84 protein-coding genes and 6 pseudogenes (1 of these 90 running past the window's edge) are annotated in these 115,343 nt (G+C 71.0%); 50 read left to right on the top strand and 40 right to left on the bottom strand.

The window, feature by feature from the left end; all coding sequences use genetic code 11:
* Positions 1-226: the final stretch of an ATP-dependent RNA helicase HrpA gene (gene hrpA, locus CcI156_RS11060; RefSeq protein WP_076805530.1), read on the top strand. It extends 3,857 nt beyond the left edge of the window; 226 of the gene's 4,083 nt are visible here — the last part of the coding sequence; its start codon lies off the left edge, out of view; the stop codon is at positions 224-226.
* Between the two features lie 31 nt (positions 227-257).
* Positions 258-3,413 (top strand): FxSxx-COOH system tetratricopeptide repeat protein, encoded by a 3,156-nt coding sequence (fxsT, locus tag CcI156_RS11055; protein WP_076805529.1) that lies wholly within the window; start codon positions 258-260, stop codon positions 3,411-3,413.
* 18 nt (positions 3,414-3,431) lie between these two features.
* On the opposite strand, the gene CcI156_RS25605 is transcribed toward fxsT, so the two are convergent.
* The 3 genes from CcI156_RS25605 to CcI156_RS11040 form a co-directional block, all read right to left on the bottom strand.
* Complete coding sequence (locus CcI156_RS25605) at positions 3,432-3,956, bottom strand: hypothetical protein (RefSeq protein WP_076805528.1); 525 nt, start codon at positions 3,954-3,956, stop codon at positions 3,432-3,434.
* 595 nt (positions 3,957-4,551) lie between these two features.
* Positions 4,552-5,904 carry a galactokinase gene (gene galK / locus CcI156_RS11045; protein WP_076805527.1) on the bottom strand — a complete coding sequence of 451 codons (1,353 nt, stop codon included), beginning with the start codon at positions 5,902-5,904 and terminating at the stop codon, positions 4,552-4,554.
* Positions 5,905-5,970: 66 nt separating this feature from the next.
* Positions 5,971-7,188 carry a UDP-glucose--hexose-1-phosphate uridylyltransferase gene (locus CcI156_RS11040; protein WP_254847371.1) on the bottom strand — a complete coding sequence of 406 codons (1,218 nt, stop codon included), beginning with the start codon at positions 7,186-7,188 and terminating at the stop codon, positions 5,971-5,973.
* Between the two features lie 252 nt (positions 7,189-7,440).
* On the opposite strand from CcI156_RS11040, the gene soxR reads away from it, so the two are divergent.
* The 3 genes from soxR (at position 7,441) to CcI156_RS11025 (ending at position 10,287) form a co-directional block, all read left to right on the top strand.
* Positions 7,441-7,932 (top strand): redox-sensitive transcriptional activator SoxR, encoded by a 492-nt coding sequence (gene soxR, locus CcI156_RS11035; RefSeq protein WP_076805526.1) that lies wholly within the window; start codon positions 7,441-7,443, stop codon positions 7,930-7,932.
* Between the two features lie 113 nt (positions 7,933-8,045).
* Complete coding sequence (locus CcI156_RS11030; protein ID WP_076805545.1) at positions 8,046-8,810, top strand: NADPH-dependent FMN reductase; 765 nt, start codon at positions 8,046-8,048, stop codon at positions 8,808-8,810.
* Between the two features lie 220 nt (positions 8,811-9,030).
* Positions 9,031-10,287, top strand: a complete 1,257-nt coding sequence (locus CcI156_RS11025) for an ABC transporter substrate-binding protein (protein ID WP_011437834.1) — start codon at positions 9,031-9,033, stop codon at positions 10,285-10,287.
* 24 nt (positions 10,288-10,311) lie between these two features.
* Here the strand turns inward: CcI156_RS11025 and CcI156_RS11020 are convergent, their stop codons facing one another.
* A complete protein-coding gene (locus tag CcI156_RS11020; RefSeq protein WP_076805525.1) occupies positions 10,312-14,220 on the bottom strand; it encodes an ATP-binding cassette domain-containing protein in 3,909 nt (1,302 codons plus the stop codon).
* A 390-nt stretch (positions 14,221-14,610) separates the two neighbouring features.
* Here CcI156_RS11020 and CcI156_RS11015 point away from each other — a divergent pair, with 390 nt between their 5' ends.
* Entirely contained in the window at positions 14,611-15,600 is a 990-nt protein-coding gene (locus CcI156_RS11015) for a CAP domain-containing protein (protein ID WP_063578730.1), read from the top strand.
* A gap of 414 nt (positions 15,601-16,014) precedes the next feature.
* A complete protein-coding gene (locus tag CcI156_RS11010) occupies positions 16,015-17,964 on the top strand; it encodes a glycosyl hydrolase (protein WP_076805524.1) in 1,950 nt (649 codons plus the stop codon).
* A gap of 74 nt (positions 17,965-18,038) precedes the next feature.
* Here CcI156_RS11010 and CcI156_RS11005 read toward each other — a convergent pair whose 3' ends face one another.
* Positions 18,039-18,263, bottom strand: a complete 225-nt coding sequence (locus tag CcI156_RS11005; protein ID WP_232235012.1) for a DUF1918 domain-containing protein — start codon at positions 18,261-18,263, stop codon at positions 18,039-18,041.
* Between the two features lie 41 nt (positions 18,264-18,304).
* Entirely contained in the window at positions 18,305-19,228 is a 924-nt protein-coding gene (mshB, locus tag CcI156_RS11000) for an N-acetyl-1-D-myo-inositol-2-amino-2-deoxy-alpha-D-glucopyranoside deacetylase (RefSeq protein WP_023840348.1), read from the bottom strand.
* A gap of 188 nt (positions 19,229-19,416) precedes the next feature.
* On the opposite strand from mshB, the gene CcI156_RS10995 reads away from it, so the two are divergent.
* Positions 19,417-20,502, top strand: a complete 1,086-nt coding sequence (locus CcI156_RS10995) for a PLP-dependent cysteine synthase family protein (RefSeq protein ID WP_076805523.1) — start codon at positions 19,417-19,419, stop codon at positions 20,500-20,502.
* A gap of 97 nt (positions 20,503-20,599) precedes the next feature.
* Positions 20,600-21,034, top strand: a complete 435-nt coding sequence (locus CcI156_RS10990; protein WP_076805522.1) for a response regulator — start codon at positions 20,600-20,602, stop codon at positions 21,032-21,034.
* 31 nt (positions 21,035-21,065) lie between these two features.
* Here the strand turns inward: CcI156_RS10990 and CcI156_RS10985 are convergent, their stop codons facing one another.
* The 3 genes from CcI156_RS10985 to CcI156_RS10975 all read right to left on the bottom strand — a co-directional run bounded on the left by CcI156_RS10985 (position 21,066) and on the right by CcI156_RS10975 (position 23,927).
* Positions 21,066-22,163, bottom strand: coding sequence for an amidohydrolase family protein (locus CcI156_RS10985; protein WP_076805521.1), 1,098 nt, complete (start codon positions 22,161-22,163; stop codon positions 21,066-21,068).
* 96 nt (positions 22,164-22,259) lie between these two features.
* Positions 22,260-22,631 carry a hypothetical protein gene (locus CcI156_RS10980; protein ID WP_011437842.1) on the bottom strand — a complete coding sequence of 124 codons (372 nt, stop codon included), beginning with the start codon at positions 22,629-22,631 and terminating at the stop codon, positions 22,260-22,262.
* A 345-nt stretch (positions 22,632-22,976) separates the two neighbouring features.
* Positions 22,977-23,927, bottom strand: coding sequence for a LysR family transcriptional regulator (locus tag CcI156_RS10975; RefSeq protein ID WP_011437843.1), 951 nt, complete (start codon positions 23,925-23,927; stop codon positions 22,977-22,979).
* 92 nt (positions 23,928-24,019) lie between these two features.
* Here CcI156_RS10975 and CcI156_RS10970 point away from each other — a divergent pair, with 92 nt between their 5' ends.
* The 9 genes and pseudogenes from CcI156_RS10970 to CcI156_RS10935 all read left to right on the top strand — a co-directional run bounded on the left by CcI156_RS10970 (position 24,020) and on the right by CcI156_RS10935 (position 31,030).
* On the top strand, positions 24,020-24,760 hold the full coding sequence (locus CcI156_RS10970; RefSeq protein WP_083718434.1) for a succinate dehydrogenase cytochrome b subunit: 741 nt from the start codon (positions 24,020-24,022) through the stop codon (positions 24,758-24,760).
* Positions 24,761-24,882: 122 nt separating this feature from the next.
* Complete coding sequence (locus CcI156_RS10965; protein ID WP_076805520.1) at positions 24,883-26,820, top strand: fumarate reductase/succinate dehydrogenase flavoprotein subunit; 1,938 nt, start codon at positions 24,883-24,885, stop codon at positions 26,818-26,820.
* Positions 26,821-26,863: 43 nt separating this feature from the next.
* Positions 26,864-27,610, top strand: a complete 747-nt coding sequence (locus CcI156_RS10960) for a succinate dehydrogenase/fumarate reductase iron-sulfur subunit (RefSeq protein ID WP_076805519.1) — start codon at positions 26,864-26,866, stop codon at positions 27,608-27,610.
* Positions 27,611-28,026: 416 nt separating this feature from the next.
* Positions 28,027-28,341, top strand: coding sequence for a transposase (locus CcI156_RS27715; protein WP_051875055.1), 315 nt, complete (start codon positions 28,027-28,029; stop codon positions 28,339-28,341).
* Positions 28,342-28,518: 177 nt separating this feature from the next.
* Positions 28,519-28,623 (top strand): annotated as a pseudogene (locus CcI156_RS10950) (transposase); the annotation flags it as partial.
* Between the two features lie 19 nt (positions 28,624-28,642).
* On the top strand, positions 28,643-29,002 hold the full coding sequence (locus tag CcI156_RS27710; protein ID WP_076805518.1) for an isocitrate lyase/phosphoenolpyruvate mutase family protein: 360 nt from the start codon (positions 28,643-28,645) through the stop codon (positions 29,000-29,002).
* Positions 28,908-29,177: pseudogene (locus CcI156_RS27390) on the top strand (isocitrate lyase/phosphoenolpyruvate mutase family protein); the annotation flags it as partial. The gene CcI156_RS27710 and the pseudogene CcI156_RS27390, both read left to right, overlap by 95 nt.
* A gap of 21 nt (positions 29,178-29,198) precedes the next feature.
* Positions 29,199-29,406: pseudogene (locus CcI156_RS24030) on the top strand (transposase family protein); the annotation flags it as partial.
* A 247-nt stretch (positions 29,407-29,653) separates the two neighbouring features.
* A complete protein-coding gene (locus CcI156_RS10935; protein ID WP_076805543.1) occupies positions 29,654-31,030 on the top strand; it encodes an FAD-binding oxidoreductase in 1,377 nt (458 codons plus the stop codon).
* 75 nt (positions 31,031-31,105) lie between these two features.
* On the opposite strand, the gene CcI156_RS10930 is transcribed toward CcI156_RS10935, so the two are convergent.
* Entirely contained in the window at positions 31,106-32,989 is a 1,884-nt protein-coding gene (locus CcI156_RS10930) for a DUF4012 domain-containing protein (protein WP_371681797.1), read from the bottom strand.
* A 155-nt stretch (positions 32,990-33,144) separates the two neighbouring features.
* Positions 33,145-34,956: a polysaccharide biosynthesis tyrosine autokinase gene (locus CcI156_RS10925; RefSeq protein ID WP_076805516.1), complete on the bottom strand. Its 1,812-nt coding sequence runs from the start codon at positions 34,954-34,956 to the stop codon at positions 33,145-33,147.
* Between the two features lie 117 nt (positions 34,957-35,073).
* Between CcI156_RS10925 and CcI156_RS10920 the strand changes: the two genes are divergently transcribed.
* On the top strand, positions 35,074-37,074 hold the full coding sequence (locus CcI156_RS10920; protein ID WP_076805515.1) for a nucleoside-diphosphate sugar epimerase/dehydratase: 2,001 nt from the start codon (positions 35,074-35,076) through the stop codon (positions 37,072-37,074).
* Between the two features lie 159 nt (positions 37,075-37,233).
* Here the strand turns inward: CcI156_RS10920 and CcI156_RS25600 are convergent, their stop codons facing one another.
* Together CcI156_RS25600 and CcI156_RS10910 are read right to left on the bottom strand one after the other, a co-directional pair.
* Entirely contained in the window at positions 37,234-37,401 is a 168-nt protein-coding gene (locus CcI156_RS25600; RefSeq protein ID WP_023840357.1) for a hypothetical protein, read from the bottom strand.
* 723 nt (positions 37,402-38,124) lie between these two features.
* Positions 38,125-39,168: an NAD-dependent epimerase/dehydratase family protein gene (locus tag CcI156_RS10910; protein WP_076805514.1), complete on the bottom strand. Its 1,044-nt coding sequence runs from the start codon at positions 39,166-39,168 to the stop codon at positions 38,125-38,127.
* A 161-nt stretch (positions 39,169-39,329) separates the two neighbouring features.
* Between CcI156_RS10910 and CcI156_RS10905 the strand changes: the two genes are divergently transcribed.
* The 3 genes from CcI156_RS10905 (at position 39,330) to CcI156_RS10895 (ending at position 41,549) form a co-directional block, all read left to right on the top strand.
* Positions 39,330-40,109 carry a NeuD/PglB/VioB family sugar acetyltransferase gene (locus CcI156_RS10905; protein ID WP_023840358.1) on the top strand — a complete coding sequence of 260 codons (780 nt, stop codon included), beginning with the start codon at positions 39,330-39,332 and terminating at the stop codon, positions 40,107-40,109.
* 71 nt (positions 40,110-40,180) lie between these two features.
* Positions 40,181-40,936: a tyrosine-protein phosphatase gene (locus CcI156_RS10900; protein ID WP_076805513.1), complete on the top strand. Its 756-nt coding sequence runs from the start codon at positions 40,181-40,183 to the stop codon at positions 40,934-40,936.
* Between the two features lie 85 nt (positions 40,937-41,021).
* A complete protein-coding gene (locus CcI156_RS10895; RefSeq protein ID WP_011437856.1) occupies positions 41,022-41,549 on the top strand; it encodes a lytic transglycosylase domain-containing protein in 528 nt (175 codons plus the stop codon).
* Positions 41,550-41,599: 50 nt separating this feature from the next.
* Here the strand turns inward: CcI156_RS10895 and CcI156_RS10890 are convergent, their stop codons facing one another.
* Positions 41,600-41,806 carry an RNA-binding S4 domain-containing protein gene (locus CcI156_RS10890; RefSeq protein WP_173645788.1) on the bottom strand — a complete coding sequence of 69 codons (207 nt, stop codon included), beginning with the start codon at positions 41,804-41,806 and terminating at the stop codon, positions 41,600-41,602.
* A 279-nt stretch (positions 41,807-42,085) separates the two neighbouring features.
* Here CcI156_RS10890 and CcI156_RS10885 point away from each other — a divergent pair, with 279 nt between their 5' ends.
* The 7 genes from CcI156_RS10885 to CcI156_RS10855 all read left to right on the top strand — a co-directional run bounded on the left by CcI156_RS10885 (position 42,086) and on the right by CcI156_RS10855 (position 50,694).
* Positions 42,086-43,705 (top strand): CdaR family transcriptional regulator, encoded by a 1,620-nt coding sequence (locus CcI156_RS10885; protein WP_083718432.1) that lies wholly within the window; start codon positions 42,086-42,088, stop codon positions 43,703-43,705.
* Between the two features lie 216 nt (positions 43,706-43,921).
* Positions 43,922-44,953: an ACP S-malonyltransferase gene (locus CcI156_RS10880; protein ID WP_076805511.1), complete on the top strand. Its 1,032-nt coding sequence runs from the start codon at positions 43,922-43,924 to the stop codon at positions 44,951-44,953.
* Positions 44,950-45,897 (top strand): beta-ketoacyl-ACP synthase III, encoded by a 948-nt coding sequence (locus CcI156_RS10875; protein ID WP_011437860.1) that lies wholly within the window; start codon positions 44,950-44,952, stop codon positions 45,895-45,897. Before CcI156_RS10880 ends, CcI156_RS10875 begins: the two co-directional genes overlap by 4 nt.
* Before the next feature lie 192 nt (positions 45,898-46,089).
* On the top strand, positions 46,090-46,338 hold the full coding sequence (locus CcI156_RS10870) for an acyl carrier protein (RefSeq protein WP_011437861.1): 249 nt from the start codon (positions 46,090-46,092) through the stop codon (positions 46,336-46,338).
* Positions 46,335-47,561: a beta-ketoacyl-ACP synthase II gene (gene fabF, locus CcI156_RS10865; RefSeq protein WP_076805510.1), complete on the top strand. Its 1,227-nt coding sequence runs from the start codon at positions 46,335-46,337 to the stop codon at positions 47,559-47,561. Before CcI156_RS10870 ends, fabF begins: the two co-directional genes overlap by 4 nt.
* A 238-nt stretch (positions 47,562-47,799) precedes the next feature.
* The gene (locus CcI156_RS10860) at positions 47,800-49,209 is read left to right on the top strand and encodes an acyl-CoA carboxylase subunit beta (protein WP_076805509.1); all 1,410 of its coding nucleotides are present in this window, start codon (positions 47,800-47,802) and stop codon (positions 49,207-49,209) included.
* 132 nt (positions 49,210-49,341) lie between these two features.
* Positions 49,342-50,694 carry an MFS transporter gene (locus CcI156_RS10855; protein WP_076805508.1) on the top strand — a complete coding sequence of 451 codons (1,353 nt, stop codon included), beginning with the start codon at positions 49,342-49,344 and terminating at the stop codon, positions 50,692-50,694.
* On the opposite strand, the gene CcI156_RS10850 is transcribed toward CcI156_RS10855, so the two are convergent.
* Together CcI156_RS10850 and CcI156_RS10845 are read right to left on the bottom strand one after the other, a co-directional pair.
* Positions 50,654-53,137: an AAA family ATPase gene (locus tag CcI156_RS10850; RefSeq protein WP_076805507.1), complete on the bottom strand. Its 2,484-nt coding sequence runs from the start codon at positions 53,135-53,137 to the stop codon at positions 50,654-50,656. The genes CcI156_RS10855 and CcI156_RS10850 overlap by 41 nt on opposite strands.
* Positions 53,138-53,139: 2 nt before the next feature.
* Complete coding sequence (locus CcI156_RS10845; RefSeq protein ID WP_076805506.1) at positions 53,140-53,859, bottom strand: hypothetical protein; 720 nt, start codon at positions 53,857-53,859, stop codon at positions 53,140-53,142.
* A 506-nt stretch (positions 53,860-54,365) separates the two neighbouring features.
* Between CcI156_RS10845 and CcI156_RS10840 the strand changes: the two genes are divergently transcribed.
* A complete protein-coding gene (locus tag CcI156_RS10840; protein WP_011437867.1) occupies positions 54,366-54,788 on the top strand; it encodes a hypothetical protein in 423 nt (140 codons plus the stop codon).
* Here the strand turns inward: CcI156_RS10840 and CcI156_RS26815 are convergent.
* Together CcI156_RS26815 and moaA are read right to left on the bottom strand one after the other, a co-directional pair.
* A complete protein-coding gene (locus CcI156_RS26815) occupies positions 54,752-55,948 on the bottom strand; it encodes an NTP transferase domain-containing protein (RefSeq protein WP_023840360.1) in 1,197 nt (398 codons plus the stop codon). The two genes, CcI156_RS10840 and CcI156_RS26815, sit on opposite strands and share 37 nt — an antisense overlap.
* Positions 55,945-56,931 carry a GTP 3',8-cyclase MoaA gene (gene moaA, locus CcI156_RS10830; RefSeq protein WP_011437869.1) on the bottom strand — a complete coding sequence of 329 codons (987 nt, stop codon included), beginning with the start codon at positions 56,929-56,931 and terminating at the stop codon, positions 55,945-55,947. Before moaA ends, CcI156_RS26815 begins: the two co-directional genes overlap by 4 nt.
* Before the next feature lie 272 nt (positions 56,932-57,203).
* Here moaA and ppgK point away from each other — a divergent pair, with 272 nt between their 5' ends.
* From ppgK to CcI156_RS10810, 4 genes are all read left to right on the top strand, one after another.
* Complete coding sequence (gene ppgK, locus CcI156_RS10825) at positions 57,204-58,040, top strand: polyphosphate--glucose phosphotransferase (RefSeq protein ID WP_076805505.1); 837 nt, start codon at positions 57,204-57,206, stop codon at positions 58,038-58,040.
* Positions 58,041-58,304: 264 nt separating this feature from the next.
* Entirely contained in the window at positions 58,305-60,095 is a 1,791-nt protein-coding gene (gene sepH, locus CcI156_RS10820; protein ID WP_076805504.1) for a septation protein SepH, read from the top strand.
* A gap of 158 nt (positions 60,096-60,253) precedes the next feature.
* Positions 60,254-60,454, top strand: a complete 201-nt coding sequence (locus CcI156_RS10815) for a hypothetical protein (RefSeq protein ID WP_011437872.1) — start codon at positions 60,254-60,256, stop codon at positions 60,452-60,454.
* Between the two features lie 263 nt (positions 60,455-60,717).
* Complete coding sequence (locus tag CcI156_RS10810) at positions 60,718-61,746, top strand: YihY/virulence factor BrkB family protein (protein ID WP_076805503.1); 1,029 nt, start codon at positions 60,718-60,720, stop codon at positions 61,744-61,746.
* On the opposite strand, the gene CcI156_RS10805 is transcribed toward CcI156_RS10810, so the two are convergent.
* Complete coding sequence (locus CcI156_RS10805) at positions 61,740-62,903, bottom strand: LCP family protein (RefSeq protein WP_371681795.1); 1,164 nt, start codon at positions 62,901-62,903, stop codon at positions 61,740-61,742. The two genes, CcI156_RS10810 and CcI156_RS10805, sit on opposite strands and share 7 nt — an antisense overlap.
* A gap of 1,423 nt (positions 62,904-64,326) precedes the next feature.
* Here CcI156_RS10805 and CcI156_RS10800 point away from each other — a divergent pair.
* Positions 64,327-65,733 (top strand): aminopeptidase P family protein, encoded by a 1,407-nt coding sequence (locus CcI156_RS10800; protein WP_076805540.1) that lies wholly within the window; start codon positions 64,327-64,329, stop codon positions 65,731-65,733.
* A gap of 221 nt (positions 65,734-65,954) precedes the next feature.
* Here the strand turns inward: CcI156_RS10800 and CcI156_RS10795 are convergent, their stop codons facing one another.
* The gene (locus CcI156_RS10795; RefSeq protein ID WP_076805502.1) at positions 65,955-66,296 is read right to left on the bottom strand and encodes an Lsr2 family protein; all 342 of its coding nucleotides are present in this window, start codon (positions 66,294-66,296) and stop codon (positions 65,955-65,957) included.
* A 664-nt stretch (positions 66,297-66,960) separates the two neighbouring features.
* Here CcI156_RS10795 and CcI156_RS26810 point away from each other — a divergent pair.
* Positions 66,961-67,287 carry a hypothetical protein gene (locus CcI156_RS26810; protein ID WP_049760977.1) on the top strand — a complete coding sequence of 109 codons (327 nt, stop codon included), beginning with the start codon at positions 66,961-66,963 and terminating at the stop codon, positions 67,285-67,287.
* Between the two features lie 422 nt (positions 67,288-67,709).
* Here the strand turns inward: CcI156_RS26810 and CcI156_RS10785 are convergent, their stop codons facing one another.
* The 4 genes from CcI156_RS10785 to CcI156_RS10770 form a co-directional block, all read right to left on the bottom strand.
* Complete coding sequence (locus CcI156_RS10785) at positions 67,710-68,534, bottom strand: ABC transporter ATP-binding protein (RefSeq protein ID WP_076805501.1); 825 nt, start codon at positions 68,532-68,534, stop codon at positions 67,710-67,712.
* Between the two features lie 203 nt (positions 68,535-68,737).
* On the bottom strand, positions 68,738-72,142 hold the full coding sequence (locus CcI156_RS10780) for a SpoIIE family protein phosphatase (RefSeq protein WP_254847368.1): 3,405 nt from the start codon (positions 72,140-72,142) through the stop codon (positions 68,738-68,740).
* A 545-nt stretch (positions 72,143-72,687) separates the two neighbouring features.
* The gene (locus CcI156_RS10775) at positions 72,688-75,306 is read right to left on the bottom strand and encodes a bifunctional GNAT family N-acetyltransferase/acetate--CoA ligase family protein (protein WP_076805499.1); all 2,619 of its coding nucleotides are present in this window, start codon (positions 75,304-75,306) and stop codon (positions 72,688-72,690) included.
* A gap of 47 nt (positions 75,307-75,353) precedes the next feature.
* Complete coding sequence (locus CcI156_RS10770; RefSeq protein ID WP_076805498.1) at positions 75,354-76,646, bottom strand: acetoin utilization protein AcuC; 1,293 nt, start codon at positions 76,644-76,646, stop codon at positions 75,354-75,356.
* A gap of 150 nt (positions 76,647-76,796) precedes the next feature.
* Between CcI156_RS10770 and CcI156_RS10765 the strand changes: the two genes are divergently transcribed.
* Entirely contained in the window at positions 76,797-78,890 is a 2,094-nt protein-coding gene (locus tag CcI156_RS10765) for an acetoacetate--CoA ligase (RefSeq protein ID WP_076805539.1), read from the top strand.
* A gap of 189 nt (positions 78,891-79,079) precedes the next feature.
* Here the strand turns inward: CcI156_RS10765 and CcI156_RS10760 are convergent, their stop codons facing one another.
* Positions 79,080-80,348: an RNA polymerase sigma factor gene (locus tag CcI156_RS10760; RefSeq protein ID WP_076805497.1), complete on the bottom strand. Its 1,269-nt coding sequence runs from the start codon at positions 80,346-80,348 to the stop codon at positions 79,080-79,082.
* Positions 80,349-80,923: 575 nt separating this feature from the next.
* Between CcI156_RS10760 and CcI156_RS10755 the strand changes: the two genes are divergently transcribed.
* A complete protein-coding gene (locus CcI156_RS10755) occupies positions 80,924-82,261 on the top strand; it encodes a trehalase family glycosidase (protein WP_076805496.1) in 1,338 nt (445 codons plus the stop codon).
* Between the two features lie 113 nt (positions 82,262-82,374).
* On the opposite strand, the gene CcI156_RS10750 is transcribed toward CcI156_RS10755, so the two are convergent.
* From CcI156_RS10750 to CcI156_RS10740, 3 genes are all read right to left on the bottom strand, one after another.
* Positions 82,375-86,256, bottom strand: coding sequence for a vitamin B12-dependent ribonucleotide reductase (locus CcI156_RS10750; RefSeq protein ID WP_076805495.1), 3,882 nt, complete (start codon positions 86,254-86,256; stop codon positions 82,375-82,377).
* A 324-nt stretch (positions 86,257-86,580) separates the two neighbouring features.
* Entirely contained in the window at positions 86,581-87,126 is a 546-nt protein-coding gene (gene nrdR, locus CcI156_RS10745) for a transcriptional regulator NrdR (protein WP_011437886.1), read from the bottom strand.
* Between the two features lie 329 nt (positions 87,127-87,455).
* Positions 87,456-87,830, bottom strand: a complete 375-nt coding sequence (locus CcI156_RS10740; protein WP_011437887.1) for a LysM peptidoglycan-binding domain-containing protein — start codon at positions 87,828-87,830, stop codon at positions 87,456-87,458.
* Between the two features lie 304 nt (positions 87,831-88,134).
* Here CcI156_RS10740 and lexA point away from each other — a divergent pair, with 304 nt between their 5' ends.
* Complete coding sequence (lexA, locus tag CcI156_RS10735) at positions 88,135-88,905, top strand: transcriptional repressor LexA (protein WP_011437888.1); 771 nt, start codon at positions 88,135-88,137, stop codon at positions 88,903-88,905.
* Positions 88,906-88,970: 65 nt separating this feature from the next.
* Here the strand turns inward: lexA and hflX are convergent, their stop codons facing one another.
* Positions 88,971-90,431 carry a GTPase HflX gene (gene hflX / locus CcI156_RS10730; RefSeq protein WP_076805494.1) on the bottom strand — a complete coding sequence of 487 codons (1,461 nt, stop codon included), beginning with the start codon at positions 90,429-90,431 and terminating at the stop codon, positions 88,971-88,973.
* Positions 90,432-90,888: 457 nt separating this feature from the next.
* Between hflX and CcI156_RS10725 the strand changes: the two genes are divergently transcribed.
* Entirely contained in the window at positions 90,889-91,557 is a 669-nt protein-coding gene (locus CcI156_RS10725) for a helix-turn-helix domain-containing protein (protein ID WP_023840372.1), read from the top strand.
* Here CcI156_RS10725 and CcI156_RS10720 read toward each other — a convergent pair.
* The 6 genes from CcI156_RS10720 to miaB all read right to left on the bottom strand — a co-directional run bounded on the left by CcI156_RS10720 (position 91,488) and on the right by miaB (position 97,264).
* Complete coding sequence (locus tag CcI156_RS10720) at positions 91,488-91,931, bottom strand: VOC family protein (RefSeq protein ID WP_049761117.1); 444 nt, start codon at positions 91,929-91,931, stop codon at positions 91,488-91,490. The two genes, CcI156_RS10725 and CcI156_RS10720, sit on opposite strands and share 70 nt — an antisense overlap.
* Positions 91,932-91,983: 52 nt before the next feature.
* Entirely contained in the window at positions 91,984-92,859 is an 876-nt protein-coding gene (gene dapF, locus CcI156_RS10715) for a diaminopimelate epimerase (protein ID WP_035941213.1), read from the bottom strand.
* A 59-nt stretch (positions 92,860-92,918) separates the two neighbouring features.
* Complete coding sequence (locus CcI156_RS10710; protein ID WP_011437893.1) at positions 92,919-93,827, bottom strand: EAL domain-containing protein; 909 nt, start codon at positions 93,825-93,827, stop codon at positions 92,919-92,921.
* Between the two features lie 109 nt (positions 93,828-93,936).
* Complete coding sequence (gene miaA, locus CcI156_RS10705) at positions 93,937-94,848, bottom strand: tRNA (adenosine(37)-N6)-dimethylallyltransferase MiaA (RefSeq protein WP_076805492.1); 912 nt, start codon at positions 94,846-94,848, stop codon at positions 93,937-93,939.
* Positions 94,845-95,645, bottom strand: a complete 801-nt coding sequence (locus CcI156_RS10700; RefSeq protein ID WP_023840376.1) for a class III extradiol dioxygenase subunit B-like domain-containing protein — start codon at positions 95,643-95,645, stop codon at positions 94,845-94,847. Before CcI156_RS10700 ends, miaA begins: the two co-directional genes overlap by 4 nt.
* A complete protein-coding gene (gene miaB, locus CcI156_RS10695; protein ID WP_076805491.1) occupies positions 95,642-97,264 on the bottom strand; it encodes a tRNA (N6-isopentenyl adenosine(37)-C2)-methylthiotransferase MiaB in 1,623 nt (540 codons plus the stop codon). Before miaB ends, CcI156_RS10700 begins: the two co-directional genes overlap by 4 nt.
* 397 nt (positions 97,265-97,661) lie before the next feature.
* Here miaB and CcI156_RS10690 point away from each other — a divergent pair, with 397 nt between their 5' ends.
* The 4 genes from CcI156_RS10690 to CcI156_RS10675 all read left to right on the top strand — a co-directional run bounded on the left by CcI156_RS10690 (position 97,662) and on the right by CcI156_RS10675 (position 101,247).
* Positions 97,662-98,396, top strand: a complete 735-nt coding sequence (locus CcI156_RS10690) for an amino acid ABC transporter ATP-binding protein (RefSeq protein ID WP_011437897.1) — start codon at positions 97,662-97,664, stop codon at positions 98,394-98,396.
* A gap of 258 nt (positions 98,397-98,654) precedes the next feature.
* The gene (locus CcI156_RS10685) at positions 98,655-99,545 is read left to right on the top strand and encodes a glutamate ABC transporter substrate-binding protein (protein ID WP_083718440.1); all 891 of its coding nucleotides are present in this window, start codon (positions 98,655-98,657) and stop codon (positions 99,543-99,545) included.
* Between the two features lie 176 nt (positions 99,546-99,721).
* The gene (locus CcI156_RS10680) at positions 99,722-100,369 is read left to right on the top strand and encodes an amino acid ABC transporter permease (protein WP_076805489.1); all 648 of its coding nucleotides are present in this window, start codon (positions 99,722-99,724) and stop codon (positions 100,367-100,369) included.
* The gene (locus CcI156_RS10675; RefSeq protein ID WP_076805488.1) at positions 100,366-101,247 is read left to right on the top strand and encodes an amino acid ABC transporter permease; all 882 of its coding nucleotides are present in this window, start codon (positions 100,366-100,368) and stop codon (positions 101,245-101,247) included. Before CcI156_RS10680 ends, CcI156_RS10675 begins: the two co-directional genes overlap by 4 nt.
* On the opposite strand, the gene rny is transcribed toward CcI156_RS10675, so the two are convergent.
* The 4 genes from rny to CcI156_RS10655 form a co-directional block, all read right to left on the bottom strand.
* Entirely contained in the window at positions 101,193-103,133 is a 1,941-nt protein-coding gene (gene rny / locus CcI156_RS10670; protein ID WP_076805487.1) for a ribonuclease Y, read from the bottom strand. The two genes, CcI156_RS10675 and rny, sit on opposite strands and share 55 nt — an antisense overlap.
* A 343-nt stretch (positions 103,134-103,476) precedes the next feature.
* Positions 103,477-104,085 (bottom strand): recombination regulator RecX, encoded by a 609-nt coding sequence (gene recX / locus CcI156_RS10665; protein WP_011437902.1) that lies wholly within the window; start codon positions 104,083-104,085, stop codon positions 103,477-103,479.
* Positions 104,086-104,088: 3 nt separating this feature from the next.
* Positions 104,089-105,126, bottom strand: coding sequence for a recombinase RecA (gene recA / locus CcI156_RS10660; protein WP_035909669.1), 1,038 nt, complete (start codon positions 105,124-105,126; stop codon positions 104,089-104,091).
* Between the two features lie 166 nt (positions 105,127-105,292).
* Positions 105,293-105,487 (bottom strand): DUF3046 domain-containing protein, encoded by a 195-nt coding sequence (locus CcI156_RS10655; protein WP_076805538.1) that lies wholly within the window; start codon positions 105,485-105,487, stop codon positions 105,293-105,295.
* 157 nt (positions 105,488-105,644) lie between these two features.
* Between CcI156_RS10655 and CcI156_RS10650 the strand changes: the two genes are divergently transcribed.
* Positions 105,645-110,348: an ATP-dependent helicase gene (locus CcI156_RS10650; RefSeq protein ID WP_083718428.1), complete on the top strand. Its 4,704-nt coding sequence runs from the start codon at positions 105,645-105,647 to the stop codon at positions 110,346-110,348.
* Here CcI156_RS10650 and CcI156_RS10645 read toward each other — a convergent pair.
* Positions 110,326-110,877, bottom strand: a complete 552-nt coding sequence (locus CcI156_RS10645) for an RNA polymerase sigma factor (RefSeq protein ID WP_076805537.1) — start codon at positions 110,875-110,877, stop codon at positions 110,326-110,328. The two genes, CcI156_RS10650 and CcI156_RS10645, sit on opposite strands and share 23 nt — an antisense overlap.
* A gap of 607 nt (positions 110,878-111,484) precedes the next feature.
* On the opposite strand from CcI156_RS10645, the pseudogene CcI156_RS24755 reads away from it, so the two are divergent.
* From CcI156_RS24755 to CcI156_RS10625, 5 genes and pseudogenes are all read left to right on the top strand, one after another.
* Positions 111,485-112,368 (top strand): annotated as a pseudogene (locus tag CcI156_RS24755) (lantibiotic dehydratase family protein); the annotation flags it as partial.
* Positions 112,357-113,418: a thiopeptide-type bacteriocin biosynthesis protein gene (locus CcI156_RS10635; RefSeq protein WP_371681796.1), complete on the top strand. Its 1,062-nt coding sequence runs from the start codon at positions 112,357-112,359 to the stop codon at positions 113,416-113,418. The pseudogene CcI156_RS24755 and the gene CcI156_RS10635, both read left to right, overlap by 12 nt.
* Positions 113,415-114,185 (top strand): annotated as a pseudogene (locus tag CcI156_RS27705) (lanthionine synthetase LanC family protein); the annotation flags it as partial. The gene CcI156_RS10635 and the pseudogene CcI156_RS27705, both read left to right, overlap by 4 nt.
* 118 nt (positions 114,186-114,303) lie before the next feature.
* Positions 114,304-114,698, top strand: a pseudogene (locus CcI156_RS27700) (hypothetical protein).
* 76 nt (positions 114,699-114,774) lie between these two features.
* On the top strand, positions 114,775-115,343 hold a 569-nt coding region (locus CcI156_RS10625; RefSeq protein WP_175637570.1), incomplete at its 3' end, for a site-specific integrase.

Below are 115,343 nucleotides of genomic sequence, written 5' to 3'. Positions count from 1 at the left end.
TCCCGGGCGGGACAGGCTCAACACCGCGACCGTCGGGCGCGTCCAGGACGCCTATCGGGAGCTGCTCGCCACCGTCCCCGCCGGCCGGGAGCCGGCGCCCGAGATCCGGCGCCTCCGCTGGATGATCGAGGAGCTGCGGGTGAGCCTGTTCGCGCAGAGCCTGCGCACCCCGTACCCGGTTTCCGAGGAACGCGTCTACCGGGCGATCGACGCCATCCTCGGTTAATCCGTTTCGGTGACTATGCCATGCTGGGACGGTGACCGGCGGGGGCGATGGGCACGGCGCTCCCGACTGTTTCGTGTCGTACGCGGACGACGGGCGGGCCTGGGCCGAATGGATCGCCGGGACGTTGGAGGATGCCGGCTACCAGGTCCTGCTTGAGTCCTGGGCGCCGGCGGGGACGCATCGGGTGGGGTGGCTGGACCGGGCGGTGAGCCAGGCCCGGCACACGATCGCGGTGGTCTCCGACGGCTACCTGCGCTCCTCGCCCGCGGTCGCCGAATGGGCGGCGGCGTGGTCGGCCGACCCGACCGGAGGCGAACGCCGGCTGCTGGTGACCAGGGTGGCGGACCGGCCGCTGCCCGGTCTGCTAGGCCAACTCGTCCCGGTCGACCTGTTCGACCGCAGCGAGATCGCCGTCCGGGCCAGCCTGCTCGCGGCCCTGCGCGGCGACCGGCCACAACCGGAACAGCCGCCGGGCTTCCCGGGCCGGCGGGGGATCTTCCCGCCGGAGCTGCCGGCGGTGTGGAACGTGCCGGATCAGCCGGCCCGGTTCGTCGGCCGGACGGCCGCGCTCGCCCGGCTCGACGAGGCGCTGTCCCGCTCGCCGCTGGTCACCGTGACGGGAATCGCGGGGATCGGGAAGACCAGCCTGGTCACCGAGTACGTCCGCCAGCACCGGGCGGATCTCGACGCCGTGTGGTGGGTGCCGGCGAAACGCCCCGAGCTGATCGGCGAGCGGGTGCGCGAGCTCGCCCCGGCGGTGGGCCTGCCCGGCCACGCGGAACCGGCCGCCGTGATCGCGAACCTCGGCCGGGCCGACGGCCGCTGGCTGATCGTCCTCGACGACACCGCCGACGCCGACACGCTGCCGGACTGGCTGCGGCCCACCGAACCCGGCCGGCTGCTACTGACCTCCCGCAACCCCGGCTGGGACCATCTCGGCCCGGTCGTGCCGGTCGGACCGATGGACCGGGCCGAGTCCGTCACCCTGCTCGCCGGCCGGCTGCCCGCCGTCGAACGGACGGTCGCCGACCGGATCGCCGAGCGGCTCGGGGACCACCCGCTCGCCCTCGACCAGGCCGCCCACCGCATCAGCACCGGCCGCACCCCCGCCGAGACCTACCTTCAGGTGTTAATCGACCGGCCGGAGGTCCTCCTGGCGCAGGGGGAGGTGAGCGGGCGGCCCGGGGCCACCGCCGCCACCCTCTGGGACGAGCCGATCCGCCGGCTCGACGCCGAGGCACCGGCCGCCGGCCACCTGCTGCGGATCGTCGCGCACGGCGACAACGAACCGATCCCGATCCGGCTGTTCACCGCCGAGCCGGACGTGATCCCCGATTCCGGGCTGCGGGCGGCGGCCGGCGACCCGCTCGCCCTCGCCGACACCGTCGGCGTCCTGGAGCGGTACGRCCTGGCCCACCGCGACGCGGACACCGTGACGATGCACCGGCTGGTGCGGGCCGCCGTGCACACCCACACCGGCCCCGACCAGGCCGACGAGATCGTCGCGACCATGGCCCGGATGCTGCGCGCGGCCCTGCCCGACGCCGTCACGGCCAACCCGGAAGCCTGGCCCGCCTGGCGGGAGCTGCTCCCGCACACGCTCGCCGTGCTCGACGCCACCGACGCCGACTCCACCGACGCCGACTCCACCGACGCCGACGGGCCGGAGGCCGACGGGCCGGAGGCCGCCTGGCTGGCGGAACGCTCGGCGGCCTACCTGCTCGGGCAGGGCCGAGCCGATCAGGCCCTCCCCCTCGCGGCCCGCGCCCTGGCCGCCCGCGAGCGGCTCGACGGCCCGGTGCACGTCGACACCCTGGCCTGCCGGGAGACCCTCGCGCGGGTCGCCCTCGGCGCCGGACGGATCGACGCCGCCGGCCGCCTGGCCGAACACACCGTCGCCGACCGCGAACGCATCCTCGGCCCCGAGCACCCCGACACCCTGGTCAGCCGGGACACCCTAGCCCAGCTATTCCAGAAGGTCGGCCAGACCGACCGCGCGGTCGAGATGTTCCAGCGCACCCTCGCCACCCGGGAACGCATCCTCGGCCCCGAGCACCCCGACACCCTGGAAGGCCGGCACAGCCTCGGCCGCGCCTACGACGCCGCCGGCCGCGGCGACGAGGCGGCCCGGCTGCTGCGGGACACCCTCGCCGACCAGCGGCGGATCCTCGGCCCGGAGCACCCCGCCACCCTCGACACCCGCCACAGCCTCGCCGTCGCCTACCGCCGGATCGGCGCGGTGGGCGACGCCGTGCCGCTGTTCGAGCAGACCCTCGCCGCCCGCGAACGGGTCCTCGGCCCCGAGCATCCCGCCGCCCTCGGCACCCGCCACCAGCTCGCCGTCACCCATCACCAGGCCGGACGGCTCGACGACGCCACGCGCGAGTTCGGCCGCGCGCTGACCGGCCGCGAGCGCACCCTCGGCCCCGACCACCCCGACACCCTCGAAACGGTCGACGGACTCGCCCGCGCCCACCTGTACGCCGGACGGCTCGACGACGCCGCACGCGAGTTCGGCCGCGCGCTGACCGGCCGGGAACGCGCCCTCGGCCCCGACCACCCCGAGACCACCGAGACCCGCGAGAGCCTCGCCACCGCCCACCTCAGGCTGGGCCGGCCCGGCGAGGCCGTCCCCCATCTCGAACGCGCCCTCGACCGCCACGAGCACGTCCTCGGCCGCGCGCACCCTTACACTGTCGAGGCCCGGAACGCCCTCGCGACGACCTACCGGCGCACCGGGCAGCTTGAGGCGGCCGTGCCGCTGCTCGAACGGCTGCTCGCCGACCGGAGCCGGGCGCACGGCGTCGGCGACGCGCGCACCCTGCGCACCGCCGACGGGCTCGCCGAGGTCTACCGGACCACCGGCCGGCTTCCGCAGGCCGTCGGCCTGAACGAACGTGTCCTCGCCGTCCGCGAGCGGCTCCTCGGCCCCGGCCACCCCGACACCCGCGCCACCCGGGGCGCCCTCGCCGACACCTACCGCCAGGCCGGCCGGCCCGCCGACGCCGTCCCCCTCTACCGCGCCGCGCTCACCGACGCGCTGCGCGAGCACGGCCCGTTCTATCCGGACAGCACCCGGGCCCGTCGCACCCTCGCCGACACTGTCGGCGAGACCCGCCACGATCAGCCGCCGCCCCTCGAACGGCCGATCCCGGTGGAGCCGAGATTCCGCCACCGCGACCCCTGACTGGCGCCGGCACGCCGGTCACCGCGGGTCGGCTGGCTCGTCGGATGCGGCCGGCTCGTCGGGGTCGACGGGGTCGACGGGCGGAAATCGATCAAGCAGCTCCAGCTTGCGGAGCAGCGCCTCGTCCGCCGCCCCCCGCGCCGGCCGCCCGCCCTCCGCCACCGCCCRCTCGCGGTCCTCCGCCCGGCGCCGTGCCGCCTCCCGGGCGGACTCCGCATCCATCCGGTCCAGCAGCTCCTGCCTATACCGCTCGAACCACTTCCGGTTCTCCCGCCGCTCCTGTTCGGCGGCAAGCTCATTCGTCAGCTCCTGGCCATGCCGCGCCCTCCACACCCTGCTGAACGAGCCGTCCCAGTCGACCGGACGGAAGTCGAACCTGCCCGCAAACGTCGCCCCAGCCTCATCCRCCCCCGCGTCGGCGTCCGGCCCCGGCTCGRCATCGGGCGCCGGCTGCCCGGAMGGTTCCCGACCGGCTGGCGACCGCRCCCCCGGTTCACGCTCGGCCGCGGGCTCACCTGACGGATCGGCGGTTTCCTCGGACATCACAGTCTTCTCCCGTCCCTGAGGCTCACCGTCATGATCCCACCATCACCGGCCCGCCGTGCCCCCCACCACGGTCCCTCCAGGGATGATCAGCGACATCTTGATGTGCCGGACCGGCCGCGGTGGTACCGGTGTTGCGATCCCTCCAGGGATGATCAGCGACCCGCTGGTAAAGCTGCAGGTCAACGCCATGATCTACGATGGTCCAGGGGCTACTTTTGCAGCGGTCCGGCGGTAGTGCAACAGCCCAGGCCAGAGCCATGATCGACAGCCATGAGCATCGAGCTCCGGCTGCCCATTGCGACGCCGAGCCACTCCGTCTCGACAAAATCCGGGATGCGGCAGACGTGGACGCYGTCAACGGCCTGAGGATCGGGTGGGACTTGGGGATCGGACGGGACTTGGGGATCGGACGGGACGAGTGGCCCGCGGGACATGAGAAGGGCCGCACGAGTGCGACCAGGTGTGACGCGGGCCTGGGCCGTGCGGCCTGCTGTTCCCATCCCGCCCTGACCATGATCTTCCGTGCGCCCCTCGCCGATCTGGYCGCGGAGCTCGCCCCCACCATGGGCCGCCGACTTCCGCCCCCCGGTCGCTACCCGAGGTCCAGGACGGACGTGCCGGCGACCGCCGAGCAGACGTGCAGCACGGCCCGCCGGTCGGTGAGCGCGGTATACGCCGGCTCGAACGCGTCGGTGAAGGCGGTCAGCCGGGACCGGTCGACGAGGGCCACCGCACAGCCCGCGAAACCACCGCCGGTCATCCGGGCGCCGWAGCACCCCGGAGCCGCCGAAGCCGCCTGGACCGCCGCGTCGAGTTCCGGACCCGACACCTCGAAGTCCTCCCGGATCCCGCGATGCCCCGCCAGCAACAGCCGCCCGGCCGTTGGGGCGTCGCCCGCGCGCAGTGCCGCGGCGACGGCGTCGACCCGGGCGTTCTCGGCGACGACGAACCGGGCCCGGCGCAGCGCGGCCGGATCCAGCGCGACCGGATCCAGCGCGACCGGATCCGGCCCGGTCCCGCCGGCCGCTCCGCCCGGCCGGGTTGTCCCATCCGACCGGGCGGACCTGCCGAGCCGGGCCACCGCCTCGTCCATCGACCGGGGCGTGAGGTCCCGCAGCGCGGCGACGCCCAGCGCCCGCGCCGCCCGCTCACACTCCGCCCGGCGGGTGGCGTACTCGCTGGTCACCACCTGTCGGCGCGAGCCGGTGTCGATGACCACCACGGCCAGCCCGCCCGGCAGCGGCACCGGCTCGGTTGTCAGCGTGCGGCAGTCGATCCGCAGCGCGTGGCCGGCCACGCCTGCGGCGCAGGCGAACTGGTCGAGCAGGCCCGTCGCCGCCCCCACCCAGAGGTTCTCCGCCCGCTGGGCGAGCAGCGCGAGCTCCGTCGGCGATGGCGTCAACCCGGCGAGATGCGCACCGGCCAGGGCGACGGCCAGCTCCAGCGCGGCCGAGGAGGACAGTCCCGCGCCGACGGGGATGTCGCTGGCCAGCGTGCCACGCCAGGGCACCAAGCCCCCTCCGGCGGGGAAGCCCGACCCGGCGGCGGCACGGGAGCCCCCCGATCCGGCGGCGGCGCGGGAGGCCGACTCGGCGGCCAGCATCACCGCGACGCCTTCGACATACCGGACCCATCCGGGTGCCCGGGCGGACACCGGCGTGTCGAGGCCCGGCGGCGGCAGCGGGATCACGGCGGGCACCGCGTCCTGCTCGGACACCAGCCGGAGCTCGGGTGCCTCGTTACGGCGCAGGGCGATGCACAGCTCCCGGTCGATGGCCACCGGAAGACAGAAGCCGTCGTTGTAGTCGGTGTGCTCGCCGATGAGGTTCACCCGGGCGGGCGCGYGGACGAGGTGGGTGGGCCGCTCTCCGTAGGTCTCGACGAACGCGCGCACCGCACGCTCGGTGGCCGGATGCTCGGTGGCCGGATACTCGGCGGCTCTCATGACGCCAGTGTCGGGGAGTCGCGGGCCCTGCGGCACGCGGAATGACCACGGCCGCGCGGGCTCGGCTCAGGTCCGGTTCGCGGCGACGGGAGCCATGACGGCGCGCAGCCGGTCCGCGGCTGCCTCCGGGGTGAGGTCGCGCTGCACGTCGGCGAGCATCTCGTAGCCGACCTGATGCTTGCGAATGGTCGGGGAGCGCAGCAACGGCGGATAGAAGTGGGCGTGCAGCTGCCAGAACGCCGCGGGTGGATCGCCGGGTCCCCAACCAGGATCAAGGTCCGGCCCCAGCCCCCACTCCGGCCCCAGCCCCGACTCCGGCTCCGGCTCCGACCCCAGCTCCGGCCCCGGCCGGGGTCCGGGCGCGGGATGCGGCCCGGGAGCCCCGTGCCAGCCCATCGAGAACGGGAAAGGATGGTCGAACAGGGCGTCGTAGCCGGTGAGGAGGCGGCCGAGCAGGCGGGACAGCCCGTCCCGCTGGTCGTCGGAGAGCGCGGCGAGGCGGTCGACCGGATGCCGGGGCAGGAGCAGGGTCTCGAACGGCCACAGCGCCCAGAACGGCACGACGACGAGCCAGTGCTCCTCCGCCAGGATCACCCGCTCCCCCGCCGCCGTCTCGATCTCGGCGTAGTCCATCAGCAGGGAGCTGCCAGACCGGGCGAAGTGCTCCCGCTGCCGCGCGTCCTCGGCGGCTGGCTCGTCGGGCAACGCGTCGCAGGCCCAGATCTGACCGTGGGGGTGCGGGTTCGACGCGCCCATCGCGGTGCCGCGGTTCTCGAAGACCTGCACCCAGCGCCAGGTGCGGGAGAGTTCCTCCTCCTGCGCCGCCCAGGTGTCCACGACCGCCCGGACCTCGGCCGGAGTCATGTCGACGAGCCCGCGATCATGACGAGGGCCGAAGCACACGACCCGGCAGGTCCCCCGGGCCGGTTCGCTGCGCAGCAGGCCCGATCCGGGACCCGCCGGCCACACCGGGGCCGGGTCGGCGGACGGGGCGACAGGCGGGTCGGCGGGCGGGGCGACGAGCAGGGCTGCGGGCCGAACCGGGTCGGGACGCAGCGCCGGGAAGTCGTTGGTGAACACGTAGGTACCGGAGTAGGAGGGGTTACGTTCACCGCCGGCCCGGAGGTTACCCGGGCAGAGGTCGCATAGAGGATCATGGGCGACCGCGGCCGGCACCGGCGGTGGTTCCTGACCGCCGTGCCACGGTCGCCGCGTCCGCCCCGGCGAGACCAGAACCCAACGGCCGGTGAGCGGGTTGAACCGCCGATGCGTGATGTCGTCCATTGCGACGAAGCCTGCCATGGGCGGCGACCGCGGCAAACGCGCTGCCGGGACGGCCCGGGGTGATCCCCGTTACCACGAAGCCGAGGCGTGACGAGGGGCGACGCGGGGCAACGAGGGGCGGCGAAGCATGACGATGCGTGACGGGACATGACGGGACGAGGCGTGACGAGGCGTGACGACCAGCCCGTCGCGGCGCCGCCGGGTTCCKGGAACCTCATGTTGAGTTCAACTTCAACGCCATAGTCTGCGGGCATGCTTCCTACCGATATGATGACTGTGGGTGAGCTCTCGCAGCGAAGTGGCTTCGCCGCGTCGGCGCTGCGCTTCTACGAACAGCAGGGCCTGCTCACCGCCACCCGGACCTCGGGTGGGCAGCGCCGGTACGAGCGCCATGTCCTGCGGCGGCTGGCGTTCATCCGCGCCGCCACCGCGGTCGGGCTCAGTCTCGACGAGGTGCGGGAGACCCTGTCGACGCTGCCCGAGTCGCGCACGCCGACCAAGGCGGACTGGTCCGCGATCTCGCGGCGGTGGYGCGGCCGGCTGGACGACGAGATCGCGGCCCTGGTCGCTCTGCGTGACGGACTCAACTCGTGCATCGGCTGCGGCTGCTTGTCGCTGCGAAGCTGCCGCATCTCGAATCCGCACGACCGGATCGCCGAGCTGGGGCCGGGCGCTCGCGCGCTGCCGGCTGCGCTGCGCCGGACCCGCAACCCCCTCGATCGGTGTGGTCAGCCCGTCCGATAGGACATCGGACAGGACATCCGCGATAGGACAGACGCGACGGTACGCGGGTGGCGGTCCATCGCCGGACCGACATGAGCCAGATCCGGGACGCCGGACCGGGATGCCGGACCGGGATGCCGGATCCGGGACGAGGAGGGGTAGTGGGAGACACATTCGGCATGTTCCAACCGGGTGCCAGCAACGGCGAACCGAGGAGCGGGCGCAGCCAGACGGTCGGTACGGATCCCGTCTCCGGGCTGCCCAGCCGGGTCTCGGCGCACCGTTCGCCCGACATGCCGCCGGACGGTCCCGGTCCGGTGCGGGCCCGTCGCCGCCGCCCGTTAATCGTCGGCATCGGTGGCAGCAGCCGGGCGAACTCCACCACCCACCAGGCCCTGGCGACGGTGCTGGCGATGATGGGGCAGGCCGGCGCGGAGACGATGCTGCTCGGTGCGGCGGACCTGGACCTGCCGATGTACGCGCCGGAACGCCAGGAACGTCCCGCCGCCGCGCTGCGCCTCCTCGCCGCCGTCGAACGGGCCGACGGCCTCGTGATCGCGACTCCCGGCTACCACGGCGGGATATCGGGCCAGGTCAAGAACGCCCTGGACTATCTGGAGGACCTGCGCGGCGCGCCCCGGCCCTACCTGGACGGCCGGGCGGTCGCACTGATCGTCGGCGCCCGGGGCACGCAGGCGGCCGGGACGACGCTGACGGCCCTGCGCTCGACGGTGCACGCCCTGCGCGGCTGGCCGACCCCGCTGGGCGTCACCCTGAACACCGCGGTGCCGCTCTTCGACCCGCACGGGCGAGTGCTCGACCGGACCGTCGCGGCCCGCCTGGACACCCTCGCCGACCAGATCATGGGGTTCACCTACGCCTGKTCCCAGGTGCTCTGAGGTGACCTCAGGTGACCTCAGGTGCTCTGAGGTGCTCTGAGGTGCTCTGACGCCGGGACGCGATCCCACGCCGAGGCTCCCGCGGGTCCCAGCCAACCCGGGCGTATCCGTCCTGAGCAGGCAGGTCTACCGTGGCGGGGCCCGRCAGGGGACAGCGGGGCCCGGCAGGGGACCGGAACACGGAACGCGGACGAGGCACGCTCGACGAGGAGGCGGCACGGTGGGACGACGGTACGGGCTCCGGTGGCTCGCCGCGGCGGTTCTGGGCGCCGTGCTGGCGGGAACGCTCGCCGCGTGCGGTGGCGACTCGGACGGCGAAGCCACCGGCACGTCCTCGGCCGGATCAACGGTCAAACTGATGATCATCGCCCCGGTGGGCACGTCCGGAACGAACTACCCGGAGATGGTGGCCGCCGCCCGGGCCGCCGTGCGCGGGGTCAACGCCCGGGGTGGGATCGCCGGCCACCGGGTCGAGCTCGTGCACTGCAACGAGAAGAACGACGCCGCCGTGGCCAGGAAGTGCGCCCAGCAGGCGGTGGATCAGCACGTGCTCGCGGTCGTCGGCGAGGTCAGCGGCTCGGGTGGGATCATGCCCATCCTGGAGAACGCGGGGATCCCGTCCATCGGTTCGGCCGGGATCTCGGCCGACGGATCCGAGCTCAGCTCTCCGATCAGCTACGTCATCAGCCCGCTGGCGCTCTACCCCGCGGTCTGCCCGTCGTTGCTCGCCAAGGCGGGAGCCACCCGCCTCGGGCTGGTCGGCTACGACCTCAGCGCCAGCGACCGGCTCATCATCATGGCCGAGGGCGGCGCGAAGGCGGTGAACCGTCCGATCAATCCGAAGATCCGTATTCCGATCACGACGAGCGACTTCACCCCGGCGATCTCCCAGCTCACCCGGTCCGGTGCCGACGGAGCCGTGCTCGTCGTGTTCGACCAGGCCGCCTACGCGGTGATCTCCCAGGCCGGCCAGCGGGTCCGGACCTGCCACGCGGCCGGAACCCTCTCGCCGAAGTACCTGTCGACGCTCGGTCCGGCCGCGGACAACCTCGTGGTCGCGACCGCGTTCCCCGAGCTGAGCCAGGCCGGCCAGTTCCCCGAGGTGGCCCGGATGATCTCCGAACTGGACGCCGAGCAGGCCGGCGGGGACGCGGACGCGGCCCCCGCGCTACGCACCACGACGACCACCACCGGCGCGTGGCTGTCCGTGCAGATCGCCGAGAAGGTGGGCAACAAGGTGTCCGGCCCGCTCACCGCCCGCACCCTGCTCGACCAGCTCAACCGGACCACCGACCTGGACCTGGGCGGCATCGTCCCGCGGCTGAACCTCACGGCGACGACGCCGATCCCCGGGGCGGAACGGATCTTCAACACCACGCTGCGGGGAGCCCGCTGGGACAGCGCGTCGAAGAGCTTCGTGCCACTCGGCCCGGAGACCTACTCCGGCCTGGACATCCTGCGCCGGGCCGCCTCCTGACTCTGAGGCACGCGCTGACCCGGGTCAGGCACGCGGGCCGCTGAGGGCGCCATTGCCGGATGGGGCGCCATTGCCGGAGTCCGCCGGCCGTCCGGGTGACAGATAGGCGCCGAGCAGGGTCTCCCGGTCGGCACGGGCCTGGGCGGCGGTGCCCGACCAGGCGAGGGCCCCATGCCGCAGGACGTGCACCCGATCGGCGATCGACAGGGCGCTGCGGACGTGCTGCTCGACGAGGATCACGGCGAGCCCATCGTCCGCGGCGGCGCGCACCGCCGCCAGCAGACGGTCCACGACGCGCGGCGCGAGGCCCAGCGAGAGCTCGTCGGCGAGCAGAACCGTGGGCCGGCGCGCCAAGGCGCGCGCGAGGGTCACCATCTGCTGCTGCCCCCCGGAGAGCAGCCCCGCCCGCCGATCGAGGTGCTCGGCAAGCTCGGGGAAGACCGCGAGGGCGAGGTCCGGGTCGCATCGACCGACCCGGAGATTCTCCCGGACGGTGAGGTCCATGATGACCGAGCGTTCCTCGGGAACCAGGCTCAGGCCACGTCGGCACCGTTCGTGCAGCGCGGCGGTCGTCACGGCCCCGGCGAGCAGGACCTCGCCTCCCGCCGACGGGATCGCGCCGGCCAGCGCCAGCAGTGTCGTCGTCTTGCCGGCGCCGTTCGGGCCGAGCAGGGTCACGACCTCGCCGGCGTGAACCTCCAGGTTGAGGTCGCGGACCACCGGGCCGTTGCCGTAGCCGGCGGACAGGCCCCGCGCCGCCAGCACCGCGGGGCCGGCCGCGAACCGGGCCGGGTCCGTCCTGTCGGCGACGCGGTCCCCGGTCCCGCCCGCGGACGGGCCGGCCGGCCGGGTCCAGGAGACGGCCCGCCGGGTCCAGGAGACGGCCGGCCGAGTCCAGGAGACGGCCGGCCGAGTCCAGGAGACGGCCGGCCGGGCCGGGACCGCCGCCTCCCCCAGGCAGGCGACCCGCACCCGGGGGTCGTCGCGCACCCGCTCCGGCGTCCCCTCGGCGATGCGCTCCCCGGCGTCCAGCACGACCACCCGGTCGCAGACCCCCATGACCACGTCCATGTCGTGTTCGTTGAGCAGGATGCCCAGTCCCCAGTCGTCGGCGAGCCGACGCAGCAGGCCCGCGACCTCCGCGCTCTCCGATTCGTCCAGCCCGGCGCACGGCTCGTCGAGCAGCAGCACGGCGGGGCGCGCCGCGACGGCCCGGGCGATGGCCAGCAGCCGACGACGACCGTAGGGAAGCTCCGCCACGGTGCGCAGGAGATCGTCGCGCAGCCCGAAGGCGTCGACCGCGGCGACCGCGGCCGGCTCAAGCGGACGTCCCCGGGGGAACAGCAGGTCGGTGAGATAGGCGCGGGTGTCCCGGCGGTCGCTGGCCGCCTGGATGTTCTCGATGACCGTCAGATCGTCGAACAGCTCCAGGTTCTGGAACGACCGGCTGATGCCGGCGCGGGCCCGCCGGTGCGCCGGCAGACGGTCCAGCCGGACGCCGCCCAACGTCATCGACGTGACCGACGTGACCGAGGACGGGGTGTAACCAGTGATCGCGTCGATGACCGTCGTCTTGCCCGCGCCGTTCRGGCCGATCATCCCGACGATCTGACCGGGTTCCACCCGCAGGTCGACCGAGCGCACCGCGGTGACCGCGCCGAACCGGACCGTCAGACCCCAGACCGACAGGACGGCGGGCACGGCGGGCAGCGCGGCGGGCGGCGCGCCGAGCAGGCGGGCCAGGCGGGCGGCATCGCGGCGACGGCGGCGGGCGGCCGCCGCCGGGACCCGGTCGTGGAGCAGCCTGGCGGTGCGGGCGTTCTCCGGCGCCATGCCCCCACCCGACCGGGACAGCACGACGACGAGGACGATCCCGCCGATCAGCGGCACGTAGCGGTCGAGCTCGGCCAGCCAGTCCCGCACCCAGCCGCCGAAGACCGCTGCGACCAGGGCGGCGACGGCGGCGACGGCCCAGGGGGCGTACCGGGCGGCGGCGCCGAGCCGGCGGCGCGGGCGCGGCGCGCTGACGAGCGAGGCACCGGCGGCGAGGCCGAGCAGCCCGGCGAGGGCCGCCACGACGACCCGCAGCAGCACGCCGAGCCGGGCGAGCAGGTCGCCGACCCAGCCGCCGAGCCGGGTCGCGAGCGCCCCGGCGGCCATCGTCGCCCCGGCGAACGCCCCGCTGACCCAGCCGACCCCGCCGAGCACCGCGTAGGCGATGAGCATGATCGACGAGAACGGCGCGAAGGCGCCACCGCCATAGTCGATGTTCCCGCGCTCCCCGTAGACGTAGAACGCATAGAGCACCCCGCCGAATCCGGCGATGGCCGCCGACAGCGCGAAGGCGTAGAGCTTCGCGCCGACCACGCTGATGCCGAGCGCGGCGGCGGCCCGCTCGTTGGTCCGCACCGCGATCAGTCGCCGGCCCGCGCGCCCGCGCCGCAGGTTGGCGACGGCCAGCGCGACGAGGACGAAGGCGAGGACGGAGACGGTCGCGAACCCGCGGGGGTTGGCAACCTTGTCCAACTCGATGCCGAGGAATGTCTGACGGCCGACGACCGTGCCCTCCGGGGAGGCCAGATCGCCGAACAGCGAACCGATGGAGCCCGCGCTCCTCGGTGCCGGGGAGTGGTAGCCGCGCTGGAACAGCAGAGCGTCGACGGCGGTGCCCAGGCCCAGGGTCACCACCGCGAGCTGCAGGCCCCGGGTCCGCAGCGCCGGCAGGGCGAACAACAGTCCGACCGCGGCCGTGCCGGCGACCCCGACGAGCATGGCCGCCTCCAACGGCCAGCCGCGGGTCGCGACGAGCCGTCCGGCGATCAACGCCGCGATGCCGGAAAAGGCGAGCTGCGCCAGGGACAACTGCCCGGTGAACCCGACGAGCACGACGACGGACAGGATGACCAGCGCCCACAGGGCGTTCGCGTCGATCGCGTCGACCCAGTCAACCGGCAGCAGCCACCAGATCGCCGCCAGGGTGGCCGCCACGGTGACCGCGAGGGCGCGCGGATGCACCCGGCCGCTACCGAGGGCAGGCTGACGTTCGGCGAGGTGGCCGCGTTCGGGTATTCCCTGCCCGCGGATCGCGAGGTAGAAGACGATGACCGCCAGCGGCACAGCCCGGTCGACCCCGCGCCACCAGGGGTGCTCGGCGACCAGCTGGAACTGGGTCTCCACCTCGACGACCCCGAGGGCGAGCCCGCCCGCCAGCACCATCGGGAAGGAGCGAAACCGCGCGACCAGCGCGACCGCCAGCGCCGGGACGATGAGCAGGAGCAGGTTCGCCGAGGACAACGGGTTCTGCAGCGGCGCGAGCAGGACCCCGCCGAGACCGGCCAGCGCGCTGCCGGCGCCCCAGGCAGCGGCGGCGACGGTGTCCGCCGACCAGCCGAAGGTCGCGGCGGCCCTGAGGTTCTCCGCCGCCACCGTCGCGGCGAGGCCCACCGTGGTGAACCGGAACACCGCCCAGAGCCCCGCGACCAGCACGGCGACCACAGCCAGCCGGACGAACACGGACACGCCGACGGGCTCGTCGAACAGCGTTATCCTGCCGGTCGGCAGCACCGTCGGGGAGGTACGCACGGCACCGGCGAACATCAGCGTCAGCAACGACTGCAAGATGATCAGCAGGCCGAGCGTCGCCATCAGCCGCAGCAGCGAGGTCGCCTCGCGCAGTGGCCGCATCACCAGCAGGTGGAACACGACCCCGATGACGGTCGTCGACAGCACGGCCAGCGGCGCCGCGAGGCCGAGCGGCAGCCCCCACCCGGCGTGCAGCCCATGGAAGGCATAGGCCGCCCAGGCCAGCAGCGCGCCCTGGGCCAGGTTGAGCACGCCGGCCCCGCGGGCGATGACCACCACACCCGAGGCCACGAGGGCGTAGAGCGCGCCCGTGCCCAGACTGAGCAGGGCGTAGCCCATGACGTCATTCAACGGCGGTCCACCCTGCTCCGGGCACCGCGGAACGGTGCCTCGATCATCCCTCAGCGGCCCCCCACCAATGGTCGCCGGCTCTCCTCGATCGCGATGAGCGGCGTGAGCCCACCGGAAAATCCGCAKGCCAGACCATTGATCATATGATCACGGCAACCGAGGTGACGGTACGACCGGACAGACCGACAAGGCAATCAAACCAGCCACAACAGCCACCGAACCCCACGAGAGCCACCGAATAGCATAAGAGCCACAGAACCTCGCGAAAGCTACCTAACCCCACGGATTGGTCGGGGGTGACGGAACGTGGGCACACCGCGAAACGTCCGGGATGGCACCATCGGACGAACGCTCGATGGCGGACGACCACGGCTACAGGGGTGGAAACGGATGAGGGACCTGGTGCCTGGCGCGAACGGGCCGTTGCCTGCCGGCCCCGTCTCGGTCCGGCTCGCCGGTCCCTTCGACGTCTGTGCGCTCGTCACCGGCGCGAACGGCAAGGTCGCCGCGGACAGCGACTTCGTGTTCTACAACCAGCCCAGGGCGCCAGGCGTGGCACTCTCGGGCGGCGCGGTGACCGTCGATCCGGGCCGGCTGCGCCTGGGCGCCGAACGTGTCGTGATCGCCGCCAGCCCCGAGGACGGTACGACGCCCTTCGGACGGCTGCCAGCTCTCGCCGTCACCATCCATAATGATCATGATGACCTCATCGCCCGCTTCGCACCACCGCCGTTGTCCCGCGAGACCGTGGTCACGCTGGTGGAGATCTACCGGCGCGGCCCCGCGTGGAAGATCCGGGCGGTGGGGCAGGGCTACGCGGACGGCCTCGCCGGTCTCGCCCGGGACTTCGGAGTCGACATCGACGACGGCGACCAGGGCGACCAGGGCCACCAGGGCCACCAGGGCCACCAGGGCCACCAGGGCCAGGGTCAACGCCGTGACCCTCCCGGGTACCCCGATTCCACGGGTCGGGGTACCCGGGAGGGTGATCTGACCCTCGTGCTCGCGCGGGTCGTCACGCTCACCAATGCCGAGCGCGCCCGGGAGGGTCTCGCGCCGCTGACCGTCGACGACCGCTTGGCCGCCGCCGCGGAGGCGCACAGCGTGGACATGGCGACCCGTGGCTTCTTCGCGCACACCAGCCCGGAGGGACGCACGGTGTCCGACCGGGTGAGYGCTCTGGGCTACCGCTACGCCCAGGTCGCCGAGAACATCGCCGCCGGCCAGAGCAGCGCGGACGAGGTGGTGACGGGATGGATGAACAGCCCCGGCCACCGGGCGAACATCCTCATCCCGCGGCTGCGCCAGATCGGCGTCGGGCAGGCCACCGGCGGCGAGTATGGTCGCTACTGGACGCAGGTCTTCGGCACCCTGCTCTGACCGCTGGCACTCTGACCGCAGGCACTCAGACCGCAGGCACTCAGACCGCAGGCGTACCGGAGGTAGGTCGCACCTTCGGCTACAAAGGTATCGGCATTCCCGCGCGGGCGTTGACCGACCGGGCCGAACGGATCACGATTTTCCTGCGCCGACCCCAAGGAAYCGCCAGAACCGGTGACACCGCCGCCGCGAGCGGAGAATCTGCGCAATCCGGCTGTGYACGTTCCACCCGAACCGCCGGGAAGGACGACGTCACAAGTCTTCGCCCACCCCTGGAGAAGTGCGCGTCGAATCTCCGGACAACGACGTTCGACCATGCCCGCGAACCATTGATCTAGCTTCCTTCCTGGTTGATGAGTCAGCTTTCATCGACAAGCTCGACACGCGTTCCACAACCCAGGAYAGGACTGGAGAATGCGCACAGAGAACAAACGGGACGGGACAGCGTCCCAGCCCAGGAGATATTCGAACGGCCGTCACGCGCGGACTCGAGCACGTCGCCACCGGATCGGCGGGCTGCTACTCACCCTCACCGTGGCCCTGATGACCGGGGCATTGACCGGGCCTGCCCGCGCGCAGGCCCCGACGATCATCGAGGACAGCGCCATCGGCACCGGGCTCAACCAGGTCTCCTACACGGGGACGTGGACCCGGTGCACCGGGTGCATAGCCGGGCCCCTCGACGACGGCTTCCGGTACTCGTCGACCTACGGCAGCGTCGCCTCGTTCCAGTTCATCGGCACGCGGGTGACCATCTTCGGGGTCAAGGGGCCGTGGAGCGGCCAGGCCGCGATCAGCATCGACGGCAGCACCCCGCAGCTCGTCGACACCTTCGCTACGGTCGCGGTCGCGAGCTCGATCTTCACCTCGAACACGCTCACCGCGGGCACCCACACAGTGCAGATCACCAACCTGCACCAGCGCAATGCCGCGTCCCGGGGCTACGACGTCGCCTTCGACCGCGCCGAGGCGATCAACGAGGTGGCGCCGCCCCCGCCGACTCCGCCGGTGCCCACGGCGCTCACCATCGAGGACACGACGATCGGCACCGGCACCAACCAGGTCTCTTACTCGACCGGGTGGACGAAGTGCACCGGCTGCATTACCTCCCCGAACAACAGCTTCTACTACTCGGCGACCGCCGGCGCGGTCGCCACGATCCGTTTCAGCGGAACGCAGGTCAACATCTACGGCGCCAAGGGCCCKATCGGGGGATTCAGCACGATCCGCCTGGACGGCGGCCAGCCGGTCAACGTCGACACCTACGCGCCGACCTCGAGCATCACCCTGTTCTACAGCTCGGACAAGCTCGCCGCCGGCACGCACACCCTGACCCTGACGAATACCGGGCAGCGCAACACCTCCTCGCAGGGCAACAACGTCGGTTTCGACCGGGCGGAGGTCACCACCGGAGCGAACCCGCCGCCGGCCCCGCCGTCCTACGCCGGGCCCCGCTCGGGCAAAGGGTGGCTGACCGGAACCTATCCCGATCCGGTGATGAACCAGYAGAACCTGGAGGCGTTCTGCACCTGGCGCGGGGCGCCCTGTGACTTCACCCTGCTTTACACCACCCGGAACAGCTGGGCGAACGTCAGCCAGYCGGTGGATCTGCTGCGCACCTTCGCCAACTGGCCCGGCCGGTTGATCATCTCCATCCCCCCCTTCCCGGAGCACATCGGTGCCAGCAACGCGACCTGCGCCACCGGGGCCTACGACGAGTACTGGAAGACCTTCGGCCGCGTACTGAACGCCTACGGCCGGCAGAACTCCTACCTGCGAATCGCCTGGGAGGGCAACGGCGACTGGTACGAATGGTCCGCCACCAACCCCAAGGACTACGTCAACTGCTGGCGCCACGTCGCGGACGCCATCAACTCGACCGCGGAGCCGGACCCCACCCTGTGCTGGTGCCTCAACGCTCACTACTCGCAGAACCCGCCGAGCCACAACCCGATGGACATGTATCCGGGCGACGCCTGGGTGGACGGGGTCGGCCTCGACGCGTACGACCACTGGCCGCCGTCCCGGACAAAGGCCGAGTTCGACGCCCAGGCCAACGCCCCCKGTGGGCTGAACTACTGGTTCAACTTCGCCCGCGCGCACAACAAGCTCTTCGGCGTCGGCGAATGGGGGGTGGTGAGTACCAGCGGCAACAACGGTGGCGGTGACAACGCCAATTACATCCAGTGGATGTACGACTGGTTCGTGGCCCATGCCGGCAAGGGGCTGGCCTACGAGTATTACTTCAACAACTGCGACCCGAACAACGTCGGTTCGAACCTGTACCGACCGCTCAGCGCCACGTGTCTCTACCTGAACCGGCAGGCGGGCGCCCGCTATAAACAGCTCTACTCCGGGCAGTAGGCTCCGGAGGTGACGCCGGGTGCCGCCCGCCGGCAATGATTCAGTGGGCGGCACCCCTCCACCCGAGGGGGTCCTCAGCCGGGCCGCCGGTCGCGGCTGGGACGTAGCTCGACCGATTCATAGGCGGCCGGGATGTACCACGATTCGCGGCCGTCGTCCCACCGGACGATGAACGGCGCTCGGCCGCTCTCGCCGCGAATCTTGAGTATCACACCGTGGCGCTCGGTACGACCTGTTGCCGAATTACGCACGACGAGGCGGTCCCCGACCCTGGCGTACATGATGTTCCCAGTGTACATCAGGATTCCCTCCCGCGGTCCGTTCGCGGTCCGTTCCGGCATCAGCGCGTCGCCACTCCGTCGAACAGGTCGGTTTCCACGCCGGAACCCGAGCCCGGGCCCACCGCCCCCCGGGCCAGCACGAAGTTCTCGGTGGCCTTCGCCGACCGGCCGTTCCCGTCGACCAGAGCGAAGAAGAATCCGTCCACGGTCATCTGGCTGCGGTGGGCCCGCATTGCCGCGATCTTCGCGGCGAAGAAGCCCGGCGCCTCGATCGTCGTGGTGACCTTGGTATCGGGAACCGACAGCAGCATGTCCGAGGGCATCGTGATCCCCTCGGGGACCGTCTTCGCCAGGTCGGACCGCCAGATGCGGTCCACCGCGGACTCGACCGCGGAGTGGGACAGCGCCGTCTCGTACAACTTCGAGACCTGCCAGGTCGGACCCGCGTCGGGAGCGAAGTCCGGATCGGCCGCGTCGGCGAAGGCCCGGACGGTGACGTCGTGCGCCCTGATGTGATCGGGATGACCGTAGTCCCCGATCGCGTCGTAGGTCACGATCACCTGCGGCCGGACCTCCCGCACGATCCGCACGAGCGCCTCGGACGCGTCGTCCATGTTCGCCCGCCAGAAGCAGCGCGGGTCGTCGTTCGCGGGGCTGTCCAACATGCCGCTGTCCCGCCAACGACCGGCGCCCCCGAGGAAGCGGTAGTCGGTGACGCCGAGCTCGGTACACGCCTGTTCCAGCTCCCCGATCCGGTATCCGCCGAGCTGGTCCGCGCGGTCCGCCCGCAGGTTGGCCAGCTCGGGGACCAGCACCTCGCCCATCTCGCCCAGCGTGCACGTGACAAGGACCACCTGGGTGTCGGGATCGGCGGCGTAGCAGGCCATCGTCGCCCCGGTCGCGATCGTCTCGTCGTCGGGATGAGCATGGACGAACACGATCCGACGGGCCGGCAGCGCACCGGAACCTTGAGTAACCGGCATAGCTTGACGGTAGGGGCGRCCCACGGACGGCGCATCTCGACCATCGAACCGGTAACTTGCGGATACAGAGCCCGCAACCGCATCGATAACCCATAAGAGACAAACAGCTCACAGATCAACGAATCGACGAAGGCGGGCGGAAAGAACAAAGATCTTCATCCAAGCATGATCCGGGGAACGGGAAGGGCATGAGTGATGCACCCACCAGACAGGACGTCCGATGGACTCGGGAGGCCATTCGCCGAGTCGAGGCCGACACCAACAGGTCGGCGGACACCCACCTGTTCCCCCTGCACCTGTGGCCGGCGGAACGGGGCGTGGACATCTATCTGAAGGACGAGTCGACGCATCCCACCGGCTCGTTGAAGCACCGCCTGGCCCGGTCGCTGTTCCTCTACGGACTGTGCAACGGCTGGATCCGGGAGGGGACGACGATCGTCGAGGCGTCCTCCGGGTCGACGGCGGTCTCGGAGGCCTACTTCGCCCGCATGCTCGGACTCCYCTTCATCGCCGTCATGCCCGCCTCGACCAGTACGCAGAAGATCGCCCTGATCGAACGTGAGCGGGGTCGCTGCCACCTGGTGGCGGACGCCACCACGGTGTACGCGGAGGCCAGGCGGCTGGCCGAGGCCACGAACGGTCACTACATGGACCAGTTCACCTACGCGGAACGAGCGACGGACTGGCGCGGCAACAACAACATCGCCGAATCGATCTTCAATCAGATGGCGCTGGAGCGCCATCCCATCCCCACCTGGATCGTCGTCGGTGCCGGCACCGGGGGCACCAGCGCCACGATCGGGCGTTATCTGCGGTACCGGCAGCACAACTGCGCGCTGTGCGTCGTCGATCCCGAGGGCTCGGTGTTCCACCGCGCCTGGTCCACCGGCGACCCGCACGTCACCGGCGGGCACTCCCGCATCGAGGGCATCGGCCGCCCACAGGTGGAGCCGAGTTTCCTCCCCGACATCGTCGACCGGATGATCACTGTGCCCGACGCGGCGTCCGTCGCGGCCATGTTGTTCCTGGAGACGCTGACGGGCCGCCGGACGGGTGCCTCCACCGGGACGAACCTCTGGGGCGCGGTACGGCTCGCCTGCGAGCTGGTGTCCTCCGGTCACCGCGGCAGCGTGGTCACCCTGATCTGCGACGGCGGCGAACGGTACGCCGACACGTATTACTCCGGTTCCTGGCTCGACGCGGCCGGCCTCGACCCGCGGCCGTTCACCGAGATCCTGTGCCAGGCCGTGACCTCCGCGGCCTGGCCGGGCTGAAGCGGCCTGGCCGGCGCGGTGGCGACTCACCGAAAGCGATGCTACGGTTCCTCTGGCCACTAAATGCAACCGGCAAATTACCTACTGCGGTGATTTTATGCGGAACCTGTCGCAGGATCCGGCCGGGCAACGACCGGCCGACTCCGAGCCCGCCCGGCACGGCGAGACGGTCCTGATCGCCGAGGACGATGCCGCGTTGCTCGAGGTCGCCCGGCGGATCCTGAGCCGCAACGGCTACGAGGTGCTGGCGGCTTCCACCGCCCTCGACGCGTGCTCGATCGCGATCGAGCACCGGGGCGACATCCACCTGCTGCTCACGGACGTGATCATGCCGCGCATGCAGGGCAGGGAGCTCGCGAACCGCATCCGGGCCCAGCAACCCGGCATCCGGGTGCTCTACATGTCGGGATASGCCGATCCCGTCCTCACCGCGCAGGGGAAGCTGGACCCGGGGGTATCGCTGTTGACCAAACCCTTCTCCGAACGCACCCTGCTGGACAAGGTCCGGCAGGTCCTCGATGCTCCCCGCTGACCAGCCGCATACCCGGGGGACGCGGGGACGTTCAGGCAGAGACCGGCCGTCCGCGCAGAACGATGAGGTCCGGGGCGCCGAGCACCGCGACGTCGGCCCGCGGGTCGCTCGGATACACCACCAGATCGGCCCAGGCGCCCTCGGACAGGCCCGGATAACCGAGCCAGGAGCGGGCCCCCCAGGTCGCCGCGTCGAGCGCGGCCGCCGCCGGCAGCCCGGCCAGGCGAAGCTCGGCCACCTCGGCGGCGACCAGCCCGTGCGGGAGGCTTCCCCCGGCGTCGGTACCGACGAAGATCGGGATGCCGGCGTCGTAGGCCGCCCGCACCGTGTCATGGCGCCGGGCRTACAGGGCACGCATGTGCCGGGCGTAGGCGGGGAACTTCGCCTCGGCGCCCGCGGCGATGTCCTCGAAGGTCGCGATGTTCACCAGGGTTGGCACGATGGCGACCCCCCGCTCGGCGAACAGCGGGATCGTGCGCTCGGTGAGACCGGTGGCGTGCTCGATGCAGTCGATCCCTGCCTCGACCAGATCCGCGAGGGAGTCCTCGGCGAAGCAGTGGGCGGTGACCCGGGCTCCGGCGGCGTGCGCCGCGTCGATCGCGGCCTTCGCCACGTCCGCGGGCCAGCACGGCGCCAGGTCACCCAGCCCGCGGTCGATCCAGTCGCCGACGAGCTTCACCCACCCGTCGCCCCGGCCGGCCTGCGCGAGGACCTCGGCGACGAGGTCGGCCGGCTCGACCTCCGCCGCGTAGTTGCGGAGGTATCGCCGGGGCCGGGYGATGTGCCGGCCGGCCCGCACCAGCCGGGGCAGGTCGTCACGGGCGTCGATCCACCGGGTGTCGGCCGGGGAACCGGCGTCGCGCAGCAGCAGCGCGCCCGCCGCCCGGTCGGTGATGATCTGCTGCTCGGCGGTGGGCCTGTCGACGGCGCCGTGCGCGGCGAGGCCGACATGGCAGTGAGCGTCGACGAGGCCGGGCAACACCCACCCGGAGACCGTCCGTACGTCCCGGGCCGCCGGGCCGGTGGGGGCGGAGAAGGTGATCCGGCCATCGACGACCCAGACCTCGTCACGGACCTCCGTCGGACTGACCAGCACGCCGCCACGGATCCGCAGCGCCGGCACGTTCATATTCACGTCATATCCCTATCACCGTCGTCCGGTCACCGGCGCGCCGGCACCAGGCCCGTGGCGAGGACGCGCCGCCCGATCGGGCCCCGGAAGCACTCAGACGTCGAGCTGCGACTCGACGGCGCGCAGCCGATGACGGGCCAGCGCGAGGTTCGCGCGCGGCTTGTCGAGCACCAGATAGAGGAACAGGCCACGGCCGGAATGGCTCTGCAACAACCGGATCAGATGGTACTGGCGACCCAGCGTAATCAGGATGTCCTCGATGGTGTCCTGAAGCCCGAGACTCTCCATCGTCCGAATCTTCGCCCGGATAACCTCGGTGTTTCCGGCCGCGGCGATCTCAAGGTCGATCACATGCGTGTTACCGGCCGTTCCGAGGGTCATTCCACTGGTGAAGTCGACGAGGGCAACCCCAAGCGCCCCGCTTATCTCGAGCGATTCCTTCAGGGCAATGTCGACGCTGTTCATATCGCCTCCCGTGTGTTCGAGGTCGACGGCAGCTCCGACGCTGCCCCCGTTGTGCACTGGCGCCAGTTCACGCGAACCGCGCGTTGACAGTCGTCCCCGCAGCCAGTCATCCCCGCAGCCAGTCCCCGTAGACCGGAAACCGCCCGATCTACGACCGCTCGCACAACTTTAAGCCCACCCGACCGGATCGCGTGCGGGTGGGCGGAAAAAATGGGCTCGGTGGACAGGCGGACCACACGCCGAACCAGAAAAAGCGATGGCGATTCACGCGAAAAGAACCTGATCGTCACGCCATGAAAAGTCTGCCTCATCGAATACGTTGCACGAGAGCCCGAAGATGACAGATCACGTGCCGGCGGAGGTCGGTCCGGCGAGGAGCCGGGTGCCGTCGGGAAGGTTGCCCGAGGCCGCGGCGTCGCGGAGGTACTCCCACAGGACCCGTTGCAGCTCGACGGCGGCACGGGTCGGCTCGACGTCGCGGCGACGCGCCAGCCCGATGGTGCGTTGCAGCCCCGGGAGCACGAACGGGGTGACCCGCATGCCGAGCCGGTGGGCGACCGTGCTCGGAATCACCGCGCTGCCCAGACCCGCCGCGACGAAACCGAGCACGGCGTCCATCTCCCCGCCCTCGATCGCGAAAATCGGCTCGAATCCGGCCTCCCGGCAGGCCGTCACGGTGGCCTCCCGCAGGTCGTAGCCGCGGCGGAACATCACCATCGGGTGGTTACGCAGATCGGCCACGGTCAGCGGGCGTCCGGCGACGATCGGTGGCTCGTCCAACGACGAGACGAGGACCAGGCTCTCGCGGATCAGCGGCGAGGTCGCCAGGGCCGGGTCGCTGCTCTGCAGCGGAAGGATGATCAACGCCAGGTCCAGGCTGCCCGCGGCCAGATCGCGGACGAGGTCGCGTGATCCCCCTTCCTCGACCAGCAGGCGGATGCCCGGGTACCGCTGGTGGAACAGTCGCAGCACGTCGGGCAGGAAGCCGGTGCACAGGCTCGGGGTGGCACCGAGGCGCACCGTGCCGTGGCGTAGGTCGAGCAGCTCGGTGACCCGCTGGCGGGCGGTCTCGGTATCGGTGAGGATGCGCCGGGCGAGCGGCAGGAGCGTCTCCCCCGCCGGGGTCAGGCTGATGTTCCCCCGCGCGCGGTTAAACAAAGGTGTGCCCAGCTCCTGTTCCAAGGCGCGGATCTGCTGGGACAGGGACGGCTGGGCGACATGCACCCGCTGGGCGGCCCGGGTGAAGTGCCGGGTCTCCGCGACGGCGACGAAATAGGCGAGCTGGTGGAGCTGCACGCCGCCAGCGTAGACGTCGATAGGACGGCACTATCGAGTCCAGGTTTATCATGTCTTGGACCACTGGAGGGAGTGCGCTCTAGGGTGCGCTCGTGGCTGTGACAACCCCGGCGCGGTCGGCGTCCCCTGCGCCCACCCCGCGGCCCCCGCGATCTTCGTCCGTCCTGCGCAACCTGTGGCGGTCAACCATCGGCAAAAAGACCGTGATGGCCGTCACCGGGCTGCTGATGCTCCTGTTCCTGATCGCTCACATGCTCGGGAACCTGAAGATTTTCTTTGGCCGCGACGACTTCGACCACTACGCCGGCTGGCTCCGGACGATCGGCGAGCCGGTCCTGCACGATACGTGGTACCTATGGATCMAACGCGTCGTGCTGGTGCTGGCCGTGGGCCTGCACACGGTGTCCGCGTACCAGCTCAGCCGGCGTGACCTGCGGGCCCGGCCGACAAAGTACGTCCACCGCCAACGAGCCCGGGCCAGTTATGCCACGCATGTGATGCGCTACGGTGGAATCACCCTCGCGTTGTTCATCGTGTACCACATCCTCGATTTCAYGACGCTGACCCTCAACCGACACGGGGTCGAAGGTGCCGCCTACGACAACGTCGTGTCGAGTTTCAGCGTGTGGTGGGTCACGCTCATCTACATCGCCGCCATGATCTCCCTCGGGCTCCACATCCAGCACGGCTTCTGGAGTGCGGCCCAGACCCTCGGTGTCAACAACCCGAAACGGGACCGAGTTTTCAAGGCCACCGCCAATGTCCTCGCGGTTCTCCTCACGGTGGGATTCGTGATCGTCCCGGTGTCGGTTCTCGCCGGCCTGGTGGATTGACGGCACGGCACTGGACCGATGGGTCACTGCACCGATGGGTCACTGCACTGGTGGATTGAACAGCCGACGGCTCCGCGGCCGACCTTGCGTGGCGCGGTGCCGGAAGCATGGGAAGGGCTGACATGTCGTTTTACAACCTCGGTGCCGACATCGCCGACACCGCGGCGCCGGACGTGCCGWTCGAGCAACGCTGGGACAAGCGACGCTTCACCGCCAAGCTGGTCAACCCGGCCAACCGGCGCCGCCACACCGTGATCGTCGTCGGCACGGGGCTCGCCGGTGGCGCCGCCGGCGCCACCCTCGCCGAGCAGGGCTACCGGGTCATCCAGTTCTGCTACCAGGACTCGCCGCGCCGGGCGCACTCCATCGCCGCGCAGGGCGGCATCAACGCGGCGAAGAACTACCGCAACGACGGCGACTCGGTCCACCGGCTGTTCTACGACACGGTGAAGGGTGGCGACTTCCGCTCCCGGGAGTCCAACGTCTACCGTCTCGCGCAGACGTCCACCCAGATCATCGACCAGTGCGTGGCGCAGGGTGTGCCCTTCGCCCGGGAGTACGGCGGCCTGCTCGACACCCGCTCGTTCGGCGGCGTGCAGGTCTCGCGGACCTTCTACGCCCGGGGCCAGACGGGTCAGCAGCTGCTGATCGGCGCCTACCAGGCGCTGTCCCGGCAGATCGATGCCGGCGGCGTGGAGATACACCCGCGCACCGAGATGCTCGACCTGATCGTCATCGACGGGCACGCCCGCGGCATCGTCGCCCGCGACCTGGTCACTGGCCAGGTCTCCACCTACCTCGCCGACGCCGTCGTGCTCGCCACCGGCGGGTACGGCAACGTGTTCTACCTGTCGACGAACGCCAAGAACTCCAATGCCAGCGCGATCTGGCGGGCGCACCGGCGCGGGGCGTACTTCGCCAACCCGTGCTACACCCAGATCCACCCGACCTGCATCCCCCGCTCCGGCGACTACCAGGGCAAGCTCACGCTGATGAGCGAGTCGCTGCGCAACGACGGCCGCATCTGGGTGCCGAAGAAGGCGGGCGACACCCGCTCGCCCGACACCATCCCGGAGAACGAGCGCGACTACTACCTCGAGCGGATCTACCCGGGATTCRGCAACCTGGTCCCCCGTGACATCGCGTCGCGGGCGGCGAAGTACCAGTGCGACGCCGGTCGCGGCGTGGGTCCGGGCGGGCTCGGCGTCTACCTCGACTTCGCCGACRCCATCAAGCGGATGGGCGAGGACAAGGTYCGCGAGAAGTACGGCAACCTGTTCGAGATGTACGAGCGGATCACCGCCGAGGACCCCTACAAGGTGCCGATGCGGATCTACCCGGCCGTCCACTACACCATGGGTGGGCTGTGGGTGGGCTACGATCTACAGAGCAGTATTCCGGGGCTCTTCGTGATCGGGGAGGCGAACTTCTCCGACCACGGCGCCAACCGTCTCGGCGCGAGCGCGCTGATGCAGGGTCTCGCCGACGGCTACTTCGTGCTGCCGCCCATGCTGGGTGACTACATCGCCTCGACGAAGCTGGGCGCGGTCGACGCGAGCCATCCCGCGGTCGCGGAGACGGCGGYCGAGGCGACGGGCCGGCTGACCCGCCTGCTCGCCGTGAAYGGTGACCGCACCGTCGACTCGTTCCACCGTGAGCTCGGCGAGATCATGTGGGACGAGTGCGGGATGGCGCGCAGCGAGGACGGCCTGCGCAAGGCGCTGGGGCGCCTTCCGGAGCTGCGCGAGGAGTTCTGGCGCCAGGTCAAGGTGCCGGGCGACGCGGGTAGTGTCAACCAGAGCCTGGAGCGGGCGAACCGGGTGTCGGACTTCCTCGAACTCGGCGAGCTGATGTGTGTCGACGCCCTGCACCGCGAGGAGTCCTGCGGAGGGCACTTCCGGGTCGAGAGCCAGACCCCGGACGGCGAGGCCCTTCGCGACGACGACCGGTTCGCCTACGTCGGAGCCTGGGAGTTCGCCGGCACGGAAACCCCGCCGGTGCTGCACCGCGAGGTTCTGGAGTTCGAGCACGTCCACCTCGCCCAGCGTAACTACGCGTGAGGCGGTACCGGTCAATGGATCACGACTGTACGAGGAGCCGACCGTGAAGCTCACCCTTCGGATCTGGCGCCAGGCCGGACCGGACGAACCGGGCCGCATGGTCACCTACGRGGTGCCCGACGCGAACCCGGACATGTCCTTCCTCGAACTGCTCGACGTGCTCAACGAGCGGCTGACCCTGCGGGGCGAGGAGCCGGTCAGCTTCGACCACGACTGCCGCGAGGGCATCTGCGGCGCCTGCGGAGTGGTCATCAACGGCCAGGCCCACGGCCCCCGGGAACGGACCACCACCTGCCAGCTGCATGTGCGGGAGTTCTCCGACGGGGACGTCATCGACGTCGAGCCGTGGCGCTCGGTCGCGTTCGGCGTCGTCCGCGACCTGATGGTGGACCGCTCCGGCCTCGACCGGATCAYCCAGGCCGGCGGCTACATCAGCGCCCCGACGGGCAGCGCCCCCGAGGCGCACTCCACCCCGGTGCCCAAGGCCGTCGCGGACACCGCGTTCGACAACGCCACCTGCATCGGCTGCGGCGCCTGTGTCGCGGCCTGCCCCAACGGCTCGGCCATGCTGTTCACCTCGGCGAAGGTCGTGCACCTCAACAGCCTGCCCCAGGGCGCCCCGGAGCGGGCGAGCCGCACGCTCAACCTGGTCGAGGCCATGGACGCCGAGGGCTTCGGCGGGTGCACCAACACCGGGGAGTGCACCGTCGCCTGCCCGAAGGGCATCCCACTGGACAGCATCGCCACGCTCAACCGCGAGGTCCTGCGGGCCTCGATCGGCCTCCGGTAGATCCGGTAGGCATCCCCCGACCTGAAGATCGGCGCTTTCCGTCCATAGGTGTCCACCCGACGTCCGTAGGTTTGACTGGACGAATGGCTGTACGCGCAGCACGGGTGGAAGATCACTGAAAATCTTGCGGGTCCGGGTTCTGGTGTGGTGGTCGACGCCAGTGTTGGGATCATGCAGGGTGAGTGGGTGGGCGAGCCGGTCGGGCCGGATGCGTGGGAGACCTGCCGGGAGTTGATCCCGGCAGGCAGTGTGTTCGCGTTCCTGGCGGAGCACCGGGAGGTGCTGTTCCCGGCGGGGATGTTCACCGACATGTACCCGTCGTCGAACGGGCGGYCGAGTATGCCACCGCAGGTGCTGGCGGCCACGGTGGTGCCGCGGAGCCTGCACGGGTTGTCGGAGTCGAGACGGTGCGGGCGTTGCGCTGTGATCTGCGGTGGAAGGCCGCGGGCGGGCTGGGGCTGCTCGACGCCGCCGCCACGGTCACCTGCCCGGCCGGACACACCACCCCTCTGGGGCGTCCCCAGGCCCACGGTCACCGCCAGGACCAGTTCAGGACCCTGTGCCGCACCTGCCCGCGTGACCGTTGCGCCACCTCCCAAACCGGGCGAACCCTCACCATCCACCCCAAACACGCCCTGCTGGCCGCCGCCCGCCACGAGGCCACCGACCCGGCCTGGCCGGACGAGTACCGCCGCTGGCGCCCCCGGTCGAACGCGGGATCGCCTGGCTGACAGCCCACGGCAACCGCCGGGTGCCCTACCGCGGCGTGGCCCGCAACGACAGCTGGCTCCACCACCGCGCGGYCGCTCCCAACCTCCGCCGGCTGGTCAACCTCGGGCTCACCCGCACCAGCGACAACAGCTGGATCCCGACCACAGCAGCCGCGGAACAAGATTTCCCGTGATCTTCTAGACGAAATCATGCGGGCCGTGTGCGTCGACGTCGAGACCGAACTGGTCGAGTTCAACGGCGAGCGCGACCACGTCCATCTTCTGGTCAACTTCCCGCCGAATCATTTGACAGGGCACTGACATGACACTCGACTGGTTCTCGACCGATACTCCTGTACGTCTCGGGTTGGGGGTGCATGATGGCCTGTCCGCTTGTGTGACTGACAAGCAGAACATCGACTTCGTCTGGGTGAGCAGTTTCTGTGTGTCCGCCGTGCTGGGCCTTCCCGATCTCGGACTAGTGGATTCCTCCGAGATGRCCAGTGTGGTACGGACCGTGGTGAGGGCGACGCGTTATCCGGTGGTTGTGGACATGGATTCCGGGTACGGGGGGCCCGCGCAAGGTAGACCTGGCGGCGCGGACAATCTCCCAGGCCGGCGCGAGCGCGGTGTGCATCGAGGACAACACGCTGGACAAGCGGTCGAGCCTGTACCCCGGTGAGCGGGACCTGGCCAGCGTGGAAGAACAGGAGAAACGCCTCCGCGCCACGCGCCGCGGGCTGGAGCCCAGCTGTTTCTTGATCACCCGAACCGGAGCGTTGGTGGCCGGGCACGGCGTGGCCGAGGCCTTGAACCGCGCGAACCGCTATGTGGATGCCGGCGCGGACGCGGTGTTTGTGCAAGCCACGCGACCCGACAGGGCGCCGAGGGGCGGTGTCCTGACCGGCGAGCACAAGGGGCACAACATGATTCACAATGCGCTGCGCCGTCGGTGAACGAGGGAACGGGCTGCTCAAGGGCACCTTCAGCGTCCTGCGCAACGTCACGATCGACCCCTGGAAGATTGGATCCGTCGTGAAGGCCTGCCTCGTGCTGCTCCACATGGAACACCAGCGCACCACCTAGAGATCAACCCGCTCCCATGGCATTGTCGCTACGGAACGCGACGAAAGGTTGGGTGATGTCCCCGAGCTCGGCGAGGAACACCGCGGCCTGGGTCCGGCCGATTCCGTGCCCGGTGAGCAGGGCCTGGTGGCCCCGGTCGCGGGCGAGGCTGCCGGTGAGGGGACTCGACGACGGACTATAAGTCGGAAGGCCGGTGAGGTGGTGCTGTAGACAGCGGATCCGGCGTCGCGGGAGGATAATGGCGGCGGTGGGAAATCACCCGATTGAGGCGGACGTGACGGAATCGACGGACACGACCCGACTGGCCGGGAACGCCGCGGGGCTGAGCGCGCCGCACGGGTCACGCCCGCGGCCGGGGYACGCCGTTCCCGACCAGGTCGCGGTGATCGGCGGCGGGATGGTCGGGCTGTGCGTGGCGTGGTTCCTCCAGGACCGCGGCAGGCGGGTGACGGTCTTCGACCGCGACCACCTCACCGCCGGACCCACCTGGGCCGGGGCCGGATCCTCCTGGGGCAATGCCGGCTGGCTCACCCCGGGGCTCGCGACGCCCCTGCCGGAGCCCGCGGTCCTGCGCTACGGGCTGCGGGTGCTCCTGCGCCCGGACTCACCGGTGTACGTGCCGCCGGTCGCCGATCTGGGGCTCGCCCGTTTCATCGCCGGATTCGTCCGGCACAGCACGACCGCGCGGTGGCGAACCGCCATGCGCGCGCTGGTGCCGTTGACCCGCGCTGCTCTCGGTGCCTTTGACGAGCTCGCGGCGGGCGGCGTGACTGCGCCGACCCGCGCCGCCGCCCCGTTCCTGGCCGGCTATCGCGACCGGTCCGGCCTCGACGCCCTCCTGACGGAGCTCGCCGAGATCCGGGCGACCGGCCAGCCCGTCGATGCCGAGGTGCTGGACCCGGTGGCCGCCCGCGACCTCGAACCTCTGCTGTCCGAGCAGGTCCGGTACGTCGTATCCGTGCAGGGGCAGCGGTTCTGCGATCCCGGCCGCTTCGTCGCAGCCCTCGCCGACAGCGTCCGGGAACGCGGCGGCCTCGTGCACGAGGCGATGGCCATCGACGAGGTGCGCGAGGCAGGTGGCCGGGTGGAGTTGCTCGGACCAGGGGGGCCCGCTGGGCCTTACGACGCGGCAGTGATCGCCACCGGCGCCTGGCTTCCCCGGCTGGCCCGTCCGTTCGGGGTCCGCCTTCCCGTCCAGGCCGGTCGCGGATACAGCTTCCTGGTCGCGACCGAACAGCCRCCGAGCGGTCCGATCTACTTCCCCGCCTCCCGGGTGGCCTGCACGCCCCTGAGGGACGGCCTGCGGGTCGCCGGCATGATGGAGTTCCGCCATCCGGACGCGGCGGCCGACCCGCGGCGCATCCGGGCGGTGGTCGAGGCGACCCGCGGCCTGCTGCGCGGGGTGGACCTGGACACCCGCGCCGCCGAATGGGTGGGACCACGCCCGTGCACCCCGGACGGTCTGCCGCTGATCGGCCCGACCATCTCGCCGCGGGTCTTCATCGCCGGCGGGCACGGCATGTGGGGCATCACCCTCGGCCCGGTCACCGGCCGCCTCCTCGCCGACGCCATCGCCACCGGTGCGCCCGCGGCCGAGCTGTCCCCGTTCGATCCGCTGCGTTGAGGACGAAGCGGATCAGGCCCCGATGCGGGCGACTCGATGCGGGCGAAGGTCAAGAACTCTCTGTAGTCAGAGTAGTCAGTTCTGGGTTTGGGACGACCCTTGGGATGACCAGGGAGGGACGACCGGTAGCCCCTGCACCTCCAGGCGCTCCGCGACGGGCAACGGCTGTGGACGCACGGTGAGTGCCGGGCCGCCTACCGGCTCCCGGACCTTGATTTCCAGGGTCCGGGTCTGGCCGCGATCGACGGTGAGATAGGTGGAGAGCACGGGATGCCCGGACTCGGAACCGCCGGCGAGGCCGATGGGCACACCGTCGAGCCGGGCAGCGACGAGCCAGCTGCCTCGGCCCGTGTACACCGAGAGCCAGAGATTGTTCTGCGCCCGGAGATTCCCAGCGGCATCCTTGAGATCCTGCCGGTGGCGCACATAGGCCGGCAGCCCGCCGGGGGCGGCGTTGGTGAGCCGGATCGTGATCGTCGCCAGGCCGGCGCCGTTCGGCTGCCGCTGCATGCGGTAGGTGGTCTGCCGCCGTAGCCAGTAGTCCAGCTTGCTCGCCGTCGCGTTCTGGGTGACGACCCCGAGAAACGGCCCAGGCGCGTCCGGCAGCGCACCACCCAGCGCCGTGGACGAAAGAATCCGCTGCTCCTCGGCGTGGTTGCTGGATATTTCCAGCCGACCCTCGCGAGCGGCCCGTCCCAGCGCGGTCACCAGCTTCGTCGTGTCGCCGGCTCCCGACTCCACGGCCGCATAGACGGCCTGACCGACCTGGGCGAAGAAGCGGTCGCGGGCGGCCGCGTCCATGATCTCGCCATAGACGCGCGACTCGACGAGATCGACCAGGTGCCCCGCGGCCACCGACGTGCCGTCGGGGAGCACCGCGGGCCGGCTCGCGGCGAGAAGATACGACAACGTCGTGGGGTCGAGGCTGATCGTGCCGTCGACGTCGAGGCCCGTGCCGGCCCGGTAGAACGCGCTGTAGAGCCTGCCGGCCATCGGATAGTCGGGGGTCAGGTTGATATTCGCCCAGATACGGTCGGGCCAGAAGGCGCCGTAACGGGCCGCGAACGGGACCGGCAGCCCCGTCGCCGGTCGCTGCTGGGTGGGGCCTCCCGGCAGAGCACCGTTGCCCGAGATGCCGTCGATGGACAGCCGCCCGTGCTCCGCGGTCAGCAGGCCGAACCCACCGATGATCCCCCCGTTGGCGCGGGACTCGGCCGGGTTCTGGACGATCAGCAGGTAGCGACGGACACCGCCCCCGCCGAGCATCTCGGGACCGACCCGGGCGGCCAGAACAACGGTGTCCAGCGCACCGGCCAGGCGCCGGCTCCGATCGATCATCTCGGCGCGGGCGTCGGCGATGYCGCTGACCCGCCCGGCCCATCCGCAGTCCGGTACGTTCTCCGCCGCCGCCCGCAACGCGGAGAGGGCGTTGAAGGATCGCTCGGCCGGGCGGCGGACCGCGGCGAGCGCCCGGACATTGATCGTCATACGCTGGCGCAGCACCCGCGGATCGAGGGAGGGACCCAGGTCGGCCACGGCCGGCAGGCTGGTGCCGGCGGCCGCGTCCACCTCTCGGATCAGCGTCGCCGCCGAGCRCATCGGGCAGCCAGCGACGGGCAGCCGCCCGAACGCCGACCACACCGGATCCGAGGTCAGGGCCCGCGCAGCGGTGGCCCGCCGCCGGATCTGCTCGATCTGCGATCGCAGCTCGGCCTCGCGGGGAAAGTCTCCGCTCAGAACCTGCCGCTGCAGGACGGCGATCCGCTGCCTGGCCTCGTCGAGACGGGACTTGGCCAGCACTCCGCGCACGACCACCCAGGCGGTCATCGCCACCAGCACAACGAGGGCCGTCGCGACCCCGGCGGCCAGCCGGCGGTACCGGGCTCGGCGACCACGGTGACGCCGGCGACCACGGCCGACGCGGTGCTGCCCCGCCCTGGCCTCAGCACCTCCACCCATGTCCCGCCCACCCACGTCCCGCCCACCCACGTCCCGCCCACCCACGGGCGCCCGCGTGAGCAGGTCCGGAACCCGGTCCAGGTCCGGAACCGGATCCAGGACCACCGGATCCAGGCCCGGAGCGGACCCGGTTCTCTCCCCCGGTGGCGAATCCGTCATGGGGAGGACGGCGGCCGGGTCGCGCCGTTGTCATCCGGCGTCGTCCCGCCAGCCGGGTCCGTACCGCGCGGTGTCCTTCCACCGACGGAGATGATCTCCTCGGCCGATCCGCGTGCCGCCGGCACCCTGACGTGCGGTCCGCCGCTCGGGACAGTCGTGGCGCTCGGGACAGTCGTGGCGCTCGGGACAGTCGTGGCGCCGTCGGGCAGCGGGTCCCGCGCCGAGCTCGACTCGTCGCCACCGTCGGCTATCCCGAGACGCGCCGTGGCGGCGGGAACCGGCGTCACGGCCGAAGCCGGAGAAGCAGGAGCCGGAGAAGAAGGAGCCGGTGACGGCAGCGACGGAGGCGAGGTGACCGGCCAAGCAGGCCGGACCCCGGAATCRGGCGCCGGGATCTCCAGGGTTCGGGGCGAGGAGGTCCTGGCGTGCCGGCCGCGTGACACGTAACCGTCGCCCGGGCCGTAGTCGTAGGCGTCGGGTCCCTTGACCGGCACCATGTTCAGCACGGTGCCGATCATCCGGGCGTCGACCGCCCGCAGCGCCTCGACGGCCCGCCGGAGGTGCTCGCGGCGGGTCCGCCCGGCCCGCGTCACCAGCAGAACCCCCTCGACCCGGGTGGCGAGCACGGCCGCGTCAGTCACCGGTAGCAGGGGCGGGGCGTCGACCAGGAGGATGTCGAAGCGGGCGGACAGCAGGTTGATGAGTCCGGCCATGCCCTTGGAGCCGAGCAGCTCGCTGGGATTCGGMGGGATGGGGCCGCTGGCGAGGACCTCTACGCGCCCCTCCCCGACCCGACCCTCCCCCCAGGGCTGCAGGACGTCGTCGAGGTCCGCGGCGCCGATGAGGACCGAGGTGAGCCCGGCGGCGGACTCGACCCCGAGGTACTCGCCGAACGACGGCCGTCGCAGGTCCCCCTCGATCAGGCAGACCCGCGCACCGCCCYGCGCCAGGGTGATCGCGAGGTTGCAGGCCACGGTGGTCTTGCCCTCGCCGGGGACCGCACTGCTCACCAGGATCGATCGAGGTCCGGTGTCCACCTCGACGAACTGCAGGTTGGTCCGCAGCTGGCGGAACGCCTCCGCCCGGGCCGAGCGGGGCTTGGCGTTGATGATGAGGGGATGCCGGTCGGCGGCACCGTCGTAGCCGATGACGGCGAGGTTGGGCAGCTCGGTCGTCTCACGGGCGTCGTCCTCACTGGACACGCTCGTGTCGAGGCGGTATCGGACGATCCCGGCGGCGCTGCCGACGATCAGCCCGAGCAGCGCTCCGAGCGCGAGGTTGCGGATCGGCTGGGGCGAGACGGGCGAGACGGGCAGCTTCGCGTGTTCCCAGACAGTCACCCGCACGGAGGGTGGTTCGTCGGCCGACGGCGTCTCGATCTTCGCAATGGTGGTGGAGAACGTCTCACCGACAGCATCTGCGATGATCATGGCTCGTCTCGGGTCGGAATCGCGCACGACGGCCTGGAGCAGCACGGTGTCCGGGACGGCGTGCGCGCTGATCTGGGCCCGCAGGGCCTCCGGAGTCGCGTGCAGGTGCAGGCGTGCGATCACGGCCGTCGCCACCCGCTCGCTGGCCACCAGGTCGGCATAGGACTTGACGCGTTGCTGGGAGAGCAGGCCTCCCTGGTAGRCCGAGGCGGCTCCGGCGCCCCTGTCCGGCGAGGAGACGACCATCGTCACCGAGGCGGYGTACTCTTTCGTCGTTCGCCAGGTCGCCATGGCGGCCAGCAGCCCGCCGAGGACCACGCCGGCGATCATGATCGTCCAGCTTCGGCGCAGAACACGGACGTAGTCGCGCAGCTCCACCCGTCGACCACCCTCCCAGGACCTAGGTCCCGACCACTCACCGTCATCGAAGACCGACTCAACATACTCGATGAGTAGTCATTCTTTTACTCTTAGACACGCTTACTCTATGGCCTCATGTGGAGACGTAGAGTAGACGGAGTGGGTCATGGTCGGTGGACAGCGCACATCGCACGGCGCGTCTCCCGGCTCAACCTCCGTCAGCGGGTCGGCCTGCAGATCACTCTGGACAGTGYGGCGCTGGTCCTGGGCCTCATCTCGGCCCAGATCGGCCGCCTGGACTTCACGCTCGGCGCGCTGAGCGATCTCGGCTTCTGGGTCATCTGCACGCTCGCCGTCTGCGTGCTCCACTTCCTGGGCACCGCCCTGCACCTCTACCTGGGGCGCTACCGCTTCGGCGGCTTCGAGGAGGTCCTCGGCCTGCTCGTGTCGGTCCTGCTCACGGTCGTCAGCGTGGCCGTCGTCATCGCCGCGTTCGGCTCCCCGAGACCCGTCCCGCTGAGCGTGCCGCCACTGGGCGGCGCGGTGGCCCTGGTCGTGATGTTCGGCATCCGCTACCTCTGGCGGCTGACCGAGGAACACCTCCGTCGGCCGAGCAGGGAGCACGCCGAACCGCTCCTCGTGTTCGGCGCCGGTGACGGGGCTGAACGGGTACTGGCGGCCATGCTGCDCACCCGGAACAGTCCTTACTACCCGGTCGCGCTGCTCGACGACGACCCGAGCACACACAACCTCCAGCTACTCGGGGTCCGGGTACGTGGTGGCCGGGAGCGAATCGGCGCCGTCGCCGAGTCGACCGGGGCCAGGACCCTGCTCGTGGCGATCCCCAGCGCTGACGGCCCACTGCTGCGGGAGATCAGCGCAATCGCCGAGGGCGCCGGGCTGACCGTGAAGGTGCTTCCCCGCGTCGCGGACCTGATCGACGGGCGGGTCGGCGTCGGGGACATCCGCGACCTCGACCTCGCCGACCTCCTCGGCCGGCGGCAGATCCGCACCGACATGTCCGCCGCCGCGAGCTACCTCGCGGGCCGACGGGTGCTCGTGACGGGGGCGGGCGGATCGATCGGTTCGGAGCTGTGCCGTCAGATCTCCGGCTACGGGCCGGCCGAACTGATCATGCTGGACCGGGACGAGTCGGCACTGCGCGCGGTGCAGCTGTCGATCTCCGGCCGGGCGATGCTCGACGACGACGCCATCGTGCTGGGCGACATCCGCGACATCGACCTGATGACCACGCTGTTCACGGAGCGCCGGYCCGAGGTCGTCTTCCACGCCGCCGCGCTCAAACACCTCCCGCTGCTCGAACGCTTCCCCGGCGAGTCGGTGAAGACCAACGTCTGGGGCACTCTGACGATCCTGGAGACGGCCGTGGCCTGCGGCGTCGACCGGCTGGTCAACATCTCCACGGACAAGGCGGCGAACCCGACGAGCGCCCTCGGCTACTCGAAGCGGATCACCGAGCGGCTCACCGCGTGCCTCGCCCGCCGGGCCCGCGGAACGCTGGTCAGCGTCCGGTTCGGCAACGTCCTGGGCAGCAACGGCTCCGTCCTGACCGTCTTCGCCGGCCAGCTGGCCGCCGGCGGGCCGATCACCGTCACCCACCCCGAGGTCACCCGGTACTTCATGACCATCCACGAGGCGGTGCAACTGGTCCTGCAGGCCGGGGCGCTGGGATCACCCGGCGAGGCCCTCGTGCTCGACATGGGCGAGCCGGTGCGCATCGCGGACGTGGCCGCCCGGCTCGTGGCTCGGGAGAACCGGCCGATCGAGATCGTCTACACCGGGCTCGGCCCCGGCGAGAAGCTCCATGAGGAGCTCCTCGGTGCGGGCGAGGACGACCATCGACCACACCACCCGCTGATCTCGCACGTGGACGTGCCCGCCCTGGACCCGACCCACGCCCTCGCCCTCGATCCCTGGGCCCCGCCGGAGGAGGTGCTGGCCGAACTCGCGGCCCTCGCCGGCGCGGACGCCGCGGCGGACGAGGTCCCGGCAGGCGCGGACCGACCCGGGGACGGGGGCGCGACCGCAGGCGGACCCCTGGCCGCCGCGGACGTGACCGGGCGGATTCCCGTCCAGCCCACGGCGTCCAACCATCAACCGCATCCGGCCCGGTGACGTTTGGGATCATCGGGTCCTGGCGGGCGACCACACATCCGGCGCAGCCTTGAGCCGTCGCCAGATCAGCGGCGGCCGGGCAGTCCTCATCATTCCTCCGGTGGAAGCAACTGGGCCAGATCCAGTCCGCGGAGGCCAGACAGATCTGGGCCTGGATTGTCATCGGTCGAGGCCGTCGACCGCACGGGACCGGATCGCGGCGAGGATCTGATCCCAGATCGTGGCGGGCAGGCGGATCTCCCGAAGGCCCAGATAGCCGTAGCGCAGGTCAACGTGACCGTCCGCGTGGCGGACCAGGCCGCCGGCTTTAGCCGGCGGAGGAGTCACGGCCGTCGGAGCCGCTGATGCAGGAACTCGGCCGCCGGGTTGCCGCCGTCTGAGCCCGCGCCGAGTGGTTACAGATCCGGTACGTCTGGTTCCGTCCAGACCGTGCCAAGGCTAGCCTCCCAGCATGGTCTGGAACAAGCGCGGGAACACCGGTGGCGGCGCCTCGTCCGGCAGCGGGGGCACGAAGCGTGGCGGGTCGGGAAGGACTCCGCTCAACGACGGCGAAAGATCAACAACCCTCACCTGCCCCCGCTGCCAGGGCGAGGGGCAGATCGGCAACCCGGCCGCGGAAAAGGATGAAGACGGYACGTTCACCGGCCGTGACCTGATCAAGTGCCCCCGCTGCGGCGGCAGTGGGACGGTGAAATCCAAATGAGTGAGCCGGTGCCGTTCATCCRCATCCGGTGCAACGCGTGCCGCCGACGGGTGAGTCGGGAGATGGAGAACGCGCGTAAGGGTGGTGCGGGCCTGCCGAGGCTGGAGCGTGATCTCGGACCGTGCCCTCACTACCGAACGGTGTGGCGGGAGGGGATGGGTCCGGGGACGGAGCCGCCGCCGGACCCATCGACGCCGGAGGAACGTCGCCAGGGCCCAGTCTGACCCCGGGCACGCCAAACGACGGCCCAGGCACCCGCGAGGGACGGCCAAGACATCTTGGTGGTGCGGGAGTGCCTGGACGGCCGAGAGTTTGTCGGATGCCGGCGGATGATCCGCCATCCAGGCTCAATCCCGGTCACCGTGGACGGCGGACGCGGGCAGCATCGCGTCCGGCGGCCMGGCGGCTGGCGGCCCGGCGCGGTCCGCCCCCAGCCGGTCGGCGTACCAGGTCACGGTTGCCRCCAACGCGGTGGTGAGATCCGCCCCGGTCACGTCCGGGAACAGCGAACGCATCGTCGTCGTGTCCGCCTGGGAGTCCCAGATCTCCCCGGGCCGGGGCGCGGCGTGCTCGACGACCAGCCGCCGGCCGAGAATCTCCTCCAGCCGGGCGATCAGGGTGAGCAGATCGGTACGGGTCCCGGACCCGATGTCGACCGGGTGTGGATGGGTCAGCCGGCGGCACACCGCATCGCACAGCATCCCGGTGACCAGCTCGACAGGGATGAAATCGCGCGTCTGCCGGCCGTCCCCGCGCACCGTCAGCGGCCGGCCGGYCAACGCGGCCTCGATGAAGGTCGGCACCACGGCCGCGTACGCGTGCCCGGCGGACTGGTACGGGCCGAACACGTCGAACAGCCTGACCGTGAGCACCGGCAGACCGAAACTGGCCTGGTAGGACAGCGCATATCCCTCGGCGGCGAGCTTCGAGGCCGCGAAGGGACTGCGCGGAAGGCACGGGGTGCCCGCCGAGGGCGACAGCGGACCCGCGCCAGCGGCGGCCGACCGATCGCCAGCGGCCGACCGGTCACCATAAACCGATGAGGAGGATACGACGACGACGTGCGTCTCGGCCCGGTGGGCGACGCCGAGCACCGTCAGGGTGCCGGTCGCGTTCACCGCGTGGGTGGCCATCGGGTCGAGCAACGACCGTTCGACCGACGGCCGGGCAGCCAGATGCACGATGCTCGACGCCCCGGTGCACGCCTGTTCGACGAGCGTCCGGTCGGTCACGCTGCCGACGACGAGCTCGGCCGGCAGCCCCGCGAGATTCGACAGCGCCCCGGTACTGAGATCGTCGATCACGACGACCTCCGTGCCTGCCGCGAGGAGCGCTCTGGTCAGGTGGGCCCCGATGAAGCCGGCCCCACCCGTCACGACTACCTTCACCATTCATCACCCTTCGAGATCACGATGATACAGATAGTAGTATGATCGGTCGCCTACACCGGCCATCTCTTCACGAAGAGCGACACCACGCCAGCCAGGATGGCTCATCCAACTACTCTGAGTGTCAGATTGAACTCGCCTAGATCGGGGTCTACGGTCGCCGCGTGCCCGCTCACCTGCGCTCGCTGGTCATCGTGGGCGCGGGAGGGCACGGCCGGGAGCTGCTCGATCTGGTGGAGGCGGTCAACGCGGCCACCGAGGGTCCCCGYTACGACATCCTCGGCTTCGTCGATGACGACCGTGTGGACCCGGATCCACTCGCCCGGCGCGGAGCCGTGCTCCTCGGTGGACTCGACCTACTCGATCGACTTGACGCCGACTACCTGATCGGCTTCGCCGACGCGGCCACCCGGTCCCGCGTCGACCGGTACGCCAGCGCCCGCGGCCGACGACCGGCGACCCTCGTCCACCCCCGGGCCAGCGTCGGAGGTGACGTGAAGCTCGGGCCGGGTACCGTCGTCTGTGCTCTCGCCAGCATCACCACCAACGTCGAAACTGGTCGGCACGTAGTGGTGAACATCGGCGCCAGCGTGGCGCACGACTGCCGCCTGGGTGACTACGTCACGGTCGCGCCGGGGGCCCGGCTCTCCGGTGCGGTGGCCGTCGGCGCGCGGGCGTGGATCGGCGCGCAGGCGAGCATCGTCGGCCTGCGCAGCATCGGCGACGGGGCGGTTGTGGGAGCTGGGTCCGTCGTCACCGACGACATCCGGGCCGCGCAGGTCGTCGCCGGGGTGCCCGCCCGGCCGATCCACGTCGCACCCGAGCACGTCGCACCCGAGCACGTCGCACCCGACCAGCCGCAACCCGAGTCGGGTGGGGCACGCACGACGGCGAGGCTCGCCAAACCTCCGCCCAGTCAGCGGGGCGCCCCACCGTGCGGCTGATCCGGCTGCGCCCCTGACCCAGCTGCGTCCAACGGGCCCAGCGGCACCGTCTCGGGCTCTACGATCAGCGTGTGGAGCGATGGTTCAACATGTCGGGTTGCGACAACGCGCGAGATCTGGGTGGGCTGCCCACCCTGGACGGTGCAACCACCCGATGGGGGGTATTCCTGCGCACCGACTCCGTCCAGGCCCTGACAGACGGTGACGTGCTCACGCTGCGGGAGACATTCGGGCTACGCATKGTCATCGACCTACGGGCCAAGGAGGAGGCGGAGCGGGAGGGCCGCGGGCCGCTCSCCTACGAACCGGTCACTTACYACAATCTGTCCTTTCTCCCCGGTGAATGGGTGATGCCGGACGATCCGCGCTACCCTGCCATCGTCAAGGACCGCGACTCAGCCGACCGGATCGAGCACTACCTGGACTACCTGCGCCTGGCCGGGGACTCGGTGGCCAGGGCGCTGCGCCTGCTGGCCCAGCCGACGGCGGGCCCGGCCCTGTTCCACTGCGCGGCGGGAAAGGACCGTACCGGYGTGCTCGCGGCCCTGCTCCTCAGTCTCGTCGGCGTGCACCCCGAGGCGATCGTCGCCGACTACGTCCAGACGAACGAGCGCATCGACCGGGTCAACGCCCGCCTGGCCGACCGACCGTCCTATARCCACTCGGTGACCTTGCTCACCTCGGGCCACCTGGCTTGCCGGCCCGAGGTCATGCGGGGCTTCCTGGCCGGTGTCGACGCCGGTTGGGGCGGTCCCGCGGCCTGGGCTCGGCACGCCGGYCTCACCGAGACCGACCTGCGGTCACTGCGCACGGCCCTGGTTGGATAGCTTCGCGTTGACGAAGGCCCCCGGGACATGGCATGACGACGTGGGCAACGAGACATCCCCGATCCCGGGGACGGACAATGTGYGGATGATCAATGGGGTGCCCGCACGTTCTACCCTGGCCGCGTTCATCGTCATCACCCTGATGAGCGGCTGCGGCGTACTGCGGTACCCCCACGTCGACGTGCCCGACGACCTGGTCCCGGTCTTCCGGTCCGCGGCGGCGACCTACGGTGTCCTGACCGCCGCGCAGCTCGCGGCGCAGGCCCGGGTGGAGAGCAAGTTCGACGCGCAGGCGGTCTCGCGCGCCGGCGCCCGGGGCATCATGCAGTTCCTCCCCACCACCTGGGCCGAGTTCGGGATCGACGGTAACCACGACGGGATCACCGACCCACTCGACCCGCTCGACGCCATCCCGTCCGCGGCCTTCTACGAGGCCCGGCTCGCCCAGGAGGTCGGGTATCTACCCGGTGACCGGGTCTCGCTGATCCTCGCCGCTTACAACGCCGGCCCGGCCGCCGTGCGAACCGCCGGGGGCATCCCCGACTTCCAGGAGACCAGGGCCTACGTGACAAAGGTCCACGACTGGGCGGCCACCTACTCCGACCGGCTCTGATGTCCGGCGACCGGCAGACGCCCGGCGACCGGCAGAGTCGTGGCGATGGCTCACAGGACCCGAAGTGCCTCGCCGGCCACGGCAACCTCGTCCCCCGGCGCGAGCTGCCGGCCCCGCCGGGTCTCGACCTCCCCGTTGACCCGCACCATCCCGCCCGCGAGCAGCTCCTTCACCTCGGATCCGGCCTCGACCACATCCGCGAGCTTGAGGAACTGCCCCAGCCGTATCCCGTCTCCACGAATGCTCACCTCGCGCATACCCGCAGCATCCCGCATCGCCTCCGCTCCCGCCCCACTCCCACTCCCACTCCCACTCCCACGCCTACGACTCCTGCTCCTGCTCCTGCTCCTGTGGCCTTTCCCGCCTCGACACCATCCCCCGTTCGGTGAATTCCACGCCCGGKACCAGGCCCGACCGACCGGGGCATCCCGACCGATCAGGATCGGGCCCCCATCCGCACCACCCGTCGGAGCCACATGACAGGACCGGCAATATGACGGGACCGGCAATACACAGGGGTGCGGGACGGCTGAGGCATGCTGACGGACGTGGCAGCCTCTTCCTCGGATTCCTCCTCGGACACAGTGACTGGGACAGCCCGCCTTGAACCGGGGGCGCCCCCCGTCCCGACACCGGCAGGCGAGATCGAGCCGAGCCCCGAAACCGAGCCGAGCCCCGAAACCGAGCCGAGCCCCGAAACCGAGCCGAGCCCCGAAACCGAGCCGAGCCCCGAAACCGGGCCGGTGCCGGAGCAATCCGTCGACTACCCGGAGCCGCGTATCCCCGATCTGGGCAACCCGTGGTCGGCCGGCGGGGCCAGCCCCAGACCCGCCGGCGACCAGGCCCGACCCACATCGACCGGGAGCACATCCGGCGGAGAAAGCACCAGCGAGGTGATCCGCCGGGTGGAACGGTCGAGCGGGATGCTCGCATCCCGGGCGGCGGCCCGGATGGCGGAGGCGCTGCCCTGGTTCCCGGCCATGTCGGCGAGTCACCGCGCCGGAATTCAGCTCGTGGTRCAGGCCGGCATCTCGTCGTTCGTGGAGTGGTGCCGGCGGCCCGAACACGMCCGGGATCTGTCCGAGGACGTCTTCCGGGTCGCCCCGCGGGAACTCGTCCGCGCCGTGACCTTCCGCCGACTCGTCGATCTGGTCCGGGTCGCGGTGGAGGCGATCGAGGCCGAGGTGCCGAACCTGGCCGGCCCGGAGCACGAACAACGGCTGCTCGCCGATGTCCTGCGTTACTCCCGTGACATCGCGTTCGCCGGCGCGGTCGTCTACGCCCGCGCCGCTGAGGAACGCGGTGCCTGGGACGCCCGGCTGGAGGCGCTGGTCGTCGACCACGTGGTCCGGGGCGAGGTCGACCGGGCGCTGCCGTCACGGGCGGCCGCGGTGGGCTGGCGTAACCCGCCGTCCGTCACCGTCATCGTCGGCACGGCCGGGAGCAACTCGCCGGAGGTGGTGGTCGATGAGGTGCACCGGCTCGCCCGCATGGCCCAACTGGAGGTTCTCGCCGGGGTCCACCACGATCGCCTGGTGATGGTGGTCGGCGGGAATTTCACTGCCGGCAGGGACGGCATCGGCCGTCCCGAGATGACCCTCCAGCCGGAGAACAGCGTCGAACCTCCCGCCACCGCGGGTACCCGTCCGGCCGGCGGCACCGCGCCGGTGAACACTGTCCTGGACGCGRCCCGGGCACTGCTTCCCGCCTGCGGGCCGGGCCCGGTGGTGGTCGGCCCGGTGGTCGGTGACCTGACCGGGGCACCGCACGCGGCGCGGGTCGCCCTCGCCGCCACGGACKTGGTCGCCGCCTGGCCAGCCGCACCCCGGCCGGTCATGGCCCGCGCTCTGCTCCCGGAACTCGCCCTCGCGGGGAACGTCGACGCCCGGCGGGCGCTCATCGACGAGGTGTACGCCCCGCTGCGCGACGCCGGTACCCCACTACTGGAGACCACCGGGGCCTATCTCGACTTCGGCTCGTCGCTGGAGGCGACGGCCCGGGCGCTGTATCTCCACACCAACACGGTCCGCTACCGACTCCGTAAGGCCGCCGAGGTGTGCGGGCTGGATCCGGCGGACCACCGCGAACGCTTCATCCTGCATATTGCGCTCGTTCTGGGACGCCTCGACGGTGTGTTACCTACAGGCAAAACATGATCATTCAAGTCGTCCCACGACCCTCTCACCCCCGCGCGAGAATGGTCACATCGAACTACTTTGCAGGTCCGTCATGCCATTCCAGGCCGATGTCGGCGTCGCGCAGTAACGTCCGATCCAAACAGATCGGTTTGTAGGACACCTACAACAGCCGGTCGACACATCGGTGAGTGGCCGCCAGCGACAACCGGTCCTCGTGAGGGGTTAGGTGAACAGGTGCTCGCGATCCTCGCGCCCGGCCAGGGTGCACAGACCCCCGGACAGCTCCGCGCCTGGCGCGGTCTCGAGGGGGCGGAAGAACGGCTGCGCTGGTGGTCCGCCGCAGTCGGGATCGACCTGCTCGAAGCCGGGTGCGAGGCGCCCGCCGAGACGATCCGGGATACGGCGATCGCCCAGCCGTTGATCGTCGCGAGCGGGCTGATCGMGGCCGAACATCTCGGGCTGCCGGTCACCTCCCCGGTCGGACCGGACACCCTGGTGCTGGCCGGTCACAGCGTCGGCGAGATCACCGCCGCGGCCCTCACCGGCACCCTCACTGCCGAGGAGGCCCTCGTCTTGGTGGCCCTGCGGGGACGCGCGATGGCCGAGGCGTCCGCCCGGGTCGAGACCGGCATGACGGCGCTGCTCGGCGGTGATCCCGAGGCGGTGGCCGCCCGGTTGAGTGAACTCGGCCTGACCGCAGCCAACCGCAACGGTGCCGGGCAGATCGTCGCCGCCGGCACCGCCCGCGACCTCGCCCGGCTCGCCGCGGAGCCGCCCGCGGGTGTCCGGCTGCGTCCCCTGTCCGTCGCCGGCGCCTTCCACACCCGGCACATGTCCTGCGCGCGCGACGCGCTGGCCGCGGTCGCGGGTGGCCTCCGGCCCGGGGTACCGCGGGCCGCCGCGCTGTCCAACGCCGACGGGGCGATCGTCACCGACCCGGCCGAGCTGATCAGCCGGCTGGTGGCCCAGGTCGCGGCGCCGGTCCGGTGGGACCTGTGCCTCGCGACGCTGCGCGATCTCGGGGTCGGTGCGGTCATCGAACTCCCCCCGGCCGGCGCTCTCGCCGGGATCGCCCGCCGGGAACTGCCCGGTGTCACGATCCACGCGGTGAAGAGCCCCGACGACCTGCCCGCGGCCCGCGAGCTGGTCGCCGAGTACCTCGGCGCCGAACTCCTGAGCGCGGTCCCGGCAAGCCTGGCGGACCCAACCCCCGGAACTCCACCGGGCTCGACGACGGACGACGCCCTGGTGGGAGCGCAGGCATGACCGAGCTGACCGGTGCCCGCATGCTCGGCCTCGGCGTCTACCGTCCGGCCCGGGTGGTGACCAACGACGAGATCGCCCAACGGGTCGACACCTCCGACGCCTGGATCCAGGCCCGTACCGGCATCGCCAGCCGGCGCATCGCCGACGACGAGGAAACCATCGTCGCGATGGGCGCCGCGGCCGCGGAGAAGGCGCTCGCCGCCGCCGGCCTCACCGCCGACTCGATMGATCTGGTGATCGGGGCGACCTGTACCTCTCCCTCCCAGATCCCGGGTGCCGGTCCGCAGATCGCCCATCGCATCGGGGCCGGCCGGGCCGGGGCGTTCGACATCAACGGCGCCTGCGCCGGTTTCAGCTACGCGGTGTCGACGGCCGCCGACATGGTGCGCGCTGGCACCCTGCGCAACGTGCTCGTGGTGGCCACCGAAAGGCTGTCGGACTACACCGACTGGGACGATCGCAGCACCTGCATCCTGCTCGCCGACGGTGCCGGAGCAGCCGTGATCGGCCCGGCGGAGACCAACGAGATCGGCCCGGCGGTCTGGGGGCACGACGGATCCCGGCCCGAGACGATCCAGGTTCCCGGCTACGGCGACAACTCCTTCCGCATGGAGGGCCAGGCGGTGTTCCGCTGGGCGATCTCCCTGGTCCCGGTCCTCCGCCAGATCTGCGAGCAGGCCGGCGTGGCACCCGAGGACCTCGCGGGTATCGTTCCGCATCAGGCTAACCTGCGGATCGTCGAAGCGTTGGTGACGGGTATCGGCGCCACGAACGCTGCCGTTGCCCGCGATGTGGTCGATGCCGGCAACACCTCCGCCGCAAGCATTCCGCTGGGACTCAGCCGGTTGCTGGAGAGCGGCGAGATCCGCCGGGGAGACCCGGTGCTGCTGTTCGGCTTCGGTGCCGGCCTGACCTACTGCGGGCAGCTCGTGCGCTGCCCCTGACAACCTCGACCAACCCTCGACCAACCCTCGACACCGCACCGCGACCGTCCCGCACCGCACTGCGGCGAGGCGTCCGATGACCATCAGCCCGACCGCGCCCCTGATCCAGGCGCCCACGCTTCCGCGCTGGTACGCGGCAGCCCCGCGCACCACTCGCCACCGACCGACAACATCCCATCAGGAGGAACGATCATGTCCCAAGCTGACATCCTCGCCGGTCTCGCCGTCATCCTCGAAGAGGTCGCCGGTGTCGACCCGGCCGACGTGACGGCCGACAAGACCTTCATCGACGACTTGGACGTGGACTCGCTGTCCATGGTCGAGGTGGTCGTCGCCGCGGAGGAGAAGTTCGGGGTGAAGATCCCGGACGACGACGTGAAGACCCTCAAGACCGTCGGTGACGCGGTCTCCTACATCCAGCGGGCAGGTGTCGCGGCGTGACCACGCCCCCCAGGCAGGTCGTCGTCACCGGCCTCGGGGCTACTACTCCCCTCGGTGGCGATGTCGCCTCGACGTGGGAGGGTCTGCTCTCGGGCYGCTCCGGCGTCCGGCGTCTCACCGAGGGCTGGGTCGAGCAGCTCCCGGTCCATATCGCCGCGCCGCTGGYGGTCGAGCCGCCGCTGGGTCGGGTCGAGGCTCGTACCCTCGACCGCAGCCAGCAGATGGCTCTGACCGCCGCGCGTGAGGCGTGGGCTGACGCGGGCTCACCCGAGGTCGACCAGGAACGCCTCGCCGCGTGTGTGGCCTCGGGGATCGGGGGCGTGCTCACCCTGCTCCACCAGCATGACGTGATCCGGGAGAAGGGCCCCCGGCGGGTATCCCCGCACCTGGTGCCGATGCTCATGCCGAACGGCCCGGCCAGCACCGTGGGCCTGGCGTTCGGCGCGAAGGCGGGGGTGCACGCCCCGGTCAGCGCGTGCGCCTCCGGCTCGGAGGCCATCGCGCTGGCGCTGGACATCATCCGGGCCGGGCGCGCCGACGTCGTGATCGCCGGCGGTACCGAGGCGGCGATCTCGGCGCTGACCATGGCCGGCTTCGCGCAGATGCAGGCGCTGTCCCGCCGCAACGACGCACCCGAGGCCGCCTCCCGTCCGTTCGACAAGGCGCGGGACGGCTTCGTGCTCGGCGAGGGCGCGGCAATCCTCATCCTCGAGGCGGCCGAGCACGCGGCCGCCCGCGGTGCCCGGGTCCACGGCACCCTGGCCGGCGCCGGCATCAGCTCGGACGCCTACCACATCGCCGCGCCGGAGCCGACCGGCGCCGGCGCGGCCCGGGCGATCCGGGCGGCGCTGCGGTCCGGCTCGTTGGAACCCCGTGACGTCGTCCACGTCAACGCCCACGCCACGTCCACCCCCGCCGGTGACGCGGCGGAGGCGCTGGCGTTGCGCAGCGCCTTCGGTGACCACATCGACGAGATCGCGGTGACGTCGACCAAGTCGACCACCGGGCACCTGCTCGGTGCCGCCGGCGCGGTAGAGGCCGTGTTCAGCGTCCTGGCGCTGCGGGAGCACCTGGTTCCCGCGACGCGCAACCTCGACGCTCTCGACGACGAGATCGCGCTCGACGTCGTGCGGATCGACAACCGGACCATCCGCCCGGGCGCCGCGCTGTCGAACTCGTTCGGGTTCGGCGGTCACGACATCTGCCTGGCCTTCACCGCCTGACCGTCGGCAGGCTGGTCGGCTGGTCGGCTGGTCAGACGTCCACCGCCCGCACCACCACCAACCGATGTCACCCGCGGCGGCGCCGGCCACCCCACCGCCGCCGCGGCACCGCCCGCCGTTTCGGCGAGCGTCATGGTCGCCGGACCGAGTGCCCAGCGGAAGCCGGCGCATACCACAGGTGGTCGCGTATCGGCCTCCTGCGAAGCAGTCCGACGCCGCTCAGGCAAGGAGACGCACGGTGAGTCTGTCCACGATCGACCGAGTCGACCCCCGCACACCTCAGGCTCGGCTCGCCCGGTTTTTCGATCCAGACACCCTGTCGCTGTTCGCGGTCGGCGACCCGTCCGGAGTCGTTGCCGGGCAAGGGCTTGTCGGCGGGAACGAGGTTGTCGCCTTCGCGACAGATCCGACGGTACAGGGTGGCGCGATGGGGCGCGACGGCTGTGCCCGCATCGTTCATGCCATCGAGTCCGCCGTCCGGATGAACTGCCCGGTCGTCGGGATTTGGCACTCGGGAGGCGCCCGGCTTCAGGAGGGTGTCGCCTCGCTTGACGGAGTCGGCCGGATCTTCGCCGCCACGGTGCGGGCCTCCGGCCGGATCCCGCAGCTCTCGCTCGTGCTCGGGGCCGCCGCCGGCGGAGCCGCCTACGGGCCGGCCCTGACCGACATCGTCATCATGGGCCCAGGGGCGAAGGTGTTCGTCACCGGCCCGGACGTGGTGCGTTCGGTGACCGGTGAGGAATGCACCGCCGACAGCCTGGGTGGGCCGGACGTGCACTCCAGGCGCAGCGGCGTCGTGCACGTGACCTGCGACTCCGAGGACGAGGCCGTGGAGCGGACCCGGGCGGTCGCGGTGCTGCTGGCCGATCAGCGCGACATCGGCCCCGTCACCGGACGCGAGCTCGGGGAACTGCTGCCCGACAATCCTCGGCGGGCCTACGACGTGCGCCCGCTCGTGAAGGCGGTGCTCGACGACGAGGACGAGGCCGTCGAGCTCCACCCGAGGTGGGCGCCGAACATCGTGACGGTGCTGGGGCGCCTCGGCGGACGTACCATCGGGGTGGTCGCGAACAACCCGCTGCGCCGTGGTGGATGCCTCGACGCGACCTCGGCCGAGAAGGCCTCCCGGTTCGTCCGGATGTGYGACTCCTTCGGTGTTCCGTTGGTCGTGCTCGTTGACGTGCCCGGTTACCTGCCGGGTGTGGGCCAGGAATGGGAAGGCGTGGTCCGGCGGGGAGCGAAGCTGCTCTACGCCTTCTCCGAGTGCACCGTGCCGCGCGTCACCGTCGTGACCCGCAAGGCGTACGGCGGAGCGTACATCGCGATGAACGCCAGCAGCCTGGGCGCGACCGCCGTGTATGCCTGGCCGACCGCCCAGGTCGCCGTCATGGGCGCCGAGGCCGCCGTCGGCATTCTGCACCGCCGCAAGCTCGCCGAGGTCCCGGCCCAGCGCCGCCCCAGCGTCCTGGCGGAGCTGACCGAGGAGCACATCCGCACCGTCGGTGGCATCGACCGCKCCGTGGAACTCGGCGTCGTCGACGCGGTCGTCACCCCCGCCRCCACCCGGGGCGCGGTTGCCTCCGCCCTCGCCGACGCACTGACCCGTTCCCGCCCCGACAAGAACGTGCACGGCAACATCCCCCTGTAACATCCGGATCCCTGTTACCGGATCCCTGTTATCAGAGCCATTCTGTTACGAGAGTCCACCCTGGAGGAAAATGTTTACCTGATGCGAAATAACGATCTGCCGGCCGGCGTTGCCCTCCMTGGAGGTGCACGTATGACCCTGCAGATGGAGAAGGTAGCCGGTTCGGCATCGAAGGCGACAGGTGGCACGTTCGCTGCCCTGCGGGTGCCGAACTTCCGGCTCTTCCTCGGCGGCCAGATCGTTTCACTCTGCGGGACATGGATGCAGACCATCGCCCTCGGCTGGCTGGTCCTCTCGCTCGGCGCCTCCGGCACGGCGCTCGGCCTGGTCACCGCCGCCCAGTTCCTGCCGGTGCTGTTCTTCGGGCCCTACGGCGGTCTGCTCGCCGACCGGACGGACCGGCGCCGCCTGCTGATCTGCACGCAGGTGGGCTCCGGACTCGCCGCGCTGGCACTGGGCATCCTCGACCTCACCGGTACGGCCCAACTCTGGATGGTCGGGGTGGCCGCCGCGCTCATCGGCCTGTGCAACGCCATTGACAACCCGGCCCGGCAGAGCTTCGTCCAGGAGATGGTCGGGCCGGAGCACCTTCCGAACGCGGTCACCCTGAACTCGGTCGCGATAAACGCGGCGCGCATCGTCGGCCCGGCGATCGCCGGCGTCGTCATCGTGCTCGCGGGCACCGCCGGCTGTTTCCTCATCAACGCGGCCTCCTTCGGCGCGGTCCTGTTCGCCCTGCACCGCATGGACATCTCAGCGCTGTATGATCATCCGCCGATACACCGGGCGCCGGGGCAGCTGCGGGCCGGCTTCGCCTACGTGCGCCGCACGCCGGCGCTGCGCGTACCGTTGGTCATGATGGTGATGATCGGCACGCTGTCCTACGAGTTCCAGGTCGTGCTGCCGCTCCTGGCCCGGGAGACCTTCGGGGGCACCGCGGCCACGTACAGCCTGATGACCTCGGCCATGGGGGCGGGCGCGGTCGTCGGCGGCCTGCTGGTCGCCCGCCGCCGCCGGATCGGGCCCCGAGCGCTGAGCCTGACCGCGATGACCTTCGGTGYCATCCTGCTGCTCGCCGCCGCCGCGCCGACGCTGCCACTCGAGATCGCGACGATGGTGCTGCTGGGCGCGACGAGCGTCGCCTTCATCTCGACCGGGAACGCCACGGTCCAGCTCTCGGCCGACCCGGCGATGCGTGGGCGGGTGATGGCGCTGTGGTCGGTCGCGTTCCTCGGCACAACGCCGGTCGGCGGCCCGATCGCCGGCTGGGTCGCCCAGGCCTTCGGCGCGCGCGCCGGGTTGCTCCTGGCCGCGGGTGCGGCCATCGGCGCGGCGTTGTACGCCTTCGGCTCCCTTCGGGCCACGGCCGTGAAAGGCATGGCCGTGAAAGGCATGGCCATGAAGGGCACGGCCATGAAGGGCACGCGCCCGGACCCGGGTCGGCTCAGTCCGATCCGGCCCCGGGTGCCGCCTCGGCGGGGCTGACGGCCGCCCGGCCGAGGTCGGGGAGCGTGTGCAGCTCATGGGTCTGCCCGCGATGAGCCTGGACCGCGTTGGAATGATAGCTCTCGGCGACAGCAAGGAAGTCGGGCTCGTGGTAACGGCGGCCGTCGACGGTGGGGCCCAGGTACCCCTCCATGATGGCCTCCACATCCTCACCAGTGATCGTCTTGTGGGTCTCCAGCGCGTGGGTGAGGGCCAGGATCTCCCGCCGGTTCGCGGCGAGCACCTCCTCGGTACGGGCATAGAGCTCCCGAAGTTTGCCCTCGACCTGCTCGCCGAACGGCCGGTCGGCGTCGATGGAGGCGTTACCCATCTCCTGTTCCAGCATGGACAGGCGCGAGGCCAGGGTCTCCCCCATCGCCGCCGAGGAGATGAAGTTGGCCACGAGCAGGGTCGCGCTGCGCAGGTCGCCGCCGACACCGACGGTGTTGTCCCCCTCGAAGAACATTCGTTCGCCGACGAGCGAGGCGAGGGAGACCATCACCTGCACCTCGATCTCGGACTTCCACATGAACATGCGGTCCTCGACCGCGACGTGCGCCACGAACCCGCCGACGCCACCGCGGCGTTCGATGGTGGCGAGGTCGATCACCCGCCCACGCTGCATCCGGTAGGCGACGACGGCGTGGCACGCCTCGTGCAGGGCGATGCTGTGCCGTTCCCGGTCGATGTGCTCGTGGTCGTCGGCGAGGCCGTATTCCTTGATCACCCTGGCCCGGAGCATGTCCTGCCAGGTGATGACCTCCCGGCCGTCCTTCACCGCCTGGACCAGGGCCTCGTTGACGGTGTCCTTGATGGTCGCCCCGGTGGCCTCCGGGCTCATGATGGCCAGCCGGTCGATCTGATCCGGCGTGAGCTCGTGGCGCACCTTCGACAGATAGCCCTCGAAAGTGCGGATCCGCCCCTCCTTGCTGGGATAGCCCACCTTGTACTGCCGGTCGATGCGGCCGGGGCGCAGCAGTGCCTCGTCAAGCGACTGCGRCATGTTCGTCGCCATCATGACGAGGATGCGGTATTTGGGCGGTGGCTTGGGCCGCATGCCCAACGTCCGGCGCACCACCCGGTTGAGGAAGCCCCGCGGCTTCTTCAGGCCGGACATCTCGGTGAGCAGCGCCTGCAGGGTGCCGTCGAAACCGCCGCCGCCCCCGCCCATCACGAACTGCTCACGGGTGATCTCCGCGCGGGCCGCCTCGCTCAGGTAGGACAGGCCGTTGCACAGGTCCCCCGGACCGCCCTCGCCCACCGATCCGGGCCGGCCGGCGAACCGGCGCCCGGCGCCGGTCGGGAACGCACTCGCCGAGACCCGTCCCGCCGGGGCCGCGCTCACCGGGACGAATGCGGGCGACCCGGAACGGGCAAACCACGACCGGGCACCGGTTCCGGCCCCGCGGCCGAATCCCCCGGCGAGCTGACCCCGGCTCCCCAGCGTGTCGGCCTCGTCAAAGAAGACGATCACCCCGCCATAACGCAGGGAGAGCTTGCGCAGCTTGCGGAACAGCGATTTCACCTTGAGGATGCCGACCCCGATGAACATCGCTTGGAAGGCACCCGGGTCGACGAACACGAAGGGCTTCCCGGTCTCTCCCGCGACCGCCTCGGCGATGAGGGTCTTGCCGGTGCCCGGTGGCCCCCAGAGCAGGATACCGCCGGGAACATGACCACCCCGGCTCTCGATCTCCTCCGGCCGCTCCAGGTAGAAAACGTTCTCCTTCACCCGGCTGACAACGTGGTCCTGCCCCCACACGTCGGCGAAGCGGGTAGTGATGTCCTCGGGGAAGTAGACGTCGACGCCGCCCTTGGACAGGAACCAGAACATCACGACGAACTGGCCGACGACGAGGGCCATGAGCAGGACGATCTGCAGGACCGCCGGGATGGCCTTCCAGACGGCGCCGGGGACGTTCACCATCGCGTCGAAGACCGAGGTATCGGCCAGGCGGGCGTAGACGAACAGGGCGAGCGCGGCCCCGACGATCCACTTCAGCGCACGGCTGACCCGGTACCGGTTCCAGTCGTTGAGCCGCAGCAACCGACGCTCGGCCTGCCCGAAGACCCGATCGGTCCAGAAGACGTAGTAGCCCGACCACCGTTCGCCCAGGAACATGTGGAGCTGGTGCACCAGTTCCACGCCCAGCAGGGCCAGGACCCACCAGCTGTTCCTGGCCTGGATGCGGATCGAGTCGGCCCACGTCATCAACGGGTTGCCGGACACGTCGGCCGCCAYGACGAAGACGAAGACCGCCCCGAGCAGGAGCAGGAACTTCACCCGGTCCCAGAAGGCGAGGGGACGGCGGCGTGGCTTGCCGGCGGTCGCGCTCGCCGGCTTCGCATCCGTGCCACCGGGGTCGGGACCAGCCAGACCGGCGGCATTCGGCTTCGGGTCCCCGCCGTCGGCGGTCCCACCTGCCTGGTCTCTCACGCCCATGACTACTGACCTCGGTCCGTCGGCTCGATCGTGAAGGACTTGGCGACATCGCCGATCTGCTGACCATGCGTGGCGTAACACAGCGACGAACACGCGAGGATCAGCTGGTAGAGCACTCGCTGCCCGTTGTCGAGCAGGCTCGTCTGGTCAATGGTGACCAGCCCGGCCTGGGTCTGCACCTGGTAAACGAGGTGCAMCCCGTGCACACCATCCTTCTTGTGCACAACCTCGTCCGCGAGTAGCAGGAAGTTCGGCGTCAGCCGCGCACCGTAGGGGTTCTGCCGCACGGCCTGCTCCTGCGCGGCCACCGCGTCGTCGACGGAGAGGACGAAGTTGCGCAGATCGTTGGTGGAGACCGCGTTGGCCTCCTCCGGGAGCAGGTGGCGAACCTGGACGAACCCCTTCGGCTGCGTTGCGTCCGGCACGAGGAGCCGGGTGTTGTCGAACCGCTGGGCCGCGTCGATGCCGACGACCCATTCCCGCGACATGAGACCGCGCAGCATCTCGGGGCTGACATTGCGGGCGTCGATCCCGAAAAGCGCAGGTCCGGGCATCTCCTGGTGATTCCACCCGGTCGGGACACGCACAAACGCGCCGTCCTTCTTGTTGGTTACGTATTCGTAACTCGGCGAGCCGCAGGCAGCGGCGGCGAGGAACACCGAGACGATTACGCTGAGCAGCAGCAGGGTGCCAGGGGCGGACTTTCGGCGCGGACGTGTCATCCGACGTCGAGCCTCCACGGCGAACCTCCAGCTTCGCGAGGTTGAACACATGGTGCGGCGCCGGGCCATGGTCCTTTGCTTTCCTTCGAAAAGTGTGACTCAGGACGGGGTCGACCTACGCAACCTTCGCCAAAAAGAGAGGAAGTACATACCCTCCGCTGTCGGATGCTCCGGGTGCCCGACGCCACTCCGGCACGCCGAACCCCGATTCGGTGACCGCAGGAGTCAAGGAGATCACAATAAGTCATGATCTTCCTGYGGGGCAACACGAACGCCAACCTGGAGGTGGACGCCGCTGCCCGGGCCTCGGATCGGCGTGTGCGGCATACCCCGATCCCCCCGTGGTCGAACCAACGTCCCCGGGCATACCGCACGCCTCCTCCAGATCGGGCGCCGGATCGGGCGCCGGGCCGGGCGAAACGCCATCCCGGGTGAGGCACCGTGGCCGCACTCGGACGGTGCGGCCACGGTCGGGCCGAACGCGGCATCCCAGGCACACTGTCGGTATGGCGCACTATCGGCATGGTCGTAAGGTTCCCGCGCTTCGTCCCGCGCGGCGGCACCTCATCGGCGGACTGACGGTGGTCGCGGTGTTCGTCCTGGTGGGGCTGGCCGCCTGGAACCCGATCGCGGCCCTGCCAGCACTCGCCGCGATCCTCATACTCGGCGTGATCGACTGGGTCGTCGTGACGGCCTCCCCCACCTCCGGCGACCTGCCCTCCGGACCTGCCGCGTTCACCGGGGACGAACCCGGCTGGGAGGGCGGGATGGACACACCGACGCAGGTGCTGCCGCGACTGACCTTCGGATACGCGCGGGCGTCGGCGCGTGGCGAGGAGTACGCGGAGCCGGACCAGGACGCGGTGCGCACCATGGCGATCGACATGCGCGGCTACCTCGACGAGGCGGGTCCGGGCCGGATGGGCTGAGCGGGTCCGGTCCCCGCCCGCGCCCGCGCCAGGAGGCCGAGCACGGCCGACGTCGCCGCGCGCGCAGCCGCGGCCTCCCGCTCACCATCCGTACCCCCCTCGCCTCCGCCCTCCTCACCGTGGGCACCGCCCGCGTTCCGGCCGGCGGCCAGACCAACCAGGAACGCGGTGAGTGGCGCCGCGGGACGCGCGACCCCGTGGGCGACGTCGCGCGCGAGATCGAGGACGGCGCCCACGTCGATCCGTGCCGCGTCGAGGCCGAGCTCGGCGCAGACGTCCGACACCCACTGCGCCAGGACGTCCCGCTCCAGGAGGTTCTTGTCCCGAACGTTCTTGTCCCGAACGTTGCCGGCACCCGAGCCGACGGCCGCGGCGGGCGGCGGGCGATGACGTCCGGCCTCCGGGGGCGGCGGGCGATGACGTCCGGCCTCCGGGGGCGGCGGATCCGCCGAAGCCCGATGATCGGACCACGACTGGTGATCAGGCTGCTGGTCATCGGCGGAGGTCATAGGCCTATCGTGCCGGGCCGGGCCACGCTCGCCCACCGCGGCCCAGCTGCGGGCCCGCGCCACATCCGCCGGTTCGTCGCAGTCGAGGCAGGTCCGGGCGTGCGCCCGGACCGCGGTCACCGGACGGTCTGCGAACAGGCCGCGCACCGGGCGCCCGATCGGATCGGCGGGTAGCGCCGCCCACAGCGAGGCCGTCCGCCACACCGCGGCCAGAAACTGCCGGCGGCCGTCCGGGTCGACCAGCAGCGCGGCCTGCGCCGCGGGGTCCGCGACCCCGCGGCGCAGCAGCGCGATCTCCCGGCCGGTCAGGAACGGCAGGTCGGCGGCGAGGACGGCGACGAACGGTGTGGTGATCTCGACAAGGCCGGCGGCGATCGCCGCGACCGGTCCCCCGCCGGGCGGATCCTCCCGACACCAGCGCACCCGACCAGGCGGAATCGGATCGACGGCCAGGTCGCGCCGGGGACCGACGATGACCACCCGTTCGGCGTCCAACACCGCGGACAGCACCCGCTCGAGCAGGGTGGAACCGCCGACCATCACCGCCGGCTTGTCCCGGCCGCCGAGCCGGCGCGCCCCACCCCCGGCCAGCACCAGGGCACTCCAACCCGCGGGGACACCGGCATACGACCCGGACCGGGCCACCGTCATCCGCCGATCGCGGACATCGGCCGGTCCGGCTGCCGAAAGGTCGGTTCGTCGATGCCGTGCCCCGCCTTCTTGCCCCGCACGGCCGCCCGCCACAGAGCCGCGAGCCGCTCGTCGTCCGCGCCGGCACGCATGGGGGTCCGCAGATCGCTCTCCCGCCGGGCGAACAGACAGTCACGTACCTGGCCGTCGGCGGTCAGCCGGACCCGGTCACAGGCCGCGCAGAACGGCGCCGACACCGAGGCGATCACCCCCACCCGCCCGGGCCCACCGTTCACCTCGAACAACTCGGCGGGCGCACTGCCGCGGCCCGGCAGCGGCGTGAGGGTGAACTCCGCCCGCAGGCAGGCAAGGATCTCGCCGGCCGTCACCATCGTGTCCCGACGCCACGCGTGCTGCGCATCCAGCGGCATCTGCTCGATGAACCGCAGCTCGTAGCCCTCCCGCAGACACCAGCGCAGTAACCGGGGGGCTTCGTCGTCGTTGACGCCCCGAACGAGGACGCTGTTGACCTTGACCGGGGTGAACCCGCTCGCGGCGGCGGCGGACAGTCCTGCCAGCACGTCACCGAGCCGCTCCCGGCGGGTGATCCGGACGAACCGGTCCGCGTCCAGCGTGTCCAGGGAGACGTTGATCCGGTCCAGACCGGCGGCCCGCAGCGGGCCCGCCAGGCGGGCCAGGATCAGACCGTTCGTGGTGACGGACAGTTCGGGCCGCGGCCGCAGGGCCGCAAGCCGCGCCACCAGCTCCACCAGACCCGGACGCAGCATGGGCTCACCGCCGGTGAGGCGAACCTCGGTCACGCCGAGCCGCCCAACCGCGACGCCAACCAGCCGGACTACCTCGTCGTCGGTCAGCATCCGCTCGCCAGGGAGCCACGCGAGTCCCTCGGCCGGCATGCAATAGGTACACCGGAGGTTGCAGCGGTCCGTCAACGACACCCGCAGGTCCGTCGCGATGCGACCATGGGTGTCGGTGAGGCTCATTCCTCCAGGGTAAGAGCCGTTCGTCTGAGTCGCGGCTCGTCCCGAGTCGGGCCACGCGGCGGCGGACTCACCGGCGGGACGCGATCGGGACGGAGAGGCCACGACGTGGGCAGTCGGACCGTGGCCGCCCCGATCGCCTGCGAGACTACAACTCGTGCGGTCGACGGACGTCCGCGGTCACTGGGCGGCGGTTCGGCCCACGGCACCGCGGCAGGGTCGGCGGGGTCGGCGGGGTCGGCAAGGTCAGAACATCGGTAGGGGAGGGCTCGGCGATGCAGGTCTTCGGGGTTGACGTCGGCGGAAGCGGAATCAAGGGCGCTCCGGTCAACGTCGAGGACGGGTCGCTGGCCGCGCCCAGGTTCCGGCTGGCGACTCCGCAGCCGGCCGAGCCCACCGCGGTGGCCGCGACCGTGGCGGAGGTGGTTGGCCGCTTCGGCTGGTCGGGACCGGTGGGAGCCACCCTGCCCGCAGTGGTCAAGAACGGGGTGGCGCTCACGGCGGCGAACATCGCCCCGTCCTGGATCGGCACCGACGTGGTGTCCCTGTTCGCCGAGGCGCTGGGCGGGTCGGCCGCCGCCACGGGCCCGGTGGACATCACCGTGATGAACGACGCGGACGCGGCGGGCATCGCCGAGATGACCTTCGGCGCCGGACGCGACACCACCGGCCTGGTCGTCGTGACGACGTTCGGAACCGGGATCGGTACCGCGCTGYTCCTCCACGGCCAGCTCGTGCCCAACACCGAACTCGGCCACTTGGAGATCTCCGGGCACGACGCGGAGACCAGGGCGTCCGATGCGGCCCGGGAACGCGAGGGCCTCTCCTGGGAGAAGTGGGCCAAACGGGTGACCAGGTACCTCAACACCATCGAGGCGCTGCTCTGGCCCGACCTCATCATCATCGGTGGTGGGGTGAGCAAGAGAGCGGACAAATACCTCGACCAGCTCGAGGTGCGTACCCGAGTGATCCCCGCGCAACTCCAGAACGAGGCAGGCATCGTCGGCGCCGCCATCTCCGGCCTGGTCGACCAGAACCGGCCCCGACCGGCTGCCCGGCCCGCCCGCCGCCGAGGTCCCGCGACCCGCCCCCCGGGCGGCAGGCGACCATAATCCACCGGTCGCGAGTCCACTCGTCCCGGATCCGGACGTTCCGGGACTGCCCGAACAGGCCCAACACGGTCAGACTGTGCGTGTCGCCCGCCGCCACGCCCGCGACCGACGCCATCGATGGCAGGCTGTCAGCTACCGGGACGCACAGGCCGAAGGCGGGTTGACGCATCATGCTGACATCCGCTCCCATGCGCGTCCGGCGCAACGGTCCGCCCGCCGCGGCACGGCGACAAGCGGTACGGCTTCGACGGAGGAGGAGGCGCCATGCGCGAGCTGCGGGCGGTCGCACTCAGCGAGGACGGCGGCTACCTCGTGCTCACCGACGCGAACGGCAGGACGGACGGCGAGCAGTTCCGGGTGCCCGTGGACGACCGGCTGCGCGCGGCCCTGCGCGGTGTGCGTCGCAGCGAGGTGCGTACCGAGAGCGCGCTCACCCCACGGGAGATCCAGGCCAGGCTGCGCGCCGGGGAGACCGCGGCGGAGGTGGCCAGGGCCGCCGGGATCCCGGTGGAACGGGTGGAGCGCTATGAGGGTCCCGTCCTCGCCGAACGTGCCAGGGTCGTGCAGGAGGCGCGGGCCGCGCTGCTCCCCAAGGATCCGGGGGGCGTGCCGGGACGGCCGTTGGGCGAGGTCGTCGACGCGCGGCTGATGGGAGCCCAGGACAATCCGGCCGCGGCGCAGTGGGACGCGTGGCGCCGCGTCGACGGCATCTGGCTCGTCCAGCTCACCTCGGAAAGCCGCTGCGCCCGCTGGACGTGGGATCCGGTGGTGCGCCGGGTGCGCCCACATGACGACGCGGCCCGCACTCTTGTGGCGCCGGAGACGGCAGAGCAGCCGGCGCCGGTGCCCGCACCGTCATCCGTACCATCATCGTCGGCGGCGCTGCGGGCGGCGGGGCCAGCGCTCACCCTTGTGCACGACCAGGGCATCCCCGCCACCCCGGCCACCCCGGTCCAGCCGATGGTCGCTGCGATGGCGGAATCGGGCCTGCCGCCGGGAACACCGGCCCCGCAGCACGGCCTCCCCGAGCGACAGTACCCTCCGCCCGCGGCCCTGCCCTCCCACCCGGCCGCGTCGTATCCCGGGGATAACGCATATCCCGGGGATAACGCGTATCCCGGGGACACCGCGGGCGGTGGGATCGCGCCCGGGGCACCCGGGTCGCCCGGGTCGCCCGGGTCGCCCACCCGTCCGGAGACGATCCAGGCGGCCGAACCGCAACCCGTGGTCGCGGACACCCGATCCGCGGACACCCGAGCCGTGACCCCCTGGTCCGTACCTGCCCGGTCCGCAGACCCAGCGGCCCCGGGAGACCCGCGCGCGGTGGAGCGGAAGGCCGCCCGGGCCGAGGAAGCCGAGTCCCTGGATCGTCCCGTCCGGCCCGAACCGATCCGCGGCGAGGTCGCTCGCCGGACGGCCGCGACGGGGCGAGGCGTTCCCGGCAGCCGCCCCAGGGTGGGGTCCGCGTCCGGGACCGGACGATCAGGAGTGCATTCCCGACCGGCCGTCGCGCCGGCCGGTCCGCAGCCCGTGACATCCGCCACGTCTCCCACCGGGGCAGCCGCCAAGCTGCCGGTCCCGGGCTCGGCGCAGGTGCCTCCCGTCGCCGGCGGGGAGCGGGGCGGGACAGCCGCCGCGGCCCCGGCCGGACCGGAGCCGTCGGCCCCAGACGTCGGTACGGCAGCGCGATCCGCTCCCGCCGAACCGGCCGCGCTAGCGGGCACCGATGCCGCCGCAGCCGCCGCGGCCGCCGTGACCTCGGCACCAGCCGCCCGAGCCGCCGGATCCGGCACAGATTCCACGCCCGGGGCGCGCCGCACGGCAGCCCGGCGGGAAGCCCGGCGGGAAGCCCCCGCCAAGGCTCCCTCCGCGCAGACGGAGGATGCGCCGGACGGGACCGACGAGATGACCGTAGACACATCGAGCGCCTCCGCTGCGTCACGGGCACGCCCGAGTAACACCGCCCGTGGGAACGAACGTCCGGCAGGYGGTCGACGCGGACGCAAGTCAGTGCCAGCATGGGACRACATCGTCTTCGGTGCCCGACGTCCMTGATCAGACGACCGGGCGTCCGAGACGGGTACCCGTTCGTGGTATGGAGGACCACGGACACCACGCCGCTCTGGATGCAACGACGCCACGAGAGCCGGCTGTGAGTAAACCGTCACATGGTCAGTTGGAACGTCTGACCGCCTAACACAGTTGGAGTAGATGTGACAGGGACTATCACGAAGCCGACGCTGACCAATCTTGATCGTTGCGACCGGTGCGGTGCCCAGGCCTACGTGCGGGTCGTGCTGCCCGGGGGCGGCGATCTCCTGTTCTGCCGGCACCACGCGAAGTCGCACGACTCGAAGCTGCGTGAGATGGCTGTTGAGTATCACGACGAGACCGACAAACTCAGCGTGTCCTGAACTCGGCCGCCCAGGCACCCTGAAGGGGCACATCACGATCTAGCGATGTGTCCCTTTTGGCGTATCCAGGATCCCTGACCACTTCCCTCGCCGCTGGCCGGCGGCCCATCCGTTACTCCGGGCGGCCTCCGCCGCGATCATCCACTCCGTTCCCGGGTGCCCTTCGGCACCCGGGAACGCCAGGCCATACGGTGGGGGCCGTGTCCGCCGCGGGAAACAAAACACCGGCTCCCGTGGCATCGTCCCCGGTGAGCGGCCGCTGGATGGTGTTGCTGCGCAGGGTGGTCGTCGAGGTGAATCCCGGGCTGCTAACGCGGGCCAGAGACCGTCACGCCGCGACCTGGACCGCCATCCGGCGCAGCACGCTGTTCCACCGGCTGGATCGCCAGCGCCGCCGGCTGCCCCGAGGACCCCTGCGACTGGCCCATCGGACCATCACCAATGYCTGGCGGCACCGGGTCCTGGGGCTTGCGGCCGAGGCGGGATTCTGGCAGCTGCTGTCCCTGCCCCCACTCCTGCTGTCGTTGTTGGGAACGCTCGGCTACGTCGGTGACGCCATCGGAGCCGACGCCCTCGACAGCGCCCGGCAGAGCATCCTTCACGGCGCCGGCGGCCTGCTGACCGAATCGGTGGTCGACGACGCGGTGCGCCCGACCATCGACCAGATCCTCTCCCGTGGCCGACCGGATGTGATCTCCATCGGTTTCGTGCTGTCCCTGTGGACCGGGTCGACCGCGATGGCGACCTTCGTCAACACCATCACCATCGCCTACGGCCAGCGCGAGCTGCGCTCGGCGGTACGCAGCCGGCTCCTGGCGCTGTGGCTGTTTCTCGCCCAAGTGGCCAGCGGGGTCATCCTCCTGCCGGCGCTGGTCCTGGGGCCCGAACTGATCTCGCGGATCTTCGACGCCAGTCGCCATCCCCTCGTCAGTACCCTGATCACACTGCTTTACTGGCCGGTCGTGGGACTCGTGGCCCTGGCGATGCTGACCTCGCTGTACCACCTCTCGCTGCCGGTACGCCGACCCTGGTGGCGGGCGCTGCCCGGAGCGATCCTCGCGCTCGTCTGCTGGCTCGTGGGCAGCGGCGTGCTGCGGTACTACCTGGAGATCGTGTTCAGTCACGAACTGGTCTACGGCTCGCTCGGATCACCGGTGGCGGCGCTGCTGTTCTTCTACATCACCGCGCTGGCCGTGTTGTTGGGCGCGGAGCTCAACGCGGCGCTGGACGAGCAGCCACCGCGCCGCCGGGGCAGCCACTCGGCGCTGAACGCCTTGAGGCCGCCTCAATAGGTGCAGGACACCCCGCCCGCGTCACCCGGGACGGACCTTCCCGCCGCGCTGGTCGGGGACCAGACCACCGGTACCGCGGCGGACACCGGTACCGCGGCGAAGGAGCCAMCCCCCGCGCCGGCCGGGAGTGCGCCGGTGGAGCTCCCGTCGGCGACACGACCGCCGAAGGGCTTGAGGAAGGTGCCCAGCTGGGCTGGATCAGGAACTAGGACGCTCTGCCCCCCGCGGGTGCCAGCTGCCGCCGGCACCGTCGTGAACGCGACGCCGCCCGATCCGATCGACTGCATCCGCACCGCGAGAAACCGGAGGTCGGCGAGGGAGGTGGCCTCGTCGAGCGTCAGCGCCGAGGTGGCGGAGTCGACCACCCCGAGCAGCTTCGCCGGGTTGAGCAGGGTGTCCGTCGACGCGATCCGCTGGAAGACGGCACCGAGGAACTGCTGCTGGCGGCGGATGCGGTCGATGTCGCTCTCGGGTAGGCCATACCGCTGCCGGACGAAGGAGAGGGCCTGCGCCCCGTTCAGCGTGTTCTCGCCGACCTGACCGGAAAACCCGGAGTAATGGTCGTGCAGGTTGTCGAAACCCCGTGCCTTCAGCTCGGGGGGAAGCTCCTTGATGCAGACGGTGACCCCGCCGAGGGCGTCCGTCATCCCCTGGAAGCCGATGAAGTCGATCTGAACGTAGTGGTCGACCCGGATCCCGGTGAGGTTCTCGATCGTGGCCACGAGCAGGGACGGCCCGCCGTAGGAGAAGGCGGCGTTCAGCTTGGACCGCTGCGCCGCGTGCTGCGTGCCCGCCGCGTCGGTGTACGCGGGAATCCGCACCCACAGATCCCGGGGGAAGGAGATGAGAGTCGTCGAACCGTCGCCGTCGAGGTGGGCGAGGATGGTCGTGTCCGACCGCTGCCCCTCGACCTGGCCGAACTCGCCGTTGGTCCCCGTCCGAGTGTCCGACCCCACGAGCAGGATGTTCTGCGTTCCGCCCGATGCGGACGCCGGCCGGTCCGCGCTGGCGGAGAAGGCCAGCGGGATGTGATGCACCCTACCGTCGTAGTGCTTCAGCACGGCCCAGCCACCGGTCGCCAGGATCAGGACGAGGGTCGCCAACACCGCGGCCATGGCGGTGAGACCGCGCCGTAAGCCGCCCTGCCCGGGTGCCACGGGACCCTCCGGGGCCGGCCGGTCATACCGGGGCTCGGCCGCCGGGTGATCGATGGGGTACCGGCCGTAGGGATCGGGGTAGGCGCCGGGGGGTACGCGCGGCTCGYCATCATCGTGACCCCGCGGAGCGGGCCGGTGCTCCCGGCGCGGCCACTGCCCGACGGGCCAGTCCTCCTCAGGGGCCCGGCGTGGGTCCCGCGGGTCACGGACGGACCGGCCAGGCCGCTCGCCGTCCCGGCGTCCCGCCGTCGGCCCGTACCGTTCCGGACGATCCGGACGATCCGGAGGCCAGGTCATGGCCGCGTCCTCCTCCCTCATCCACCGGGATGAGATCATCCGCGCCAGTGGCGCCGCCCGGGGTCGGCACCGTCCACCACCGGCGCGAACCCGCCGGACCACCTTGGCACGACGTGGGCGCGGACGGACCGGAACCCTCCCGGACAGTCTTTTCGATGGTGACGGGTGACGGGCGTCATGGCATTCCCGAGGGGTTGTCGGATGTACGACCTCGCAGGCCCCCGGCAGGCCCGCGGACCGTGCGGACTCCGACGGTGCCGCCCGGACCGTCCCGGCCGAGCCGAGCGGCGGCGGACCCCGGCTGACGCCGAGCATCGAGACCGGTCGCGGGCCCGATCCCGATCCTGYGATCCCGACGACAGCCACCGGTATCGGGATGCGCAACAATGATGCCGGTACCCGATGGTGTTCGCGACACGCAGTGCAGTACCCGAATCGAGTGCAGTACCCGAATCGAGCACAGCACCCGAATCGAGCACAGCACCCGAATCGCACGATGYCGGTGGCTATCGGACCGGCATTACGGCACACCGAGGACGTCCGCCCCCGGACCGACTCGATCCGTGCAACGTGGACCCGCCTTCCCCGCCGACCGGCAGATGAGTTAACAGTCCACGACGGAAGGTCACAACCGATCGGATCCCCCAGATCTCCCACAACCGATTGCGTGCCCTCGTTAACTCACCCGAGGTGGGAGGAACAGTCTTCATGGAAGGGTCCGAAGGCGGCGAAGTGGGTAGCGGCGTTCGGGCCCAGGTCGCGACGCGACCGCCCACATCGGCCCGGCATCACCGCGGCGGCGCGATGCACCAAATGCCCGGCGGACCAACGACGAGAAGTCCGGCCAACGCGCCGGGCATGGCGGTGCGCCTCGCGCTACCCGCCGTCCGCAACGGGGCCTACCGTTAACGGTATGAGTGCCCAGTCCCACCAAAGCTCACCTCCACCGACCGGCACGGGGGTGCCCGAGAGCGCGCCGGCCGGGCGTGATCCGAACCTCATCACGACCGACGAGCCGGGYGTTGTCCCCACCGGGGCCAGTGAACCTCCGGCATCGGATGATTCCGTGCGCGAACCCGGACAGGCCAACCACGACGAGGAACCACACGCGGCGTTCCGGCGATTTATGTCGACCGGGTGGGCGCCGATTGACGACGCTGTGCCATCCCGCGATGACTGCGCACCCTACACCACGAAACGTCGCGCCTTGTTGGGTTCGCGGYTCCCRGCGGACGCGCTTGTGGTGCCGAGCGGCGGTCTGCGGGTAYGGGCAAACGACACAGATTTTCCGTTCCGTCCMGGAAGTGACTTCTTCTGGCTGACCGGCTGCCATGAACCCGATGCCGTGTTGGTTCTGCTACCCAACGCGGCCGGTGAGCATGATGCGGTGCTCTATGTCGCCGGGCGGTCCGACCGGTCGAGCTCCGCCTTCTACACCGACCGGCGATACGGGGAACTGTGGGTCGGTCCCAGACCGGGGGTTCGGGAGACCACGGCACAGCTGGAGATCGAATGCCGGCCGCTCACGGAGCTCGCGGACGCGCTCGCGCGGTTGGCACCGGGAAACACCCGGGTACTACGCGGAGTCGATCCGGTCGTGGACGGTTCGGTGCTGCGCTGGTCCGGCCGGGGTGGACCAGGAACCGACCGCGATCTGGCCCTCGCACAGGCCCTTTCCGAGCTGCGGCTGCTCAAGGACGACTTCGAGATCGCCCGATTGGACGAGGCGATCGCCGCGACCGTGCGTGGCTTCACCGAGTGCGTGGGAGAAATCGGTCGGGCGATGGACCTGCCCAACGGAGAACGATGGTTGGAGGGGACGTTCTGGCGGCGGGCCCGGGTGGACGGCAACGACGTGGGATACGGTTCCATCGTCGCCTGTGGCCACCACGCCACGACGCTGCACTGGGTCCGCGACGACGGGCCGGTACGCGCCGGTGATCTCGCCCTGCTCGACATGGGGGTCGAGGGACGGTCCCTCTACACGGCCGACGTCACCCGCACGCTTCCGATCAACGGACGGTTCACCGAGGTGCAACGCCAGGTCTATGACGTGGTTCTTCGCGCCCAGCAGGCCGGGATCGACGCGGTCCGGCCGGGAGCGTCCTTCCTGGAGCCGCACCGGGCCGCCATGCGGGTCATCGCCACGGCGCTCGACGACTGGGGGCTCCTGCCGGTCAGTGCGCAGGAGTCGCTGACCGAGGACCCACGCTCCCCGGGAGCGGGCGTCCATCGCCGCTATACCCTGCACTCCACGTCGCACATGCTCGGATTGGACGTGCACGACTGCGCGCAGGCGCGCGACCAGACCTATCGCGACGCGGCGCTGGAACCGGGCATGGTATTGACGGTCGAACCGGGCCTGTACTTCCAGCCGGACGACCTGATGGTTCCGCCGGAACTGCGAGGCATCGGCGTCCGGATAGAAGACGACATCCTGGTCACCAGGGATGGAAGGCGGAACATGTCCGCCGCACTTCCGCGAACCGMGGAAGACGTCGAAAACTGGATGGCCCGGCAGCTGCCGAACTGACGGAACGAACAGATCTGGCGACGGACTGCGTCAGCGGCAACGCCAATAGTTCCTGCCACACCGGCCCGGTCGGTGTGGCAGGAACCTGACCATGCAAAACCTGATCACACGATCTTCGGTCCGCCGGATCGCGCGGCCCGTCGTCCAATACCACGGGCACTACCGCTACAAGGGGTTCCACTGCTCCGGTCCCTACCCCGGAAAAGCAGTCAAGACCAGGATCAGTGGGCCTTGTCGTACGCCTCGACGATGTTGGAAGCGATACGCCCCCGGTCACTCACCGTGTAACCGTTGCTGCGCGCCCACTCACGAATGTCGGCGGTACGGTCGGTTCCGCCGGTACGGCGCGAAGCGGCACGCACACCACGCCGGCCACCCGCCGCCCGACCGCCGGRACGGCGAGCCGCGGTGACGAACGGAGCCAACGACTCACGCAACTTCGTGGCGTTCTTCTCCGACAGGTCGATCTCATACTGCGCACCGTCGAGTCCGAACCGGACGGTCTCGTCGGCCTCTTCTCCACTGAGATCGTCAATCAACGAGACGATGGTCTTCTGGGCCATGCCACTCTCCTTCAGGTCAGCGGACCGCAGAACTCACGCGTCTATTATTACCACGAGAACGCGGGGAACTGTCACGCCTGGTTCGTCGGGCTCGCAGGCTTGGGTCGCCGAAGACGAAGTCAGCGCTCAACGCACGCCGCCCTGGCAGTCGGAGTGCGGAACCCAAAGACAGGGAGCAAGCTCCACATGATAGAGGGATGATCATGTTCTGCGAATCACACCTTCCCAGTCGAAAGGCCGACCGCAAGCGGACAGTTGGGCAGGCGTGGACCGAGCGGCGTCCATGTCCTCCGACCTTGGGACACCGATCGTGTTCGTCTACCGACTCCCGTGGACGATTGCCCGGCAAACGGCGGGCAACAGCCGCCGGCGCCTTTGGGGTGGTGGTGCCGCGAGCGGAACCGACCGGTACGAATGCCAAAGGGGATCGCCGCGCCGGATGAGTACCCCTGATTCCGGCGCCGCCGGTATGAGCCGACCCACGGACGAGTACCCGCGCACGTGGGTGGTAGACGGTGCCAACGTGATTGGCTCCCGGCCCGACGGGTGGTGGCGGGACCGCCCAGGAGCGGCCGGACGGCTGGTCGACGCTATTTCGGCGCGGATCACCCGTCCCGGCACGCACCCGCGGCCATCATCGAGGCCGGAATGGCCTGAGCGGATCGTGGTCGTTCTCGAGGGTGCGGCACGGGCCGGAGTTCCCGAGGGAACCGTACGGCCCGGAAAGATCACACCCGAAAAGGTCCGGCCCGCGGACGTCGCGCCAGAGAAGGGCCGCCACGTTCCAGCGAGGGCGGACCGCGCGGCACCGACCATCGTCGTCGTGCACGCCCCCGGGCACGGCGACGACGCCATCGTGGCGGCGGCGCGCGACGCGGTCGCGCCCGTGGTCGTCATCACCTCGGATCGGCAACTTGCCGGCCGGCTGAGGTCGCTCGGCGCGGGTGTGCGACGGTCGGGATGGTTGTGGGAGCTGCTCGACGAACGATGAACGACGGCCAACCAGCGACGGGTCCGGGGGCAACCGGCGGTCAGCGTCCGTCCGGGTCGCCGGCCGGCCCACGAACGGACGAGCCTCGGAGAGGGAGCACGACGGCCGCCGCGAAAAAATACACCGGCGATACCGGAAAAGGCGCGCTACGACGGGCTGAGGCCGCTTGACGGGGATGGACGGCCCACCGGACCGTACGCGAAACGCCGGGACCGAGCGGTGACTCGGGACCGGATCACGTCGGGACGGTCACCGCACCCCGCCGATCGTGGTCATCCGACCATCGACCGACCCCGTCCGACCATCGACCGACCCCGGTCACGGCCGATCGGCCCCTGAACGGACAAACACCCCGCGGCACAGACTCAGCCCCGCGGCACAGACTCAGCCCCGCGGCACAGACTCAGCCCCGCGGCACAGACTCAGACCGAGGCGGATACCGGATGCCGGGGAGGCGGTCCAGCGGCAAGCCGGGCGGTGTAGCGACCGGCCGCCACGCCGACCTCCAACGGAATCCCGAAGCAGGAGGACAGCGCCTGCGCGGTGAGGACCTGCGCGACCGGACCGGCCRCAAGCGCCTGGCCGCCGCGCACCAGCAACGCGTGGGTCACCCCGACCGGGATCTCCTCCACGTGGTGGCTGACGAGGACGAGGACAGGAGCGATGGGGTCGGCCGCGAAGCGGGTGAGCCGCCGCATCAACGCCTCCCGCGCACCCAGATCGAGCCCGGAGGCGGGCTCGTCGAGCAGGAGGAGTTCCGGGTCGGTCATGAGGGCCCGGGCAATGAGCACGCGCTTGCGCTCTCCYTCGGAGAGGGTTCCGAACCGACGGTCGACCAGTCCACGGCACCCGAACTGGGTCAGCAGGCCGGCCGCGCGGGTGAGATCGACCTCGTCGTACTCCTCGTCGGCGCGGCCCAGCACGGACCAGCCGGCGGTCACCACCGCGTCGAGTACCCGCTCGTCGGCGGGTGGCGTCTCCACCAGCGCCGGGCTGACGACACCCACCCGGTATCGTAGATCGAGAAGGTTGACCTTGCCGAGACGGGCGCCGAGCAGGTCGACCGTGCCCCTGGTGGGAAACAGCCGGCCCGAGGCCACCTGCAGCAGGGTCGTCTTCCCGGCGCCGTTGGGACCGAGGACCACCCAGCGCTGGCCAGGGAACACCGCCCACGACACGTTCCTGAGCAGGTATGACCCATCTCGCACGACATTGACATTGTCGAGGCGCAGCACCGCGTCCGGCATGCAGCTCACGTTACGCGACACCAGACTTCCTGATGCCGCCGGGACGGCCGGTCCACCCGTATCAGGCCGTCTCGTGCCGTAGCCGGCAGGTCAGCCCGTCACCCGGGCAGCCCCGCCCCGGCCGTCCKGACGGATTCACCCGCCGGACTGAGGTAAATCGGACAGATATAACAGACCACGCAATTGACCCTCTGGCCATGGCGTCAGTCCGGTTCGGGCGGGGTCGTCCCGGTCAGGTCGATCTCGGCCCACACGGCCTTCCCGTCGGGGACCGGACGGACGCCATGCCGAACGGCGAGCTGGGAGACCAGGCCGAGCCCGCGGCCGGCCTCATCCTCGGCCGCGGCGTGGCGCCGCCGCAGCACCCGGCCGCCACCGTCGGCGACCTCGACGACGGCCCGGTCGCCCAGCAGCCGCAGCCGCACCGACAGTGGTGGGCGACCGTGCCGCACCGCGTTGCTCGCCAGCTCCGACAGCACCAGAACGATGGTGTCGACGACTTCCGAGGCCAGCGGCGCGTTCTCCAGCGCGAGCCTGGCCTGAGCCCGCACGGCGCGCAGGCTCGCCGCACCGTCGAAGGTGACGTCCAGGAGGGCCGCCGCGGCCGTCGGTTCAACGGGCAACCGGGCGAACAGAAGCGCGACGTCATCGGCCGCCACCTCGTCGGCCGCCCCGTCGGCCGCCCCGGAACCCACTGGGCCGGGGGCGACGGCGGGACCGAGACCGGCACACGCCGTGGTGACCAGGTCGTCCAGATTCGCGGTGAACCTGTCGCTGGCGCGGGCGAGCGCGGCCGCGAGCTGCGAGACCCCGGCGTCGAGGTCGCGCGCACGTCCCCGGACGAGCCCGTCGGTGAACAGGGCGATCAGATATCCCCGTCCCAGTCGCACCGTGTACTCGGTCACGTCCGACCGGGCCACCCCGAGTGGAGATCCCACCGCCATGTAGAGCCTGGAGACCAACCCGTCCGGCGMGACGACCAGGGGCGGCGGGTGCCCGGCACTCGCCAGCGTCAGCACCCCACTGTCGATCTCAACGACCGCGTAGATGCAGGTGGCGATCTCCTCCCCGGGCAGGTCCGCGACGATGCCGTCCAGCAGCGTCAGCACCTCGGCCGGGGGAAGATCGAGACGGGCGCAGGTGCGGGCCGCCGCGCGCAGCTGCCCCATCACCGCGGTCGCCCGGATCCCTCGGCCCATCACGTTGCCGATCATCAGGGCGACTCGCCCGGCTCCCAGGTCAATCACGTCGAACCAGTCGCTACCGGCGTCGTCATCGACCCCGCCGGGCAGGTAACGGGTGGCCACCTCGAGCCCGGACGGGACGGCGGGTGGAGAACCGCGCAACGCCTCGCGCAGTGCCAGCGCATTGCTGCGCTCGGCGGCCCCCCGATCGATCCGGTCCAGGACGACCCCCACCCGGGCGGCGAGTTCGGTCAGCAAGAGCAGATCCGCTTCGGTGAACGGAGGTCGATCCGCAACGGCGGTCACACTCAGTACGGCGACGACGTGGCCGACCCGTACCACGGGTACGACAGCCATCGTGTGGGCCCCCACCTGGCGGATCCACCGCTCGGCGTCGGCCGGCGGATCCCACTCGCCCGCTGTCAGTGCGACGATCAGCCGTTCGCCCCGGCGGGCGGCCCGGGCGAACGGACTCGCCGGCGACGTCGCCGCGCCGGCCCCCGAGGCGAACGGAGGCACCGTGCCAAGCCCGTCACGGGCCAGGACGACGAGTGGACGCAGCTCGGGCACCGGCTCTGCCGCCCGGTCCCCCGCCGTCTCCTCGGCCCCGGCCTTATCCCCGGCCGCGTCCCCGGCCTTATCCCCGGCCGCGTCCCCGGCCCGGACGGACACCGCGGCAGCGCTCCAGGACGCCGGGACGGGAGCGGGTGTGCCAGTGACGAGCTGGACAACACACAGGTCGGCGACCTCCGAGACGATCAACTCGGCCAGGGAGCGCAGGGCGACGGGAGGCTCCACGGCCGCGGYCACGATCCCGGTAGCTCGCCCCAGCAGCTGAAGGCGTCGATCGGCGAGTGCCAGGGCGGCCTGCGCCTCGCGCGTCGCAGCCAGGGTCCGATGACCGCGCGCGGCGTCGGCGGCGAGCTGTTCGTAGCCGGTGGCCCGTTCCAGGGCCTGCGCGCAGGCGTCGGCGATCGCGATGAGGGACGCCTGATCAGCGGCGGTGAACTCCCGCGCCTGGCGGAACCCGAAGGTCACCACGCCGAAGGGGGCGCCGCCCCCGACGGCCAGCGGCAGCATCGCCCAGGCATGCTCACCCGCCGCGGCGGCGACGTCGGCGACCTCCGGCACCGGCCAGCGGGCGAGCAGCTCGTCGCGGTCGACGAGAAACAGCGCACGACCGCCCCGCATGACCTCCGCCACCGGATGTACCGCCCCCAGCGCCACCTCCGACCAGCGGGCGAGGCCGTCGGCGGGACCCGGCGGGGCGTGGAAGAGCAGCCGGTCGTGCGCCTCGTCCACGAGCGCGACGCCCCGGCCGGCGGCCCCGGCCATCCGCCCCCCGACGTCGAGGACGGTGGCGACGACGTCGTCCACGGTCAGGGTCCGGGCGAGCGCCACGGCCAACGTCGCGGTCTGTTCGGCCCGTTCCGTCGCGATCCGGGCCCGCTGGTCGGCCGTGGCCCGGTCGGCCTCGGCGGCGCGTACCTCGGTGAGGTCGCGGATCACCCCGAGCCACTCGCTGGGCCGGCTGTTCGGCCGGCCGGCCGCCGGCATGGGAACGATGCGGGCCTCGACCACCCGCATGGCGGTGCGGTCGCCTCCGCCACCGGAGATCCGGAACTCGGCCTCGAAGGTCTCACCGTGCTCGATCGCCCCGTGCCAGGCGCGCCCGACCCGCTCCCGGTCGTCGGGGTGGACCACGCCGAGCCAGCCGAACCCGGCCAGCTCCGCCGGATGCCGCCCGGTGAAGGCCCGCAGGCGGGGCAGATCGGCATCGAGTGCCCCGTCGCCTTCGGCGTGGAACACGTCCACCGCGGCGGCGTCCACGAGGCCGAGGTAACGTGCGTCGGCCCGCGCCCGCTCCCCCTCGACCGCCCGCGTCCCGCTGGCGTCGATCGCGACGAACGCCACGCCCACCAGCCCGACCTGAGGGTCGTTCACCGGATACCAGCTGGCGAGCCACGTCTGCGGCGGCCCGGAACCATCGGTGGCGACCATGACCTCCAAGTCCACCACCGGCTCGCCGGTGCGCAGTACCCGTGCCAGCAGAGCGTCGAGTTCCTGGCCGGTGTCGCCGAGGAGCTCGGAGACGGTACGGCCGAGGTGCTCGTGGACCGGCCGGCGGTCGAACCGGGCAAGTGTGYCGTTGACCCGCAGGAACCGCCCGGCCCGGTCGAGCAGGGCGAGACCGACCGGGGCCCACGCGAACAGCGCGTCCAGCATCACGAACGTGGCCGCGGGGTCGGTTCCCGGGGCGTGTCCGGGCAGGGGGAAAGCGGACCGGACACGCCCCGGCAGCCCCGCCGGATCGGACCGGCGCATCCCTGGCGCCTCCGGCGCGCGGCGCGGCTCGGTGCCGTCGATGACGTCCCGCGTGACCGGCTCGGCGGTCACGGCCGAAGCGGCCGGCCGGGCGACCATGGGCCAGCCCTCGGGTAGTCCGGGTAGCTCGGGGTCGGCTCCCCGGTCTTGACCGGGGCCGGTCTCCGGGCCGGGAGCGTGCTTCGGGCCGGGGACCTGGTTCGGGCCGGGATGCGCGCGTGGGGCGGGGTTGGTGTGTGGGGCGGGGTTGGTGTGTGGGCCAGCCGACGGTCCCCCTTGGGATCGGGTGACCGGATTCGGTCCCGGGGAGACATCCCCCTGGCCGGACGGAACAACGCCCGATGACGGGGAGGCGGATCCCGGGGGGCTCACGGAGAAGCGCGCACCCGCGGGCCCCGCGGCCACCGACCCCAGATCCACCGACCCCAGATCCACCGACCCCAGATCCACCGACCCGAGGTCCCCCGGCAGCGCCTCCGACAGCCCAACGTTCGCCGGCCGGTACATCGGCACGAGAGACGCCTGCCCAGGCATCCCCTCTACGGGGGTACCAGGCGTCCCGGCAACTCCCGCAGAATCAGGGGAGAGCATCGGGAATGCGCCGGAAGCGGGCCGGACAGGCGGCTGCGCGGAGTGCGGCGACGTCATGGGAGACGATTGTGGACGGCGTGCGCATGTTGTGCTGAACCACCCCGGATAGTCGCCCCGTCCGGAGTCGGGTGGTTCGGTGTCCAGAACCGCCGAGGTCCGACGTCCGCGCGGGGCGCCGACGGTCCAGCAACGATCTCCACGGACAGCACGGTCACCCGCCCGGTCGACACGATCACTGGATCCAACGTGAGATGAACCACCTCCGGCACGTCGTCGGCGAGCCGGGCGATCTTGAGGAGCAGGTCCTCCAGCGCGGCGATGTCGACCGGCGTCGAGCCGAGKTATCCCAGCAGCAGCGGCGCCGCCCGCACCGAGCGCACGAGGCGCGCCGCGTCAACGTCGGTGAGGGGAAGGATGTGATGTGCGCGGTCCTCCAGCAGCTCGGTCGCGGGGCCCGAGAGGCCGAACGAGACCAGGGGACCGTACCGGGGATGCTCCTCGGAACCGACAACCACCGACACGCCGACCGGGGCCATCCGCTGGACGACAATCGGCACCTCCGCCCCGAGCTGGGAGCGCAGCGACGCCCATGCCGCCCGCACGGCTGCCGCGTCGGGCAGGTCGAGACGCTGACCGCGCAGGTCCGGACGATGCCGGTAGGGCCGCGACCGCGCCTTGAGCGCCACCGGATAGCCGCGCTGGCCCGCCGCCTCGACGGCCCGGCGCGGGGACGTCACCAGGACGGCCGGCTCCACCGTGACGCCGTAGCAGTCCAGCAGGGCGGCAGCCCGATCCTCCGGAAGGCGACCGGTGAGTCCGGCGACGAGCGAACGCGCCTCGTCTGCTCGCACCGTCGTCGTCGGCACGGTGCCGATCGGGCGCGCCCACCACTGGGCGTAGCCCACCACCCGGCGCAGCGCGGCGACGGCAGCCTCCGGCGACGAATAGGCCGGGATGCCAGCGAGCTCGCCGGGCATCTCGACCCCCTGCACGGCGGCGAGAACCGGGATCTCGATGGTCGCGGCAGCCGCGACGGCGTCCACCGCGATCGGCCCGGCCGGGGAGGGYGGCAGCCGGACCAGCGTGGCGATCAGCGCATCCGCCCGGTCCGCGGCGGAGGTCAACGCCCGGGTGAGGTCCCCGGGGGAGCTGCCAACCGGGAGGAGCACCTCCTCGACTCTGAGCCCGGCCGCGTCGGCGGCGCGGGCCGTCAGCCGGACCAGGGCCCGGGAGTCGCCGACGACGGCGACCCGACCGCCCGCGGGCAGCGGCTGCGTGGTGAGCAGCAGCGCGACGTCGAACGCCTGGGAGACCTGGTCGACGCCGATCACCCCGGCCTGCCGCAGAAGCGCGTCGTCAAGGGTCGAACGGCCGGAGTACACGACGATCACTGGTTTACGCCGACCCACCCGCCGGGCCAGCCGGGCGAACTTGCGGGGGTTACCGAAGGTCTCCAGATGCATGATCACCGCGTCGGTCTCGGGGTCCTCCTCCCAGTACTGGAGCAGGTCGTTGCCGCTCACGTCGGCCCGGTCCCCGGCGGAGACGAAGACCGACAGACCGACCCCGCGCGCGGCCGCCGCCGCCAGGATGGCCCCGCCGAACGGACCCGACTGGGAGTAGCAGCCGATGCGGCCGGCCGGGGGCATCCGGGGCACCATCGAGGCGTTCAACCCCGCCGCCGGATTCTGGATGCCCATGCTCGCCGGGCCGACCACCCGCATGCCATCCGCCCGGGCCTCAGCCACCAGGGCCGCGTCTGCGGCGGCGTCGCGCTGGTCGGTGAGGACGACCAGCCCCCAGACTCCCGCCCGCCCGCAGGCGGCGACGACGTCGGGCACCTGCGCGGGCGGCACGCACACCACGGCCAGGTCGACCGGACGCGGCACGTCCTCGATGCCGGCGTAGGCCTGGATCGACGCCACCGCGCCGCCGGCCGCGGCCGCCGCCGGGTTCACCGGGTAGACGGGGCCGTCGAAACCGCCGGCGAGCAGGTGACGCAGGACCGCGTTGCCCACGGACGCGGCAGACCGCCCCGCACCGATGACGGCGATCGCGCGCGGATGCAGCAGCCGACCGATCGAGGCGGCCTCGGCATGGTGCTCCCGGGCCCGCATCACCCCGACCGACTTCTGGGTGGGGGTGATCTCGAAGGACAGCCGGACCGCGCCCGAGTCCCAGGTCCTCGAGACCGTGTAACCGGCATCGAGGAAGACCCGGATCATCTGCTGGTTCTCCCCGAGCACGTCGGCGTCGAAGCGGCGGATCCCACGGTCCCAGGCCGCGGCGGCAAGATGCTCCAGCAGCACCGAACCCAGCCCTCGTCCCTGCTGGGCGTCCTCCACCAGGAAGGCGACCTCCGCCTCGGTCGGCCGTGCGGCGGTGCTCTCCCAGTGGGAGACCGCGACCAGGTCGTCGCCGATCATCGCGACGATGGCGCCGCGCAGCCGCTGGTCCACGGTCGTCATCCGGTGGATGTCGGCGTCGCTCAGGGCACGGCGCACGGCGAAGAACCGGAAGTAGATCGACTGGGTCGACAGCCGGGTCCAGAAGGTCCGCAACAGCGGGCCGTCCGTCGGCAGGATCGGGCGGATGTGGGCGGTGCCGCCGTCACTGARGATGACGTCGGCCTCCCACTCGGCCGGATAGACGACCGGAGGCTCGGTGCTCACGCGGCGCTCACCCGGTTCTCACGCAGTGCTCAGCTCTCACGCRGGGCTCAGCGGTCGACGGTGGGGTCGAGGCCGTGCAACGGCAGCACCTGACGCCGGGTCGCCGCCACCGTCCGGTCCAACGGATCGTCGGGGTCTCCCTCTCCCGCGTCCCAGGGACGATACCGGACACTCACCCCGTCCCCGAGCGTCCGGGGCATGGCGGCGGCTCCGACGGACTTCTGCCCGGTCGCCGCCCGCACCCGTCCCGGCGCCGCGGAGCGCCAGTCCTCCGGCAGGGCGCGGCCGGCATCCAGGGGCACGTGGCCGGCGATCGCCAGCAGCTGCGTCCAGGCCCGCGGCACGACCGTGTCCAGCGCGTACCCGCCACCGCCGCAGGCCAGCCAGCGTCCGTCGCAGACCTCGTGGGCCAGCGCGTGCAGCAGGTCGTAGGAGGCCCGTTGGCCGTCCACCGACAGCGCCAGATCGGCCAGCGGGTCGAAGGCGTGCGTGTCGCAGCCGTGCTGGGTCACCAGCACCTGCGGCCGGAAGGACCGCAGGAGCACCGGCACCACCCCGGAGAAGGCGCGCAGCCAGCCGGCATCGCCGGTGGCGGGGGGCAACGCCACGTTCACCGCGGTGCCCTCCGCGGCGGGAGCACCCACCTCGGTCGGGAATCCGGTGCCCGGGAAGAGGGTACTCCCCGTCTGGTGTAGGGAGATGGTGAGCACCCGCGGATCGTCGTAGAACGCCGTCTGCACGCCGTCGCCGTGATGCACGTCCACGTCGACGTACGCCACTCTGGCGGCTCCGGCGGAGAGCAACCAGGCGATCGCGATCGCCGGGTCGTTGTAGATGCAGAATCCGCTCGCCATTCCCGGCATCGCGTGATGCAGCCCGCCGGCGATCGACACGGCGTGCCGCGGCGGCCCGCTCCACACCGCCCGTGCCGCCTCGATCGTGCCACCGGTGATGAGTGYGGCGGCCTCGTGCATCCGTTCGAAGATGGGGTTGTCGGCCGTGCCCAGGCCGAACAGGGCCGCGAACCTGGCCTGCGCCGGGTCGGGCGCGGCGCGGACCGCGCTCAGGTAGACCGGATCGTGGATCAGGCCGATGAGGTCGTCGGAGGCGAGGGTCGGCCTGGAGATCCGGATGCCCGGCGCGTCGAGAACACCGAGACTCATGGCGAGGTCCATGGTGAGCTCGAGCCGCACGGGATGCAGCGGATGCGTCGGCCCGAAGTCGTAGCCGGCCATGACCGGATCCCAGGCCACGACCRTCGGCTCGACCTGCGGCTCGACCTGCGGCTCGACCTGYGGACGGCCGTCGGTCCGCCGCTCGGAATCGCCCGGGACACCCATCTGTCGACCGTAGCCCGATCACGCTCCCAGAGATAGCGGTGGTGTCGATGACGAGGATCCGGGGCCATCGGTGAGGCACGTAGATCTGCCCGGAATGGCCTAGGGTCAGTGCCCGTGGYAGCAGACCGAGTGACACCGGACCATGCGGCGATGGAAGACGGGCGGCAGCCGGCCGGCCGTGATGGTGGGTCGGTGGCTGCCGGCACGCCACTGTGGGAACCGCCTCCCCGTCGGATCAGCCAGGCCGCGGTGACCAACTACCGCGCCTGGCTCGCCGCCGAGCGGGGGGTTGAGCTCGCCGACGACACGCGCCTGTGGGAGTGGTCTGTCACCGACCTGGACACGTTCTGGGAGTCGATCTGGGATTTCTGCGCGGTCGAGGGGGACCGCGGCACCGGTCCGGCGCTCGCCGACGCGGCGATGCCCGGCGCGGTCTGGTTTCCCGGTGCCCGGGTGAACTACGCGGAGAACGCGCTCACCCGGCGCGGGCCGGCCCCGGCCGTCATCGCCGTGCGCGAGGACGGTGCCACGGCCGTGGTGTCCTGGGACGAGCTGCGCCGGCAGGTGGCGAAGGCGGCGGCGGGACTGCGGAGCCTGGGTGTCGCCGAGGGTGACCGGGTCTGCGCCGTGCTGCCGAACACCGTCTACGCGATGGTGGGGATGCTGGCCACCGCCAGCATCGGCGCGGTGTGGTCGTCGTGCTCGCCGGAGCTCGGCCCGACGGCCCTGCGCGCGCGGTTCGGCCAGATCGACCCGAAGGTCCTGATCGGCGTTGACGGCTACAGCTACGGCGGGAAGAGCTACGACGCCCTCGACACCCTCGCCGCGCTCGCGGGCGACCTGCCGGGACTCGGGGCAAGCGTGATCGTGCCGTACCTGTGGCCGGACGCGCTCTCCCGGGCCCGGGCCGCGGGGCTGCCGGGGCTGCTCACCTGGGACGAGCTGATGGCTTCGGAGACCTCCGAGCCCGAGTTCACCCGGGTCGCCTTCGACGCGCCGCTGTGGATCCTCTACTCGTCCGGCACGACCGGCCCCCCCAAGGCGATCGTGCACGGCCACGGCGGTATCCTGCTGGAGCATCTGAAGTCGCTGGCGTTGCACCTCGATCTCGGTCCGGACGACCGGTTCTGCTGGTTCACCACGACCGGCTGGATGATGTGGAACTATCTGGTCTCCGGTCTGCTCGTCGGCGCGACCGTCGTGCTCTACGACGGAGCGCCCGGCTATCCGGCGCTCGGCACCCTGTTCGGTCTGGCGGAGGCCCYGGAGCTCACGTGCCTGGGCACGTCCGTGGGCTACCTGCAGGCCTGCGAGGACGCCGGGCTGGTCCCGCGCGAGTTCGCCGATCTGTCCAGGCTGCGCACCGTCGGATCGACCGGATCGCCACTGTCCGCAGCCGGCTATGCCTGGGTGTACGAAGCGGTGAGCCCGACCGTGATGCTGTCGTCGATCAGCGGTGGCACCGACGTCTGCACGGCGCTGGTGGCGGGCCTGCCGACGATGCCGGTGCGGGCCGGGGAGATCGGATCACGCGCGCTGGGCTGCGCGGTGCGCGTCTTCGACGAGGCCGGCGAGGAGGTCGTCGACGAGGTCGGTGAGCTTGTCGTGACCGCGCCGATGCCGTCCATGCCGCTGTGCTTCTGGGCTGACCCGGACGGCGGCCGGCTGCGGGAGAGCTACTTCTCCGTCTACCCCGGCGTCTGGCGCCACGGGGACTGGGCGAGGATCACACCTACCGGTGCCGTCGTCATCCAGGGACGTTCGGACGCGACGTTGAACCGCGGCGGCRTCCGGATCGGTACCAGCGAGCTCTACAGCGTGGYCGAGCGGGTCCCCGGGATCGCCGACAGCCTCGCGGTCGACACCGCGGACGAGCGCGGGCACGGCGAGCTGCTCCTTTTCGTCGTCCTCACCGAGCCCGGCCTGACCGAGGCGGTGGCCGCTCGGCTGCGCGAGGTTCTGCGCGCCGAACTCAGCCCACGCCACGTTCCCGACCGGATCATCGAGATCACCGAGGTCCCTCGGACCCACACCGGCAAGAAGCTCGAGGTACCGGTGAAGCGCCTGCTCGCCGGGACCGCCCTGGACGAGGCCGTGAGCCTCGACTCGGTCGCCAACCCCGATGCCCTGCTGCCCTTCGCCGCCGCCTCGGCCCGGTCGCGGCGGTCGGCGTCGGAGCCGATGACGGGAAGCGCACTGGAACCCGGCTCCGGATCCGACGGAGAAGCCGAACCCGGAGCTTGATACAGCAAAGTCGGATCTTCACCCGGCAAAAACGAAGATCCGACTTTCATCGATCCCGCGATCATGACGTGACCGCCATGATCGCGGTACTCCTGTCTTCCACCCGTGCCGCACCGTGCACCCGTACCGCACCGTGCACCCGTGGACGTGCCCCCGCGGACTCGACCGCAGGTGCGCTCGCCCGATCGATCAGTCGAGGAACTCGCGCAGCCGACCGGCGACGGCGGGCTTGCGCAACTCCCGAAGCGTGTCCCGCTCGATCTGACGGATGCGCTCACGGGTCAGGCCGAGCCGGTTGCCCACCTCGGCGAGGGTGTGCTGCTTGCCGTCGGCGAGACCGAAGCGCAGCCGCATCACCTCGCGCTCCCGCGGGCTCAGGCCACCGAGGACKTTCTCGATCTCGTCCTGCATGGCGCCGTAGGAGGCGGCGTCCGCCGGGGAGGTCGCGTCGGAGTCCTCGATGAAGTCACCGAGCACGGAGTCACCATCGTCACCGACCGAGGTCTCCAGGCTGACGGTGTCCTGCGCATACCGGCGCAGCTCCACCACCTGCTCGATCGGCATGTCCAGCTCGAGGGCGAGCTCCTCGTCGGTCGGCTCACGGCCGAGCGTGGAGACAAGCTGGCGCTGCAACCGGGTGATCTTGTTAATCTGCTCGACCACGTGGACCGGGATGCGGATCGTCCGCGCCTGATCGGCGAGCGCCCGGCCGATGGCCTGGCGGATCCACCAGGTCGCATAGGTCGAGAACTTGTAGCCCTTGGCGTAGTCGAACTTCTCCACCGCGCGGATAAGACCGAGGTTGCCCTCCTGGACCAGATCCAGCAGGGTCATCCCGCGACCGCTGTACTTCTTGGCGACGGAGACCACCAGCCGCAGGTTCGCCGAGACGAGCTGCTGCTTGGCGGCATGGCCGTCCTTGACCAGCAGACCGAGATCACGACGAAGGTCGGCGGGCAGGTCGGGGACGCTCTCGAGCTTGTACTCAGCGAACAGGCCCGCCTCGACCCGCTTGGAGAGTTCGACCTCCTGGGCGGCGTTGAGCAGCGRCACCTTGCCGATCTCGCGCAGGTACATGCGCACGAGGTCGGCGGTACCCGCGTGTTCGGCGGTGGACCGGCTGGCGGCGGTGGCGTCGTCGCTCGCTTCCTCCTCGTCGAGGAGTTCGATGCCAACGGCGTTGAGGCGCGCGATGAGAGCGGGCAACAGTTCAATACCGATGTCCGCGGACTCGAGCACATCACGCAACTCGGAGCGGCTGATCTCGCCGGCCTCGCGACCACGGGCGATGACCTCGGCCACCGCGCTCACATCGAGCTCGTCGGTATCGTCGGGAACAGCGGCCAGCGAACGGCTGGGAGCGGTGCGGACAGGAGGAGCGGCCCGACGAGCACGCCGCGGGCTACGCGGGCGGTTGTCGTCGGTGCGCTCGGCAAGTTCCAGAGCAGGCAGCGTCATCAGTGGCAAATCCGATGGTCGGTGCGGGTGGGTCGTCTCGTTCTGTGCACGTGGGAGGTAACGAACGAAGACGCGGAACCATTCCCCGTGCAGGCACACCCGGACATCAGCGATCGCCGGGCCTACCAAGCAGTGTAGACCCTAGCCCTYGAGACGCTGCACTCGCTGCCGCGAAGACTACCTGGCAGATTCCACCCTGTGGCGCGAACCGCGAACTCTCCTGAGCTTCTCTGGTGGCCGAGCAGCCTGCGGATCAGGCCAACGGCAACTTTAAGTAACAGATCCACTACTCACCGTAGAAGTTTTTTGCGTTCCACCATCCGTGCCATATTTTCTGACGATCACCAGTCGGTGCTAACCCGTAACGGTAGTCGGCAAGCCGACACCCGCGACCCGGCCCGGACCCGGGCTCTCCACCGGGACGGAAGGACCGGCGGGCCGACGCGGGCGCCGCCGCCGACGCCACCCCGACGCCACCCCGACGCCGAGGCGCTCGAGAACGGCGATTCCGTTAGGCGGGCCACACCCGACGGACCCTGCCTCTGTGCACAGCGTGTAACCGCTACTCTCACACGATGTCCGTCCCCAGCCTTCCCGCAGACCTGGCGGCACTACGGGAAACCGCGATCGACGTGCTACGAGACAACGACCTCGGCGACATCACCCGGCCCTCCCCGACGCTCTACCCGCACCAGTGGCTCTGGGACAGCTGCTTCATCGCGATCGGACTGCGCCGTCTCGACCCGGGACGGGCCGCCAAGGAGGTCCTCTCGCTGCTGCGAGGCCAGTGGCCGAACGRCATGATCCCCCACGTGATCTTCGCGGAGACCTCGGACTTCTACCACGCCGGTCCGCAGCGCTGGCGCTGCGACCAGGTGACCACGACCGCCGGCGGAGTGCAGAGCACGGGGGTCACCCAGCCGCCGATGATMGCCGAAGCCGCCGTCCGGATCGCAGCCATGATGACGCCATCCGCCCGCGACGCCTTCTACCGCGCGTTGTTCCCCGGCCTGCTGCGCTTCCACACGTGGCTCTACCTCGAACGCGACCCCGACGACGACGGTCTCGTCACCCTGGTCCACTCCTGGGAGTCGGGGATGGACAACACGCCGGCCTGGATGGAGATCACCAGGCCGGCGGCTCCGCTGGGAGTGCGGGCACTGCGCCGGATCAACGGCGGCGACGCCCTGGACGCGCTGCGGCGCGATTCCAAGGAGGTTCCCCCCGACGAGCGGCTCACCTCGGGAGACCTGTTCACGCTCTACCGGATCGTGCGTGAGCTGCGGCGGGCGCACTACAACTTCCGCGAGATCCGTCGGAGCATCGTCCCCCTCGTCCAGGACGTCGCCTTCAACGCGATCCTCATCCGGGCCAACGAGCACCTCACCGCCATCGCCGCCGAGATCGGCCAGACCATCCCCGCCTGGCTGTGGCGGTCCATGCACAGGACGCGCGAGGCGATCGAGMGGCTCCACGCCGACGGCACCTACTACAGCCGCGACTTCCGGACGGGAACGCTGCTGCGCCACGAGACGATCTCGGGGTTCCTGCCGCTCTATGCCGGGGTCGTGYCCGAGGACCGGGTCGACGAGATGGTCAAGACGCTCACCTCACCGCGCTACTGGTCCCGGTTCGGCATCGCGAGCGTGCCGCTCGACGACCCGGGCTTCCTTCCCCGGTGTTACTGGCAGGGTCCCGTCTGGGTCAACATGAACTGGCTGATTGCCGACGGGCTGGAGCGTTACGGTCGGCTCGACGCCGCGGAGAACCTGCGCCAGAACACGATCGACATGATCGCATCGTCCGGGGCGATGTTCGAGTACTACTCACCCCTCGACGGTTCCGGCGCGGGCAGCAACCGGTTCTCCTGGACCGCGGCGCTCCTGGTCGACCTCCTCGCCGCCGAGCACTGAGCCACACCGCCGAGCACTGTCTCGGAGCAGGGACCCGATGCGGAGCAGGCACCCGATGCGGACCGCGTGCCCGATGCGCATCGGGCACCCGGTCGGACCGGCCGCCGCGACGCCTAGCTGCAGCCGCTGGTCGAACCGCACTGCTCACAGACGTAGCAGCTACCAGCTGGCCGCATGGTCACCCCGCAGGTGAAGCAGAGCGGAGCATCGACCACGGTCTGCGCGACGAGCGACTCGCCGGGCGGTGCCAGCCGCAACTCCCGTGCCACGTACGCCGGGCCGTTCCCTACCGCCGGACCGGGCGGGACGCCCGGGTCACCCCGATCGGCGACGGAAGCCGAGGATCCGGTCACCGCGGCCCCCTGGGATCCGGCCGGGCCGTCGATCCCGGCGGGCTGCGCCGATCGCGCGGCCTCCACCGCCGGCGCTGGACCGTACTGACCCGCGACCCGACGGGCCCGGTCGGCCGCGGTCGAGATGCCGAGTTCGGCCCGCTGATCGGCGTCGAGATAGTCGAGCGCGAGGCGACGGAACAGATAATCCATGATTGACTGGGCGATCCGCACGTCCGGGTCGTCGGTCATCCCAGCCGGCTCGAACCGCATGTTGATGAACTTGCTGACGTACGCCTCCAGCGGCACGCCGTACTGCAGGCCGATCGAGATGGCGATCGCGAACGCGTCCATCACGCCCGCCAGGGTGGACCCCTGCTTCGACATCTTGATGAAGACCTCACCGAGACCGTCGTCCGGGTAGGAACCGGCGGTCAGATAACCCTCGGCCCCGCCGACGGAGAAGGACACCGTCCGCGACGGGCGGGTCTTCGGCAGCCGGCGGCGCACCGGTCGGTACTCGACCTCCACCGGGGCGGGTCCGACGGAGCCGGCGGTCCCGACCGCGTCTCCCGTGCCGACCCCGACTCCCGTGCCGACCGCGTCTCCCGTGCCGGCCCCGACTCCCGTGCCGGTCCGGGTGGCGGCCAGCTCGGCGGCCTGCTTCGCCCCCTTGACGTCGGTCAGCGGCTGGCCGACCTTGCAGTTGTCCCGGTAGATGGCGAGGGCCTTCAGGCCCAGCCGCCACCCCTCCAGGTAGATCTGCTCGACCTCGGCGACCGTGGCGGTCGACGGCATGTTCACCGTCTTCGAGATCGCGCCGGAGAGGAACGGCTGTACCGCGGCCATCATGCGGACATGGCCCATCGGGGAGATCGCGCGCTCCCCGATGGCGCAGTCGAACACCTCGTAGTGCTCCGGACGCAGGCCGGGAGCGTCGATGACGTGCCCGTACTCGGCGATGTACTCGACGATCGCCTCGATGGTCTCCTCGGGKTAGCCGAGYGCCTGCAGGGCCGCCGGGACCGTCTGGTTCACGATCCTCATGCTGGCGCCGCCGACCAGCTTCTTCATCTTCACCAGGGCGAGGTCCGGCTCGATGCCGGTGGTGTCGCAGTCCATCGCCAGACCGATCGTGCCCGTCGGGGCGAGCAGGCTGGCCTGCGCGTTGCGCCATCCGTGCTTCTCGCCGACGGTCTGCGCCCGGGCCCATTCCCGGGACGCGACGGCGAGGATCCGGGAGTCCTCGGCGTGCACGCTGCGCACCGCGTCGTTCGCGGCGGCATGCTTGCGCATCACCCGCCGGTGCGCGTCCGCGTTGCGGGCGAAGCCGTCGTAGGCGCCGACGATCCCGGCGAGTTCGGCGGAGCGCCGGTAGGCGGTGGCCGTCATCAGCGAGGTGATCGATGCGGCCAGCGCCCGGCCGCCGTCCGAGTCGTAGGCCCGGGCGCTGGCCATCAGCAGGGCACCGAGGTTGGCGTAGYCGATGCCGAGCTGCCGGTAGGCCCGGCTGACCCTGGTGATCTCCGGCGTCGGGAAGTCGGCGAAGCAGATCGAGATGTCCATCGCGGCAATGATCAACTCGACCGCCGCGACGAACGCCTCGGCGTCGAAGCTGCGGTCCGGGCGCAGGAACTTCAGCAGGTTCAGCGAGGCCAGGTTGCAGCTGGAGTTGTCCAGGTGCACGTACTCGCTGCACGGGTTGGAGGCGCTGATCCGGCCGCTCTCGGGGCAGGTGTGCCAGTCGTTGATCGTTCCGTCGTACTGGATGCCGGGATCGGCGCAGGCCCACGCGGCCTCGGCGATCGTGTGGAACAGCCCGCGGGCGTCCACCGTCTCCAGGACACGGCCGTCGAGGCGGGCCCGCAGGTCGAAGCCGCCGCCGTCGACGACCGCCCGCATGAACTCGTCGGTCACCCGGACGGAGTTGTTGGCGTTCTGGTATTGCACGGAGGCGATGTCGCGCCCGCCGAGGTCCATGTCGAAGCCGGCGTCCCGCAACGCCCGGATCTTGTCTTCTTCCCGGGCCTTCGTCTCCACGAACTCGACGATGTCGGGATGATCGACGTCGAGCACGACCATCTTCGCCGCCCGCCGGGTCGCGCCACCGGACTTGATCGTACCCGCCGAGGCGTCGGCGCCGCGCATGAAGCTCACCGGCCCGGAGGCGGTGCCCCCGGAGGACAGCAGCTCCTTCGAGGACCGGATGCGGGACAGGTTGAGCCCGGCCCCGGAACCCCCCTTGAAGATCAGCCCCTCTTCCCGGTACCAGTTCAGGATCGACTCCATGGTGTCGTCCACGGAGAGGATGAAGCAGTTGTGCACACGGAGGCCGGCGGAGAGGTACTCGCCGCTGTCGGTCTGGATGTCGTAGACCGGCATCGGCCCGCGCGGCTCAATGCGCTCGATCTGCAACCGCTTCACCGGCTTCGCGGCCTGGCCGGGCTGATCGAACGACACCTCCAGCTTCGCGGSCTTCACCGGATCGAGGAAGCCGATCTCGTCCGCGAACGTCCGCCGGTCACCGGCGTTCTGAATGCCCAGGCTCCAGAGGTCGTGGCGGTCGGGTCGCGGATCCGCCTCGCGGCGTACCCGCGCGAAGATGCCGAACCGGGCGAGCAAACCCTGCACCCCGCGAATGAGGCCCTCGCTGATCATGTCCAGCCCGATCAGCGTCGAGCGCTCCCGGCGGGACACGTAGCCATCGGCCTGGAACAGGCTGCGCAGATAAGCCGCGACAACGGGTAGCGGAGCATCATACAGCCGGGTCGGCACAGTCATCGCCTCGATGGTCAGCGAGGCGTTCGTACCGGCGTACCGACCAACAAAACCGTCCGCCTGCAGCCGGCCCGCGAGCGCCGCCTCGGCGATCTCCCGTGAAGTGATCTCACCCTCGCCCGGGGCGATGGTGCGATGCCACTCGAGGGTGTCCCCGGCCCGCAGCGCGCCGGCGGGGACGAAGGCCCCGGCACCCGCGGAGGTGCTCCGCCACACCAGATGATCGGCGGTGACGTCGAGCGCGTGACCGGCCCTCGTCCAGATCCGCAGGACGTCCTTGACGCCGTTGGACTTGGTCGCGATCACCTGGGTCAGACCGTGCGCGTCGAAGACCTTCATCCCCACCGCGTCCGTCTCCACCAAGGCGCCGATGGGAACCAGACCGGATGGCGTGCTGACGAGGGCGTCATAGGGCTGGCACGCCGAGACCTGCTGCGGCGCGGGGGTTCCCACGTTGAACCAGACCGGCGAGTTGAAGCTGAAGACCTGGTGGAGCAGCATCCAGGTCAGTTCGTGCTCGAAGATCTCGGCGTCGGTGTCCGAGGCGAAGTAGCCGTGCTCGCGGCCGGCCGCGCCGTAGGCGTGCACGACCCGATCGATCAACTGCCGCAGCGACCACTCCCGCCCCGGCGTGCCGGGCGCCCCACGGAAGTACTTGCTGGTAACGATGTTGGAGGCGTTCACCGACCAGAACTGCGGGAATTCCACTCCCCGCTGCTCKAAGTTGACCGAGCCGTCCMGCCAGTTGGTCATGACGACGTCCCGGGACTCCCAGGTGACCTCGTCGTACGGGTGGACGCCGGCGGTGGTACGTGACCGCTGGATCTTCAACCCACTCGCTTTCGCCGCTGACCTGCTCGGCTTCGTGCCGCGGCTGTCGGTCATGACGCTCCTCGTCTTCACTCGTCAGCTTCAACCTTCAACAATGTGTTGTGGGCATCCCCGCCCCAGGCCGCAGCCAGTGGACGTCGGGACGGTGCGGGGCCGGACCTCGACGCACGGCGGTGCCCGCGGGGACGAGCACGCGCACGRCAAACACACGCACGGCGAACGGCACCAGCCAGGTCGAGCCGGGCCGCATGCGTGCCGTCCGGGAGGTCCGCGGTCCTCGCACGGCCGCGACGCGGGATGTCACCCGTCGCCGGCGGGACCGGGCCGGCACGGCGAGCCAGGGCGATGTATGACGCTTTCGGTCGAGCGGTCCCGGCCCTACCTGCTATGCACCTGCTGGGTGCCGATCACCGGCGAGACATCGACGGCGCCACGCGGGACCGGTCGTGCTGGTCCATCCCGCGTGGTGGGAGGTCCGGCGGCCTCGGAGCGCAACGCGGCGATCGCGGACTCGAAGTCAGTCAACGACTCGAAGGCCAGGTACACCGAGGCGAAGCGGAGATAAGCCACCTCGTCGAGCTCACGGAGCGGACCGAGGATCGCCCGGCCGATCGCCTCCGCGGGCACCTCCGCCGACCCCGACGAGCGGACGGCGTCCTCTACCCGCTGCGCCAGAAGCGCGAGATCATCATCCCGCACCGGCCGGCCCTGGCAGGCCTTGCGGACACCGGCGATGACCTTGGCCCGGCTGAACGGCTCGGCCGCCCCACTGCGCTTGCGAACCTGAAGGGACGCCTCCTCCATCGTAGTGAACCGGCGACCGCAGGACAGGCAGGACCGCCTGCGGCGGATCGCCGAACCCTCCTCGGCCTCCCGACTGTCAACGACGCGACTGTCCGGATGCCGGCAGAACGGGCACCGCACGCGCTACGCCTCCTTCGCCCGCGCCGGAGCCGACCGCCCCGGACCGGGGATGAGGGACACCGTTGAGGACCCGGCATCCACGCCGGACAGACCACCTTGTGGATGGACCGCCAGCTCCCCGCGGAAGACCTGTGGAACAACCTGTGGATGACTTACACCCCGGTAAGCACCAGATGTTGTGTCCAAGGTAGCGCACGGCCCCAGAGATGAGGACAGCACCCCCGTATGGTCCGTGTGGTCCGCATCGCACGTGGCACCGCACGTGGACGAAAGACGACGGTGCGCGAGAACCCTGCGCCGAGACACTCGTGGACCCGGGAAGCCGGGCGTCAGGGAAGGAGTAACGACTGGCCCGGGGCGATCAGTGGTGACCGCAGGTGGTTCAGCCGCATCAGCCGGTCCACCATGACCCGGGTGTCGGCGCTCTCGTCGAGCGCCACTGCCACCTCCCACAGCGTCTCCCCCGGCATGACCAGATGGTGCCGCGGCGCCTCCGCGGTATCCGGCCCGGCAATCGACACCCCAGGCATGATCATGATTGCTACCGCCACGACGACCGCCACGACGATCGATACCACCACCACCCGACCCCGCCGGGTCAGCCGGAGCGGCGGGGGTGCGGGCGGGCGACCCGGCGGCCGATGACCCACCCGGTCCCTGGCCATCGACAGGTCGACGACCCGCGCCCTGTGTGCGGATCCCACGGCACCCTCCCGTTCCGACGACACCGAACACCGAAGATCGAACCTTCGTTCGATCGAACGCGTGGTCGATTGTCGCATCGGGAACCGGAAACCGCCAGGGACACGCTCGAACAGACGTTTGAGATTCTGCGACCCGCCGGTTACCGTCGAGTCGGTCGGGTGTGAACCGGGCGGTTTCCCCCGGTCACGGACGGCGGCGAGTCGGTGGGTGACCGCTTCCGGAGCGGGACGGTCCGCCGTGCGGTCGCCGGCCGGCCGGTGGCCGCACGGCGGAAGAAAAACGCGACGAGGAGAGCGGTAAGCGATGACTAGCCAAGGCAGGGGTACGCGCCGGGGCGGAACCCGCGGCAACGTGCGAGCCTTTCCCGAAGGCCCCACGGACGCGGGCCTGACCCCCCGGCAGCGCAGGGTGCTGGAGGTCATCCGGGCCGCGGTGGAGCGGCGCGGATATCCGCCCAGCGTGCGGGAGATCGGTGAGGCGGTCGGCCTCACCAGCACCAGTAGTGTGGCTCACCAGCTCAAGGTGCTCGAGGAGAAGGGCTACCTGCGGCGGGACCCGAACCGCCCGAGAGCGATGGAGGTGCTGACCGTCGAGCACCCCCGGCAACGCGCGGATGTGGGCGCGGGCGCGACGACGGTGGCGGGCACGATTCCCATCGTCGGTGAGGCGGCGCCGGGCACCACCGAAGGAAGCAAGTCGGACGCGGCCTACGTGCCGGTGCTGGGCCGGATCGCCGCCGGTGGCCCGATCCTGGCCGAGCAGGCGGTCGAGGACGTCTTCCCGCTACCCAGGGAGATCGTCGGCGAGGGCACTCTGTTCCTGCTCCGGGTCGTCGGCGACTCGATGATCAACGCGGCGATCTGCGACGGTGACTGGGTGGTCGTCCGCCAGCAGCCGGTCGCGGACAACGGGGAGATCGTCGCCGCAATGATCGACGGGGAGGCGACGGTCAAGCGTCTGCGGGTTCGGGACGGCAAGATCTGGCTACATCCGGAGAACTCGGCCTTCGCCGACATCCCCGGTGAGGATGCGACCATCCTCGGCCGGATCGTGGCTGTGCTCCGCAGGGTTTGATGTGGATCGGCCGGCCGCCCGGCGGGCGGCCGGCCGGGTTGCCTCGCGTCTGATCGCTCCTGGGCTCAGGCCCGGTAGGCGTGCAGCTCCGCCGCGAGTCCCGAGGAAACCCGGGCGGACAGCCGGGTACCGGTCTCGGTGTGCTCCATCGTGAGCACCTCGCCGTTCGCGTGCACCCGGGAGACCAAGTCGCCCCGGGTGTAGGGCACGAGCACGCGCATCTCCACGTCGGGATGCGGCACCCGGGCACAGAGCGCGTCGACCAGCGCGGCCAGCCCCTCGCCCGTGCGTGCCGAGACGAACACGGCGTCCGGGGCGAGCTGGCGCAACCCCGCGACGACCGTCGGCTCCACGGCGTCCACCTTGTTGACGACGATCAGCTCGGGAACGCCGCCCGCGTCGATGTCGTTGAGAACCTCGCGCACGGCGGAGATCTGCGCGGCCGGCTCCGGCGATGATCCGTCCACAACGTGCAGGATGAGATCGGCATCGGCGACCTCTTCCAGCGTCGAGCGGAACGCCTCGACGATCTGATGCGGCAGATGCCGGACGAATCCGACGGTGTCGGTCAGGGTGAAGGCCCGGCCGTCCGGCAGGGTCGCCCGCCGCACGGTCGGATCAAGGGTGGCGAACAGCGCGTCCTCGACCAGGACAMCCGCGCCGGTCAGCCGGTTGAGCAGCGACGACTTACCGGCGTTGGTGTAACCGGCGATCGCCACGCTGGGGACCTCACCCCGCCGCCGGGCGGAACGCTTGGTCTCCCGCACGGTCGTCATCGCGGCGAGCTCGCGGCGCAACCGCGCCATCCTGGCCCGCAGCCGCCGACGATCGGTCTCGATCTTCGTCTCACCGGGACCACGGGTACCGATGGGCGCCCGGCCGCCGCCACTGGCCGCGGCCCGCGACATCGACTCACCCCACCCACGCAGCCGGGGCAGCATGTACTGCAACTGCGCGAGCTCGACCTGGGCCTTGCCCTCGCGAGAGGTCGCGTGCTGGGCGAAGATGTCCAGGATGAGGGCCGTCCGGTCGATGACCTTTACTTTGACGACCTCCTCCAGCTGCCGCAGCTGACCCGGGGTGAGCTCGCCATCGCAGACCACCGTGTCCGCGCCGGTCGCCGCGACGACCTCGGCGAGCTCGCGGGCCTTGCCCGAACCGACGTAAGTCGCGGCATCCGGCCGGTCGCGACGCTGCACGAGCGCGTCGAGCACCACCGAACCGGCGGTCGTGGCGAGCGCCGCGAGCTCCGCCATGGAGCTCTCGGCCGACCGCGGGGAACCCGACGTCCATACGCCGATGAGGACGACACGCTCCAGCCGCAGCTGCCGGTACTCGACCTCGGTGACGTCGTCGAGCTCGGTGGCGAGACCGGGAACCCGCCGCAACGCGGCGCGATCCTCCAGGTCGAAACCGTCCCCAGAATCGTCGAAGAAGTTCGGCAGGTAAGACGAATCGGCTTCGGTCAGCTTGATGAGGGATCTGTCGAGAGTGGACGCATCGAAGGCGTCAGCAGGAAGTGTCATACCATCCGTTCTCAACGCGGCCCGCTACCGCACCATTCCGCGATCATTCCGTGCCGCTTGCTCCGGCCGGGCCCCACGACCCGGTGGCCCGAGGAGGATCCGCCGGACCGGAAGACCCTGCCGCACTCGTGGCGCGCCTCCCCCTCGTTTCCCGGCGAATCCCGTCGCCAACCAGGGTCCCACGTCACCACGTCGATCGCGAACCGTTTTGCCGCCCCGCCGACGTAGCCTCTGCGACGTGTACCACGAGTACCACGAAAGACGGGCCCACCGCCTCGCCGCGACGATCTGGGACAGCTCGGGCCGCCCGACTCCCCCTGGACACCCCCCGGACACCACGCGGACGACGGCGGACCGGCATCCGGACCGCACCGGACCCTCGGACCGCACCGAGCGCACCGAGCGCACMGAGCRCACAGGTGTGGTGGGCAGTCGGCGAGTGTTGCCGGACGGATGCATGGACATCATCTGGAGTTCCGACGCCAATCTGATCGTCGCGGGGCCGGACACGGCGGCGAAGCTGGTGCGCTGGGCACCAGGCGTGCGGCACGTCGGGCTCCGCTTCGACTCGGGCTCTGGACCATCCCACCTCGGAGTGGCCGCGGACGAACTGCGCGACCAACGCGTCCCGCTCGCCGACCTGTGGGGCGACGGACCGGCGCAGCGACTCGCCGAGCGGCTCGCCATGGCCGCTGATCCCCTGGTCGCATTCGAGTCGTCGATCGCCGCCCGGCCCGTTCACCCGGCGCTCGTGGACCGGTTGGTTCCCGCCGTTCTGGCGGGTGCCCGCGCCCGGGCGCCTGTGGACGACCTCGCGCGCACAGTCGGGCTGAGCGAACGCCAGCTGCTGCGTCGCTGCCGGCGTGTCTTCGGATATGGCCCGAAGACGCTCGCCAGGATCCTCCGGATGCAGGACGCCCTGCACGCGGCGCGGGCCGGCATCCCGTTCGCGGTCGTGGCGGCCGAGGCCGGCTACGCCGACCAGGCGCACCTCGCCCGGGAGGTACGCGCGCTCGCCGGAGTTCCGCCGACTCACCTCATCCGAAATGTCAACGTTCAGGACGAGCTGGACGTCTCGGTGTCGGATGTCGCGGATGTCGCGGCCGCTACGGGCAGTGGGGCGTAGAGGTCGACGTGGTTGCCGTCTGGATCGAGCACGACCGCGTACCGCTGGCCCCAGAAGGCGTCCCAGGGCGGAAGGTGGCCGGCGTGACCGGCGCCGACGAGGTCGGCGTAGACCTCGTCGACCTCGTCCGGCGTGTCGCAGGCGAAGGCCAGCCCGACCCGCGGCGAGCCGGTACCCGCCGACCAGCGCGGATCAAAGGATCGGATGGTCGCCTCGCTGTCGAACGCGAGGCGCGGACCGCCGGGCAGCTGCACCTCGACGTGCGGCTGGGCGTCGGCCCCGGCGGGCAGGTCGAGGCCGAGCCGGCGGTAGAACGCCAGGGACCGGGCCATATCAGCGACGATCACACCGGTCAGGGTGAACGATGGTGGCATGAGGGCRCCGTAGGGCAGGCAGGCGGGCCGGGTCTTGCAGGAAACGGACACCTCACCCGACCGGGTCGTGGGCCTCCGCACGGCGYAGCACGCCGTCGAAGACCAGCTCGGCGGGCCCTCGCAACAGCACGGTCTCCGGCTGCCAGATCACGACCAGGCCGCCGCCGGGCACATCCACCTCGACCTCGACCGGCGCACCCGCCGGCCGGGCACCTCGCCGGGCCGCCCAGGCCACCGCGACCGCGCAGGCACCGGTGCCGCAGGACGCGGTCTCCCCGACCCCACGTTCGAACACCCGCATCGCCACCCCAGCCGGCCGGTCGACGACGATCTCCACATTCACCCCGTCCGGGAAGTCAACCGGGGAGAAGGACGGTGGTCGGGTCAGGTCGAGCCGACGCAGCCCGGCGACGTCCAGGTCGCCGGCGAAGCAGACCGCGTGCGGATTACCCATCGAGACCGCGGTCGCGGTGAAGTCACGATCGGCGACGGTGACCGGGGCCCCGGGTCCGTCGATGATCCGCGGCGGTCCCATGTCGACCGTGACGTCACCGTCCACCGCGGCCTCGACGAGCCGCAACCCGGCGCGGGTCGCGACGTGGAACCGTCCGGGCTGGGCGTATCCGGCGTCGACGAGGTAGCGGGCGAACACCCGGGCGCCGTTACCGCACATCTCGGCAACCGAACCGTCAGCATTGCGGTAGTCCATGAACCAGCGCGCCCGGCCGGCCAGACCGGCCGCCTCGGGAACCGCGGCGCAGAGCACCACCCGCAGCACCCCGTCGCCCCCGATGCCGGTCCGTCGGTCGCACAGCGCGCGCACCAGGTCCGCGGTGAGGTCGAGGTCCCCGTCGGGATCCGGCAGCAGGACGAAGTCGTTGCCCGTCCCGTGGCCCTTGACGAATCGCAGTTCCAGCTCGTCCCGCACGTCGCCGATCGTACGGGGGATGCCGCTCGGCACCTGACGACCGGGCTCCCGCGGCGGCGTCAGCCGGCTGCGGCCCGCGCCCACTCCCGCATCCGGTCGTCGGAATGCGACGGCTTGTACCAGCGGTCGGGCCGGCCTCGCCCGAGAGCGATCATCCGAGCGTCCTCCACCGGCACCGGCGGACAGAACACCGGTCCGATGGCGCGATCGCAGTCGAGATCCACCACCCGGGACGCCAGGCGCGCGGTGTCGACATCGTCGGCGACGACGGGCAGGCCGCGTTGGTGGGCAAGCCGGACGATGGCCGCGAGCACGGCCTCACCCTCGAGGTCCTTCATCGTCGCCCGCAGGAACAGACCGTCGATCTTGACGAGGTTCAACGGCAGCTGGTCGAGCACGGCCAACGAGCCCAGCCACGTGCCGAAGGACCCGACGGCGATCGCCACCCCGAGGGCACGCAGCCGGGTCAGCAACCGGGGCACCATCGGCGCGGCGAGTCCGAGGGTCTGCTCGCTGAACTCAAGGCCGATCGCCCCGGCCGGYAGCACCCGGCCCGAGACGAGCCGGTCGACCTCGGCCGCGAAGGCGAGGCTGGCAAGCTGGCGGCCATCGATGTTCACCCACAACCGGGGCGGGCGGATCGGCGTCCCGACCGCCATCCGATGCCAGGTGCGCGCCTCGGTCACGGCCATCCGCAGCACCCACTGGTCCACCTGATGGACGAGGCCCGCGGCCGCGGCGATCGGCATGAAATCCGCCGGACCCAGCACCCCGCGTTCCGGGTGCAGCCACCGCGGATGGGCCTCCATCCCCGGCACCGACCCGTTGCGCAGGTCGACCTCCGGTTGGAAGTGCAGCCGCAGAGAACCATCGTCGAAGGCGGCATAGAGCGCGGGGACGAGAGTCAGGTCGGGTGGGGTACCAGCATCGTCGGGTGGGGTACCAGCATCAGAGGTGGGCGCGGTCACATCGATCTCTCCAGACGCCGTGCGGGACCGGCCGCCGCGCACCGGTCACCGGCGACGCCGCGCATTGGCGGCGGCCCGATCGACCCCGACCCGGTCGGCCGATCACCCGTCAGAGCGAACCCACCAGCCGTCGCACCTGGGTGACATCTGGTTGGTCCAACCAGGCTATCCGGTTATCCCGCCGGAACCAGGATCTTTGTCGACGGGCAAAGCGCCGCGTCGCCGTAATTGTGGCGAGCTTGGCCTGTTCGGCGGAGTCCATTGCGCCGTCGAACCAGGCCAGAACCTGGGCATATCCCAGTGCGCGAGACGCGGTTCGGCCTTCCCGCAGGCCKCATTCCACCAACCTTCGCACTTCGTCAGGAAAACCAGCACCCCACATTTTCTCCACCCGGTCCGCAATCCGTTGGTCGAGATCGGGGCGATCCACGCCGATCTGCACGACCTCATAGACCGAGCGGTGCTCCGGCAGGGTGGCCGTGAAGGTTCCGGTGAGCTCGACGACCTCCAGGGCACGCACGATCCGCCGGCCGTTGCTGGGCAGGATCGCCGCAGCGGCCTGCGGCGCCCGCGCGGCCAGCCGGTCGTGCAGCGCCGGGGCGCCGACGCGGGCCAGTTCCTCCTCCCACCGCGCCCGGACGCCCGGATCGGTCCCCGGGAAGGCAAGATTGTCAAGAACCGCGCGGACGTAGAGCCCGGAACCGCCGACCAGCACCGGAATGCGCCCGGCGGCGAGCAGGCCGTCGATTATCCGGCGGGCGTCCGCCTGGAAGCTCGCGACGTCCGCGGGATGCGTCACGTCCCACACGTCGAGCAGATGGTGGGGCACCCCGCGACGCTCCGCCTCGGGAACCTTGGCGGTACCGATGTCCATCCCACGGTAGAGCTGCATCGAGTCCGCGTTCACCACCTCGCCGCCGAGGGCGAGCGCGATCTCGATGCCGAGGTCACTCTTGCCGCCGGCGGTCGGCCCCACGACCGCCACCACCGGTCCCCGGCGCGGTTCCTCCTGCCCGTTCATCCTCGCTCGGCAACATCCCGTGTCCAGAGGGCAACCAGATAGCCGACACCATACGGCGCGTCGTCATACCGGAGGTCACTGTTCCATGACCCCGGGCCCAGGGACCCCGGGCCCAGGGACTCCGGGCCCAGGCCGTCCCGGGTCGCGGCRAGCAGGGCGCCGGCCAGGACCTGCCAGGACGCCCGGCCCGCGGCGAGCAGCTCCCGGGCCAACCCCGGGTCCAAGGCGAGCAGGCCGGCCGGATCCCCTGCGGCCAGCGCCGCGGCGGCGGTCGCGTCGAACGCCGCGGCCCGTGGGTCCAACCCGCCGGGAGCCTTCAGCGTGCGACAGGCCGAGCCGTCGCCCATCACGAGCAGGGCGAGGCGCTCCTGCGGAGCGGAGCCCGCGACCAGCCGCGATCCGAGTGCGACGGCCCCGTCCGGGGAGATCTCCGCGGGCACCCCGACGGCGGTGCGGGCGCCGGGCCAACCGACGACGCCCAGCAGCCAGGCGCCGATCGTGATCGACAACGGTAGAGCGGGCGACGACAGGACGGACGACGGCTCGGGGGCCGGCGCGGTCGGGCCAAGATCCACCCGGAGATCCACCCCGAAGCCGGCCAGCGACCCGGACGCGGCGGGGCCGTAGGACACCTCGGTCGCCGCGTCACCCACCACCACGATCGTGTCCGGCTCGGCGGCACACAGCAGGCGCACCGCGTCCACCGCGACGGCCCGCGCCTCGACCGGCTCACCACGGCCGACCTCGGGAACCAGCAACGGAGGATGAGGACAGACCGCGGCGGCGACGAGGGTCATCSACGTACCGGAGTACAGCAGGCGTCCGCGCCGGCCGACGCCGCGTCGGCCGACGCCGGGCCGACGGGATCGGGCGAGGACGGCCGCAGGGACGGGATGCCCAGGGTGACGATCGGCCGTCCGTCTGCCGGCTGCTGCGCGGCTGCCGCACCGCCACCGTCACCGTCACGCCCGAGCGCCCACGCGTCCCCCGCACGGGTCGCCCGGTGGGACCGCAGGGGGCCGTCGGCGGTGAGGTGATGGGGTGCTGCCCGCGTCACCACCGTCTCGACGACGTCGCCCGGGCGCACCGTAGGCGCGACCGCCACCGCGACCGCGGGCGCGGCGCCGCCCGCCCTCGGGCCCGAGCCGGTGGACGAGCTCGCGGCCTCGTCCGCGCGGAAGTGCACGAGCCGTCCGTCCCGAGCCCGGCCGGACATCCGGCCGGTGGCGCCGTCCTTGCGCCCCTCCCCCTCCRAGACCAGCACCTCGACCCGCCGGCCGACCAGGGCCCGGTTCTCCGCCCAGGAGATCTCGTCCTGCAGGGCCACCAGCCGGGTATACCGGTCGGCCACGGTCGCCCGGTCCACCTGGGCGTCCATGGTCGCTGCCGGGGTGCCCGGGCGAGGCGAGTACTGGAAGGTGAAGGCGCCGGAGAACCGGGCCGCCCGCACCACGTCGAGGGTATCGGCGAAGTCCGCCTCGGTCTCGCCAGGGAAGCCGACGATGATGTCGGTGGTGATGGCCGCGTCGGGCATGGCCGCCCGCACCCGCTCGACAATGYCGAGGAAACGGTCCCGACGGTACGAGCGGCGCATGCGGCGCAGCACGGTGTCCGACCCGGACTGCAACGGCATGTGCAGCTGGTGGCACACGTTCGAGGTGGTCGCCATGGCCTCGATGACGTCGTCGGTGAAGTCGCGCGGATGCGGTGAGGTGAATCGGACACGTTCGAGACCGTCGACGCGACCGCAGGCGGCCAGCAGCTTCGCGAAGGCACCGGGATCGCCCAGCGAGCGCCCGTAGGAGTTGACGTTCTGTCCCAGCAGTGTGATCTCCAGGGCGCCCTCCGCGACCAGGGCCTCGACCTCGGCGAGCACGTCGCCCGGCCGGCGGTCACGCTCGCGGCCACGCAGGCTGGGGACGATGCAGAAGGTGCAGGTGTTGTCACATCCCACGCTGATGCTGACCCAGGCCGAGTGATGGCTGGCCCGCCGGGTCGGCAGGGAGCTCGGGAAGACCTCCAGGGCCTCGGCGATCTCGACCTGGGCCGCCGCGTTGTGCCGCGCGCGCTCCAGCAGCACGGGCAGTCGGTGCAGGTTGTGCGTGCCGAAGACCACGTCAACCCAGGGCGCCCGGTCGAGGATCGCGGCCCGGTCCTTCTGGGCGAGGCAGCCCCCGACCGCGATCTGCATGCCCGGATGGCCCTTCTTCACCGGGACTAGCTGGCCGAGGTTGCCGTACAGGCGGTTGTCGGCGTTCTCCCGCACCGCGCAGGTGTTGAACACGACCACATCCGCCTCGCCGCCGGGATCGACCGGGGAGTAGCCGGCGGATTCCAGCAGCCCACAGAGCCGTTCGGAGTCGTGGACGTTCATCTGGCACCCGAACGTGCGGACCTCGTAGCTGCGGCCGTTCACCCGACCAGCCTACGGCGCGTGCACCGGGCCGTAGCCGGGTCCGGGGTCGAGTCTGGGGTCTGGGCTGGGCTGGGTTGGGGTCTGGGCTGGGTCCGGCGGGGACGGGATCGCGTCGCGGGCCGCCTCTCCTGCGGGGCCGGGACCCTCCCCGTCGGGAGCTGAGGCGCCCCACCCCGGCCTGGACACCGCCCGAGATATCAGGCAACACCCCGCTCGATATATTTGCATAGCTGCAGGGATACTATTCTCGAATGTTCCCGTCAGTGCGCCGAAATCCGCGCGAGACGACCGCTCCAGCTGTCGGCTCCACGACTGATCCGCGCGCCTGGCCGTTCCATCATGAGGCCGCCGGGACGCTCGGCCCAACACCACACCGCCATTGTGTCGGGAGGTCGACATGCCTTTGGTGACTCTGGAAGGCGTCGGGAAGTCGTTCGGCGACAACCGGGTCCTGGCCGACGTCGACCTGTCCGTCGAGGCGGGCGAGGTCGTCATCATCATCGGGCCCTCGGGGTCGGGGAAGTCGACCCTGTGCCGCTGCGTCAACCGGTTGGAAACGATCGACGAGGGCCGGATCCTCTTCGAGGGCCGTCCCCTGCCCACGGAGAGCCGTGAGCTCGCCCGGATGCGATCACGGGTTGGAATGGTGTTCCAATCGTTCAACCTCTTCGCGCACAAGACGGTGCTCGAGAACGTCACCCTGGGACCGGTCAAGGTCCTGGGGCACAACCGCTTGCAGGCCCGCGCCCGGGCCCAGGAACTACTGGAACGCGTGGGGATCGCCGACAAGGCGGACCGGTTGCCCCGCCAGCTCTCCGGCGGYCAGCAGCAGCGCGCCGCCATCGCCAGGGCGCTGGCGATGGATCCCGTGCTCATGCTCTTCGACGAACCGACCTCGGCGCTCGACCCAGAGATGATCTCCGAGGTGCTGGACGTGATGAGGTCGCTGGCCACCAGCGGCATGACCATGATCGTCGTCACCCACGAAATGGGATTCGCGCGCTCCGCCGCGGACCGGGTGGCCTTCATGGCGGACGGTCGCATCCTCGAGATCGCCCCGCCGGAGAGTTTCTTCGCCGCGCCGCGGACCGAGCGCGCCCGGGACTTCCTGGCCCGGGTCCTGCAGCACTGAACCTCCACCGACCCGACCCGGTCACGCCCACCGCCCACCGCGCCGCCGGCACCCGGAGGCACACCAGCAGGCACGCACCACCAGCAGGCACGCACCACCAGAGGGACGCAGTTCCTCAGGGGGACACACACCACCCGACGCCAGATCACCTGCTCCGGACCCGCGGTCCGGAGCACTGCGAGAGGATCGGTCATGCGTACACCGTTCAGCCGGACGCGACGCCCCGCCGCCGGGCATCCCAACGGGAGCTCCGGCGGGATGTCACGCGAACGCCGCCGCAGGCGCGGCGGCGCGCTSCTCGCCGGCGCGACGCTGCTCGCCGCCCTCGGACTGAGTGCCTGTGGGAGCAGCGGCGATGACACCTCGACACCCACCCCCTCGGTGACCTTCACCGCCGGCACCACCATGGCCCGGCTGCACGACGCCGGAAAGATCATCATCGGGACGAAGTTCGACCAGAACCTGTTCGGRCTGAAGAACCTCAGCGGCCAGCCCGAGGGCTTCGACGTCGAGATCTCGAAGATCGTCACGGATGCCCTGGGCATCCCGCGCGACAAGGTCTCCTACGTGGAGACAGTGTCGGCCAACCGTGAACCCTTCATCCAGCAGGGCCGGGTCGACCTCGTGGTGGCCACCTACACAATCAACGACAAACGAAAGAAGGTCGTCGACTTCGCGGGGCCGTACTACGTCTCCGGCCAGTCCATCATGGTCTCGAAGAACAACACCGACATCACCGGCAAGGACACCCTTGCCGGCAAGAAGGTGTGCTCGGTCAGCGGATCCACGCCGGCCGAGAACATCCGCCGGGTGGCGCCCACCGCCCAGCTCGTGCTGTTCGATGTGTACAGCAAGTGCGCCGACGCGTTGAAGAACGGTCAGGTCGACGCGGTCACCACGGACAAGGGCATCCTGCTGGGTCTCGTCGACAAGGACCCTGACGCCTTCAAGGTGGTGGGTGGCACCTTCACGAAGGAGCCCTACGGCATCGGCCTCAAGAAGGGTGACGACGCGTTCCGGAACTTCATCAACGACACGCTCGAGGCCGCTTACAAGGACGGGCGCTGGGAGAAGGCGTACACCTCGACCCTCGGCAAGGTGGAGCCGACCGTGYCCACTCCCCCGGCCGTCGACCGGTACACGTCCTGATCCGCTCCGCGGGTCGAGGGCCGTTGAGCGGCGGCCGTTGACCGGTAGCAGGTGATCGATATCAGGTGACCGGCACCGGCTGAACGGCATCCGCCGATCATCGCTCGGGGCACGACCGGTCGGCCTCACCCGCGCCGACCGGTCGTCCACCCGCCACCGCATGAGGGAGGACAGCGATCGACGCCGTCATCGACAACCTCGACATCTTCGCCGAGGGCTTCCGCCGGACGGTCGGGCTAAGCCTGTTCGCGTCCGTGGCTGCGCTGATCCTCGGTACCGTCCTCGCGGCGATGCGGGTCTCCCCCGTGCCCCCGCTGCGCTGGACCGGCACCGCCTACGTGCAGACGGTCCGCAACACCCCGCTGACCGTCGTGTTCTTCTTCGTGGTGTTCGTCCTGCCACAGCTGGACATCGTCTTCTCGTATTTCACGTTCGCGGTGGTCGCGCTCTCGATCTATCACGCCGCGCTGGTCTGCGAGGCGGTGCGTTCCGGGATCAATGGGGTCGACCTCGGTCAGGCCGAAGCGGCTCGTGCGCTGGGCCTGACCTTCTCCCAGACACTACGAATGATCATTCTTCCGCAGGCGTTCCGCAACGTGCTGCAACCGCTGGGCAGCGTGGTGAGCGCACTGATCCGCAACACCTCGATCGCCGCGGCGTTCGGCGTCCAAGAGCTGACCGGCATGGTCCAACGGCTCACGACCGCCAATCCGGACGCGGTGATCGCCGTGCTGCTCGGCGGCGTGGTGGCATACTTGATCCTCACCGTGGTGCTGGCAGMCGGGCTGTCCCTGGCCGAACGACGGGTGGCGAGGGCGCAATGAGCACCGAGATCATCCTGGCCGATCCACCGGGTCCGCGTGGTCGGCGTCKCATCCTGATCGCGAGCGTGGTGGCCGCCGCTGTCCTCGTCGGGCTGGTCACGCTGGCGGTGCTCCGCCTCGCCGACTCTGGCCAGCTCGACGGCAAGCGCTGGAGTGTCTTCGTCGATCAGCCGGCGCTACGCACCCTGCTGTGGAACGGGCTGCTCGACACGCTRCGCGCCGCGCTGACCGCGATGCTGTTCGCCTCGGCGGTGGGGACCCTGCTTGCCCTGGCCCGGCTGTCCCGGCGCCGGGCGGTACGCATCCCGGCCACGCTGCTGGTGGAGCTGTTCCGCAGCCTGYCCGTCCTGATGCTCATCCTGTTCGCCTACCTCGGTCTGCCGGCGCTCGGCTGGCGGCTCTCGGCGTTCTGGGCCCTGGTCATCGGGCTGACCGCCTACAACGGGGCGGTGCTCAGCGAGATCTTCCGYGCCGGGATCCAGTCGGTCGACCGGGGGCAGACGGAGGCCGCGGCGGCGGTCGGGCTGCGGCCGGTCCAGATCTTCCGCCTCATCCAGTTTCCCCAGGCGATCCGGCGGATGAGCCCGACGCTGGTGAGCCAGCTGGTGACGTTGCTCAAGGACACCTCGCTGGGCTACGTCATCGCCTACAGCGAGCTGCTGCGGTCGGGGCGCGGGGCGGTCGAGTATCTGGGCAGCAGGTACGCCCTGCCCATTTACACCGTCATGGCGGTGATGTACATCGTCACCAACGGGCTGCTGTCGCTGCTGGCCCGATGGCTGGACCGCAGCCAGGACCGCCGCCTCGGCGGCCGCGTTCCGGCTCAGCGGGCGGTGCCCACCGCACGGGTCTCGCGCACGACGGTCACCCGGATCTGACCCGGATAGGTGAGCTCCTCCTCGATCTGCCTGGCGACGTCCCGGGCGAGCAGATGGGCGGCGAGATCGTCGATCTCCTCGGGCACGACCATGACACGCACCTCCCGGCCGGCCTGCATGGCGAACACCTTGTCGACACYCGGACGGTCACCGGCGATCTGCTCGATGCGCTCGAGCCGTTTCACATACGACTCCAGGCTGTCGCGGCGGGCGCCAGGCCGGCCACCGGAGATCTGGTCGGCGGCCTGGGTCAGCACCGCGCAGATCGAGCGGGGTGCGACCTCGTTGTGATGGGCCTCGATCGCGTGCACGACCTGCTCGTCCTCACCGTAGCGACGGGCCACATCCGCCCCGATCAACGCGTGAGAGCCCTCGATCTCGTGGGTGAGCGCCTTGCCGAGGTCGTGCAGCAGAGCCGCTCGTTTCGCGAGTGGAAGCGGCATGCGCAGCTCGGCGGCCATGATTCCGGCGAGGTGGGCGCTTTCGATCAGGTGCGCGAGCACGTTCTGGCCGTAGCTGGTTCGGTAACGCAACTGGCCCAGCAGGTTAACCAGCTCGGGGTGCATCTCGGAGATGCCGGTCTCAAGCAGGGCGTCCTCGCCCGCCCGCACGCACCGCTCGGCCACCTCGAGCTGGGCGCGGGCGTACTCCTCCTCGATGCGGTGCGGATGGATCCGGCCGTCGGACACCAGAGCCGCCAGCGTGATGCGACCGACCTCGCGACGCACCGGATCGAAGCAGCTCAGCAGCACCGCCTCGGGCGTGTCGTCGATGAGCACGTTGACCCCGGTGACGGACTCGAAAGCCCGAATGTTGCGCCCCTCCCGCCCGATGATCCTGCCCTTCATCTCATCGCCGGGAAGATGCAGGACCGTCACGACGGACTCGGTGGTCTGGTCGGACGCGACCCGTTGGATGGCGGTGGTCACGATCCTGCGGGCGCGTTCCTCACCCTCCTCCTCGGCCCGGGCCTCGATCTCGCGGACCGTCAGCGCCGCCTCCCGCCGGGCCTCCTGCTCGATGACGGCGATCAGCTCTCCCCTGGCCTGCCCGGCGGTGAGCCCGGCCACCTGCTCCAGCGCGGCATGACGGGCACGTTCGAGGTCGGCCACCTCGGCCGTCCGACGGGTCAGGTCGTTCTCCCGGTCGAGCAGGTCGCGGTCGCGGTCCGCCAGCCGGCGACCATGATCGTCGAGGCTGGCCATCCGGTCCTCGACGCGCTGTTCCCGGGCGGCTATCGCAACCTCCCGGCTCTGCAGTTCCGTCCGCCAGGCCTGCTGCTCACCGTCGAACGCCGCCCGAGTCGCGGCGATCTCGGTCCGGGCGGCCTCCTGCTCGGCGCGGACGGACTCTCTCGCCGCGGCCTGGACTCGCGAGGTTTCGACCGCCGCCTCGGCGAGCATCCGCTCGCGCAGTAGGGCGACATCCTCCTCGCCGCGCCGCCGGATCTCGGCGGCATCCCGCTCAGCCCGCGCCAACCGTTCCGCCGCCTCCCGTTCGGCTCGGGCCACAATCTGCGCCGCCTCCTCCGCGCTACCACCATGAGCCGCGCGGAGGCCGCCGTCGGAGCGACCGGCGGTCACCGCCGAATCCCCGGTCCGCGCGGCGGTGCCGTCCCGATCGGCGGGTGAGTCGGCGTCCGTCGTGGCCGGAGCACCGGAACCCTCCCAGGGGGCGGGCAGGACCCGGACCGTCGGCTCCTCGTCAAAGTCCGCCGGACCCGTCACGTCCCCGACGCCCCGGGCGGCCGGGGTTCGGGGCACCACCGGAGCGGGGTCGGGTACCTTGTCGACCCGGGTCGCCCGGACCAACCGCGCCACGGCGAGGATCAGAACGCTCAGGACAACAAGTACGAGTGACAACAGGACGACGAGGACGCCCTCCATCGCTGCTCCCTCCGCTTCCGTCGGACCCGCACAGGCGGGCTGGAGCGGCGAAGGACCCTCGTCTCGGCACGATCACAGCCGTAGAGGGGCAGCACGCGGATTACGCCATTGCGATATGGAGCCCGGACGGCCTCCCGAACCGGCCAATCCAACGTCGACCGGCCGGCGGGCATACCGCCTTCGAGCACCCACGCGCAGCGGCTGCCTCCGTGTGAGTTGGACGAGCTATCAAGACCGCGTCGCCGCGGGAGTCCTGTCACCTTTCAAGAAAGACTAKGTCTCGCACAATCCCTGGTCAAGAAATAAGGGCACATTGACGGCCCAGGCTCAATCTCCCCACCACTCACACCGAGCCGTCGTCTTCGTCGCCATCGACCACCCAKCCCATCCGACCTCCGCCGTCGGGCCCCTGAGCGACCTGCTCGCTCACGACCCGGACCGCCAGTTCGACCGGATAGCCCTTTCGGGTCAGCATGGCGAGGAGCCTTCGGGTACGAACCTGCTCGGGCAGGCGGTCCATCGACCGCAGCCGACGAAGGACGAGCTCGCGGGCGCTCTCCTCCTCGTCGTCCGCTCCGACCAGCGCCATGGCGGCCTCGACGGTGTCCGGATCCACTCCCCGCTTACGCAGCTCTGTGGCCAGGGCCTGCCTACCCAGCCCACGACGGGCCCGAGCGGAGGAGACGAAGGCGGCAGCGAAGGCCTCGTCGTCGATTAGACCGACGGCGGCCAACCGGTCGAGGACCACAGCGGCGATCTCATCGGTGACCCCCCGTCGCCGCATGGTCGCCGCAAGCTCCGCTCGGCTCCTCGCTCTGGTCGCCAGCTGATGCAGACAGATCTCCCGCGCGACCGAGATCGGATCCTTCGGCCGCGGCCCCCCGTCCACCACGACCACCGTCCGGGCGAATGACGGACCGGCCGCGGCATTCCCCGGATCTGCTCCTGCCATCGGCTACAGATCGACCGGAACGGGCGCCACGGCATCGGATTCGAGACTGGGCAGGATGCCGAGCTTCTCCTTGATCTTCTTTTCGATCTCGTTGGCCAGATCGGGGTTGTCCCGCAGAAAAGACCGGGCGTTCTCCTTGCCCTGGCCGAGCTGATCGCCGTCGTAGGTGTACCAGGCACCGGACTTACGAATAATGCCGTGCTCGACACCCATGTCGATCAGGGAACCCTCCCGACTGATACCGCCTCCGTAGACGATGTCGAATTCGGCGGTCCGAAACGGCGGCGCCACCTTGTTCTTCACCACCTTGACGCGGGTCCGGTTACCCACGGCCTCCGTGCCGTCCTTGAGAGTTTCGATACGACGGACATCGAGGCGCACCGACGCATAGAACTTCAGTGCCTTACCACCGGTCGTGGTCTCCGGGGAGCCGAACATCACCCCGATCTTCTCGCGCAACTGGTTGATGAAGATCGCGGTCGTACCGGAGTTCGCCAGCGCCGCGGTCATCTTGCGCAGGGCCTGGGACATCAGGCGGGCCTGGAGGCCGACGTGACTGTCCCCCATCTCGCCCTCGATCTCGGCCCTCGGGACCAGCGCGGCCACCGAGTCGATGACGATGATGTCCAGCGCGCCAGACCGGACGAGCATGTCCGCGATCTCCAACGCCTGCTCGCCGGTATCAGGCTGGGAGACCAGCAGACCGTCGGTGTCGACGCCGAGCTTTCCCGCGTACTCGGGGTCGAGCGCGTGCTCGGCGTCGATGAACGCCGCGATACCACCAGCCGCCTGCGCGTTCGCCACCGCGTGCAGGGCGACGGTCGTCTTCCCGGACGACTCCGGGCCGTAGATCTCAATGATGCRCCCCCGCGGCAGCCCGCCGATGCCGAGCGCGACATCCAGAGCAATCGAACCGGTGGGGATGGCCTGGACCGGCGGCCTGGTGTCGTCCCCCAACCGCATGACCGATCCCTTGCCGAACTGCTTGTCGATCTGCGCCAAGGCGTTATCCAACGCCTTCTCACGGTCGAGTCCTGCCATTGGAGTTACTCCATGCTGAGGTCGTCGAGTCTTGGCCACGAGGATGACGTTAGGCCGTGGGTCCGACAGTTTCGAGAGTCGAGGATGATCTGTGGACAAGTAGCCGCACGAGGACGACTCTAGACGAACATGCGTTCGACGACCCGACGACACGCCGGACGGTGGCTCAGCGCYCCCGCGCCGGCACATCGAACTCCTCGCACACGGCCCGCCAGACGGTCTTGGMATCGTCACCACGGGCCAGGGCCACCTCGACCGTCGCGCCACCGAGACCGGGCAGCACATGATCACGCGCAAACGACTCCGCGTACGCGGAACCGAACCGTGTGTTCATCTTCGCCCAGAACTCGGTCAACCGCACTTCGCCAGTGTGCACCGTCCGGACGGGACGGGACCACCCAAGGGGGTCCTGGTCGGGGATCCCCACCGGGGGTCCCCACCGGCGGAACCGCGGCCACGGGAAGCACGACCGCGGGAAGCACGACCGGGTCGAGGCCGGGCCCCACGGCGGGCCCGTCATGAACCACACCGGCGGAAGGTTGTCGGTCCCTCGACGCAGACTGGTCAACGTGCCCAGCTTCGCTTCCCCCGATCCGCCGGATCCGCTCACGGCGTTCTCCGCCCCGACCCGGAGCTGGTTCGGCGCGGCCTTCACCGCCGCGACCCCCGCCCAGCGGGGCGCGTGGGAGGCGATTCGCACCGGCGGCAACGCGCTGGTCGTCGCACCCACGGGTTCGGGGAAGACACTGGCCGCCTTCCTGTGGTCGCTGGACACCCTGGCCCGCTCGGCGCCGCCGGCCGAGCCCACCCGGCGCTGCCGGGTGCTGTACGTCAGCCCACTCAAGGCGCTGGCCGTCGACGTCGAACGGAACCTGCGGGCACCGCTCGCGGGGATACGCTCCGCCGCGCAACGGCTCGGTCTGCCCCAGCCGGACGTGACCGTGGGTCTGYGGTCGGGCGACACCCCCGCCGCCGAACGACGCGGTTTCGGCACCCGGCCCCCCGACGTCCTGATCACCACCCCGGAGTCRCTCTTCCTCATCCTCACCAGTGCCGCGCGGGAGTCGCTGCGCGGCGTCCGGACAGTGATCGTCGACGAGGTCCACGCGGTGGCGGGCACCAAGCGCGGCGCCCACCTCGCGCTGAGCCTGGAGCGTCTGGACGCCCTGCTGGACACCCCGGCCCAGCGGATCGGCCTGTCCGCCACGGTGCGGCCGGTCGAGGAGGCCGCCCGATTCCTGGGCGGAACGGCCCCGGTGGCGGTAGTCCGCCCGCCCGCGGCCAAGACCCTCCAGATCGACGTCGTGGTGCCGGTCGAGGACATGACCCAGCTCGGCGGACAGCTCCTCGACGGGTCCCCGGACGGCTCGGCGGCCTCCGCCCCGCACCGAGCGTCGATCTGGCCGGCGGTCGAGCAGCGTGTCCTCGACCTCGTGTTGGCTCATTCCGCCAGCATCGTCTTCRCCAACTCGCGCCGGCTCGCGGAGCGACTCTGCGCCCGGCTGAACGAGCTGTACGCCGAGCGGCTCGCCGCGGCCACCGCCGCGGACGAATCCGTGGCCGGGGACGGGCCGGGGGAAGCCGGCCGGACGTCCCCCGCGGCGCTGATGGGCGCCTCGGGCCAAGGCGGCGGCACGGCGGGCTGGCCGGAGATCGCGCGGGCCCACCACGGCAGCGTGAGCCGCGAGCAACGGGCCGGAATCGAGGAGGATCTCAAGGCTGGCCGGCTGCCCGCGGTCGTCGCGACCTCCAGCCTGGAACTCGGCATCGACATGGGAGCCGTCGACCTGGTCGTGCAGATCGGGTCCCCGCCGAGCGTCGCCGCCGGGATGCAGCGCACCGGCCGCGCGGGCCACCAGGTCGGCGCCGCCAGTCGCGGCGTCATCATCCCGAAGCATCGCAGCGACCTGCTCGAATGTGCCGTGGTCGCCGAGCGGATGCGCTCGGGGGCGATCGAGCGGCTGCGGTACCCGCGCAACCCCCTCGACGTGCTGGCGCAGCAGATCGTGGCAATGACGGCGATGGAGGACTGGCACGTTGACGAGCTCGGCGCGCTGGTCCGGCGCACCGCGACGTTCGCGACGCTGCCGACCTCCGCCTTCGAGGCGGTCCTGGACATGCTCGCCGGCCGCTACCCCTCCGACACGTTCGCCGAGCTGCGCCCCCGCATCACCTGGGACCGCGTCACCGGGATCCTCRCCGCCCGCCCGGGCGCCCAGCGGCTCGCCGTGACCAGCGGAGGCACCATTCCCGACCGGGGCATGTTCGGCGTCTTCCTCGTCGGGGAGCGCTCCAGCCGGGTCGGKGAACTCGACGAGGAGATGGTCTACGAGTCGCGGGTCGGCGACGTGGTGCTCCTCGGCTCATCCAGCTGGCGCATCGAGGAGATCACCGCCGACCGGGTCCTGGTGACGCCGGCTCCGGGACGGCCCGGCCGGCTCCCCTTCTGGCATGGCGACGCCCCAGGCCGACCCGCCGAACTCGGCCGCGCGCTCGGCGCGTTCCTGCGCGAGATCACCAGGTTGCCGGCGCAGGCGGCGGCCGACCGCGTCCGGGCCGCCGGCCTCGACGATCGGGCCACCGCCAACCTGCTGCGCTACCTCGACGAGCAGAAGGCTGCCGTCGGCCGTCTCCACGACGATCGGACGATCGTCGTGGAGCGTTTCCGGGACGAGATCGGCGACTGGCGCCTGGCGGTGCACTCCCCGTTCGGTGCTCCGGTGAACGCGCCCTGGGCGCTCGCCCTGGGCGCCCGGCTGCGCGAGCGGTACGGGGTCGACGTCCAGATCATGCACACCGACGACGGCATCGTCGCCCGGATCCCGGATGCCGCCGAGCCGCCCGGCGCCGATCTCGCGCTGTTCGAGCCGGACGAGATCGACGCGATCGTACGGGCGGAGATCGGGAGCAGCGCCCTGTTCGCCAGCCGGTTCCGCGAGTGCGCCGGGCGGGCCCTGCTGCTGCCCCGCCGGACCCCGGGGCGGCGGACCCCGCTGTGGCAGCAGCGCCAGCGCAGCGCAGCGCTGCTGTCCGTCGCCGCGACGTTCGCCAGCTTCCCCGTCGTGCTGGAGACCATGCGAGAGTGCCTGCAGGACGTGTTCGACGTTCCGGCGCTCGCGGAGCTGATGCGCGAGGTGTCGGCCCGCACGCTGCGGGTGGTGGAGGTGGAGACGCCGTCCCCGTCTCCGTTCGCCTCCGCCCTGCTGTTCGGCTACGTCGCCGCCTTCATGTACGACGGGGACGTACCGTTGGCCGAACGCCGGGCGCAGGTGCTGTCGCTGGACAGCTCCCTGCTGGCCGAGCTCCTCGGCGAGGCGGACCTGCGGGAGCTGATCGATCCAGCGGCGCTCGCGCAGGTCGCCGCCCAGCTCACGCGGCTCGCCCCGGATCGCCACGCCCGCGATGTCGAGGGAGTGGCCGACCTGCTGCGAATGCTCGGTGACCTCACGACCGAGGAGGCGGTCGCCCGGGGTGCCACCCCGGGCTGGCTCGCCGAGCTCGAACAGACCCGCCGGGCCCTGCGGGTCCGTATCGCYGGCGAGGAGCGGTGGGTCGCGATCGAGGACGCCGGCCGGCTGCGCGACGCCCTRGGCGTACCGCTGCCGGTGGGAGTTCCCGACGCCTTCACCGAACCGGTGCGTGACCCTCTCGGCGACCTGATCTCCCGCTATGCCCGTACCCACGGACCGTTCGACACCGAGGAACCGGCCGCCCGGCTGGGGCTGGGCACGGCGGTGGTCGCCGGTGTCCTGGACGGGCTGGTCCGCAGCGGCCGCCTCGTCCGCGGTGAGCTGCATCCCGACCGCGGCGGTGAGCAGTGGTGCGACGCGGGCGTGCTGCGGGCGCTGCGACGACGCAGCCTTGCCGCCCTGCGCAAGGAGGTCGAGGCGGTGCCGCCCCGGACCCTCGGTGCCTTCCTGCCGGCCTGGCAGTCGGTCACCAGCGGACGTGGCCGGGGGGTGGACGGTGTGCTGCGCGCCGTCGAGCAGCTGCAGGGCGCGCTGATCCCGGCGAGCGCATGGGAACAGCTCGTCCTCCCGGCCCGCGTCGCCGACTACTCACCGACGATGCTCGACGAGCTGTGCTCCGCCGGCGAGGTGCACTGGGCTGGCGCCGGCGGGCTGCCCGGGGACGACGGCTGGTTGACCCTGGTCCTCGCCGACACCGCGCCCCTGCTGCTGCCTCCGCCCGACCCGGAGATCGCCTCGGGTCCGCTGCACACCGCGATTCTCGACGCGCTCACCGGCGGGGCGGCCCTGTTCTTCCGGGCGCTGTCCGACCGGATGGGCTCGCTCGACGACACGGCGCTCGCTACCGCGCTCTGGGATCTCGTCTGGGCGGGGCGGGTAACCAACGACACCCTCGCCCCGCTGCGTGCCCTGCTGGGTTCCGCCGGCCGTCCGTACCGTGCCCCCCGTCCCCGGGCGGCACGGTACGGACGGCCGGCGATGCCGCGGCGGGCCGGCCCCCCGACGGCCGCCGGCCGCTGGTCGCTGCTGCCCGAGCGGGACACCGACCCGACCCGGCGCGCCCACGCGCTGGCCGAGGCGCTGCTCGAGCGCCACGGCATCGTCACCCGCGGCGCGGTGACCGGCGAGCGGCACCCGGGCGGGTTCGCCGGGGTCTACCGGGTCCTCAGCGCCTTCGAGGACGCCGGCCGCGCCCGCCGGGGCTACTTCGTCGAGTCCCTGGGCGCGGCCCAGTTCGCCGTCCCGGGAGCGGTCGATCGGCTGCGCTCCATCGCCGCGGCACAGCGGGACGCCGAGGCGGCCCCGGCCTGGGCGCAGCCGGCGGCCGGCCCACCGAGCTCATCGTCCGCGCAGGCCGTCGTCCTGGCCGCGGCCGATCCGGCCAACCCGTTCGGTGCCGCGCTGCCCTGGCCGACCCGACCGGGGGATGACGCGGACGGCGCCGCCGGCCACCGGCCGGGGCGCAAGGCGGGCGCGATGGTCGTCATCATCGACGGGGAACTCATCCTCTACGTGGAACGCGGGGGCCGTTCCCTGCTGTCATGGACCGAGGACGACCATCGGATGGCCCCGGCGGTGGAGGCGTTGGCCCGCGCCGTGCGGGACGGCCTGCTCGGCAGGCTCACGGTGGAGAAGGCGGACGGCCAGACGATCGTCGGCAGCACCCTGGGTGCCGCCCTGGAGCGCGCCGGTTTCCACCCGACCCCGCGGGGCCTGCGGCTGCGGAGCATCAGTTCCGAGAGAAGGAAATAAGACGGGCACGTCCGCGGGTGAACGCTCCCTCGGCCGCCTTGAGACTGATCTCCAGATCCGCGGCCGCCTCCCGGGTACTCTTCCCGGCCGCCCGAGCCATGATCACCTCACGCTCCCGGCCCTGCAGTCCCCCGGCCCGGGCCAGCAGCCAGCGGGCTTCCGCACGGTCACAGACGGCGTCGTCCGGGGCCGGCTCMCACGGCTGCAGATAGCCGCGCACGACCGCCCGCTCCGCACGCTGACGAGCTCTATGGTGATCAACGCAGAGACGTAGCACCGTCGTCGTCAGAAACTGCCCGACCCGGCTCGCGTCGAGAYCCCGAAATCCGGCGGCGCGGATGAATGCCTCGTGTACGCAGTCCTCCGCGTCGGCCTTGCTCGGCAACCGCCTACGGGCTATGTGGATGAGCCGATCACGGTGCGGGAGCATCAGCGACCAGCGCTGCTGGCTGTATGGCCGGTCCAGCTCGACCACGGGCGCAGCGGATACAAAATCAACCGAGGGCGTGTCCCCGGCAGGGCATGTCACGGTTTGCTCCACCTGTCATGCTCAGACCGCGCCACCCCCCAGCACGATCGCCTACCTTCCCGGAGCGCGCCAGCACCGAGAACCGCGATGTGCCTTGGTCAGTTGGACCCGCTGCTTGCCAGAACAGCGGACTAGGACAAGRCGGACATTACCATCCGCTCCCGGGTAGGCCAGCAGCGGCATATCCCGGTGGGCGACGTACCCGCCCGATCGATACGCACCGTGTTATCGCCTGGCCGTGACCCGAGCTTATCGAGAGCCGCATTGGCGCCATCAACCGGTCAGTACACCGCCAAAACGGGCGAGATAATGACGTTCTGCTTCGTAAGCTCTTATGGAGTCACTCGCCCTCGGTCACTGTGGGTACACGAAGGAACTGGGCGGAACGTCTCGACGACCTACCCGATGGYGCTACCCGGTCTGGTACACGACGCCTGATACACGACACGAGGTACGACAGCCCGTCCCCGCTGTCGGGTGTCATCGAAGATTTTRGTATGACATCCTATTTTCGGCCTAGATTTCAATAGGAAGCCAAAGGTTTTACTAGCTGACCCGGTTTGGTGACGGCACGGCGCGGTGCAGGCCCGGAGCGGGAGCCGTTCAGGTGCGACTGCGTGGGTATCCGGTGGGGTATCGCGGGAGCGTGCTGCCCACGCCGCCACCGGGGATCTCCGAGCGCGACGAGCGGCTGCTGGTGCTGACCTGGCAGGCGATGGCCGACGGCACCCGCGAGATCATCCTGACCGACGACGTGATCGGCGAGCTGACCGGCGAAACGTTTGACGACCGGTACATCCCGCCACACGTAGAGTTGTCCGCCCGCATCCACGCCGCCACCACCCAAGCACTGGATCGGGGCGACTTCCTGCTCACCGTCGCGCCCGCCCGCTCCGCCGGCACCCTCACCAGCCGGTTCACCCCGACGGCCACCGGGTCCGGCCTGGCGCGGGCGTACCGGGCACTGCCCGCCGCCACCGCCGGGGCGCTGCGGGTGCAGATGTCCTTCGGGCCGCTGTACCCGCACGCGGAGAACGTCTGCCGCGTCCCGGCCTACCTCGACCACGTGCTCCCGCTGGGCGAACACCGCCAGCCCGGCGACGACAGCCTGCTCACGATGGACGACCTGGCCATCACCGCGACCCGCGACCGGCTGCACCTGGTCAGCATCTCGCGTCGTCAAGTGGTTGAGCCGCAGGTGTTCCACGCGCTCGCACGGGACAAACAGCCCCCGCCGCTGGCCCGGTTCCTGGCACACCTGCCAGGGCGTTCTCCGCCGCCTGGTACCAGTTCGATTGGGGACCGCGCGTCCGGCTGCCGTTCCTGCCACGGGTGCGCTACCGGCGCACCGTCCTGTCCCCGGCCCAGGGGCGGCTTGCCCCCCGACGACCTCCCACCCGGCCAGGCCGGTCCCGGCCAGTGGAGGCAGGTACTCGACCGGTGGCGGCGCCGCTGGGACTGCGCTGGGACTGCCCTGACGTGGTCGAGCTCCGCGACGCGGACCGCACGCTGCGCCTCACCCTCAACGAGCCCGCCCACGCCACCCTCCTGCACGCCCACCTCAAACGGCACGGCCAGGCGATCCTGTACGCGGCCACCCCGGCGGCCGACTACGGGTGGATCGACGGCCACGCCCACGAAATCGCGCTGCCCCCGGTCACCATCTGCCCCGCTGCACCCGGCCCGCTGCACGRCCTCCTACCCGTCGTGACGAACACACACGGGCACCTGCCCGGCGCCCCGGACGCCACCTGGCTCTCGGCGAAGCTGTTCACCCATCCCGAACGGATCGGCGAGATCGTCGCCGAGGCGCTTCCCGGCCTGCTGGCCACGCTCGACACACCCGCGTGCTGGTGGCTGCGATACCGCAGCCGACAGGAGACAGACCACCTGCGCCTGCGGCTGCGCACTACCCCCGACTGTTATGCGCAGTACTCGAACGCGGTCGGGGAGTGGGCGCAGCGGATGCGCCAAGCAGGACTGGCCGGGCGGCTGGTGATCGACACCTACTCCCCGGAAGTCGGCCGCTACGGGCATGGCGAGGCACTGGACGCCGCGGAGAACGTCTTCGCCGCCGACTCCGCCACCATGGCCGCCCTGCTGCGGCACCAGCCCACCACCGAGGTCGACCTCGGGCTGGTGGTGGCGAACATGGTAGGCATCGTCAGCGGGTTCTTCGGCGATCCCAACGAGGCGATGGACTGGCTGGCCGCCCGGCCGGCCCCGGCTGCCGCTGCGGCCCTCGACCGGGCGGTGGCCGAGCGAGCGACCCAGCTCGCCACCGACCCGGCCGGGCTGTGGTCGCTGTCCGGCTGGACCATCGACATCGGGCCGGCGTGGGACAACCGCGCCGACGCRCTGGCCAGCTACCACAAGGCGCTGCCACCGGAGGCGAACACCGACGTGGTGCCGGAGTCGCTGCTGCACATGCACCACAACCGGGCCGTCGGCATCARCCGGGACAGCGAACGCACCTGCCGCCGCCTGGCCCGGCAAGCCGCGCTCACCTGGCGAGCCCGCCGTAGCAGTGGTGCCCGGTGACCTACACCGACCCGTACACGCCACCGCCCGAGCACCATCCCGCACCCGGCGGGGGTCAATCCCTGGCAGACGGGGCCGCCGGGCTGGCGCTGCTGCACATCGCCTATGCCCGCGCCGGGATCGGAGACTGGGCCACCGCCCACCAATGGGTCAAGGCCATGACCGCCGAACCCGTGGCCGCGGACACGGGCGCCGGCCTGTACCGGGGCGCCCCGGCGGTCGCATTCGTGCTGCGCACCGCCGGCCAGCCCGTCTACACCGGCGCACTGCACACCCTCGACGAGCACATCGCCGCGATCACTTGCACCCGCCTGGAGGCAGCGCACGAGCGGATCGACCGCGGCGAACTGCCCGCGCTGCGGGAGTTCGACCTGATCAACGGGCTGACCGGACTCGAATGGGTCAACGCCGCCGCCGACCAGCCGGGTCCGCAACGCCCGTCCTGGTGCTACGGCGCCCCCGGCCTGGCCCGCGCCCGCCACCTGACCGCCCAGGCACTGGACACCCCGAACAGGGTGGCCGACGCCAAGGCCACGCTCGTCGCGTGTCTCACCGACGAGGCTCAACTCGCCCAACTCGGCGACGACTCGCTGTGCCACGGCTGGGCCGGGCTGGTGCACGTCTCCCGCCGGATACTCGCCGACACCGAACCCGGCGGCGAATTCGCCGAGGTCCTGTCCCGGTTGGAACACCGCTGGCGTCACCGCCGCGCCCAGGCGGCCCGAAAACTATCGGAGGTGAGGGGGATGCTGGAAGGCGACGCCGGAATCGCGCTCACCGATCTGCCGCCGGGCACCGGATGGGACGCCTGCCTGCTCACCGTCCCGCCCACGGCCGGACCAACGCACTCGCCCGTATCCGCAAGTACACACACGAAGGAACCGGATGACCAACGCCACCAGCACCCGCCCCGAGGACCTGCGCGAGCAGATGATCAGCAACATCCGCACCGCTGGTCACCTGCGCTCCGAGCGCATCGAGCAGGCGTTTCGGGCCGTTCCCCGGCACCGGTTCGTTCCCGCGGCCTCGGTCGAGGAGGCGTACGCCAACAAGGCGATCACCATCAAGCCCGGCGCAGACCGGCCCGCCAGTTGCATCTCCGTGCCGACCGTGGTGGCGATGATGCTCGGTCAGCTCGAACTGACCACGCCCGCCGCGCCCTGGYCGAGACCAGCTACGACCGAGTGCGGGTGGTCACCGGCGACGGCGCCATCGGCGACGCGGACCACGCCCCCTACGACAAGATCATCGTTACGGAACTGTTGRCCGGACTTTCCTGAGGTCGAACGGCGTGTCGTAGGGCAGGGTCGGACAGGTCGGAACAGTCTGCATCTCTCTGATCTTGGAGGGTGCTGGGTGTTTGAGGACAGCGATCATCGGGTGATCGAGGCGATCCGGCTTCCGCTGTGGGGAAGCGTGGTCGCGTCCGACGGCGTGGTGCCGTGGAGGCTGGTCGACGGCCTCGGTGAGCCGGTCGAGCCGGTCGAGGTCTTCCTACGGGACTTCGTCGCGCAGGGCCGGTCGGCGAACTCGGTGCGCAGCTATGCGCTGGCGTTGCTGCGGTGGTGGCGGTTTCTGGTCGCGGTTGGAGTGGCCTGGGACCGGGTGAGTCCGGCGGAGGTCCGGGACTTCGTGCTGTGGCTCGGGCAGGCGACCAAGCCGGTCGCGGCGGCGCGGGTCGGGTCGCGGGCGACCGTGGGGCAGGTCAACCCGGTGACCCGTAAGCGCCACCTCGGGGACGGCTACGGGCCGGCGACGGTGCGGCACAGCAACGCCGTGCTGCGGACCTTCTATGAGTTCTGGCTGGAGCGTGGTGAGGGGCCGCTGGTGAATCCGGTTGTGCTTGCTCGGGCGGGCCGGGGCCGGGCGCACGCGCACCACAACCCGCTGGAGGCATTCCGTCCGGAGGGGCGGCTGCGTTATAA

The organism is Frankia sp. CcI156, assembly GCF_001983015.1.
Lineage (GTDB): Bacteria > Actinomycetota > Actinomycetes > Frankiales > Frankiaceae > Frankia > Frankia casuarinae.
Note: the sequence above shows the minus strand (reverse complement) of the source record. Positions and strands in the feature narration are given on the sequence as shown.

Coding starts and splice junctions, on each gene's coding strand:
- CcI156_RS10725 (WP_023840372.1), top strand. CDS start 90,889: ATGGACATCATCTGGAGTTCCGACGCCAATCTGATCGTCGCGGGGCCG.
- CcI156_RS10720 (WP_049761117.1), bottom strand. CDS start 91,931: ATGCCACCATCGTTCACCCTGACCGGTGTGATCGTCGCTGATATGGCC.
- CcI156_RS10890 (WP_173645788.1), bottom strand. CDS start 41,806: ATGCGCGAGGTGAGCATTCGTGGAGACGGGATACGGCTGGGGCAGTTC.
- CcI156_RS10895 (WP_011437856.1), top strand. CDS start 41,022: ATGATCAATGGGGTGCCCGCACGTTCTACCCTGGCCGCGTTCATCGTC.
- CcI156_RS10840 (WP_011437867.1), top strand. CDS start 54,366: ATGGCGCACTATCGGCATGGTCGTAAGGTTCCCGCGCTTCGTCCCGCG.
- CcI156_RS10870 (WP_011437861.1), top strand. CDS start 46,090: ATGTCCCAAGCTGACATCCTCGCCGGTCTCGCCGTCATCCTCGAAGAG.
- CcI156_RS10980 (WP_011437842.1), bottom strand. CDS start 22,631: ATGAACAGCGTCGACATTGCCCTGAAGGAATCGCTCGAGATAAGCGGG.
- mshB (WP_023840348.1), bottom strand. CDS start 19,228: ATGCCGGTTACTCAAGGTTCCGGTGCGCTGCCGGCCCGTCGGATCGTG.
- lexA (WP_011437888.1), top strand. CDS start 88,135: ATGACTAGCCAAGGCAGGGGTACGCGCCGGGGCGGAACCCGCGGCAAC.
- CcI156_RS11005 (WP_232235012.1), bottom strand. CDS start 18,263: ATGTACACTGGGAACATCATGTACGCCAGGGTCGGGGACCGCCTCGTC.
- CcI156_RS26815 (WP_023840360.1), bottom strand. CDS start 55,948: ATGACGGTGGCCCGGTCCGGGTCGTATGCCGGTGTCCCCGCGGGTTGG.
- moaA (WP_011437869.1), bottom strand. CDS start 56,931: ATGAGCCTCACCGACACCCATGGTCGCATCGCGACGGACCTGCGGGTG.
- CcI156_RS11040 (WP_254847371.1), bottom strand. CDS start 7,188: ATGGACGACATCACGCATCGGCGGTTCAACCCGCTCACCGGCCGTTGG.